This window comes from Pseudomonas sp. MLB6B, from assembly GCF_054508135.1.
The window spans coordinates 1,995,750-2,107,714 of the sequence record NZ_CP199313.1; the positions used below are offsets into that span (position 1 = coordinate 1,995,750).

Genomic DNA, 111,965 nt, shown 5'->3' on the forward strand with positions numbered 1-111,965 from the left:
TGTTCATGCTGGCTTCCAGGGCCTCGACCTGCTCGCCTTTGCCGAACATCTTCATGGCCTTGGCCGCCTTGCCCAACTTGCCGGGCAGCTCGATGCGCACCTGCGGATCGTTGCTGAAGCCGCCGGGCGTACCCAGTTGCTTCACGGCCACTTGGGCACCTTGGCTCAGAGCATCCTTGAGCCCACTGGAAGCGTCGCTCTGACTGAGGTCGCCAAGGGACAGCGCCAGTGCGCTGGCCGACAGCATCAGGCCGGCGCAGAGGGTGGTCAAGCGCAGGTAAGTACGGATCATGGAGGGGTCCTTGGTAGACGGGGTGGAAATCTTCAACGGGCCGGGTCGACCTTGATGCGCAGTGGCTGCGGATCATGGCCATCGAGCGCTACGGACTGTTGCGAGGTGCTTATGAACAACAGCTCGCCCTCCAGTTCGATACGAGCACTGACCGCGTAGCGGTGGCCGGGTTTGATCTGCGCGGGGTCATAGCTCAGCTGGAACGGCAGCGGTACGTTGCCTTTGACCGGGCCTGCCTGACGCGCCAGCACGACGGCCGGGGCGTCCATCAGGGAAACGTCCTGCAGTTGCACGCTCAGCGTGGCGGCAGGTGGCAACGCCATGCGTTGCAGGTAGAAGACCTCGCCATGCAGGCTTGCCTGGGTAGATGGGGTAGGGCTGGAGCAGGCTGCGAGCAAGGAGGCGCAACACAGCATAAAGAGTTTTTTCATGGAATCTCCGGTGTCCAGGGGTCGGCTGCTGACCAACGCCCAGGACTGTAACGGATTTTTCCCGATGAATCAGCGAGGTGGTAGCTTCAAGGTGATGTCGGACAGATCGGGCAGATTGCCAAAGTCCAGCGCCCTGAAGTTGCGGCCTGCGTAAATTTCGGTGCCCTCGTGGTTGTACAGGCCAAGGTGCAAGCGCAGCGGCCGGCCTTCGGGAACGCTGGCCGCATCGATGAACAGCGAAAACTCGCCCTGATTGCCTGAAACACTCATCGAGTGCTCTGCCAAGTTGCTGAAGCGACGGTTGCTGTCGCCATCCTCCTGCACCACAAGCAAGGTGACGTCGAGTTTATTCGTGTCCTTGACCACCTCGTCTGGAATGTTCACATGCCCGCTCAGCTCGATCACCCGCATCTCGAGCGGGTGCAGGTCAGGTGCCGCCTCGAATCCTTCGACTGGCTCCAGCTCAAGGTCCAAGAGCGCCGCGGTCGCTTGCGCCAGCGTCAGGTTCCGGGAGGTACTGAGAATGACCGAGGACGATCCTGTACTCGCAAGGCAACGGGCGTTGAGCGTGATCCTGGCATCGTCCGCCAAGGCCGAGCGGTCGAGATGAAGGCGCAAGGGCAGGGGCGAGCCAGTGATCTGCGCCCCGCAAAGGCCAAGCAATGTTCCGGAGGAGTCGAGTGCTTCCACGATCAGCCGCGGTAAGCCGTCCGGAGACGTTGGTAGATAGGGGGTGCTCAAGGCGCCGGTGATTTCAACAATATCGGGCATGTCATCGTTTCTCGTGAGGGGGTGATGAAGCATGCCGATGCTGGTGCCTGGAGTGCCCAGGCATCAGCCTGAAAGCCTACCCCTGCACGACGTCCGCCGGCTCGTCGCGATGCAGCGCAACCTGCCGGATCGACAAGCGCAACTCGGCCGACAGCACCCGTTTGGCCACGCTTTCGGCCAGTTCGCCCAGGCGGTCGGAGTAGTCCAGCGTGCCGTGCTCGTCGACGCGCAGCACGCCTTGGTCGAGCAGCGTCTGGATGAAGTGGCGGAACAGGCTCTTGTCGAAGAATTCCGGGGCATTCAGACCGTGCAGGATCGACAGCCGCTGGGCCATGGTCACGCACAGGTTTTCCAGCCCTTCCGCGCTCAGGCTGTGCTTGCCACTGCTGAGCAGCAGCGAGGTGGCCATGTAGAAGCGCTGCAAGGTCTGGGTGATGGTGCGCGCCAGCAGGGTCAGCAGCACGAAGGCTCGCGAACTCGGGGCCGGCCGCAGGTACACGTCCTGCTCGCGGCGCAGCAGGCCTTGCTCGACCAGCGCGGCCAGCCATTGGTCGATGACCTCGTCTAGTGCTTCGGGTGTCCAGCGCAGGAACAGCTCGGCTTGCAGGTAGGGATACAGGGCGCGTACGTACTGGCCGAGCAGCTCGCGGCTCATGCGCGAGCTGCTGAGGAAGAAGCTGGCCAGCAGCGCCGGCAGGGCGAAGATGTGCAGGACGTTGTTGCGGTAGTAGGTCATCAGTACCGCGTTGGTTTCGTCCAGGTAGAGGATGCGCCCCAGCGCGTCCTTCTGTTCGGCCAGCAGGTCCATGGCGCGTACGTGTTCGATCAAGTGCTGGCCATCGCCTTCGGGCAGGGTGGTGTGCGCCGAATAGGGCACTTGGCGCAGCAAGGCAAGGTACAGGTCGAGGACGCGCACCAGCGCCTGTTCGTCCAGGGCCAGGCGGCTGGTGGACAGCAGCGCCAGCGCCACCAGATTGACCGGATTGATCGCTGCGGCCTCGTTGAGGCGGCGCGCCACGGTGGCGCCAAGGTCGGTGGTGGCCTTGCTCAGCCATGCCGGGCGAAAGTCCGGGCCGTGGGGCTGCTCGCGCCATCCCGGTTGGCGTTCGTCGAGAAACGCACCCAGGCGGATCGGCTCACCAAAGTTGACGTAGACCTGGCCGAAGCGTTGGCGCAGGGCGCCGAACACCTTGAACAGGTCGAAGATCGACTCCTTCTTCTTGCTCGCCCCGCGCAGCTCGCCCAGGTAGGTGCGGCCTTCCAGCACACGCTCGTAGCCGATGTACACCGGCACGAAGGCGATGGGCGTGCGCGAGGAGCGCAGGAAGCTGCGCAAGGTGATCGCCAGCATGCCGGTGCGCGGTTGCAGCATGCGTCCGGTGCGCGAACGCCCGCCTTCGACGAAGTACTCCACCGGAAAGCCCTTGCTGAACAGGGTGTGCAGGTATTCGTTGAACACAGCCGTGTACAGCGGGTTGCCCTTGAACGTGCGGCGCATGAAGAAGGCGCCGCCACGGCGCAGCAAGCCACCGATCACCGGCATGTTGAGGTTGATGCCGGCCGCGACATGGGGCGGCGTCAGGCCATTGCGAAACAGCAGGTACGACAGCAGCAGGTAGTCGATATGGCTGCGATGGCAGGGCACATAGACCACTTCGTGGTCCGGTGCGATGGCCTGCACCTGCTCGATGTGGTTGACCTTGATGCCGTCGTAGATCTTGTGCCAGAACCAGCTCAGCACCACTTCCAGAAAGCGGATGGCGGTGTAGGTGTAGTCCGAGGCGATCTCGTTGGCATAGCGCAGCGCCTGGGCCTCGGCCTTGGCCTGGCTGGTGTGCTGGCGCTGCGTCTCGTCGTCGATGGCCTGGCGCACCAGCGGTGCGTGTACCAAGCCCTTGACCAGGTTGCGCCGATGCGACAGGTCGGGGCCGATGACCGCGCTCTTGAGATTGCGAAAGCGCACGCGAAGCAGACGCTGGGCCATGCGCACGGTGCGCTCGCGGCCCTTGTTGTGGCGCACCAGCTCGCCCAGATGGATGGGCGTGGAAAACTGCACGCGGGTCTTGCGCCCCAGGATCAGCACGGTCAGCAAGCGCCGCAGCCGCCCGGTGACGGCCCAACTGTCGGCGAACAGCAGCCGCCAGGGGCTCGACTCGCTCTCCGGCGACTGCCCCCAGAACACGCTTACCGGAATGACTTGCGCATCTTCTTCGGCATGTTCGCCCAAGGCCTCGATCACCCGTTCCAGGGTCGGCGGGGCGCCACGCTTGTCGTGGCGGCCGAGCCAGTCCGGGTCGGGCGTGAGGTAGAAGAAGGCCGCCGGCTCGCGCAGCGTGCCGACGTCGACCGGCAGCACGGGGCGTGGCAGCCCGGCCTTGGTGCATTCGTGGTCGAGCACCGCCAGGTCGGTCAGTGCCGGCGATGGCAGGACGTAGAACACCGGCCGGCTGCGGTCCAGGTTCAGCGAGGTCGAAGACTGGTTGATGGTTTCGGAGCGCACCCACAGGTACAGCGCGCGGCGCAGCATGCTGAAGATCAGGCGACGCATGGGGGAACGTGTCATTGGCGGCAGGCCCTGGGCAATAAGGTACGGTCGAGGTGCAAGCAGTTAGTCCGCGTGGTCGGCATAAGTTCAGCGGAGCCCGGACCGTCAGCTTGGTAAATTTTCTCTACGGGTTATCGAGTATCCGGCCTATCACTTGCAGGCATTTTCCTACGCTTGGCCGATCAGCCCATTGGACCTGTCAGTCAACGCGCTCTTCATCATAAAAGCGGAGTAGTTCAGATGTCGTCTCGTGAGACTGGGAATGTCAAATGGTTCAACGATGCCAAGGGCTTTGGCTTCATTCAGCGCGAAGGCAGTGCCGATGTGTTCGTCCACTTCCGCGCGATCCGCGGTGAAGGGCATCGCTCGCTAAGCGAAGGGCAGCGCGTCGAGTACGCCCTCGTGCAGGGCCAGAAAGGCCTGCAGGCCGAGGATGTAGTCGGCCTGTAAGCACCGGGCCAGAGAGGTTGGGGCGCTGCGGCCGAAACCCAGTCGCCCCGACTGCCTCACGCCGTGCGCCAGGTGATCTCCTCTTCGCCGTCGGCGCTCACGCGGATCCAGCGGTCGGCGTCTTCTTCGCCGTCGGCTTCGCTCCAGCTCCCCGGCGCACAGCGCACTTCCACCGCCAGGGCAGCGTAGGCGGCCCGCGCGCAAGCGATGTCGTCCTCCCACGGGGTCTGATCGCTTTCCAGCAACAAGCTGTTCCATTTTCCTACAGCTTTGGGAACCCAGGTGACCGGGATGTTACCGGCCTGGCATTTCCAGGTATGGCCACGTTGCTGCCAAGGGCTGCACGGGCCGAGGGCGCGTCCGAGCCAATCGGCGATCTGTTGATGGCCGACGTCGGCGTCCTTGAGGTAGATCTCGATATCAGGTTGGCGCATGGGAAAGGCTCCGGTTGTACTCAGGCTTGGCGCACGAAATAGTCATAACGCATGGAAACCGTGACCTCGAACGGTGCGGTCTGTTCGATCACGCGCGTGCGGCGCTCGGCGCTGGCGCGCCAGCCGTGCGGGGTCATGGCCAGCAGGTCGGCACGGGCCTTGGCCTCGCTCAGGCGCAGACGCCATTGCAGCACTTCGCTGTGCGCGTGGCGCATGCCGTCGGGGACCAGCGCCAGGTGCTTGTCGTCGGCATAGGGGCGCACCTCGTCGTAGAGCGCCTCGCGCAGCTCCATCAGGTGCCCCTCGGTAGGGCCGACCCGCATCAGACCGCCGCCCGGCGCCAGCAGGCGCTTGGCCTCGGCCCAGTCGAGCGGGCTGAAGACGCTGGCGATGAACTGGCAACTGGCATCGGCCAGCGGCACGCGCGCCATGCTCGCGACCAGCCAGGTCAGCCGTGGATCGCGGCGGCAGGCACGTTTGACCGCTTCGCGGGAGATGTCCAGCGCATAGCCGTCGGCCGTCGGCAGCGCCTGGCCGATGCGGGCGGTGTAATAGCCTTCGCCGCAACCGATGTCCAGCCAGGTGCCGGGCGCGCGCTCCTGGGCCAGTTGCGCCAGGCGCTCGGCCACCGGCGCGTAATGCCCGGCGTCGAGAAAGTCGCGGCGGGCCTCGACCATGGCCTGGTTGTCGCCCGGATCGCGGCTGTTCTTGTGCTGCACCGGCAGCAGGTTCAGGTAGCCCTGACGGGCGCGGTCGAAACGGTGCCCGGCGGGGCAGACGACACCGTTGTCGAGGCGGCTCAGCGGGCCTTGGCAAAGCGGGCAGGTGAGCATCAGGCGAGCAACCGTACCAGGGTCTGGTAGTAGATTTCGGTCAGCAGGTCGAGGTCGCTGGCCAGGATGCGTTCGTCGACCTGGTGGATGGTGGCGTTGACCGGCCCGAGTTCCACCACCTGGGTGCCCATGGTGGCGATGAAGCGCCCGTCGGAGGTGCCGCCGCTGGTGGACGGCTGGGTCTTGCGGTCGGTGACCTGCTGGATGCTGGCGGCGACCGCGTCGAGCAGCTCGCCCGGTTCGGTGAGGAACGGCAGGCCCGACAAGGCCCAGTCGATCGACCAGTCAAGCTGGTGACGGTCGAGGATCGCGGCCACCCGCTGCTGCAAGCCTTCGACGGTGGACTCGGTGGAGAAGCGGAAATTGAACAGCGCCGTCAGCTCGCCCGGCACCACATTGGTGGCCCCAGTGCCGGCATTGAGGTTGGAGATCTGGAAGCTGGTCGGCGGGAAGAAGGCGTTGCCTTCGTCCCAATGCTCGCCGGCCAGTTCCGCCAGCGCCGCGGCAGCCAGGTGGATGGGGTTGCGCGCCAGGTGCGGGTAGGCCACATGGCCTTGCTTGCCGCGCACGGTGAGGGTCGCGCCGAGCGAGCCGCGACGGCCGTTCTTGACCACATCGCCCAGTAGATGGGTGCTCGAGGGTTCGCCGACGATGCACCAGTCGAGCCGTTCGTTGCGCGCCTTGAGGCGCTCGACCACCGCTTTGGTGCCGTGATGGGCCGGGCCTTCTTCATCGCTGGTGATGAGGAAAGCGACCTTGCCGCGGTGGTCGGGGTAATCGCGCACGAAGCGCTCGCTGGCGACCACCATCGAAGCCAGGCTGCCCTTCATGTCGGCGGCGCCGCGACCGCAGAGCATGCCGTCGGCGTCGATCAGCGCGTCGAACGGCTCGTGCTGCCACTGCTGCACGGGGCCGGTGGGCACCACGTCGGTGTGGCCGGCGAAGCACAGCACCGGGCCGTCCTGGGTGCCGTGGGTGGCCCAGAAGTTGTCGACGTCTTCGATGCGCATCGGCTCCAGCGCGAAGCCCACCGCGCCCAGACGCTGCATCATCTGCGCCTGGCAGTCGGCATCGACCGGGGTGACCGAAGGGCGGCGAATCAGGTCGCACGCCAGTTGAAGGGTGGGTGAGCGCTCGGCTGAGGCCGTCATGAAGAACTCCGGGCAAGGCAAGGCAAAAACGGGGGCGTTATCTTATAGCAATATGCGTGTCCATGCGCCTGTCTGGTCATTGTAGGGTCAGGTTTGGTGCTCCCATTGGGGCCGCGTTGCGGCCCATCGCGGCTAATCGGAGCGCCGAACCGGCCGCTCCTACAGAGACCGTGGCGGTCCGTAAGGCTTGGCTGCCACCCTAGGATGTCCCATGGCCCGTGTGGGAGCGGCTTCAGCCGCGATGGGCGGCGCTGCCGCCCCATCCCAGGCACCGCCAAACACCTGACGGAAACCGACCGTAGCCTTGGCAGCGCTGCGCAGTCCGTAACAGCCAATCGAACCGGTCCGTTCCGTTCTACACAGGCTCGGCAGGCTTTGGCCGCGACGATAGCAGCGCCATCACCAGCGCCGCCAGGTAGGGCAGCGACTGCACCAGCAGCATCGCCACCCAGAAACGCATGTCCGAACTGGGCAGGCCCTGGACCAAGTAGATGCCCCCGGCGGCGCCCCATAGCAGCAACATGATGAACACCTCTTCCCGCGCCTCCGACAACGCCTTGAAGAAGCCATGGCTGTCGGCATGCTTGGGCGTGCGGATGAACGGCATGCTGCTGGTGAAGAAACCGTACAGCACCGCCTTGGCGATGGTGTGCGACAGCGCGAGCCCCGCCAGCGCCGCTGCGAAGGCGTCGCGCAGGTCGACGCCTACCGCACGGCGGTAGAGGAACACGATCTTGCCGACCTTGAAGAAGAACAGTGCCAGCGGCGGAATGGCGAAGATCATCAGCGGCGGATCGACCCGGTGCGGCACGATGATCATCGCCGCCGACCACAGCAGCGCGCCGACGGTGAAGAAGATGTTCATGCCATCGGCCACCCACGGCAGCCAGCCGGCCAGGAAGTGGTAGCGCTGGCCGCGGGTCAGCTCGCTGCCCTTGCCGCGCAGCAGGGCGCCGGCGTGGTGCTTGATGATCTGGATGGCGCCGTAGGCCCAGCGGAAGCGCTGCTTTTTGAAGTCGATGAAGGTGTCGGGCATCAGGCCCTTGCCGTAGCTGTTGTGGGCGTAGGCCGCCGACAGCCCTTTCTCGAACACCCGCAGGCCCAGTTCGGCATCTTCGCAGATGCACCAGTCGGCCCAGCCCAGCTCGTCGAGCACCGCGCGCCGGGTCATGGTCATGGTGCCGTGCTGGATGATCGCGTCGCGGTCGTTGCGGGTGACCATGCCGATGTGGAAGAAGCCTTTGTATTCGCTGTAGCAGAGCTTCTTGAACGCGCTTTCGTGCTGGTCGCGATAGTCCTGCGGCGATTGCACCACGGCGATCTTCGGATCGGCGAAGTGCGGCACCATGTGCTTGAGCCAGTTGCGGTCGACGCAGTAGTCCGAGTCGATCACCGCGATCACTTCGGCATCGGGTGCGGTATGCGGCAGCAGGTAGTTCAGCGCGCCGCCCTTGAAGCCCGCCAGCGGCGCGACGTGGAAGAAGCGGAAGCGCTCGCCCAGGGCCTCGCAGTGGGCCTTGAGCGGCTCCCACACGGCCGGGTCCTTGGTGTTGTTGTCGATCACCAGCACTTCGAAGTCGGGATAGTCCAGTGCGGCCAGGGCGTCGAGGGTCTGCTTCACCATCTCCGGTGGTTCGTTGTAGCAGGGCACGTGCACCGACACCTTGGGCCGGTAGGGCGAGTCGCCCTCGACCGGTAGGAATTCGCGGCGCCGCTTGTGCGTCCAGACCGCCTCGGCCAGCTCGTGCGCCTCGGTCAGCAAGACGATGAACACGCCCAGCGCGCCCAGCGCCAGCAGCACCCCCACCGAAAGGCTGAACCAGGTGCTGTATTGCTGGCTGTAGTCATAGGCGATCCACACCAGCACCGAGCCGCACAGGAAGGTGATGAAGGTCAGGAAAGTGCGGCCGCGCTGGCGCAGGGACGAGCCGTCGATCAGCAGCACGGCCAGGGCGATCATCGCCAGCACCACCGACGCGACCGCCAGGGCACGCCATTGCGGAATCGCCACCACCGGCCCTTCGAAATTGAATTTCTGCTGCCGCGCGGCGTTGAACACGCCCCAGTAGGCGCCCACCGAACCTTCGTCGCTGGCCTTCCACGGCTGGTCGTAGGCCTCGATGACGAAGTAGTTGTAGCCCTGGCGGTTGAGGGTGTTGACCAGGGTGCGCAGGTAGATGGCCTGGTCGGCCTGGGTGGCATCGGCGCCGCCGCGCATGCGGCCGTTGCTCGGCCAGCCGACCTCCGACAGCAGCAGCGGCTTGCGTGGAAATTGCTGCTTGAGTTCTCGCGCGCGCTCCAGCACGAAGGCGATGGAGTCGCGCATCGGAACGAACTCCCAATACGGCAGGATGTGCGCGGCGATCAGGTCGACGTGCTTGGCCAGTTCCGGGTGCTCCTTCCAGATGTGCCACTGCTCGCTGGTGGTGACCGGCACCTTGACCGCGGCGCGAACCCGGTCCAGGTACTGGATCAGGCCTTCGGGCGTGACCTCCTCGCGAAACAGCGCTTCGTTGCCGACCACCACGCGCACCACGCTGCGGCTGGTGTTGGCCAGCTCGATGGCGGTGGCGATCTCGCGCTCGTTGCGCTCCAGGTCGGGGCTGATCCAGATGCCGACGGTGACCCGCAGGCCCAAATCTTCGGCCAGGCGCGGAATGCGGGCCTGGGTGCCCTCGACGGTGTAGATGCGGATGCTGTCGGTGAGCTTGCTCATCTGCTCGAGGTCTTGGCGCATCTCCTCGTCGGTCGGGTATTGCCCGCGCTGCGGGCTTTCCCCGAGGCGAAACGGCGAATAGGAAAAGCCGGAAATCTGCTCGGGCCAGGCCGGCGCCGACACCGGGCGGTTGATCAGCGCCCAGAAACCGGTGAACAGGGCGGCGATGGCCAGGACCACCACCAGGTTGAGGCCGAGTTTGCGTGAAGACATAGGGGTGCGTCGGTTCCGATGAAGCGGGGTCAGGTCAGTGACCGGCTGGGTGCAAGGACTGCGGACAGGCGCGAGGCCGTTCTTGAAGAAGTAGCCGGGATCCCGCTTTGTTGTCGTCCATTTCTGATTCTTCAGAGGGCATTAAAGCAGGGTTCTGCGTGTCTTTCCTAACCCGATACGGCCGACGGCGCCTGCGGCGGGTGTCGGTCGACCCGCGCGTGGCCTATACTGCGCGCCGTTTTTTCGGAGGTGAGTCATGAGCACAGAAGATCCGCGCTTCGCCGGAGTTGCCCGCTTGTATGGCGATCAGGGGCTGGAGCGCCTGCGCCAGGCCCATGTCGGCGTGGTCGGTATCGGCGGCGTGGGCTCCTGGGTGGCCGAGGCGCTGGTGCGCAGTGGCGTGGGCGAGATCAGCCTGTTCGACCTCGACGACGTCTGCGTCAGCAACACCAACCGCCAGGCCCATGCCCTGACCGGGCAGGTGGGCCGGGCCAAGGTCGAGGCCACCGCTGAGCGCCTGCGCGCCATCAATCCCGAGTGCGTGGTGCACGCGGTGGCCGACTTCGTCACCCGCGAAACCATGGCCGAATACATCACCGAGGGGATGGACTGCGTGGTCGACTGCATCGACAGCGTGATGGCCAAGGCCGCTTTGATCGCCTGGTGCCGGCGGCGCAAGATCGCCGTGGTCACCACCGGGGGCGCCGGCGGGCAGATCGACCCGACCCGGGTGCAGGTGGGCGACCTCAACAAGACCTTCAACGACCCTCTGGCCTCGCGTGTGCGCTCGACCTTGCGCCGTGACTACAACTTCTCGCGCAACGTCAGCCGCAACTACGGCGTGCCTTGCGTGTTCTCCAGCGAGCAACTGCGCTACCCCAAGGGCGACGGCAGCGTGTGCCTGCAAAAGAGCTTCGTCGGCGAGGGCGTGCGCCTGGACTGCTCCGGCGGGTTCGGCGCGGTGATGATGGTCACCGCGACCTTCGGCATGGTGGCGGCGAGCAAGGCGGTGGAAAAGCTGGTGGCCGGCGCGCGGCGGCCGGCGGAGCGAGCAGGGCAGGTGGCGCAATAGCGGGCGCTACGCTTCGGCCAGCAACTCGCCCATCCGCACCAGTACCGCATGCAGCCCATTGCTGCGCGAGGGCGACAATTGCCGCTCAAGGCCGAGCTGAGTGAACCAGCCACGCACATCGAGCACAGCCAACGCGGCGCCGTCCAAGCCTTCCACGCGGACCAAGAGCAATGCCAGCAAGCCGCGCAGCAGGCGGGCGTCGCTGGTCGCCTTGAAATGCCAGCGAGCGCCGTCGCATCCGGCGCCGCTGCGCTGCACCACCAACCACACTTGGCTCTCACAGCCATGTACCCGGTTGGCCTCGGTCTTCTCGGCCTCGGCCATGGGCGCCAGGCGCTCGCCCCACTGCATCAGCAGACGTGCCCGCTGCTCCCAGCCTTGCGCTGCGGCAAAGCTGTCCAATGCGGTTTGCGCATCGTTCGGCAGGCTCATCGCAGCAACTCCAGACCCTGATCCAGCGCGTCGAAGAAGCGCCGTATGTCATCGCTGTCGTTGTACAACGCCAGCGATACCCGTATCGCACCGTTGAGCCCCAGCCGGGCGAACAGCGGCATGGCGCAGTGGTGTCCGGCGCGCACGGCGATGCCTTGTTCGGTCAATACGTGGGCGATGTCGGCGTTGTGCACGCCTTCGACCACGAAACTGGCCAGCGCCGTTTGTGGCGCGCCCAGTATGCGGATGCCCTGACGTTCGCTCAGGCCATGCAACAACTGCTGGTGCAAACGCGCCTCGTGCAGGGCCACCGCATCGCCATCCAAGCCGGCCAGATAGTCCAGGCTCGCGCCCAGGCCGATCACCCCGGCGATCGGCGGCGTACCGGCTTCCAGACCGAGAGGCGCGTGGCGAAAGCTCGCCTCGTGGTAGTCAGCCAGATGCACCATCTCACCGCCGAACTGCCAGTGCCGCACATGCGCCAAGGCCTGGGCACGGCCGTACAGCACACCGACGCCGTCGGGACCGTAGAGCTTGTGGCTCGACAGCACATAGAAGTCGCAGCCCAATTGCTGCACATCGTGCCGGCCATGCACCACACCCTGGGCGCCATCGACTACGCTCAGCGCGCCTTGCGCCCTGGCATGGGCCAGCAGCGGCGCCAGGGGCTGCCAGGTGCCGAGCACGTTGGACAGTTGGCTGATGGCGACCAGCCGCGTACGCGGCCCGATCAACTGCAGGGCAGCATCTACCTCGATCAAGCCTTGTTCGTCGATCGGCAGGACCACCAGGCGCAGACCGCGCCGTTGCGCCAGTTGCTGCCAGGGCAGCAGGTTGGCGTGGTGCTCCAGGGCGCTGACGGCGATTTCGTCGCCCGCCTGGAAGCCATGTTCCAGGCCATAGGCGAGCAGGTTCAGCGCCGAGGTGGCGCCGTGGGTGAAGACGATCTGCTGGGGGCTGGCGGCATTGAGCCAGGTCGCGACCTTCTCGCGGCTGCGCTCGAACGCTTCGGTGGCCAGCGCACCTGGCAGATGCTGGGCGCGGTGCACGTTGGCGGCGCCATGGCCGTAGTAGTGCGCCAAGGCGTCGAGCAACGCTTGCGGCTTCTGACTGGTGGCTGCGCTGTCGAGATAGGTCTGCTGCTGGGCTTGCAGGGCGGCGATGGCCGGAAAATCGGCGCGCCACGGGGAGGGCTGGAACATGATCGCGGGGCCTGGAAAGAAAACGGGGCCGGCAATGGGCCGGCCCCGAATCTTAGCACTTCGAACCGCGAGGTTCTCAGTTGTGCGCGTGCAGCGCCTCGTTCAGCTCGATGGCCGACTGATGGGTCTTGCACTCGACCGCGCCGGATACCGAGTTGCGGCGGAACAGCAGGTCGGTCTTGCCGGCCAGGTCGCGCGCCTTGACCTCTTTGACCAGCTGGTTCTGTCCGTCGAGCAGCTGCACCTTGGTGCCGGCGGTGATGTACAGGCCCGCTTCCACGGTATTGCGGTCGCCCAGCGGAATACCGATACCGGCGTTGGCGCCGATCAGGCAGCCCTCGCCCACGGTGATGACGATGTTGCCGCCGCCCGACAGGGTGCCCATGGTCGAGCAGCCGCCGCCCAGGTCCGAGCCCTTGCCGACGAACACACCGGCCGAGACGCGACCTTCGATCATGCCCGGGCCTTCGGTACCGGCGTTAAAGTTGACGAAGCCTTCGTGCATGATCGTCGTGCCTTCGCCGATGTAGGCGCCCAGGCGCACGCGGGCGGTGTCGGCGATACGCACGCCGGCCGGGACCACGTAGTCGGTCATCTTCGGGAACTTGTCGACCGAGAACACTTCCAGCAGCTCGCCCTTGAGGCGCGCTTCGAGTTGACGCTCGGCCAGTTCGCCGAGGTCGATCACGCCCTGGCTGGTCCAGGCCACGTTCGGCAGCAGCGGGAAGATGCCGGCCAGCGACACGCCATGGGGTTTAACCAGACGGTGCGAGAGCAGGTGCAGCTTGAGGTAGGCCTCGGGCGTGGAAGTCAGCGCGCCATCTTCGGCCAGCAGGGTGGCGACCAGCGGCTTATGGCTCTCGGCCAGGCGGGTCAGCAGGGCGCCTTGCACGGCATCGACCGGCTTGACCGCTTCGGCCAGCTGCGCGGCCTGGGCGTTGCTGAAAGTGATGGCCTGGTTGCCGCCTTCATAGCCGAGGATCGGCGCGATGGCGGCGACCAGTTCGGCGCTGGGGTTGAGCAAAGGTTGCGCGTAGAAGACTTCCAGCCAGTTTTCCTGACGGTTCTGGGTGCCGACCCCGAAGGCCAGGCTGAACAGGGTAGTGGACATGGGATTACCTCATGCAAATGGGGAATGAGACGGCTGGCGTTCAGGCCAGCGCGGCGGCGTAGGTCTCAGGCTTGAAGCCCACCAGCGTGCGCTCGCCCAGGTCGAGGACCGGACGCTTGATCATCGACGGTTGGGCGAGCATCAGCTCGATGGCCTTGGCCTGGTCGAGGTCGGCCTTGCTGGCTTCATCGAGCTTGCGGAAGGTGGTGCCGGCGCGGTTGAGCACGACTTGCCAGCCGTGCTCGTCGCACCAGCGGCTCAGGCGTTCACGGTCGATGCCTTGGGTCTTGTAGTCATGGAACTGGTAGTCGAGCGACTGTTGCTCCAGCCAGCTGCGCGCTTTTTTCATGGTGTCGCAGGCTTTGATGCCGTAGAGGGTGTAGGCCATTGAATGCTGAGGGCAGTGCCGGTCGGGCCAGCGCTTGCCCGCGATCTCCGGAAAAAATTGATGGGCGATTATGCGGCAATGGGTCGGCGAGCGCCACGGGGAGGGGAACCGAACCCCTGTAGCAGGCCTCTACCCCGTTCGACCCGTTCGACCCGTTCGACCCGTTCGACCCGTTCGACCCGTTCGACCCGTTCGACCCGTTCGACCCGTTCGACCCGTTCGACCCGTTCGCGCGGTGCGGCCGACGCCTGCGCCTGCCTGCCTTCGACAAAGGTGCAACGGTATCCAGCCCGCTGCTGGCGCTAGGCTTGCGAGCGCAGGATGCCCATATCGGTCGGCCAGCCGTCCTGCGCAGGCCGATCTGCCGTCGTTCTTTCTCCATTACCGCACAAAGGAACCCCGTCCCATGCAGTCCGCCTATACCGTCCTCATCCTGCTGACGCTGGTGAGCCTGTCGAAACTGCTCGGACGCATGATCCCGTTACCGGTGCCGCTGCCGCTCCTGCAGATCGCTGCCGGGGCGCTGCTGGCCTGGCCTACGCTGGGCCTGCACGTGACGTTGAACCCCGAGCTGTTCCTGTTCCTGTTCCTGCCGCCCCTGCTGTTCGTCGATGGTTGGCGCATGCCCAAGCGCGAATTGTGGCGCCTGCGCGGGCCGGTGGTGGCCTTGGCGGTGGGGCTGGTGCTGTTCACCGTGGTGGGCGCGGGTTACTTCATCCACTGGCTGTTGCCCAGCATTCCCTTGCCGGTGGCCTTCGCGCTGGCGGCCATCTTGTCGCCCACCGATGCCGTCGCGGTCTCGGCCATCACTCAGAATCGTTTGCCCACGCCCTTGATGCACATGCTGCAGGGCGAGGCGCTGCTCAACGACGCCTCGGGCCTGGTGACCTTCAAATTCGCCTTGGCGGCCGCCATCACCGGTGCTTTTTCCCTGGCCGAAGCCAGCGTCACCTTCATGCTGGTGGCGCTGGGCGGCCTGGCCGTGGGCGTGGCCTTGAGCTGGCTGGTGGGCAGGCTGCGCATGTGGATGATCGCCCGCGGCTGGGATGACCCGGCCACCCATGTGGTGTTCATGCTCTTGCTGCCGTTCGCCGCCTATGTGCTGGCCGAGCGCCTGGGCGCGTCGGGGATTCTTTCGGCGGTGGCTGCCGGCATGATGCAGAGCTGGCTCGACCTGCTGCCGCGCCAGACCAGTACGCGCCTGCTCAACCGCAGTGTGTGGTCGTTGCTGGAGTTTGCCTTCAACGGGCTGATCTTTCTGCTGCTCGGCCTGCAACTGCCCGACATCGTCAAGGCGGTGGCCAGCCACGAACCGTCGTTGTGGCCGACCTTGGCCTATCGCTGCCTGGACGTGCTGGCGATCTTTATCGTGTTGATCGTGCTGCGCTTCGTCTGGGTGCAGAGCATCTGGCGCGCCATCGGTGCCTGGCGGCGCTGGCGTGGCAAGTCTGCCCTGGTGCTGTTGCCCAGCGCCCGTTCCTGCTGGTTGCTGACCCTGGGCGGCGTACGCGGTGCGGTGACCCTGGCCGGTGTAATGTCGGTGCCGCTGTTGATCGGCGCGGGCCAGGCCTTTCCCGAGCGCGACCTGCTGATCTTCATCGCCGCCGGGGTGATCCTGCTGTCGCTGGTCGGCGCCTGTATCGCCCTGCCGCTATTGCTGCGCGGGGTGGACAAGAGCCCGGACGAGCGCCGGCAAAAAGAGGTGCAAGACACCTGGCGGCGCACTGCCGAAGCGGCCATCCATGCCTTGGAGGCACAGGATGTGGTCGATGACGATGCGCCGCAGGACGCCACCCAGGCGACTATGGCCGTGGAACTCAAGGCACGTCTGATGGCCGAGTATCGCGCCGAGCTGGACCGCTTCGAAGACACCGCCGAGGCCCGCGCGGTCGCGCAGCAGATGGACGCCCTGGAGCGCCGCCTGCGCCTGCACGCCTTGCGCGCCCAGCGTCTGGAACTCTACAAGCTGCTGCGGCAGCGGCAGATCGGCGACGAAGTGGTGCGGCAGATATTGGGGGAGCTGGACTTGAGCGAGGCCAATCTGGGCTCGGGCAAGTAGGGGTGGGCGCCATAAGGGCCGTAGAGTGGCGCTGCTCCCGACGACGTGCCCCACCGTTGAAGCGTGACCATTGGCGCCGTTCCGTAGCCCCAATGGTCAGTGGCGTGCCTTACGCGAGGAACCGACGGATGCGTTGCGCCGCCTCGATGCACTCGGCCAGTGGCGCGACCAGCGCCATGCGCACGCGCCCAGCCCCTGGATTGACGCCATCGACCTCACGCGACAGGTACGAACCCGGCACCACCGTCACATGCTCGGCCACGAACAGGTCGCGGGTGAATTCGGCATCGCAACCCGGCACCTTGGCCCACAGGTAGAAGCTGCCATCGGGACGCTGCACATCCATCACCGGTTGCAGGATCTCCAGCACCGCATCGTACTTGGCCCGGTATTGGTCACGGTTGGCGCGTACGTGGGCTTCGTCCTGCCAGGCAGCGATGCTGGCCAACTGGGTTTGCACGGGCATGGCGCAGCCGTGGTAGGTGCGGTACAGCAGGAACGGCTTGATGATCTCGGCGTCGCCGGCCACGAAGCCCGAGCGCAGCCCCGGCAGGTTGGAGCGCTTGGACAGGCTGTGGAACACCACGCAGCGCTTGAAGTCGCTGCGCCCAAGCTCGGCGCAGGCGCTGAGCAGGCCCGGCGGCGGCGCGTCTTCGTCGAAGTACAGTTCGCTGTAGCATTCGTCGGCGGCGATCACGAAGTCGTATTCATCGGCCAGGGCGATCAGCTTCTTCAGCGTTTCCAGCGGCACCAGCGCCCCGGTCGGGTTGCCAGGCGAGCACAGGAAGAGAATCTGGCAGCGCTGCCAGACGTCGGCCGGTACGGCGTCGAAGTCCGGGTTGAAGCCGTTGTCCTCCAGGCAGGGCAGGTAGTGCGGGGTCGCCCCGGCGAGCAGGGCCGCGCCTTCGTAGATCTGGTAGAACGGGTTCGGGCTGACCACCAGGCCATCGGCCTCGCGGTCCACCACGGCCTGGGTGAAGGCGAACAGCGCCTCGCGGGTGCCGTTGACCGGCAGGATGTGGCGGTCGGCCTGCAACCAGCCGGCCGGTACGCCGAAGCGCCGTTCGCACCACTGGCCGATGGCCTCGCGCAGCGCAGGCAGGCCGAGGGTGCTGGGGTAGACGGCGAGCTTGTCCAGATTGTCGCTCATGGCCTGGGCCACGAAGGCCGGCGAGGTGTGCTTGGGCTCGCCGATCGACAGCGCGATGGCGCGCTTGTCGGCGGCGGGGGCGACGCTGCCCAGCAGGGCGCGCAGTTTCTCGAACGGGTAGGGCTGCAACTGGGTCAAGGCAGGATTCATTGGCACAAGGTCTCGGCAAAGGTCTCGGCGGGCATTAGATGTTCACGCGGGTCGGGCTGGCCTCGGCGGCCTGGCCTGCCTGCAACTGCTGGACGATCGCCTCCTGCAAGCGCAGGCACAGTTGCGCGTCGGACAGCGGCTGGTTGTGGGCGTCGGTGACGAAGAACACGTCTTCGACCCGTTCGCCCAGGGTGGCGATCTTGGCGTTCTGCAGCGACAGGTCGAACTCCAGGAAGATCCGGCCCAACCGGGCCAGCAGGCCAGGGCGGTCGGGGGCGATGATCTCGAGGATGGTCACCGGTCGCTGCGCGTCGTTGTGGATGGTCACCTGCGGCGCGAAGGTGAAGTGCTTGAGCTGGCGCGGCACGCGACGCTGGATGATGGTCGGGTAGTCTTCCGGGTGGCGCAAGGCTTCGCTCAGACCGTCGCGGATCTGCCGCACGCGCTGCGGGTTGTCGCCGATCGAGCCGCCGTCGTTGTCCAGCACGATGTAGGTGTCGAGAGTGAACTGGCTGCTGGAGGTAATGATCCGCGCGTCGTGGATGTTGAGGTTGAGCTGGGCCATGGCCGCCACCGTCACGGCGAAGAAGTCGTGCTGGTCGGGCGCATAGATGAAGATCTGCGTGCCGCCTTCGAATTCGCGTTGGGTGGTTTCCTTGATCAATACCAGCGGGCCGCCGTCGGCCGGTTGCCGGAGGATCGCGTCGGTGTGCCAGGCCACGTCCGCGGCGGTATGGCGCAGGAAGTAGTCGTCGCCCAATTGCGACCAGAGCTGCTCGACGTCGTCGGGGTCGGTGCCTTGGCGGATCAGGGCGTCGAGGGCGGCGCCCTGGGTCTGGCGGATCAGCTCTTCGCGGTCCAGCGGGTTTTCCAGGCCGCGGCGCAGGGCGCGCTTGGTCTCGTTGTAGAGCTGGCGCAGCAGGCTGGCCCGCCAGGAGTTCCACAGGTTGGGGTTGGTCGCATTGATGTCGGCCACGGTCAGTACGTAGAGGTAGTCCAGGCGCGTTTCGTCACCCACCAGCAGGGCGAAGTCGTTTATCACCTGCGGGTCGGACAAATCCTTGCGCTGGGCGGTGGTGGACATCATCAGGTGGTTCTGCACCAGCCAGACGATCAACCGGGTGTCCCAGGTCGGCAAATGATGGCGCTCGCCAAAGGCCTGGGCATCGATCGCGCCCAGGTCGGAGTGGTCACCCTGGCGGCCTTTGCCGATGTCGTGGTACAGCCCGGCCAGGTAGATCAGCTCGGGTTTGGGCAGGCGTCCCATCAGTTCGCTGGCCAGCGGGAATTTCTCCGACACTGGCGTATAGCGCAGCTTGCGCAGGTGTTTGATCAGGTTGAGCGTGTGCGCGTCGACCGTATAGATGTGGAACAGGTCGTGCTGCATCTGCCCGACGATGAAACCGAATTCGGGCAGATAGCGGCCGAGGATGCCGTAACGGTTCATGCGCCGCAGGTTGCGGTGGATGCCCGTTTCGCACTTGAACAGTTCGATGAACAGGCTGGTGTTGCGCAGGTCGCTACGGAAATCGTCGTCGATCAGGTGGCGGTGCTCGCGCAGCAGGCGCACGGTGTCGGCGCGTACGCCCTTGATGTCCGGGTGCTGGGCCATGAGCACGAAGATTTCCAGCATGGCGAACGGCGTGCGTTCGAAGACCTTGGCGTGGGCCGCCTCGATGTAGCCGTCGTGCAAGCGGAAGCGCGCATTCAGGGGCTGGGTGGTGCCGCTGTCGTCATCGGCGAGGATGACTTCCTCGAAATGCTGGATGATCAGGTCGCACAGCTGGCTGATGCTCATCACCACCCGGTAGTACTGCTGCATGAACTGCTCGATGGCGCGCTTGGGGTTCTCGTCGGTGTAGCCCAGCAAGGTCGCCACGCTGCGCTGGTGGTCGAACAGCAGACGGTCTTCGGCGCGCCCTGCGAGCATGTGCAGGGCATAGCGCACCTTCCACAGGAACGCCTGGGAGGAGGCCAGCACCGCGTTCTCGCTCTCCAGCAGGAAGCCTTCGCCGGCCAGGGCGTGCAGGTTGAGCGTGCCGTATTGGCGGCGGGCCACCCACAGCACGGTCTGGATGTCGCGCAGACCGCCGGGCGAGCCTTTGACGTTGGGCTCGAGGTTGTATTCGGTGTCGTTGTACTTGTGGTGGCGCGCTTGCAGTTCGGCGCGCTTGGCCAGGAAGAACGCCTTGCTCGGCCACAGGTGCTCGGTGCCGGTGGCCTCGAGCATGCGCTTGCGCAGGGGTTCGGGGCCGGCGATGGTGCGGCTTTCCATCAGGTTGGTGATGACCGTCAGGTCCGCCGACGCCTGCTCGGCGCATTCCTCGATGCTGCGCACGCTCTGCCCGACTTCCAGGCCGATGTCCCAGAGCAGGGTGAGCAGACGCTCGATGGGGTCGCGATACTGCTCGTGGCGGGCGCCGTCGAGCAAGATCAGCAGGTCGATGTCCGAGTGCGGGTGCAGCTCGCCACGGCCGTAGCCGCCGACCGCCACCAGGGCGATGCCGGACGGATCGCCCCAGTCGAACTGGCTCCAGGCCTGCTGCAGGATGTTGTCGACCAACCACGCGCGATCCTCGATCAGGCGGCGGATGTCACGGCCTTCGCCAAAGCGCTTGTCGAGCACCTCGCCGGCTTGACGCATGGCTTTCTTGAACGCGGCGATGGGGCTCGCCTTGAGCGCCAGTTCCGCCTGGAACTGGCCGCGGTCGAACAGCTCTGGGTCCACCTGGGGCATCGGGTCGCTTTCCTGTGCTGAATGTAGGCCTGGTCGGGCTCAGGCGGAGGTGCGGGCGATGGTGTCGTCCTTGCGCAAGGTGAAGATCTCGTAGCCGGTGGCGGTCACCACCAGGGTGTGCTCCCACTGCGCCGAGAGCTTGCGGTCCTTGGTGATGGCGGTCCAGCCGTCGCCCAGCACCTTGGTCTCTGCCTTGCCCTGGTTGATCATCGGCTCGATGGTGAAGGTCATGCCTTCTTTGAGCTCCATGCCGGTGCCGGCCTTGCCGTAGTGGACGATCTGCGGCTCTTCGTGGAACACCTTGCCGATGCCATGGCCGCAGAAGTCGCGGACCACCGAGAAACCGTTCTTTTCAGCGTGCTTCTGAATCACTTCGCCGATGTCGCCCAGGCGGCAGCCCGGCTTGACCAGCTCGATGGCCTTGTACAGGCATTCCTGGGTGACCGCCGACAGGCGTTCGGCCCAGGCTGCGACGGTGCCGACGTGGAACATGCGGCTGGTGTCGCCGTGGTAGCCGTCCTTGATCACGGTGACGTCGATGTTGAGGGTGTCGCCGTTCTTCAAGGGCTTGTCGTTGGGAATGCCGTGGCACACCACATGGTTGATCGAGGTGCAGACCGACTTGGGGTAGCCCTTGTAGTTCAGCGGCGCGGGGATGGCCTGCTGCACGTTGACGATGTAGTCGTGGCACAGGCGGTTGAGTTCCTCGGTCGTCACCCCGGGCTTGACGTGGGGTTCGATCATTTCCAGCACGTCGGCGGCCAGGCGGCCGGCCACGCGCATCTTCTCGATCTCTTCGGCAGTCTTGATGGTTACGGTCATTGCAGGCTCTCTACGGCGCAGGCTAGGCGCGGGCAAACGGGAAACGCGAAATTCTACCAGAGCCTCGGCGCGCTGGCCGGGCCAATCGGTGAATCCCATGGCGATGGCGGGCATTCTGAGCGCAATGGCCGGGCGCTGCAAAAAAGGCTGACGGGCGCATCGGCCGCAGTTCCGTTTCTGCCAGGCCTGTGGTATAACATGCGCCGCTTTCGGGGACCCCTGAAAGCTCAAACCCACACACGTGTCGACACGATGGCCTGGGTGCCCCGGATCCACTGGATTCGCGGGTTGGTCATTGGGATGCGTGGAGGCCCAACCCGACTTACCAAGGAACTATCATGTCCCAAGTCAACATGCGCGATATGCTGAAGGCCGGTGTGCACTTCGGCCACCAGACCCGTTACTGGAACCCGAAAATGGGCAAGTACATTTTCGGCGCGCGCAACAAGATCCACATCATCAACCTGGAAAAAACCCTGCCGATGTTCAACGACGCTCTGGCGTTCGTAGAGCGTCTGTCCCAGGGCAAGAACAAGATCATGTTCGTCGGCACCAAGCGTTCGGCCGGCAAACTGGTTGCCGAGCAAGCTGCTCGTTGCGGTTCGCCTTACGTTGATCACCGTTGGTTGGGCGGCATGCTCACCAACTACAAGACCATCCGTGCCTCGATCAAGCGCCTGCGCGACCTGGAAACTCAGGCCGAAGACGGTACCTTCACCAAGCTGACCAAGAAAGAAGCGCTGATGCGTTCGCGCGATCTGGAAAAGCTGGACCGCAGCCTGGGTGGTATCAAGGACATGGGCGGCCTGCCTGACGCACTGTTCGTCATCGACGTCGATCACGAGCGCATCGCGATCACCGAAGCCAACAAACTGGGCATCCCAGTTATCGGCATCGTCGATACCAACAGCAGCCCTGAAGGTGTTGACTACATCATCCCAGGTAACGATGACGCCATCCGCGCCATCGAGCTGTACATGACTTCGATGGCTGACGCCGTCATCCGCGGTCGCAACAACGTTGCCGGCGGCACCGAAGTCTATGTTGAAGAAGCGGCTGCACCTGCTGCCGAGTAAGTGACGCCTAGCGTCTGACTTGGCACGCGAAAAGGGGGCTTTGCCCCCTTTTTGCCACCTTGAAATCCTGCTGTCGGCAACAGGCTCCCATCATGGGTGTGCTGAACCCGACAGCGGATCAGCAGAATTGAACGCCCGTGACGAGCGGGTGGAATGGTTGAAAAACTTTCCAAGAGGATTTTGAAATGGCAGCAATTACTGCAGCGTTGGTCAAAGAACTGCGCGAGCGTACCGGCGAAGGCATGATGGATTGCAAGAAGGCCCTGGAAAAGGCTGACGGCGACATCGAAAAAGCCATTGATGACATGCGTGCTTCCGGCGCCATCAAGGCCGCCAAGAAAGCTGGCAACGTCGCCGCTGAAGGCGCCATCGCCATCAAGGCCGACGACAAGTCCGCCGTCCTGCTGGAAGTGAACTCGCAGACCGACTTCCTGGCGCTGCAAGACGACTTCAAGACTTTCGTCGCTGAAAGCGTTGAACAAGCGTTCAACGAGAAGCTGACCGACGCCGCGCCGCTGATCGCTGCTCGCGAAGCTGCCCGTGAAGCGCTGGTCGCCAAAGTCGGTGAGAACGTCAACATCCGTCGCCTGGTACGTGTTGAAGGCGACGTCGTAGGTGCCTACCTGCACGGCAACAAAATCGGTGTTGCAGTGGTTCTGAAGGGTGGCGACGTACAGCTGGCCAAAGAAATCGCCATGCACGTCGCGGCTTCCAACCCTGAGTTCCTGGATTCGTCGGAAATCTCCGCCGAAGCCATCGAGCGCGAAAAAGCGGTCTTCCTGCAGCTAAACGCTGACAAGATCGCCGGCAAGCCGGAAAACATCGTCGAAAACATGATCAACGGCCGTATCACCAAGTTCAAGGCCGAAGCTTCGCTCAAAGAGCAGGCGTTCGTCATGAACCCGGAAGTCAAGGTCGGCGAGCTGGCCAAGAAAGCCGGTGCTGAAATCGTTTCCTTCACCTACTTCAAGGTCGGCGAAGGCATCGAGAAGCCAGTCGACAACTTCGCCGAAGAAGTTGCCGCACAACTGGCTGCCGCCAAGCAGTAAGACGGACTCGTCTGTCGCCCCCAAGAGGCTGCCCGCTCACGCGCGCAGCCTCTTTGTCAAAGCGGGCAGGGGTTTATCAGGCCCCGCTCCGCTGGCGCCCAAACGGCGCCGCGCTACAGTAAGCAGGCCGGCAACGGCCGCATGAATTCTAGAAAACGCCGCAGGAGAGACACGCAATGGCTCAGCAGGTGAGTGGTCGCCAACCTCGCTATAAACGCATTTTGCTCAAACTTAGCGGCGAAGCCCTGATGGGCTCCGAAGACTTCGGCATCGACCCCAAGGTGCTCGATCGCATGGCCCTGGAAGTGGGCCAGCTGGTCGGCATCGGTGTGCAGGTCGGTCTGGTGATCGGCGGTGGCAACCTGTTCCGTGGTGCGGCCCTGAGCGCGGCCGGCATGGACCGCGTCACCGGTGACCACATGGGCATGCTCGCCACGGTCATGAACGCCCTGGCCATGCGCGACGCCCTGGAGCGTTCGAACATCACCGCACTGGTCATGTCGGCCATTTCCATGACCGGTGTCACCGATCATTACGATCGCCGAAAAGCAATTCGTCACCTCCAATCCGGGGATGTGGTAATTTTCTCCGCCGGTACCGGCAACCCGTTCTTCACCACCGATTCCGCAGCCTGCCTGCGTGGCATCGAAGTCGATGCAGATGTGGTGCTGAAGGCGACCAAGGTCGACGGCGTCTACACCGCCGATCCGTTCAAGGACCCGCACGCCGAGAAGTTCGATTACCTCACGTACGACGAAGTGCTGGATCGCAAGCTCGGTGTCATGGACCTGACCGCCATCTGCCTGTGCCGCGACCACAAGATGCCATTGCGCGTTTTCAACATGAACAAGCCCGGCTCCCTGCTCAACATAGTGGTGGGTGGCGCCGAAGGCACCTTGATCGAGGAAAGCCAAGCATGATCAACGATATCAAGAAAGACGCTCAGGACCGCATGAGCAAGTCCCTCGAGGCGCTGGGTCGCAACCTGGCGGCCATCCGTACCGGCCGCGCCCACCCAAGCATCCTGGACACCGTCAAGGTCACGGCCTGGGGCAGCGAAATGCCGCTCAACCAAGTGGCCGCGATCTCCGTCGAGGACGCCCGCACGCTGAAGATCGTCGCCCACGACAAGAACCTCAGCGCCGCCATCGAGAAGGCCATCCTGACCTCCGACCTGGGCCTGAACCCGAGCAGCGCCGGCACCACCATCCGTGTGCCGATGCCAGCGCTCACCGAAGAGACCCGAAAGGGTTACACCAAGCAGGCACGCGGCGTCGCCGAAGACGCCAAGGTCGCCGTGCGCAACGTGCGTCGCGATGCCCTGGCCGACCTGAAGAAGCTGTCCAAGGACAAGGCGATCAGCGAGGACGAAGAGCGCCGCGCCGCTGACGAGCTGCAGAAGCTGACCGACAAGTTCGTCGGTGAAGTGGACAAGACCCTGGAAGCCAAGGAAAAGGACCTGATGGCCGTCTAAGGCCGAGGCTCTTTCATGGAAAAGACCAAGCTGGCGGCACCGGGTCCGGTGCCGCGTCATGTCGCGATCATCATGGACGGCAACAACCGCTGGGCGAAGAAACGCCTGTTGCCTGGCGTCGCCGGGCACAAGGCCGGCGTCGATGCGGTGCGTGCGGTGATCGAAGTGTGTGCCGAAGCCAAGGTCGAAGTGCTGACCCTGTTCGCCTTTTCCAGTGAAAACTGGCAAAGGCCGGCAGACGAGGTCGGTGCCTTGATGGAGCTGTTCTTCTCGGCCCTGCGCCGTGAGGCGCGGCGGCTCAACGAAAATCAGATCTGCCTGCGCATCATCGGTGATCGCTCCCGTTTTCATCCCGAGCTGCAGGCAGCCATGCGCGAGGCCGAAGCGCTGACCGCGGGCAACAATCGCTTCATCCTGCAGGTCGCCGCGAACTACGGCGGCCAGTGGGACATCGCCCAGGCTGCCCAACGCCTGGCGCGCGAAGTGCAGGCTGGTCATCTGCAGCCCGAGGACATCACACCCGGCCTGTTGCAGACCTGCCTGGCTACCGGCGATCAACCGCTGCCCGACCTGTGCATCCGCACCGGTGGCGAGCATCGCATCAGCAATTTCCTGTTGTGGCAGTTGGCCTACGCCGAGCTGTATTTCTCCGACCTGTTCTGGCCGGACTTCAAACACGAGGCCATGCGCAGCGCGCTGGCCGATTTCGCTTCGCGCCAGCGCCGCTTCGGGAAGACCAGCGAGCAGGTCGAAGCTGGAGCCCGCGCCTAATGCTCAAACAACGCATCATTACTGCATTGATCATGCTGCCAGTCGCCTTGTGCGGCTTTTTCCTGTTGCAGGGCTCGGCGTTCGCGCTGTTCATCGGCCTGGTGGTCACGGTAGGCGCCTGGGAATGGGCGCGTCTGGCGGGCCTGGTGGCGCAACCGTTGCGCCTGGCCTATGCAGCGGTGGTCGCTGGGGCGCTGATGCTGCTCTACCTCATGCAGGAGCTCGCGCCCTGGGTACTGGGCGCCTCGGTCATCTGGTGGGGGCTGGCCACCTGGCTGGTGCTGACCTATCCGCGCAGCAGCGAGCTGTGGTCCAGTGCCGCCTGCCGTTTGCTGATCGGCCTGTTGGTCCTGCTGCCGGCCTGGCAGGGTTTGCTGTTGCTCAAGCACTGGCCGCAAGGTAATGGCTTGATCCTGATGGTGATGCTGTTGGTCTGGTCCGCGGACATCGGTGCGTACTTCTCGGGCAGGGCTTTCGGCAAGTGCAAGCTGGCGCCTCAGGTCAGCCCTGGCAAGAGCTGGGAAGGGGTGTATGGCGGTCTCGCGGTGAGTTTGTTGATCACCCTGGGCGTGGCGCTGTACCGCGATTGGAGCCTGGGCAGCCTGCTGCTCGGCCTGCTGGGCGCCGCCGTGGTGGTGATGGCCTCGGTGATCGGCGATCTGACCGAAAGCATGTTCAAGCGCCGCGAAGGCATCAAGGACAGCAGCAACCTGTTGCCGGGCCATGGCGGCGTACTCGACCGCATCGACAGCCTCACCGCAGCGGTACCGATGTTCGCCGTGCTGTTGTGGGCCGCCGAATGGGGTGTGATGTGAGTCGTGCGCAACGGATCAGCGTGTTGGGTGCCACCGGCTCCATCGGCCTGAGCACCCTGGACGTCATCGCCCGCCACCCCGAGCAGTATCAGGTATTCGGCCTCAGTGGCCATACCCGCATCGACGAGCTGCTCGCTTTGTGTCTGCGCCATCGTCCTGCCTACGCTGCGGTGCCGGGCGCCGAGGCGGCCGCGACGCTGCGCGCAGGTCTGCGGGCTGCGGGCTGCGTTACCGAAGTGCTCGAAGGCGAACAAGGGCTTGCCCATATCGCCAGCGCGGCCGAAGTGGATGCGGTGATGGCCGCCATCGTCGGCGCCGCCGGGCTCAAGCCGACGCTTGCGGCCGTCGAAGCCGGCAAGAAAGTGCTGCTGGCCAACAAGGAGGCGCTGGTCATGTCCGGCGCTCTGTTCATGGACGCGGTGCGTCGTAGCGGTGCCGTTCTGCTGCCGATCGACAGCGAGCACAATGCGATCTTCCAGTGCCTGCCGGGCGACTATGCGCGTGGCTTGCAAGCGGTGGGGGTACGGCGGATTCTGCTGACCGCCTCGGGCGGGCCGTTCCGCGAAACGCCCTTGGCGCAGCTCGCCGAGGTCACGCCGGCACAGGCTTGCGCCCACCCCAACTGGTCGATGGGGCGCAAGATTTCGGTCGATTCGGCCAGCATGATGAACAAAGGGCTGGAGCTGATCGAGGCCTGCTGGCTGTTCGACGCGGCGCCGGCCAAGGTCGAAGTGGTGGTGCACCCACAAAGCGTCATCCACTCGTTGGTGGACTATGTGGACGGTTCGGTGCTGGCCCAACTGGGCAACCCGGACATGCGTACGCCCATCGCCAATGCCTTGGCCTGGCCGCAACGTATCGATTCGGGGGTGGCGCCGCTGGACCTGTTCGCCATCGCCCGGTTGGACTTCCAGGCCCCCGACGAACAGCGCTTCCCTTGTCTGCGCATCGCCCGCGAAGCGGCCGAGGCCGGCCGGAGCGCGCCTGCGGTGCTCAATGCGGCCAATGAAGTGGCAGTGGATGCCTTCCTGGTCGGCCGTATCCGCTTCCCGGAAATCGCCAGCCTGATCGAACGCGTGCTGCAGCAAGAGCCTGTGGTCGCGCTGACGTCGCTCGATGCCGTGTTCGCCGTCGATGAGCGGGCCCGCGCACTGGCGCAGGAATGGCTGACGCGCCATGGTCGTTAACTCCATCGTTTCGCGCTGAACCTCTTGCGGAGAAGCCTATGTCTGCGCTTTACATGATTGTCGGCACCTTGGTGGCCTTGGGCGTGCTGGTCACCTTCCACGAGTTCGGCCATTTCTGGGTGGCGCGTCGTTGCGGGGTCAAGGTGCTGCGGTTCTCCGTAGGCTTCGGCACGCCTCTGGTGCGCTGGCATGATCGCCACGGCACCGAGTTCGTGGTGGCGGCGATTCCGTTGGGCGGTTACGTGAAAATGCTCGATGAGCGTGAGGGCGACGTCCCGGTCGGCCTGGAGGCGCAGTCGTTCAATCGCAAGCCGGTGCTGCAGCGCATCGCCATCGTCGCCGCCGGGCCGATCGCCAACTTCCTGTTGGCGATCGCGTTCTTCTGGGGCGTGGCCATGCTCGGCAGCCAGCAGGTACGTCCGGTGATCGGCGCCGTCGAGTCCGGTAGCCTGGCAGCGCAGGCCGGCTTGAAGGCAGGCGAGGAAATCGTCTCCATCGATGGCAAACCGACCGATGGTTGGTCGGCGGTCAACCTGCAACTGGTACGACGGCTGGGCGAAAGCGGAACGCTGCGCCTGGGTGTGCGCGAGGAGGGCGCGAGCGTCGAACAGCCGCGCGAGGTCAAGCTCGATCGGTGGCTCAAGGGCGCCGAAGAGCCAGACCCGATCCAGTCGCTGGGCCTGCGTCCGTGGCGGCCGAGCGTGGTGCCCGTGCTCGCCCAACTCGACCCGAAAGGCCCGGCCGCCGCTGCAGGGTTGAAGACCGGCGATCGCCTGGTGGCGCTCGACGGCGTCGCCTTGAGCGACTGGCAGCAGGTGGTGGATGCCGTGCGCAGCCGTGCCGATACCCAGGTCCAGGTGCGCATCGAACGCGACGGTGCGCTCGTGGACCTGCCGGTGGCCCTGGCCAAGCGCGGCGAAGGTGCCGCCGCCGGGGGCTACCTGGGGGCGGGCGTGAAAGGCGGTGAATGGCCAGCCCACATGCTGCGCGAGGTCCGTTACGGGCCGCTCGAAGGCTTGGCCGAGGGCTTGTCGCGTACCTGGAACATGAGCGTCCTGACCCTCGAATCCTTGAAGAAAATGTTGTTCGGGGAGCTCTCGGTAAAAAACTTGAGCGGACCGATAACCATTGCTAAAGTGGCGGGCGCTTCAGCCCAGTCGGGCTTGGGAGATTTTTTGAACTTCCTGGCCTACCTGAGCATAAGCCTAGGGGTTCTGAACCTGCTGCCCATTCCGGTACTGGATGGGGGGCATTTGCTGTTCTACCTGATCGAATGGGTGCGTGGTCGCCCGCTGCCGGATCGGGTGCAAGGTTGGGGGATTCAGATCGGTATCAGTTTGGTCATCGGCGTCATGTTGCTCGCCCTGGTCAACGATCTGAGTCGACTTTAACGATCAAGCTCAATTGCAGACCTGCCGCCTCATCGCGGCGGGTCGTTTATTGCCAGTTGGAATAAAGGACTTCATGAAACGTCTGCTGCTAACCACGGTGCTCACTGCACTGATGATCACTGAAGTTCACGCCGAGTCCTTCACTATCTCCGATATCCGTGTCAACGGCCTGCAGCGGGTATCCGCCGGCAGCGTGTTCGGCGCACTGCCGCTCAATGTCGGTGATCAGGCTGACGACCGGCGTCTGGTGGATTCCACCCGTTCGCTGTTCAAAACGGGCTTCTTCCAGGACATTCAGCTCGATCGCGACGGCAACGTCCTGATCATCAACGTGGTCGAGCGTCCGTCGGTATCGAGCATCGAGATCGAAGGCAACAAGGCCATCAGCACCGAAGACCTGATGAAGGGCCTCAAGCAGTCGGGCCTGGCCGAAGGCGAAATCTTCCAACGCGCGACCCTCGAAGGCGTGCGTAACGAGCTGCAACGCCAGTATGTCGCCCAGGGCCGCTATTCGGCCGAGGTGGACGCCGAAGTGGTGCCCGAGCCGCGCAACCGCGTCGGCCTGAAGATCAAGATCAACGAAGGCACGGTCGCGGCCATCCAGCACATCAACGTGGTGGGCAACACCGTGTTCGACGACGACGAGCTGAGCAGCCTGTTCGAGCTCAAGACGTCCAACTGGCTGTCGTTCTTCAAGAACGACGACAAGTACGCCCGCGAAAAACTGTCCGGCGACCTGGAACGTCTGCGCTCCTACTACCTGGATCGCGGCTACATCAACATGGACATCGCCTCCACCCAGGTGTCCATCACGCCCGACAAGAAACACGTGTACATCACCGTCAACATCAACGAAGGCGAGAAGTACACCGTTCGCGACGTGAAACTGTCCGGCGATTTGAAAGTGCCTGAAGACCAGGTCAAGTCGCTGCTGCTGGTCCAACCAGGCCAGGTGTTCTCGCGCAAGGTCATGACCAGCACCTCCGAGCTGATCACCCGCCGTCTGGGCAACGAAGGCTATACCTTCGCCAACGTCAACGGCGTGCCACAGGCGCACAACGAAGACCACACCGTCGACATCATGTTCGTCGTCGATCCGGGCAAGCGTGCCTACGTCAACCGCATCAACTACCGCGGCAACACCAAGACCGAAGACGAAGTGCTGCGCCGTGAAATGCGCCAGATGGAAGGCGGCTGGGCTTCGACCTACCTGATCGACCAGTCCAAGACCCGTCTCGAGCGTCTGGGCTTCTTCAAGGACGTCAACGTCGAAACCCCGCCAGTGCCGGGCACCGACGACCAGGTCGACGTCAACTACGCGGTCGAAGAGCAAGCGTCCGGTTCGATCACCGCCAGCGTCGGCTTCGCCCAGAGCGCCGGCCTGATCCTGGGCGGCGCCATCAGCCAGACCAACTTCCTCGGTACCGGTAACAAGGTCTCGGTCGGTCTGACCCGCTCGGAATACCAGACCCGCTACAACTTCGGCTTCGTCGACCCCTACTTCACGCCCGATGGCGTGAGCCTGGGCTACAACGCGTTCTACCGCAGCACCGACTACGACGACCTCGACGTCGACGTGGCGAGCTATGCGGTCGACAGCCTGGGCGCCGGTGTCAGCCTGGGTTACCCGATCAGCGAAACCTCGCGTCTGACCTACGGCCTGACCGTGCAGAAGGACGAGATCAAGACCGGTCGCTATACCGTCGACGAGATCTTCGACTTCCTCGACAAAGAGGGTGAAGACTTCCTCAACTTCAAGGGATCGGTGGGCTGGTCCGAGTCGACCCTCAACAAGGGCGTGCTGGCCACCCGTGGTCACTCGCAAAGCCTGACCCTGGAAACCACGCTTCCTGGCAGCGACCTGTCGTTCTACAAGATCGACTACCGTGGCCAGCTGTTCAAGCCGCTGACGCCTGACTACACCCTGCGCCTGCACACCGAACTGGGCTACGGTGACGGCTTCGGCGGTACTTCGGGCCTGCCGTTCTATGAAAACTACTACGCCGGTGGTTTCAACTCTGTGCGTGGTTTCAAGGACAGCACACTGGGGCCGCGTAGTACGCCGAGTTCCGGTACAAAGCCCGGTACTATCAAAGACCCGGACCAAGATCCGCTTCCATTCGGCGGCAATATCCTGGTGCAAGGCGGCGTAGAACTGCTGTTCCCACTGCCGTTCGTCAAGGACCAGCGCTCGCTGCGTACCTCGGTCTTCTGGGACGTGGGTAACGTATTCGACAGCAACTGCAGTGACAAACCCGCCACAGCTGAACGCGGGAAAGTCGAATGCGCCAAGCTCGGCTTCTCCGACATGGCCAGCTCCGTCGGCTTGGGCGTGACCTGGGTCACCGCATTGGGCCCGCTGAGCTTCAGCCTGGCGATGCCGATCAAGAAGCCCGACGATGCCGACACCCAAGTGTTCCAATTCTCTCTGGGCCAGACCTTCTAAGGTCGGCCCCTGCTCAACGACAACGGTTTATTCAGGAGTGCATCGTGCGTAAGTTGACCCAACTGGCCTTCGTGGCCGCGGCGCTGGTCGCCACCCCCGCTTTCGCCGACATGAAAGTGGCCGTTCTGAACTATCAGATGGCGTTGCTCGAATCCGACGCTGCCAAAAGCTATGCCGTTGACGCCGAGAAGAAGTTCGGCCCGCAACTCAACAAGCTGAAGAGCCTGGAAACCAGCGCCAAGAGCATCCAGGACCGTCTGATCAAGGGCGGCGACAAGATGGCCCAGCCTGAGCGCGAACGTCTGGAGCTCGAGTTCAAGCAAAAAGCCCGCGACTTCCAGTTCCAATCCAAAGAGCTGAACGAAGCCAAAGCCACCACCGACCGCGAGATGCTCAAGAAGCTCAAGCCCAAGCTCGATGGCGCCGTGGAAGAAGTCATCAAGAAGGGTGGTTTCGATCTGGTGCTGGAGCGCGGCGCGGTCATCGATGTCAAACCGCAGTACGACATCACCCGCCAAGTCATCGAGCGCATGAACCAAGCGCGTTGATATGACCCAGACCCTCACGCTCGGCCAGCTGGCCGAAGCGCTCGGAGCCACCGTGAAGGGCTCCGCGGCGCTGCCGATCACCGGGCTTGCCACCTTGCAGGAGGCAGGCCCGCAACAGTTGAGCTTCCTGGCCAACCCGCAGTACCGCAAGTACCTGGAAACGACCCAGGCCGGCGCGGTGCTGCTCAAGGCTGCGGATGCCGAAACCTTCTCCGGCAATGCACTCGTCGTGGCTGATCCGTACCTGGCCTATGCCCGTATCTCGCACTTCTTCGACCCCAAACCCAAGGCTGTGGCGGGTATCCATCCCAGCGCCGTGGTGGCCGACGATGCGCAGGTCGATCCCAGCGCCAGCGTCGGTGCGTTCGCCGTCATCGAAAGTGGCGCGCGTATCGAAGCGGGCGTGAGCATCGGCGCGCATTGTTTCATCGGTGCGCGGTGCACGATCGGCGAGGGTGGTTGGCTGGCACCGCGGGTGACGCTCTACCACGACGTCACCATCGGCAAGCGTGTGGTCATCCAATCGGGCGCGGTGATCGGCGGTGAAGGCTTCGGCTTCGCCAACGAGAAGGGCGTGTGGCGCAAGATCGCTCAGATTGGCGGCGTGACCTTGGGTGACGACGTGGAGATCGGCGTGAACACGGCCGTGGACCGTGGCGCGTTGTCCGATACGCGCATCGACGATGGCGCCAAGCTCGACAACCAGATCCAGATCGCCCACAACGTGCACATCGGTGCGCACACGGCCATGGCGGCCTGCGTAGGCATCTCGGGCAGTACGCGCATCGGCAAGCACTGCACCATCGCGGGGGGTGTGGGCATGGTGGGGCACATCGATGTGTGTGACAACGTGTTCGTCTCCGGCATGACCATGGTGACCCGTTCGATCACCGAACCGGGCGGTTATTCTTCAGGTACGGCAATGCAACCCCTGGCCGATTGGCGCAAGAGCGCTGCGCGGATCCGCCAGCTCGACGACATGGCCAAGCGCTTGCAGCAGCTGGAAAAACGTGTCGATACCGTGACCTCGGAGAGTCAGCCGGCATCAGATGGCTGACGGCAATTTCCTGGCAAGCGTGATTCGTCGCTAGCTGGCTCCTCTTTGGATGGCAAAAGGAGCGTGTGGCCAGCGCCCACGCTCCCTATTCTTATTACAGGCTTCCCCCCGAAATGATGGACATCAACGAGATTCGCGAATACCTGCCTCACCGTTACCCGTTCCTGTTGGTGGACCGGGTCACGGAGCTGGACTATGAGGCCCAGAGCATTCGTGCCTACAAGAATGTCAGCATCAACGAGCCGTTCTTCAATGGCCATTTCCCGGCGCATCCGATCATGCCGGGCGTGCTGATCATCGAGGCCATGGCCCAAGCCGCCGGGATTCTCGGATTCAAGATGCTCGACGCCAAGCCGGCCGACGGCACACTGTACTACTTCGTCGGCTCCGACAAGCTGCGTTTCCGTCAGCCTGTGCTGCCAGGCGACCAGTTGGTCCTGGAAGCCACCTTCCACAGCCGCAAGAGCATGATCTGGAAGTTCAACTGCCGCGCGCTGGTCGACGGCAAGACCGTCTGCTCGGCGGAAATCACCTGCGCGGAACGCTCCCTATGAATTCGATTGATCCACGGGCCATCATCGATCCGTCGGCCAAGTTGGCCGATGGCGTCGAGGTAGGCCCGTGGTCGATCGTCGGCCCCGATGTCGAAGTCGGGGAGGGGACCGTCATCGGTCCGCATGTGGTGCTCAAAGGCCCGACCCGCATCGGCAAGCACAACCGGATCTACCAGTTCTCCTCCATCGGTGAAGACACCCCCGACCTCAAGTACCGGGGCGAACCCACGCGCTTGGTGATCGGCGACCACAACGTCATTCGCGAAGGCGTGACCATTCACCGCGGCACCATTCAGGACCGCGCGGAAACCACCGTAGGCGACCACAACCTGATCATGGCCTATGCCCACATCGGCCACGACAGCGTGATCGGCAGCCACTGCATCCTGGTCAACAACACGGCGCTAGCTGGCCATGTGCACGTGGGCGACTGGGCCATCCTGTCGGGCTTCACCCTGGTGCACCAGTATTGCCATATCGGCGCCCACGCGTTTTCCGGCATGGGCACGGCGATCGGCAAGGACGTCCCAGCGTTCGTCACCGTGTTCGGCAGCCCTGCCGAAGCGCGCAGCATGAACTTCGAAGGCATGCGCCGCCGCGGTTTCAGCGACGAGGTGATCCACTCGCTGCGCCGCGCGTACAAGACCGTCTATCGCCAGGGCCTGACCGTCGACAATGCGGTGGCCGAGCTGGCCGAGCTGGCTGGCAAGCATCCTGAAGTCGAGCTGTTCCGCCAGTCGATCGTGAATTCAGCGCGCGGCATCACTCGCTGATATGGCGCGGCTCTGCATCGCACTGGTGGCCGGCGAGGCCAGCGGTGACATTCTAGGTTCCGGCCTGATGCGCGCCCTCAAGGCCCGCCACCCGGATGTGCGCTTCATCGGCGTCGGCGGCCCCTTGATGGAAGCCGAGGGCATGCAGTCCTACTTCCCCATGGAGCGCCTGGCGGTCATGGGCCTGGTCGAAGTGCTCGGCCGCCTGCGTGAGCTGCTCAAGCGGCGCAAGGATTTGATCGACACGCTGCTTGGCGAACGGCCCGATGTCTTCATCGGCATCGACGCGCCGGACTTCACCCTCAACATCGAACTCAAGCTGCGTCAGGCCGGGATCAAGACCGTGCATTACGTCAGCCCGTCGGTCTGGGCCTGGCGGCAGAAGCGGGTGTTGAAGATTCGCCAGGGCTGCGACCTGATGCTGACCCTGCTGCCGTTCGAGGCGCGTTTCTACGAAGAGCAGGGCGTGCCGGTGCGCTTCGTTGGCCATCCGCTGGCCGATACCATCCCCTTGCAGGCCGATCGCGACGCCGCACGACTGGCGCTGGGCCTCGGCCTTGGGCCTGTGGTGGCGCTGATGCCCGGCAGTCGCGGCGGCGAAGTGGGGCGTTTGGGCGCATTGTTCCTCGAAACCGCCGAGCGTCTGTGCGAGCGACTGCCTGGTGTGCGTTTCGTGCTGCCCTGCGCCAACGCCACTCGCCGCGCGCAGATCGAGCAGATGCTCGAAGGTCGCGACCTGCCGTTGACCCTGCTCGACGGCCAGTCGCATCAGGCCCTGGCCGCCTGCGATGCGGTGCTGATCGCCTCGGGCACCGCCACTCTCGAAGCCTTGCTGTACAAGCGGCCTATGGTAGTGGCCTACCGCCTGGCGCCGCTGACTTACTGGATTCTCAAACGCATGGTCAAGAGCCCCTACGTTTCGCTGCCCAACCTGCTGGCCCAGCGCCTGTTGGTGCCCGAGCTGCTGCAAGACGCGGCGACCAGCGAAGCGCTCGCCGCGACCTTGGCACCCTTGGTTCAGGACGGTTCGGCCCAGACCGAGTTTTTCGACCAGATCCACCGTACCCTGCGTCGCGACGCCTCGAACCAGGCCGCCGACGCGGTACTGGCTTTGCTGGAGACACGTTGATGCAGATGGGCCTGGATTTCAGCCTGGTCGAAGACCTCGTGGCCGGTGTCGATGAAGTGGGCCGCGGGCCGCTGTGCGGCGATGTGGTCACTGCGGCGGTGATCCTCGATCCGTTGCGGCCGATCCTCGGCCTGAACGATTCGAAGAAGCTCACACATGCCAAGCGCCAGGCGCTGTTCGATGAGATCTGCGAAAAAGCCCTGAGCTTCTGCATCGCCCGGGCCGAGGTCGAGGAAATCGACCGGCTCAACATTCTGCACGCTACCTTGCTGGCCATGAAGCGCGCGGTCGAGGGCCTGCACATCACGCCGAAACTGGCGCTGATCGACGGCAACCGCTGCCCGGTACTGACGGTGCCCGCCGCGCCGGTGGTCCAGGGCGACGCCAAGGTGCCGGCCATCGCTGCCGCCTCGATCCTTGCCAAGGTCACCCGCGACCGCGAAATGAGCGTGTTCGAAGGGTTGTACCCGGGCTACGGTATCGGTGCGCACAAGGGCTATCCCACCCCTGTGCACCTCGAGGCCCTGGCCCGCCTGGGGCCGACCCCGATCCACCGGCGCTCCTTCGCGCCCGTGCGTCTGGCCTTCGAGCGGCGCGAGACGAGCTTCAGCACGCTGCTCTAGCCTTCCGTGCCTATCACTGCGCCGGCATCGCCCGGTACGACACGCTCGTCCCCCGGAACGGCATCCGCTTGACCATTACGGTACAATCGCGCCCCTCGTTTCACACTGCCACAGGATCATCAATGCCGGTCTCTTTCGTTCACCTGCGCGTGCATTCCGAATTCTCCCTGGTCGACGGCCTGGTGCGGGTCAAACCGCTGGCCAAGGCCCTGGGTGCGATGGACATGCCGGCCGTGGCGATCACCGACCAGAGCAACATGTGCTCGCTGGTGAAGTTCTACAAAGCGGCGATGGGCGCGGGCATCAAACCGATCTGCGGCGTCGACCTCTGGCTGGCAGGCAGCGAGCCGGACGCGCCGCTGTCGCGCATTTGCCTGCTGGCGATGGACCCGCAGGGCTACCGCAACCTCACCGAGCTGCTCTCGCGCGGTTGGGTGGAAGGGCAGCGCAATGGCCTGGTGATCATCCAACGTGACTGGATTCCACCGGCCAGCGCAGGCCTCATCGCCTTGTCGGCGGCGCGCGAGGGCGACATCGGCATGGCTTTGCTGGCCGGCCGCGAGCAGGAAGCGCAGGCCTTGCTGCAAGACTGGATGCAGATGTTCCCCGAGCGCTTCTACGTGGAGCTGCAACGTACCGGCCGCCCTGGCGACGAAGAGTACGTACATGCCGCCGTCGCCTTGGCCGACCGCCTGGGCGCGCCCTTGGTGGCGACCAACGACGTGCGCTTTCTCAAGCAATCGGACTTCGACGCCCACGAGACCCGCGTCTGCATCGGCGAAGGCTGGACCCTGGACGACCCGCGGCGTCCCCGGCTGTACAGCGATCAGCAGTACCTCAAAAGCGCCGAGGAAATGGCCGAGCTGTTCAGCGATCTGCCCGACGCCCTGGCCAACACCGTGGAGATCGCCAAGCGCTGCAACATCCAGGTGCAACTGGGCAAGGCCTTCCTGCCGGACTTCCCGACCCCCAACGGCATGGGCATCGACGACTACCTTCGCCATGTGTCCTACGAAGGGCTGGAAGAGCGTCTGGCGGTGTTGTGGCCCAAAGACACCACGCCCAACTATGAAGAGAAGCGCCAGGTCTACCTCGACCGCCTGAAGTTCGAGCTGGACATCATCATCCAGATGGGCTTCCCCGGTTACTTCCTGATCGTCATGGACTTCATCAAGTGGGCCAAGAACAACGGCGTACCGGTCGGCCCGGGCCGGGGTTCGGGCGCCGGCTCGCTGGTCGCCTACGTGCTGAAGATCACCGACCTTGATCCGCTGGCCTACGACCTGCTGTTCGAGCGCTTCCTCAACCCCGAACGGGTGTCGATGCCCGACTTCGACGTCGACTTCTGCATGGACGGCCGCGACCGGGTCATCGAATACGTGGCCGACGCCTACGGGCGCAACGCGGTGAGCCAGATCATCACTTTCGGTACCATGGCGGCCAAGGCCGTGGTGCGCGACGTGGCGCGCGTGCAGGGCAAGTCCTACGGCCTGGCCGACCGCCTGTCGAAGATGATTCCCTTCGAAGTCGGCATGACCCTGGCCAAGGCCCACGAACAGGAAGAGATCCTGCGCGACTTCCTCAAGGCCGACGAGGAAGCCCGGGAAATCTGGGACATGGCGCTCAAGCTCGAGGGCGTATGCCGCGGTACCGGCAAACACGCCGGGGGTGTGGTCATCGCGCCGACCAAACTCACCGACTTCTCGCCAGTGGCGTGCGACGAAGAGGGCGGCGGCCTGGTCACCCAGTTCGACAAGGACGATGTCGAGGCCGCCGGCCTGGTCAAGTTCGACTTCCTCGGCCTGCGTACCCTGACCATCATCAAGTGGGCGATGGAGACCATCAACCGCGAGCAGGCCAAGGTCGGCCAGCCCGACCTCAACATCGACTTCATCCCGCTGGACGACCGCAAGACCTACGAGCTGCTGCAAAAGGCCGAGACCACGGCGGTGTTCCAGCTCGAATCGCGCGGCATGAAGGAGCTGATCAAGAAGCTCAAGCCCGACTGCCTGGAAGACCTCATCGCACTGGTGGCGCTGTTCCGTCCGGGGCCGCTGCAATCGGGCATGGTCGACGACTTCATCAACCGCAAGCACGGCCGCGCCGAGCTGGCCTACCCGCACCCCGACTACCAGTACGACGGCTTGCAGCCGGTGCTGGCGCCGACCTACGGCATCATCCTGTACCAGGAACAGGTGATGCAGATCGCCCAGGTGATGGCCGGCTACACCCTTGGCGAGGCCGACATGCTGCGCCGGGCCATGGGCAAGAAGAAGCCCGAGGAGATGGCCAAGCAGCGCGGCGGCTTCGTCGAGGGGTGCGCGAAGAACAACATCGACGCCAACCTGGCGGGCAACATCTTCGACCTGGTGGAGAAATTCGCCGGTTACGGCTTCAACAAATCCCACTCCGCCGCCTACGGCCTGGTGTCCTACCAGACCGCCTGGCTCAAGACGCACTACCCGGCGCCGTTCATGGCCGCAGTGCTCTCGGCGGACATGCACAACACCGACAAGGTGGTGGTGCTGATCGAGGAAGTGCGCAGCATGAAGCTGCGCCTCGACGCGCCCGACGTGAACAGCTCGGACTTCAAGTTCACGGTCAACGACGATGGCCGCATCGTCTATGGCCTGGGCGCGATCAAGGGCGTGGGCGAAGGGCCGGTGGAGGCCATCGTCGAAGCGCGCGCCAGCGGCGGCCCGTTCAAGGACCTGTTCGACTTCTGCGAGCGCGTCGACCTCAAGCGCATCAACAAGCGCACCCTCGACGCCCTGATCCGCAGCGGTGCCCTGGACCGGCTCGGGCCGCATTTCCACGACGAGATCAAGGCGTACCACGCCAGCATCGACAGCAACCGCGCGGTGCTGCTGTCGGCCCTCGAAGAGGCGATCAAGTCGGCCGAGCAGATCGCCCGCACCGAAGAGAGCGGCCATGTCGACCTGTTCGGCGGGCTGTTCGTCGAGCAGGACGCCGATGTCTACGCCAATCACCGCAAGGTGCGCGAGCTGACCCTCAAGGAGCGGCTGCGCGGCGAGAAGGACACGCTCGGCCTGTACCTGACCGGCCACCCGATCGACGAATACGAAAGCGAGATTCGCCGCTTCGCCCGCCAGCGCATCATCGACTTGAAGCCCTCGCGCGAAGTGCAGACCGTGGCCGGGATGATCATCGCCCTGCGCGTGATGAAGAACAAGAAAGGCGACAAGATGGGCTTCGTCACCCTCGACGACCGCTCCGGGCGCATCGAGGCCTCCCTGTTCGCCGACGCCTTCATGGCCGCCCAGGCGCTGTTGCAGACCGACGCCATGGTGGTGATCGAAGGGGAGGTGAGCAACGACGACTTCTCCGGCGGCCTGCGCCTGCGCGTCAAGCAGGTGATGACCATGGAGGATGCACGCACGCGCCTGGCCGAGAGCCTGCGCCTGAAGCTCAGCCATGAGACGCTCAAGGGCGACCGCCTGAACTGGCTGGGCGAGCTGATCACCCGCCACCGCGGGGGTTGCCCCATCACGCTGGAGTACACCGGCAGCGATGCCAAGGCGATGTTGCAATTCGGCGAGCAGTGGCGGATCGACCCGGCGGACGGGCTGATCCAGACCCTGCGTGACCAGTTCGGACGTGAGAACGTCTTTTTGCAATATCGTTGAACCGACCTACTTTAAACTCGACCTCAACGCGCCTGATCCCGTAAGGTATGGCGCCAAACGGATCAACCGGCCGGCCGCCTGGCCGTAGACCCAAGACGGATGCTTATGAACCCGAATTTCCTTGATTTCGAACAGCCGATTGCCGACCTGCAAGCCAAGATCGAAGGCCTGCGCCTGGTTGGCAACGACAATTCGCTGAACATCAGCGATGAAATTGCCCGTCTGGAAGACAAGAGCAACAGCCTCACCGAAAGCATCTTCGGCAATCTGACCAGCTGGCAGATCGCGCGCCTGGCGCGCCATCCGCGTCGTCCCTACACCCTCGACTACCTGCAGCACATCTTCACCGAGTTCGAAGAGCTGCACGGCGACCGCCACTTCTCCGACGATGCCGCCATCGTCGGCGGCACCGCGCGCCTGGACGGCAAGCCGGTCATGGTCATCGGCCACCAGAAAGGCCGCGAAGTGCGCGAAAAGGTGCGCCGCAACTTCGGCATGCCGCGCCCCGAGGGCTACCGCAAGGCCTGCCGCCTGATGGAGATGGCCGAGCGCTTCAAGATGCCGATCCTCACCTTCATCGACACCCCGGGCGCCTATCCTGGCATCGATGCCGAAGAGCGCAACCAGAGCGAAGCGATCGCCTGGAACCTGCGGGTCATGGCGCGCCTGAAAACGCCGATCATCGCCACCGTCATCGGTGAAGGCGGTTCTGGCGGCGCGCTGGCCATCGGCGTGTGCGACCAGCTGAACATGCTGCAGTACTCCACCTATTCGGTGATCTCGCCGGAAGGTTGCGCCTCGATCCTGTGGAAAACCGCCGAGAAGGCGGCCGATGCAGCCGAGGCCATGGGCATCACCGCCGAGCGCCTGAAAAGCCTGAACATCGTCGACAAGGTCATCGGCGAGCCACTGGGCGGTGCCCACCGCGATCCGGCGAAAATGGCCGAAAGCGTGCGCGAAAGCCTGGTCGAGCAACTCGACCATCTCTCCACGTTCGACAACGATGCACTGCTTGCGCGCCGTTACGAGCGCCTGATGAGCTACGGTCTGTAAGACCCATCGCCGGAGCATGGCGCCTACGCGTGCCATGTTCCGCAGGCAGGCTGCATGCCCGAACTCACGTCCTTCCTTCGCCCCTGGCTGAACGCCCCCCGCTGGTACGTCGCCTTTTCTGGCGGTCTCGATTCCACCGTTCTCTTGCACGCATTGCATGCCTACGGGCAGCGCCATGGTGCGCCGCCATTGTGCGCGGTGCATGTGCACCATGGCCTGCAAGCGGCGGCCGATGCCTGGCCCAACCACTGCCAACGCGTATGCGATCGGTTGGGTATCGAACTACGGGTCGTCCGGGTTCAGGTCGAAGCGGGCGCCAGCCTCGAACAGGCGGCGCGCACCGCGCGCTACGCAGCGTTCGTCGAGGTGCTGGAAGAGGGTGCGGTGCTGTTCACCGGCCAGCACCGCGACGATCAGGCCGAAACCCTGCTCCTGCGTCTGCTCAGGGGCGCCGGCGTGCGCGGCTTGACCGCCATGCCGGCGGCGCGCAGGTTGGGCCGCGGGCACCTGGTGCGACCTTTGCTCGAATGCTCCCGCGAAGGCTTGCGCGACCATGCCGAGCAAGCGGGCCTGGTGTGGATCGAAGACCCTTCCAATGACGATGTGCGCTTTGCGCGTAATTATCTGCGTGGCGAGGTGCTGCCCGTGCTGCGCCAGCGTTGGCCGCAGGTCGGGCTGAGCCTGGCGCGCAGCGCAGCGCATCTGGGGGAGGCCCAGGATCTGCTCGACGAGCTGGCGCGGGATGATGTGCAGACGGCAGCGGCGGGGCAGGCCTGCGCCTGGTCGGGCGTCGACTCCTTGAGCCTGCAAGCGCTCAAGGACCTGTCGCCCGCCCGCCAGCGCAATGCGTTGCAGTACTGGCTCGCGCCGCGCACGCGCCTTCCCGATACGCGTCACTGGGCAGGCTGGGAGGCGCTGCGCGATGCGGCCGTCGATGCGCAGCCGGTCTGGCGTCTCACCGACGGGCAGCTGCTGCGCAGTCAAGGCCGCCTGTGGTGGTTGCAGGGCAGTTGGCTGCGGTCCCCACAGGCTGGGCTGGGCTGGCCGAATCCCGACGTGGCGCTGATGTTGCCCGACAACGGTCGGCTGCAACTGCTCGGTACGCCGCCGGGCGGCGCGTTGCGCGTCGAGTATCGCCAAGGCGGAGAAATGCTCGAAGTGCCCGGCCGCGGCCGGCGCGACCTCAAGCGCCTGCTCAACGAGCATCGGGTACCGACCTTCATCCGCCAACGCCTGCCGCTGGTATGGCAGGGCGACCGGCTGCTGGCGGTGGCCAACCTGCCCGAGCTTGCAGGGGCGGCCGTGCAAGCCCAGTGGACGCCACCGGACAGCGCGCAGGATTTGAGCTGATCTGGACATTCCGGTAGACTACCCTCCCTTCTTGATACAACTTCTGCGCTTTGTCCGAAAACGCAGCGGTTGCCGATTACCAAGCAGTTTTTTGCTGGGCTGAATTTCTGAAAATGACAAGCGAGCTCCATGCCGGGACCACCCCGGTCTGTACAGACGCGGCAGTTTTTCGAGATGCACTGTGATTGACGCAGGTGATCGGGGGCTTCGGCCTTCCTTCGCTTTCTCCGGCGGCGCTAGCCGCTTTAACGCAGACTTCTAGGGTTTTTCATGACGCGCTACATATTCGTCACGGGCGGTGTTGTTTCTTCATTGGGGAAAGGCATTGCCTCGGCTTCCCTGGCGGCCATCCTGGAAGCGCGGGGCCTGAAGGTCACCATGCTCAAGCTGGACCCGTACATCAACGTCGATCCGGGCACCATGAGCCCGTTCCAGCATGGTGAAGTGTTCGTCACCCAAGACGGTGCCGAAACCGACCTCGACCTGGGCCACTACGAGCGGTTCATCCGCACCACCATGACCCAGAACAACAACTTCACCACCGGCCGTGTCTATGAACACGTGCTGCGCAAAGAGCGCCGTGGTGACTACCTGGGCGCGACCATCCAGGTCATTCCGCACATCACCGACGAGATCAAGCGCCGCATCATCAAGGGTGCCGGCGATGCCGACGTGGCCCTGGTGGAAATCGGCGGTACGGTCGGCGACATCGAGTCGCAACCGTTCCTCGAGGCCATCCGCCAGCTGCGTGTGGAGGTCGGCTCCAAACGCGCCATGCTGATGCACCTGACCCTGGTCCCGTACATCGCCACCGCAGGCGAAACCAAGACCAAGCCTACTCAGCACTCGGTCAAGGAACTGCGCTCCATCGGTCTGCAGCCCGACGTGCTGATCTGCCGCTCCGACCACCCGGTCGACGCCTCGTCGCGGCGCAAGATCGCCCTGTTCACCAACGTCGAAGAACGTGCGGTGATTTCCCTGGAAGACGTCGACACCATCTACAAGATCCCAGGCGTGCTGCATGCCCAGGGCCTGGACGACTTCGTCACCGAGCGCTTCGGTCTGCAATGCGACAGCGCCGACCTGTCCGAGTGGGACCAGGTGGTCGACGCCAAGCTCAACCCCGAGCATGAAGTCACCATTGCCATGGTCGGCAAGTACATGGAACTGCTCGATGCCTACAAGTCGCTGATCGAAGCGATGAGCCACGCCGGCATCCAGAACCGCACCAAGGTCAACCTGCGCTACATCGATTCCGAAGACATCGAGAATCAGGGCACCAGCCTGCTCGAAGGCGCCGACGCCATCCTGGTACCGGGCGGCTTCGGTTTGCGCGGTGTGGAAGGCAAGATCCAGGCGGTGCAGTTCGCCCGCGAAAACAAGGTTCCCTACCTGGGCATCTGCCTGGGCATGCAAGTGGCGGTGATCGAGTTCGCCCGTAACGTGATGGGCTGGACCGACGCCAACTCCACCGAGTTCGACCGCAACAGCGTGCACCCGGTCGTGGGCCTGATCACCGAGTGGTCGGACAACACCGGCGCCGTGGAAACCCGTACCGAAGCCTCCGACCTGGGCGGCACCATGCGCCTGGGCGCGCAGGAATGCCAGCTGGTTGGCAACTCCAAAGTGCACGACTGCTACGGCCAAGACGTGATCGTCGAGCGCCACCGCCACCGTTACGAAGTCAACAACGTGCTGCTGCCACAGATGATCGATGCCGGTTTGCAGGTGTCCGGTCGCTCGGGCGACGGTGCGCTGGTGGAAGTGGTCGAGTCCAAGGACCACCCTTGGTTCGTCGCCTGCCAGTTCCACCCGGAGTTCACCTCCACCCCGCGTGACGGTCACCCGCTGTTCAGCGGTTTCGTCAAGGCGGCTCTGGCACAGAAGCAAAAGGCCTGAACGGCCCGTACGTCGCTCGTCCATCGCTCTAGCGGCGGATGGGCGACGTTTCTTACGCCGCCGTTGCTCGATGGCGCAGGTAGCTGAAAAGTTTTCTGACGGTAGAAGCCGCATGATGCCGGTTTCTCCGGTAAAGTACCGCCCGTTCGCCCACTGACCCTGAAGTCAGCGGGCAGCGGTCGTCAGGCCTGCCGCCCCATCCCTGCCTGGCCCGCAGCCGAATTTCCCTAGTTGCGTCGTTTTCGTCAATTCTGGAGTGCTTACAACAATGGCAAATATCGTCGACATCAAAGGTCGTGAAGTTCTCGATTCCCGTGGCAACCCCACCGTGGAAGCCGACGTACTGCTCGACAACGGCATCATCGGCAGCGCTTGCGCGCCGTCCGGTGCTTCCACCGGCTCGCGCGAAGCGCTCGAGCTGCGCGATGGCGACAAGAGCCGTTACCTGGGCAAGGGTGTGCTGAAGGCCGTCGCCAACATCAACGGCCCGATCCGCGACCTGCTGCTGGGCAAAGACCCATCGGACCAGAAAGCGCTGGACCGCGCCATGATCGAACTGGACGGTACCGAGAACAAGGCCAAGCTGGGCGCCAACGCCATCCTGGCGGTGTCCCTGGCCGCAGCCAAGGCAGCCGCCCAAGATCAGGACCTGCCGCTGTACGCGCATATCGCCAACCTCAATGGCACCCCAGGCCAGTACTCCATGCCCGTGCCGATGATGAACATCATCAATGGCGGCGAGCACGCCGACAACAACGTCGACATTCAAGAGTTCATGGTCCAGCCGGTCGGCGCCAAGACCTTCTCCGACGGTCTGCGCATGGGCACCGAGATCTTCCATCACCTCAAAGCCGTACTCAAGGCCCGTGGCCTGAACACCGCCGTGGGCGACGAGGGTGGCTTCGCGCCTAACCTGGCTTCCAACGAAGACGCCCTGGGCGCCATCGCCGAAGCCGTGGAAAAGGCCGGCTACAAACTGGGGACCGACGTGACCCTGGCCCTGGACTGCGCCGCTTCCGAGTTCTATGAAGACGGCAAGTACAACCTGTCCGGTGAAGGCAAGTCGTTCGACGCCGAAGGCTTCGCCGACTACCTCAAAGGCCTGACCGAGCGCTTCCCGATCATCTCCATCGAAGATGGCCTGGACGAGTCCGACTGGGCAGGCTGGAAGATCCTCACCGACAAGATCGGCGAGAAGGTCCAGCTGGTCGGCGACGACCTGTTCGTGACCAACACCAAGATCCTCAAGGAAGGCATCGACAAGGGCATCGGTAACTCGATCCTGATCAAGTTCAACCAGATCGGCTCGCTCACCGAAACCCTGGAAGCCATCCAGATGGCCAAGGAAGCCGGCTACACCGCGGTGATCTCGCACCGCTCCGGTGAAACCGAAGACTCCACCATCGCCGACCTGGCCGTTGGTACCGCTGCGGGCCAGATCAAGACCGGCTCGCTGTGCCGTTCCGACCGCGTCTCCAAGTACAACCAACTGCTGCGCATCGAAGAGCAGCTGGGTGCCAAGGCCGTCTACCGGGGCCGCGACGAGTTTCGCGGCTGATTCGGAGATGGTAAAAAGGCAGCGCCTGAAACTGCCTGAGCGGTGTCGTTGAACCGGTCAGGTGTTTCCAAGGTCTCTGTCGACGGAGCCTGGCCTCGGCCAGGCTTCGTGCTATGTGGGCCACGCGTCTGCTGCCCTTCACACCCCTGGATATCCTGATGCGCAGTCCTTATTGGTTGTTCCTCGTTCTGCTCCTGCTGCTGGCCGGCCTGCAGTACCGCCTGTGGGTGGGCAACGGCAGCCTGGCGCAAGTGGCCGAGCTCAAGCAGCAAATTGACGACCAGCATGTCGAAAACGAGCGTTTGCTGGAGCGCAACCGTGTGCTCTATGCCGAAGTACTGGAGTTGAAAAAAGGTATGGAAACCGTCGAGGAGCGCGCCCGGCACGAGCTGGGCATGGTCAAGGAAGGCGAAACCCTCTACCAACTGCCGCAGAAATGAGTAGGCCTTTGCCCGCATTCTGGGCCGTGCTGCCCGCCGCCGGGGTCGGTGCGCGCATGGCGGCCGACCGGCCCAAGCAATACCTGGCGCTGGGTGGCAAGACCCTCATCGAACACGCGTTGGACTGTTTTCTCGACCACCCCCAGCTCAAGGGCGTAGCGGTCAGCCTGGCCGAGCACGACCCGTACTGGCCAGGGCTGCCTTGCGCCAGCGATCCGCGCATTCAGCGTGCGCCCGGTGGCCGCGAGCGTGCCGACTCGGTGCTCAATGCCTTGCTGCACCTGCATGCGCAAGGGGCATCGGATGACGACTGGGTGCTGGTGCACGATGCGGCGCGGCCCAACCTGGCCAGGGCAGACCTGGACAAGCTGCTGAGCGAGCTGAACGACGACCCGGTCGGCGGTCTGCTGGCGGTGCCCGCCAAAGACACGCTCAAACGCGTTGGCGCCGATGGCCGGGTCGCGGCAACGGTGGACCGCAGCACCATCTGGTTGGCCTACACCCCGCAGATGTTTCGTCTGGGCGCCTTGCACCGTGCGCTCGCCGAGTGCCAAGTGGCCGACGTCGTAGTCACCGACGAAGCGTCCGCCATGGAGTGGGCCGGCCAGGCGCCGCGCCTGATCGAAGGGCGCGGCGACAATATCAAGGTCACCCGCCCCGAAGACCTCGAATGGCTGCGCCAACGCTGGGCCAACCGCGGCTGAATTGGCGCCTGCTCACGCCTGGCAATACTCCGGCCGCTTGGCCAGTTCTTCCTTGAGATAGTCCACCAGCCGCCGCACCTTGGGCGACAGGTGGCGCTGCTGTGGGTACAGCGCCCACACTGCCGTGTTGGGCGGCTGATGAGCGTCGAGCAGCGATACCAAGGCGCCGCTGCGCAAATGCTCGAGCACGTAGTAGTCCGGCAACTGACTCAAACCCATACCTTGCAGCGCTGCGTCCAACACCGCCTGGCCGCTGTTGCAACGCCAGTTGCCCTGCACCCGCTGGCTCAACTCACGGCCGTCCTGTTGCAGGCTCCAGATGTCGGAACTGCCGATCAGGCAGTTGTGCCGTGCCAGTTCCGACAGGCTGTGCGGCCTGCCGTAGCGTTCCAGGTAGGCAGGTGAGGCGCAGACGTACATGCGCCGCGGCGCCAGGCGGCTGGCCACCAGCCGCGAGTCCTGCAAGCGGCCCAGGCGGATCGCCAGGTCCATGCCTTCGTGCAGCAGGTCGAGGGTGCTGTTGCTCAACTCCACTTGCAGGCGCAGCTGCGGATAGAGCGCCATGAACCGGGTCACCAATGGCACGATGAAGCGCTCGCCGTAGGCCACTGCGCAGGTCATGCGCAAAAGGCCCTTCGGCTCGCTGGACAAGTCGCCCATGGCGCGCAACGCCTCTTCGCGGCCGTCTTGCAGGCGCTGGCAGTGGTGCAGAAAGGTCTGCCCGGCTTCACTCAAAGTCACCCGGCGTGTGCTGCGGTACAACAGGCGCGTCTGCAAACGCTCTTCCAGGCGCGCGATCTGCCGGCTGATGTGCGACGAAGAAACGCCCAGGCGCTCGGCCGCCGCAGTGAACTGCCCGTGCTCGGCCACCGCCACGAATTCATCGATGCCTTCCCAGCGACTGCTCATGATTGTCCCTGTCCGGCAATAATGTTTTGACAAGAGCGGGATTATTCATCAAAAGCCGGTTAATTACACTGCCTCTAGATCGACCCTTTCCTACAGGAGACCTTTGATGATCAAGTCCCGTGCCGCCGTTGCCTTCGAGGCCAAGAAACCCCTGGAGATCGTCGAAGTCGACGTGGTCATGCCCAAGGCGGGCGAAGTGTTGTTGCGCGTCGTGGCCAGCGGCGTCTGCCACACCGATGCCTACACCCTGTCGGGCGCCGACCCGGAAGGCATCTTCCCGTCCATCCTCGGTCATGAAGGTGGGGCCATCGTCGAGGCAGTGGGCGAGGGCGTGACCTCGGTCGCGGTGGGCGACCACGTGATCCCGCTGTACACGCCCGAGTGTGGCCAGTGCAAATTCTGCCGCTCGGGCAAGACCAACCTCTGCCAAGCCATTCGCGCCACCCAAGGCAAGGGCCTGATGCCCGACGGCACCACGCGCTTCTCGTACAAAGGCCAGCAGCTGTTCCACTACATGGGTACCTCGACCTTCTCCGAATACACCGTGCTGCCGGAAATTTCCGTGGCCAAGATCCAGAAGGAGGCGCCGCTGGAAAAGGTCTGCCTGCTCGGCTGTGGCGTGACCACCGGTATCGGCGCGGTGCTCAACACCGCCAAGGTCCAACCCGGTGACACCGTGGCCGTATTCGGTCTGGGCGGCATCGGCCTGTCGGCGATCATCGGTGCGGTCAAGGCCAAGGCTTCGCGCATCATCGCCATCGACATCAACCCGGCCAAGTTCGAGATCGCCAAGCAGCTCGGCGCCACCGACTGCATCAACCCCAAGGAATACGACCGCCCGATCCAGGAGGTCATCGTCGACCTCACCGACGGTGGCGTGGACTACTCCTTCGAATGCATCGGCAACGTGCAACTGATGCGTGCGGCACTGGAATGCTGCCACAAGGGCTGGGGCGAGTCGGTGATCATCGGAGTGGCCGGCGCCGGTCAGGAAATCGCCACCCGTCCGTTCCAGCTGGTCACCGGGCGCGTCTGGCGCGGGTCGGCCTTCGGTGGCGTACGTGGCCGCAGCGAGTTGCCGAGCTATGTGGAAATGTCGGAAAAGGGCGAAATTCCGCTGGATACCTTCATCACCCACACCATGGGGCTGGAAGACATCAACAAGGCTTTCGACCTGATGCACGAAGGCAAAAGCATCCGCAGCGTGATCCACTTCTGAGGTTGGCCATGAGCCTGGAAAACATCTCCTGTCAGAAAAGCTTCGGCGGTTGGCACAAGCGCTACCGGCACAGCTCCAAGGTGCTGGGCTGCGACATGGTGTTCGCCGTGTATTTGCCGCCACAGGCCGAACAGGGCGAAAAGCTGCCGGTGCTGTACTGGCTGAGCGGCCTGACCTGCACCGACGAGAACTTCATGCAGAAGGCCGGCGCCCAGCGCCTGGCCGCCGAGCTGGGGTTGATCATCGTCGCGCCCGACACCAGCCCCCGTGGCGACCAGGTACCGGGCGACCCGGACAATGCCTGGGACTTCGGCAAGGGTGCCGGCTTCTACGTCAACGCCACCCAGCAACCCTGGGCGCAGCACTACCGCATGCACGACTACGTGGTGGACGAACTGCCGGCGTTGATCGAGGCGCATTTCCCCGCTTCCGAGCAGCGCAGCATCAGCGGCCATTCCATGGGCGGGCACGGTGCGCTGGTCTGTGCCCTGCGCAACCCTGGGCGCTACCGGTCGGTGTCGGCCTTCTCGCCGATCAGCAATCCCATGGATTGCCCGTGGGGCGAAAAAGCGCTGTCGCGTTATCTGGGCGAAGACCGTGCGCGCTGGCGCGAGTGGGATGCCAGCGTGCTGCTCGCGTCCACCCCGGCGGGGCAGTGCCCGCCGTTGCTGGTCGATCAGGGCGATCGCGACGATTTCCTCGACAACCAATTGAAACCGCACGCGCTGGAGCAGGCCGCGCGTAAAGGGGGGCATGCGCTGACCCTGCGTCTGCAACCGGGTTACGACCACAGCTACTTCTTCATCGCAAGCTTCATCGACGAGCATTTGCGCCATCACGCCGTGGCCTTGGGCCGCGTCTGAGGTTGCGCGCGGGCCGTCGCCCACCCCCGCCGTAAAGCGGGTAGAATCACGCCCTGATTTTTTTCGGGGCGTTTTTCTATGCGTATTGGCCATGGCTACGATGTGCACCGTTTCACCGATGGCGATTTCATCACCCTGGGTGGGGTGCGCATCGCCCACACCCGCGGCCTGCTGGCCCACTCCGACGGCGACGTGGTATTGCATGCCTTGAGCGATGCGCTGCTCGGCGCCGCGGCCCTGGGCGATATCGGCAAGCATTTCCCGGACACCGACCCGCAGTTCAAGGGCGCCGACAGCCGCGTGCTGTTGCGCCACGTAGTCGGCATCGTCCGGGCCAAGGGCTGGAAGGTCGGCAACGTCGACGCCACCATCGTCGCCCAGGCGCCGAAGATGGCGCCGCACATCCAGCACATGCGCGAATGCATCGCCCAGGACCTGCAGGTCGAGCTCGACCAGGTCAACGTCAAGGCCACCACCACCGAAAAGCTCGGTTTCACCGGGCGCGAGGAGGGCATCGCGGTTCACGCGGTCGCCTTGTTGCTGTCGGCATGAACGAACAGCGACTGCTCGGCCCCCGCGCATCGGGCGCCGCTTTGGGCAGCGCCGTGCTCAAGGCAGTGGCCGAAGACTTCCAGGTCGACGAAGTGCTCGACATTCCGCTTTCGGGACAGGGCGAACACCTCTGGCTGTGGGTGGAAAAGCGCGACCTCAACACCGAGGAGGCAGCCCGACGCCTGGCCCGGGCCGCAGGTGTGCCGCTACGCGCGATCAGCTATGCCGGGCTCAAGGATCGCCAGGCGCTAACCCGCCAATGGTTCAGCCTGCACCTGCCGGGCAAGGCCGACCCCGACCTGTCGCGTGCCGAGGACTCGACCTTGCGCATTCTCGAGCGCACTCGTCACCAGCGTAAGCTGCAACGCGGCGCCCATGCCGCCAACGGGTTCACCCTGCGCCTGACCCAACTGAGCGCCGATCGCTCGGCGCTCGATGCGCGCCTGGAGCGGCTCAAGGCCGAGGGTGTGCCGAACTATTTCGGCGCGCAGCGCTTCGGCTTCGACGGCGGCAACGTGCATGACGCGCTCGACTGGGCGCAGCGCCAGGCCTTGCCCGAGCAGCGCAATGTTCGTTCGCGGCTGCTGTCGGCGGGCCGCAGCTACCTGTTCAACCAGGTATTGGCCGCGCGCGTGGCCGACGGCACCTGGCAGCGCGCGCAGGTCGGCGACTTGCTGGCGTTCACCGACAGCCGCAGCTTTTTCGCCGCCAGCGAGGCCGAGTGCAGCGATCCGCGCTTGGCCATCCTCGACCTGCACCCCACCGGTGCGCTGTGGGGGGAGGGCCCATCTCCCGCAAGCGGTGCGCCGGGCGAACTGGAAAACGCCGTCGGCGCGCAGCACCAGGCGCTCTGCCAGTGGCTGGCGCGTGCGGGCATGGAACACGAACGGCGCATTCTGCGACTCCCTATCGGGCGCCTGACGTGGCATTATCCCGAGCCTGATACCCTGCAAATGGAATTCGTCCTGCCGGCCGGATGCTTCGCCACCGTGGTGGTTCGCGAACTCGTTGATCTGGCGCCGGCAGGGCAGACGGACAGCCCATGCGTATTCTGATTTCGAACGATGACGGTGTAACGGCACCCGGTCTCGCGGCGCTGCACGCCGCGCTGGCGGACTATGCCGAGTGCTCGGTCATCGCCCCTGAGCAAGACAAGAGCGGCGCTGGCAGCTCGCTGACCCTCGACCGGCCTCTGCATCCGCAGCGGCTGGGCAACGGCTTCATCAGCGTCAACGGTACGCCCACCGACTGCGTACACCTGGGCATCAACGGCATGCTCGCCGAAACGCCCGACATGGTCGTTTCGGGCATCAACCTGGGCGCCAACCTGGGTGATGACGTGCTCTATTCGGGCACGGTGGCCGCGGCTTTCGAGGGGCGTTTCCTGGGTGGTACGTCGCTGGCGTTTTCATTGCTCTCGCGGCTGCCCGACAACCTGCCTACCGCAGCCCACGTCGCCCGGCGCCTGGTCGAGGCGCAGGCGCGCCTGAGCCTGCCGCCACGCACGGTGCTCAACGTCAACATTCCCAACCTGCCGCTGGCGCACATCCGCGGCATCCGCCTGACCCGCCTGGGCCACCGCGCCCGCGCCGCAGTGCCGACCAAGGTGGTCAACCCTCGCGGCAAGGAAGGCTATTGGATCGCCGCAGTGGGCGATGCCGAAGATGGCGGCCTCGGCACCGATTTCCACGCAGTGATGCAGGGCTACGTATCGATCACCCCGCTGCGCCTGGACCGTACCTTCAACGAAGCCTTCGAGCAGTTGGATGGTTGGTTGGAGGGCGTGCTCTGATGCGCGAGCAGGACGATTTGATGCGCCGAGGCATCGGCATGACTTCGCAGCGCACCCGCGAACGCCTGATCCAGCGCCTGAGCGAAGAGGGCATCAGCAACCCCAAGGTGCTCGAAGTGATCCGCGGTACGCCGCGCCACCTGTTCGTCGACGAGGCCCTGGCGCACCGTGCCTATGAAGACACGGCGCTGCCCATCGGCAACAACCAGACCATCTCGCAGCCTTACATCGTTGCGCACATGAGCGAGGTGCTGCTGCAGGCGGGGCCGCTGGACAAAGTGATGGAGATCGGTACCGGCTCGGGCTATCAGACCGCGATCCTGGCGCAGCTGGTGGAGCGGGTGTTTTCCGTGGAGCGCATCAAGAGCTTGCAAGATCGTGCCAAGGAACGCCTGACCGAACTCAACCTGCGCAACGTGGTGTTTCGCTGGGGCGATGGCTGCGAGGGTTGGCCGGCCTTGGCACCGTACAATGGCATCATCGTGACGGCGGTGGCGGCGCAGGTGCCGCAGGCGCTGCTCGATCAACTGGCGCCGGGTGGTCGTCTGGTGATTCCGGTAGGCTCGGCAGGCGACGTCCAGCAATTGATGCTGATCGTACGCGAAGAGCATGGCTTCTCCCGTACGCTGCTCGGCCCGGTGCGTTTCGTGCCGTTGTTGAACGGATCGGTGAACTGAGCACGACGCGGGAAAATTTCCACCGGCGGCGAATTCTCGCCGGGTCGTTGTGTCTATCTGGCGTGTGCCTGCCAGACTGCAGTCAAAGGCGCCCCATGATCGATCGCCCGAAACGGGCACATGGGTATAAACAGAAGGGCAATTTATGCCCACGGCACATTCATTTCGGCAGCATGAGGGGAGCGGCGGGTGGTTCACACAGTCATGCGGCAGCGCAAGGAACGAGCGGGATTCAAACTTCTGGTGATTGCGCTGGCCATGGGGACGTTACTTGCCGGCTGTTCGAGCAGCGGCTCCAACAGCGCGAGTGTAGTGGACCGCAATGCGGCAGCTGCCAAACGCACGCCAGTCACATCCGGACAATATGTAGTCAAGCCGGGCGATACGCTGTTTTCCATCGCCTTCCGCTACGGTTGGGACTACAAGGAGCTGGCCGCGCGCAACGGTATCTCCCCGCCCTATACCATCCGGCCAGGGCAAGCCATCCGCTTCAATAGCGGGTCGGGCGGCACCCGGGTGGTGTCCAGCCCTTCGTCCAAGACCACCGTCACGCGGCGTCCAGCAGGCACTGTCGCCCCTACGCCGGTGATGACCAAGACCGTATCCACGCCATCTTCCAGCACCACCACCACAGTCACTCAAGTCCCTGCTTCAGAGCGCACGGCAGGGGGCTGGATGTGGCCCGCCAACGGGGTGGTGATCGGCAAATTCGCTTCAAACGGTAGTTTGAATAAAGGCATTGATATCGCTGGGGATTTGGGACAGCCTGTTTTCGCTGCGTCCAATGGTTCAGTGGTGTATGCCGGTAGTGGTCTGAGGGGCTACGGCGAACTGATCATCATCAAGCACAACGATACATACGTCAGCGCTTATGGCCATAACCGCAGGCTTTTGGTTCGGGAAGGGCAGCAAGTCAAGGCAGGGCAGACGATTGCTGAAATGGGGTCCACGGGCACTGATCGAGTAAAGTTGCACTTTGAAATCCGCCGTCAGGGTAAACCCGTAGATCCGCTACAGTTCCTGCCACGCCGTTGATTTGTGATACCCGGCCTGTTCCTTCTCATTAAGGGGGCAGGCTCCAGCGATGCCAAGGAAGTAGGTGTCGCTAGAGTCTGAGTTCGAACTCAGCAAAGGGACTATAACAATGGCTCTCACGCATGAAGTGCCGAAGTTTGACATCGACGATGACGTACTCCTCATGGAGACCGGCATCGTTTTGCAAACGGATGTGGTGTCAGACGAACCTGCTGTATCTCCGGTTCGGACCAAGTCGAAGCCTAGCGCTTCGCTCAAGCAACACAAGTACATCGATTACAGTCGGGCGCTCGACGCCACCCAGCTTTATCTGAACGAAATCGGGTTTTCGCCGCTGCTCTCTCCTGAAGAGGAAGTGCACTACGCGCGCCTGTCGCAAAAAGGCGACCCGGCCGGACGCAAGCGCATGATCGAAAGCAACCTTCGCCTGGTGGTGAAGATCGCACGGCGCTATGTGAACCGTGGCCTGTCACTGCTCGACCTGATCGAAGAGGGCAACCTGGGGCTGATCCGCGCGGTCGAGAAGTTCGATCCCGAGCGCGGTTTCCGCTTCTCCACCTACGCCACGTGGTGGATTCGCCAGACCATCGAGCGGGCCATCATGAACCAGACCCGTACCATTCGCCTGCCTATCCACGTGGTTAAAGAGCTGAACGTCTACCTGCGCGCTGCGCGTGAGTTGACCCAGAAGCTCGACCACGAGCCTTCGGCGGAAGAAATCGCCGCCCTGCTGGAGAAGCCAGTGGCCGAGGTCAAGCGCATGCTTGGACTCAACGAGCGAGTATCTTCGGTGGACGTGTCGTTGGGCCCGGACTCCGACAAGACCCTGCTCGATACCCTGACCGACGACCGGCCGACCGACCCCTGCGACCTGCTGCAAGACGACGATCTGTCGCGCAGCATCGACCAATGGCTGGGGGAGCTGACCGAGAAGCAGCGTGAGGTGGTCATCCGCCGCTTTGGCTTGCGTGGCCACGAAAGCAGCACGTTGGAAGATGTCGGTCTGGAAATCGGTCTGACCCGCGAGCGGGTGCGGCAGATTCAGGTCGAAGGGCTCAAACGTCTTCGCGAAATTCTCGAGAAGAACGGCCTTTCCAGCGAATCGCTATTCCAGTGATACGCCTGTAGCGCCCCAAGCCCCGACCTCTTCGGGGCTTTTTTTCGCCAGGAGAAAATGTGGCAAATTTCATCGGTGCGTCATCGCATGTAAGTGTTTTCGCACTCAAGCTGTAGGTAAACGCTGTAGGAAAGGGTAATTACTTATCTAATAGTGCCGTTGGGATTTCCTAAGCACCTGAATTCGTTGGTGTTTGTAGGTTTGTGAAAGTGTTTCGGCCGTAGTGTTTCGTAAACCGAGGCCGTTGTTCTCTCCCAGGGAAACGGTACTATTCAACTGTGCCGACGGACAGGCACAGGCCCTCACGGACGAAGGCCAAGGACATCGCAAGAGGCGATTCATCAGGATGATGTGCAGGAGAGCAGGGACAAATGGAGAAAATGTGGGCGGGTCAAACCGCCCCTTTTTTTGTCCGCTGAAAACTGGAAAAGGCCCTTATAGGGCCTTTTCCGTATGCGCGTGAAGAAGTTCAGCGCTGCAAGTCGGCGATCTTGCCAGGGGTGCCATCGAACTCGGCGGCGTCCGGCAGTGCGTCTTTCTTCTCGGTGATGTTCGGCCAGATTTCCGCCAGTTCCGCGTTCAGCTCGATGAAGTTTTCCATGCCGGATGGAATTTCGTCTTCCGAGAAAATGGCTTGAGCCGGGCATTCAGGTTCGCACAGGGCGCAGTCGATGCACTCGTCGGGGTGAATGACCAGGAAGTTCGGGCCTTCGTAGAAGCAGTCCACCGGACAGACTTCGACGCAGTCGGTGTACTTGCACTTGATGCAGTTGTCGGTGACGACGAAGGTCATTTCTAATTCTCTCCTCAGGCGACGGCAGCATGCCCATCCTTCCAGGGCTGCACGGCTTACGAATGGGGCTGCAGGCCAGGCTAATAACCTGCAGCACTCGCAAACCGCGGCGGATTCTACCAGCTTGCGCGTCGTGGCGTTATAACAGGTTTTTTAGTTGATATAGCATTTCGATAGCTTGGCGCGGCGTCGTGTTGTCCAGGTCCAGCTTGCCCAGCTTCTCGATGGCCGGGTGCGGCAAGCTCGCGAACAGATCGCTCTGGTGCGGGGCTTGTGGCTGGGTGGGCGACGACGCGACCAGGGGTTGTGGCGGCAGGCTGTTGGTTTCCAGCCTGCCCAAGTGTTCCCGTGCGCGCAGGATGACCGGCGAAGGTACGCCTGCCAACTGCGCCACGGCCAGGCCGTAGCTCTGACTGGCGGGTCCTGGCAATACGTGGTGCAGGAAGACGATCCGATCGTTGTGCTCGGTGGCATTGAGGTGAACGTTGGCGACCAGCGGTTCGCTGTCGGGCAGCACCGTCAGCTCGAAGTAGTGGGTGGCGAACAGTGTGTAGGCACGCAGTTGCGCCAAACGTTCGGCCGCGGCCCACGCCAGCGACAAACCATCGAACGTACTGGTACCGCGGCCCACTTCGTCCATCAGCACCAGGCTGCGGTCGGTGGCGTTGTGCAGGATGTTGGCCGTTTCGCTCATCTCCACCATGAAGGTCGAGCGGCCGCCGGCCAAGTCGTCGCTGGAGCCGATTCGGGTGAAGATCCGGTCGACCAGCGACAGCTCGCAGCTCACGGCGGGCACGAAGCTGCCGATGTGCGCCATCAGCACGATCAGCGCCGTTTGCCGCATGTAGGTCGACTTACCGCCCATGTTGGGGCCGGTGATGATGAGCATGCGCGTGTCGTCGTCCAGCGCCAGATCGTTGGCCACGAACGGTGTGGTCAGTACTTGCTCGACCACCGGGTGGCGCCCCTGGGCGATGCGCAGGCAGGGCGTCTCGACGAAGTTGGGGCAGTTCAGGTCGAGGGTCAGGGCACGCTCGGCCAGGTTGCTCAGTACGTCGACTTCGGCCAGGGCCGCGGCGCTGTCCTGCAGCGGCGCCAAGTGTTCGATGAGCGTTTCGAGTAGCGCGTCGTAAAGCAGTTTTTCCCGGGCCAGGGCGCGGCTTTTGGCCGACAGCGCCTTGTCTTCGAACGCTTTCAGTTCGGGGGTGATGAAGCGTTCGGCGCCTTTGAGGGTCTGGCGCCGGATATAGTCGCCGGGCGCCTGTTCGGCCTGCTTGCTCGGCAACTCGATGAAGTAGCCGTGTACCCGGTTGTAGCCCACCTTGAGGTTGGCAAGGCCGGTGCGGGCCTTTTCCCGGGCTTCGAGGTCGATGAGGAACTGGCCGGCGTTTTCGCTGATGGCCAGCAATTCGTCGAGTTCGGCGTCGTAACCGGTCTTCAACACCCCGCCGTCGCGGATCACTGCGGGCGGTGTGTCGATGATGGCCCGCTCCAGCAGGCTGGCCAGCTCCGGATAGGTGCCGGCGATGGCGGCCAGACGTGCCAGGTGCGGGGCTTCCAGTTCCGAGAGGGCGTTCTGCAGTTCCGGCAGGGCGCCAAGGGCATCGCGCAGGCGCGCCAGGTCACGGGGGCGGGCGTTGCGCAGGCCGATACGCGCCAGAATCCGCTCGATGTCGCCGATGTCCTTGAGCTGCGGTTGCAGCTTTTCGAAGCGGAAGCCGTCGAGCAAGCAACGGATGGAGTCCTGACGGGCCTTGAGCACTTTCAGGTCGCGCAGCGGGCGGTTCAGCCAGCGTGCCAGCAAGCGGCTGGCCATGGCGGTCTGGCAACGGTCTATGACCGATTGCAGGGTGTTGTCGCGCCCGCCGGCCAGGTTGACGTCCAGCTCCAGGTTGCGACGGCTGGCGCCATCGAGGATCACCGTGTCGTCCAACCGCTCGTGGCGCAGGCTGCGCAGGTGCGGCAGGGCGGTGCGCTGGGTTTCCTTGGCGTAGGTCAGCAGGCAGCCGGCGGCGCCGATGGCCAGAGTCAGCTTGTCGCAGCCGAAGCCCTTGAGGTCCTTGGTCGCGAACTGCTGGCACAGGCTTTTACGCGCAGAATCCCGGTCGAAATCCCAGGGCGCGCGGCGGCGAGCGCCGCGGCGCTTCTCGGCGGGCAGGCCGGTCGGCCAGTCGTCCGGGAACAGCAGCTCGACGGGGTTGATACGCTCCAGCTCGGCGAGCAGGTTTTCCCAGCCCTTGATCTCCTGGACCATGAAACTGCCGCTGGTGATGTCGAGCACCGCCAGGCCGAACAGGCGTTCGTCGCCCAGCAGGGCGGCGATCAGGTTGTCGCGGCGCTCGTCCAGCAGTGCTTCGTCGCTCACCGTGCCGGGGGTGATGATGCGCACCACCTGGCGCTCGACCGGGCCCTTGCTGGTGGCCGGGTCGCCGATCTGCTCGCAGATCACCACCGATTCGCCGAGTTTGACCAGCTTGGCCAGGTAGCCTTCGGCGGCATGGAACGGGATACCGCACATGGGAATCGACTGCCCCGCCGACTGACCGCGCGCGGTCAGCGTGATGTCCAGCAGCTTGGCCGCCTTCTTCGCGTCTTCGTAGAAGATCTCGTAGAAATCGCCCATGCGGTAGAACATCAACTGGTCCGGATGCTGATTTTTCAGCTTCCAGTACTGTTGCATCATCGGGGTGTGTGCGGCGAGGTCGGACATTACGGGGCCTTACAGCGGTGATTCGATGGGCGATTTTGAAAAGCGCGAATGTTACAGGCTTTTCGGCCAAGTTGCAGGAATCGCCTCGCGATCTTCGGAGCCCGGAGGTGCAACCAAGCGTGTCTCGCGATTGTCTGTTGTGCGGAGAGTGCTAGGGTAATCCGACCCTTCCAAGGAACCTGATCATGGACCCACTCACACAGCTGGGCGAGCGCCTCGGTGAACATTTGCAAAGGCTTCGCGCACAGGTCGCTACGGCCGAATCCTGTACAGGCGGTGGCATCGCCGAAGCGATCACCCGCATCGCTGGCAGCTCGGCCTGGTTCGAGGCCGGCTTCGTCACCTATTCCAATGTGCAGAAAACCCGACAGTTGAACGTGCCGGCGGCATTGTTCGAGCAGGTGGGAGCGGTCAGCCAGGCTGTGGTCGAAGCCATGGCACGAGGTGCCCAGGCCGCCAGCGGTGCGCGTTTCGCGGTGGCGGTGAGCGGCGTGGCCGGGCCCGGTGGCGGCTCTGCCGAAAAGCCCGTAGGCACGGTATGGCTGGCCTGGGCCGATGGCCCGCACGTGCGCAGCGAACGCCATCTGTTCGCTGGCGACCGGGAGGCGGTGCGCCGGCAAACGGTGCAGCGGGCCCTGGAAGGTTTGTTACAGCTTGGCGTTGAGTAAATCGAACACAGGGGGTTTGCGGAAACGCTTCCCTGTGGAATAATACTGGCTACTTATACAGTACATGGCCGTCAGGGCCTGTCGATCACGTGAGGATATCAATGGACGACAACAAGAAGCGCGCCTTGGCTGCGGCCCTGGGGCAAATCGAGCGGCAATTCGGTAAAGGTGCCGTGATGCGCATGGGCGACCATGAGCGTCAACGCATTCCGGCCATCTCCACCGGCTCCCTGGGCCTGGACATCGCGCTGGGCATCGGCGGTCTGCCAAAGGGCCGTATCGTCGAAATCTACGGCCCGGAATCTTCGGGTAAAACCACCCTTACGCTGTCGGTCATCGCCGAAGCGCAGAAGGCCGGTGCCACCTGCGCCTTCGTCGACGCCGAGCACGCCCTCGACCCGGAATACGCCGGCAAGCTGGGCGTCAACGTCGACGACCTGCTGGTGTCGCAGCCCGATACCGGTGAGCAGGCTCTGGAAATCACCGACATGCTGGTGCGCTCCAACGCGGTCGACGTCATCATCGTCGACTCCGTGGCGGCTCTGGTGCCCAAGGCCGAGATCGAAGGCGAAATGGGCGACATGCACGTCGGCCTGCAGGCGCGTCTGATGTCCCAGGCGCTGCGCAAGATCACCGGTAACATCAAGAACGCCAACTGCCTGGTGATCTTCATCAACCAGATCCGTATGAAGATCGGTGTGATGTTCGGTAGCCCCGAAACCACCACCGGCGGTAACGCGCTGAAGTTCTACGCCTCCGTGCGTCTGGACATCCGCCGTACCGGCGCGGTGAAAGAGGGCGACGAAGTGGTGGGCAGCGAAACCCGCGTCAAGATCGTCAAGAACAAGGTGTCGCCACCGTTCCGTCAGGCTGAATTCCAGATCCTGTACGGCAAGGGCATCTACCGCAATGGCGAAATCATCGACCTGGGCGTTGCCCATGGCTTCGTCGAGAAGTCCGGTGCCTGGTATAGCTACCAAGGCAACAAGATCGGTCAGGGTAAGGCCAACTCGGCCAAGTACCTGGCAGAAAACCCGGCGGTGGGCGCAGAGATCGAGAAGCTGATTCGCGACAAGCTGCTCAACCTCGATGCCGCAGCGGCTGCCGCAGCGAAAGCCGACGCTAGCGCAAAAGCCGGCGACGTTGCCGATGTTGACGCCGACGCAGACGCCTGACCTGCGCCATGTCCGTCGTACTTGACACCCCTGTCGCCGTACGGCGGACCGCCATGGACCTGCTCGCACGCCGCGAGCATGGGCGTGTGGAGCTGACGCGAAAGCTACGTCAGCGAGGCGCTTCCGATGAACTGATCGAGCCCGCGCTCGATCGGCTCGCCGAGGAAGGCCTGCTTAGCGAGGCGCGTTATCTGGAAAGCTTCATTCGTTACCGTTCCAACTCGGGTTACGGCCCGGCGCGGATACGTGAGGAACTGGGGCAACGTGGTCTGGATCGCGGCGACATCGACCAAGCGCTGCGCGAAAGCGGAGTCAGTTGGGCCGAGAAGCTGCGAGACGTCTGGCAGCGCAAGTTCGATGGGCTTCGCCCTGAAGACCCGCATACGCGCGCCCGGCAGACGCGCTTTCTGGCCTACCGCGGTTTCTCCATGGAAATGATCGGCCGCTTGCTCAGCGGCCGTGATCTCGACGACTGAAGTCCAGTCAGCTTCAAATCCCTTTATTTTTTCGTTGGGTCTAGGCTTCGGCCGGCTGCGCCCAATTCTCCGCACGGTTGATGAAATCGATCAGCGCGCGAAGGCGTCCCTGGTCGCGGCCGGGAAAGGCAAACGTCAGGCGCGTCAAATGACCGTAGTCCTCGCTTTCGCGACCGACAGGGCCATCGGGTGCTTGGCGATAACCGCCCCCGGCACTCAAATCCACGAATGCTTCTTCCAGTTCGTTGAGCGCCGTTTCGCTCAAGGGATGGCGCATGCGGATCATGAAATCCCGATCCAGCCAGCGGCTGGAGTGGTAATTGGCATAGAAGCGCTCGATCTCGTCCACCGCGTCCTCGGGCCGAGCGACCAGTTTCATCAGGTTGAGGTCGTTGGGCAGGATGTAGCGGTTGTCTTTGAGCTGCTTACTGAGGAAGTCCAGGCAGTCCCGCCAGAACGTGCCACCTGGCGAGTCCAGCAGTACCACCGGCACCAGCGGGCTTTTTCCGGTCTGGATCAAGGTCAGCACCTCCAACGCTTCGTCGAGGGTGCCGAAGCCGCCTGGGCAGAGTACCAGCGCGTCCGCCTCCTTGACGAAAAACAGCTTGCGGATAAAGAAGAAGTGGAAGGGCAGCAGCTTATCCGTGCCATCCACCGTGGCGTTGGCATGCTGCTCGAAGGGCAGGGTGATGTTGAAGCCCAGACTGTGGTCGCTACCGGCGCCTTCATGGGCCGCCGCCATGATGCCGCCGCCTGCGCCAGTGATGACCATCAGGTCCGCTGCCGCCAAAGCGGCGCCCAGTTGCCGTGCCAAGTCGTATAACGGATGCTCGAGTGGCGTACGCGCCGAGCCGAACACCGTGACTTTGCGTCGGCCTTTGTAGCGCTGCAGTGTACGGAACGCCTGCTCCAGTTCACGCAAGGTCTGCAAGGTGATCTTGGCATTCCAACGGTCGCTGTCCTCGTGCGCCATGCGCAGCACGGTTAGGAGCATGTCGCGGTACAGCGGTAGGTTCGCGCTGTTGGGGGCGACCAGTTGCAGTTGCGCATCGATGTTGTCCACATCGATACCGTTTTCCTGGAAGTGGCTGAACAGATGCTCGTTAGGCTGGTAGGGCATTCAACGTCTCCTTGTGCAGCGAATGCGCGACGGATCTTGAGACCTTGGCACAAAGTGCATCGAGCGTGCACGCCCTACCGCACTGCTCAGGCGTTGCAAGCAGCATCGGGGGCAGCAGTGGAGAGGCGTTCGGACAACGTGTGGCTAAGCGGGGCAGGGGTGTATTCGTTACGCAATGCGCGCCGCCCTGGGGGGCGGCGCTTGAGACGCTGTGCTTCAGCCCTTCTTCAGCTTGATGCTGCAGCTGGCGGCGTCGAACGCCTGGTCGCCGATCTGGCGATTGGTCTTGTATTCGCTGAAGCGATAGACCATCACCGCGCCGCGTGCCATCAGTTGGCGATAACCGCCGTTGTTGCAGACGCTGGCGCCGAGTTGGTCGCGTACCTTGTCCGGGTTCACCGCCATTTCACGCGCTTGGCCTTCACGCACGCTCAGGTGGTTGATCAGCGCCTTGCCTTCGACGGTGTAGCCTTGGTCGAGAATGTCTTCGTTGATGGCGCGAGGGGTGCCGACGCTGCTTTCCTTGGCGACCTTCTGCAGCATTTGATTCAGCTCGTAGTCCTGCTTGGAAGCGGCCTGGGCCACCAAGGGCAGGGCGAGCATCAGGCTCAGGGTCGGGACGATAAAGCGCAGCATGAAATTCTCCTGGTTCGATAACTGGCGGTTGGACCCGCACCAATCGGCGGCGTTCCCTGATGCATGGAACCGGCCCATGCAGCCTTGGCGGGTAGGACGGGCTGATTATAGAGGGGGGACGGCCCGGCCCGCACGGCAAAACGAGTGGCCTCTGGTAAACTGCCGGCCCTGCCTTCCATCGAGTCGCAACCGTGCACGTTTTCCCTTCTGATTCCGGCCAGCGGGCATGAGCCATGCCGTCGCGCGCCTTCGCGCCGAGCGCCTGGCTCGTAGCAACAAACCCTTCATCGCCCGTGGCTCGCGCGCCGTGCGTTGCGCCGACTGCCGAGTGATCGCCAGCCATTGCCTGTGTGCATTGAAGCCCAAGGTACAGGCGGGTTCGGGCATGTGCCTGATCATGCACGACACAGAGCCGTTGAAGCCCACCAACACCGGTTGGCTGATCGCCGACCTGATCGAAGACACTCAAGCGTTCGGCTGGCAGCGTACCGAGGTCGATGGCGGCTTGCTGGCGTTGCTGGAGCATCCGCAGTGGCAGCCTTACATTGTGTTCCCAGGTGAGTTCGTCGCCAGCGACCGCGTGGTCCATGAGGTGGCGCCAGTGGCCGGCAAGCGCCCGCTGTTCATCCTGCTCGATGCCACCTGGACCGAAGCGCGCAAGATGTTTCGTAAAAGCCCTTACCTGGACCGTTTCCCGGTCTTGAGCCTGGAAGCCGAACAGATGTCGCGCTACCGTCTGCGGCGCTCCAAACGTGACGATCACTTCTGCACGGCGGAAGTCGCCGCCATGTGCCTGGAGTTAGCCGGCGACACCCGGGCGTCGCAAGCGCTCGACGCCTACCTGGATGTCTTCAGCCTGCATTACCTGAGCGGCAAGCGGCATCTGCCGCTCGACCTGCATGATTTGCCCCATGAGCGTTTGCAGGCTTTCCTGCAATGAAGGAGGTCCGGTGCGGCGGGTAATTGGCTTGACCACCTGCGGTGCGCTGGGCATGCTTGGCGCCGCTCGTGGCGCCGTGCTGTCATGCCACCGCTGACGCCGTAGCGTCCGTTTCCTGGCGAACCTGCCTTTACGCCTTTGATTGCCTGCCGGGCGCCGCGCTTCATCATTTGCATACCTGACACAGAACAGGATCAACAGATCGATGGCCACATACGAAATCCTGATAGCCGATGACCACCCCCTCTTTCGCAGTGCCTTGCGCCAAGCCGTGACCTTGGGCCTCGGGCAGGGCGTGCGCTTGGTCGAAGTGGCGAGCATTGCCGAACTGGAAGGCCGTCTGGCGGAGAAGTCCGACTGGGACTTGGTGCTGCTCGACCTGAACATGCCCGGTGCCTATGGGTTTTCCGGGCTGGTGCTGCTGCGTGGGCAATATCCGCAGATTCCGGTGGTGATGGTCTCGGCCCAGGAGGAAGCCGCCGTGGTGGTGAAATCGCGCGAGTTCGGCGCCAGCGGCTTCATCCCCAAGTCCAGCCCCCTGGAAACCTTGCAGGATGCGGTGCAAAAGGTCCTCGACGGCGAGGTCTGGTGGCCGCCCCAGGCGTTCGACAAAGTCGACGTGTCGGCGGAGGCCAAGGCCGCCAGCGAAGGGTTGGCGAGCTTGACCCCACAGCAGTTCCGCGTACTGACCATGGTCTGCGAAGGGTTGCTGAACAAGCAGATCGCCTACGAGCTGAGTGTCTCCGAGGCCACCATCAAGGCGCACGTCACGGCCATCTTCCGCAAATTGGGCGTGCGCACCCGCACTCAGGCGGCTTTGCTGCTGCAACAACTGGAGTCGGTGGCTGGCCACTGAGCCAGGCCCACTGCGTAGCCCACCGGCCTGCGGGCCATTATCTTCGTGAAATGATCGACATGTCGCCATTCAAGGGCCAGACCGGCCTGAAACGCATCTTCAACGCCGCCACCTATTCGTTCGACGGATTGTCCGCCGCCTTCAAAGGCGAAGCGGCTTTTCGCCAGTTGGTGCTGCTCAACGCGATTCTGATTCCGCTGGCCTGCTGGCTGTCGGTCAGCCGTGCCGAGCGGGCAATCCTGATAGCCGTGTGCCTGCTGGCCTTGATCGTCGAGCTGCTCAATTCGGCGATCGAAGCGGCCATCGACCGTATTTCCCTCGACCGGCATCCGCTGTCGAAGAATGCCAAAGACATGGGCAGCGCTGCGCAACTGGTAGCGCTGACCACCATCGCGCTGGTCTGGGGCGTGATCCTGCTGTAAGGCTCAGGCGATGTGCGGCAGCACGATTTCGTCGCTGCGCCGCATGCCTTGGGTGAAACGACGGCACAGGGCCAGGAACTCGCGCATGGCCGAGGTCTGGTATTTCTGTTTGTGCCAGATGAAGTAGAACTGGCGCGACAGGTCCAGCTCCGGCGTTTCCAGGGCCACCAGGCTGCCCCGGCGAAAGGCGTCGCGCAGCGCCAGGCGCGAGATGCAGCCGATGCCCAGGCCCGACTCCACCGCCCGCTTGATCGCCTCGGTATGCTCCAGCTCCAACCGCACGTTCAACCCTGCGCGATGATGGCGCATGGCCTGGTCGAACGTGAGGCGGGTGCCCGAGCCCTGTTCGCGCAGGATCCAGGCTTCCTTGGCCAAGGCCTGTAGATCGGCCTGGCCGCATTGCGCCAGCGGATGCTGCGGCGCACAGAACACCACCAGTTCGTCTTCCACCCACGGCTGCACTTCCAGATCCGGGTGGTTGCAATCGCCTTCGATCAGGCCCAGATCAATTTCGTGGTGCGCCACCTGTTGCACGATGTGCGCCGTGTTCTGCACATGCAGCTTCACTTGGCTTTGCGGATGCTGTTGCATGAAGTTGCCGATCAGCAGGGTAGCCAGGTAATTGCCGATGGTAAGCGTCGCGCCCAGCGACAGCGAGCCGAACGCCGACTTGCCTTGCAGCAGGTCTTCGATTTCCCTCGCCTGGTCGAGCAGGGCCACCGCTTGCGGCAGCAGTTGCTGACCCAAGGCATTGAGCGAAAGGCGCTTGCCGGAACGGTCGAACAATTGGCAGCTGGATTGGCGTTCCAGCTCGGTGATGGAGGTGCTGGCAGCCGACTGCGACAGCGCCAGCACATGGGCGGCCTTGGAGACGCTCTGCTGTTGTGCGACGGCGACGAAAATCTGGAGTTGGCGGAGTGTGAATCGCATATCTATATAACCGATTACATATATCTTGATAATCCAGTTAACAGATATTCTCAACCTCCTTACACTATCGCGCAACTGCGTGCTTGGTCCGCGCTGCGTCTTTTTTCCAGGAGCCCCACTCGATGAGCAACATGAACCACGAACGTGTCCTCAGTGTTCACCACTGGAACGACACCCTGTTCAGCTTCAAGTGCACCCGCGATCCAGGTCTGCGCTTCGAGAACGGTCAGTTCGTGATGATCGGCCTGCAACAGCCTAACGGCCGTCCGCTCATGCGCGCCTACTCCATCGCCTCGCCCAACTGGGAAGAGCATCTGGAGTTCTTCAGCATCAAGGTCCCCGATGGCCCGCTGACCTCGCAGCTGCAACACCTCAAGGAAGGCGACGAGGTCATCATCAGCAAGAAGCCCACCGGCACCCTGGTGCTGGACGACCTCAACCCCGGCAAGCACCTCTACCTGCTCAGCACCGGTACCGGTCTGGCGCCGTTCATGAGCGTCATCCAGGACCCGGAAACCTATGAGCGCTTCGAGAAGGTGATCCTCATTCACGGTGTGCGCTACGTCAACGAAGTGGCCTATCGCGAGTTCATCACCGAGCACCTGCCGCAAAACGAATTCTTCGGCGACGCGGTGCGCGAAAAGCTCATCTACTACCCTACCGTGACCCGCGAGCCCTTCGAGAACCAAGGCCGTCTGACCGACCTGATGCGCAGCGGCAAACTGTTCAGCGACATCGGTCTGCCACCGATCAACCCGCAGGACGACCGCGCCATGATCTGCGGCAGCCCGAGCATGCTCGACGAAACCAGCCAAGTGCTCGACAGCTTCGGCCTGAAGATTTCCGCGCGCATGCGTGAGCCAGGCGACTACCTGATCGAGCGTGCTTTCGTCGAGAAGTAAGCGCCGCCCCAAAAAACGCAGGCTTGGCCTGCGTTTTTTCATGCCTGTCGATTCATGCCTCGCGGCAGACCTCGATGACCTCGATGGTCTGCGGGGTAGGGTAGCGCCAGCGCACCTGGACGTCCCAGAACCTGACGCCATACACGCGCTCGGCCGGAGGCACTTGGTACGCAGGGCGTGGGTCTTGCGCCAGGCATTGCTCGATCAGCGCCACCAGCGGCTCGCCGAGGCGTTGGCCATGGGCGCGGGCCTGTGACAGCGCGCACTCGGCCCAGGACACGTCTATGCACGCAGGCGCTGCGCCGGCCATGGCATTGTGCGCGTCCGGCACGCTGTCGGCATAGGGCACGTAGGGTTTGACGTCGAGTACCGGGGTGCCATCGAGCAGGTCGATGCCCGACAGCAGCAGGCGCCCAGGCTCCACACCTTCCAAACGCACCACCGACTGCCCGATGCCATTGGGGCGATGGGTGGCGCGGGTGGCGAACACGCCCATGCTCTTGTTGCCGCCCAGGCGTGGTGGGCGGACCTTCAGCCGAGGCTTGTCTTCCAGCGCCTGGTGGAACAGAAACAACAACCAGACATGGCTGACCTGCTCCAGCCCGGCGACCGCTTCGCCACCGTCGAAGGGCGGCAACAGTTCCAGCACGCCACGGGCAGCGGGCGCCAATTGCGGCTGGCGCGGAATGGCGAATTTCTCCTTGAAGCAGGAGCGCACGATACCGACCGGGGTCACGCCATACTGCATGTCAGCCGCGCACCCGCTGGGTCAGGCCCTTGAGGAAGTTGCGCAGCAACTGGTCGCCGCATGCGCGGTAGTTGTCGTGGCCGACCTTGCGGAACAGCGCGCTCAATTCCGGTTTGGACACCGGGAAGTCGACGCTTTTCAAGATGGCGTGCAGGTCGTCTTCCTTGAGTTCGAACGCCACCCGCAGTTTTTTCAGAATGGTGTTGTTGGTCACCGGCAGTTCGATCGGCTGTGCCGGGCGGCTGTCGTCGCGGCCGCGGCGCTCGATCACCAGGCCGTCGAGAAAATGCGCCATCACTGGCTGCGGGCACAGCGCGAAGCCGGCTTCGTCTTCCTTCTTGACGTAGGTGGCGATGGCCGCCGGAGCGACGGTGAGGCCGGACAAGGCGACGATGTCGGCCATCTTCGCGTCGTTGGCCTTGATGAGATAGCGCAGGCTGCGCAGAACGTCGTTGTGAATCATGGTGCAAATCCTGTCAGAAGCCGCTGGCGACGGCGATGTGGTGCGCGGCTCAGAAACGTTCGCTGCTGGCGACGTAGCGCCACTGACCGACCGGCAGTTTGCCCATCGACACCCCGCCCAGGCGAATGCGGCGCATGCTCAGCACCTCCAGGCGCAGGGCTGCGCACAGCTCGGAAATGAGGCCGGGATAGGGGTTCTTCACCACCAGGCGCAGGTGCGTTTCGTTCTGCCAGCTGGCCTTGGCCTTGGGTAGCTCCCGGTCGTTGCGGGTAATGCCGCGGGCCAGACGCTCCAAGGCTTGCGGCGAAGCTTCGCCGCGCACTTCGATGATGTATTCCTGCTCCAACTTGCGCAGGTCGGCCTCGATCTTGCGGCTGACGCGCCAATCTTGGGTGAAAACCTGCATGCCGGTGGCTCGCGGCTCCAGAGGCGCCACGCAGTTGAGGCGGTTGAAGTGCCCATGCAAAGGCCGCACGCCCTCGCGATGGGCTTCGCTCAAGGTGGCCAGGCCGATGGTGGCGCGTCCGGCTTCGGCATCCGTTCCCGCCGGCTGGTGCAGCAGCAGAGTGACCGGCTCCAGCGCTTCGGCGCGCGCGCCGGGCAAGAGCTCGACACGCTGGTCGGTGACTTTGAATTGCGGCTGCTCGACCACCACGCCATCGACGGCGACCCAGCCGCCTTCGATGTACAGCTCGGCCTCGCGGCGGGAGCAACCCAGTTGTTCGATCAAGTGTTTGGACAGGCGCGTGGGTTCGGACATGAGCAGGCATTCGCAAGACGGAAAGACGGCCATTGTACCCGGCCAGACGCTCATCGGGCTGCGAATCTCGGCTTTTGTCCGGCGATGGCGCTCAATCGGCCGATGCCGACTTCAGGCGCAGATGCAGCAGTGGATACGGCTGGCCCAATCCATCGGTGGCCGAGCGCCCACTGATCTCGAAGCCCTGGTGCTGATAGAACGCCAATGCCTCGGGGTTCTGCTCGTTGACGTCCAGGCGCGTGGCACCGAGCTGGTGCACGGCATGGGCGAGCAGGCGTTTGCCCATGCCCTGGCCGCGGTACTCATCGGCCACGAACAGCATGTGCACATCGCCATTGGCCACGCCGGCGAATCCCCCGATGCGGCCCTGCTCGTCCTTGCAGCAGATCAGGGTCACGGCCTTCAGGTACTCGGGCAGCAATTTGTCGCGCAGCACCACCAGGTAATGCTCGGGCAGAAAACCATGAGTGGCGCGTACGGAAGATTCCCATACCCGAATCAGCTCGGGATGGTCGCTGGCCGTGGGCGTCAGCACGTTCAAGGCATGGTCCATGTCGTCTCACTTGGCTAGGGGGCCGCTTACCAAGCGGCGGATGAACGCAACGCAAAAAAAAGCCCTGCGCGAAGGCAGGGCATTCTAGCGTCATGGGCTCAAATCGGCTCGGCCCACAGGTCGTACTCGTCGGCATCGACCACCCGGCAGCGCACCTTGTCGCCTGGCTTGAAGCCATGGTCGCCGTCGATGAACACGCTGCCGTCGATTTCCGGTGCGTCGAAGAAGCTGCGGCCGACCGAGCCTTGCTCTTCCACTTCGTCGATCAGCACTTCGATTTCCTTGCCGACCCGCAGTTGCAGACGTGCGCTGCTGATCGCCTGCTGGTGGGCCATGAAGCGGTCCCAGCGCTCCTGTTTGATGTCGTCCGGCACCTCTTCGAGGCCCAGGTGGTTCGCCGGCGCGCCTTCGACCGGCGAGTACTGGAAGCAGCCGACGCGGTCGAGCTGCGCTTCGCTCAGCCAGTCGAGCAGGTACTGGAAGTCCTCTTCGGTTTCGCCAGGGAAGCCGACGATGAAGGTGGAGCGGATCACCAGCTCAGGGCACTGCTCGCGCCAGTGCTTGATGCGCGCCAGGGTGCGGTCTTCGAAGGCCGGACGCTTCATCGACTTGAGCACTTTGGGGCTGGCGTGCTGGAAGGGGATGTCGAGGTACGGCAGGATCTTGCCCGCGGCCATCAGCGGAATCACGTCGTCGACGTTCGGGTAAGGGTACACATAGTGCAGGCGTACCCAGGCGCCCAGGCTGCTCAGCGCTTCGCACAGTTCGAGCATGCGCGTCTTGACCGGGCGGCCGTTCCAGAAGTCGGTCTTGTACTTGACGTCCACGCCATAGGCGCTGGTGTCCTGGGAGATCACCAGGATCTCCTTGACCCCGGCCTTGACCAGGCGCTCGGCCTCGCTCAGCACTTCGCCGACCGGGCGGCTGACCAGCTTGCCGCGCATCGACGGGATGATGCAGAAGCTGCAGCTGTGGTTGCAGCCTTCGGAAATCTTCAGGTAGGCATAGTGCCGCGGGGTGAGCTTGACGCCCTGGGGCGGCACCAGATCGATCAGCGGGTTGTGGTCCTGGCGCGGCGGCACCACTTCGTGTACGGCGTTGACCACCTGCTCGTACTGCTGCGGGCCGGTCACCGACAAGACGCTTGGGTGCACGTCACGGATGCTGCCTTCCTCGACGCCCATGCAACCGGTGACGATGACCTTGCCGTTTTCCTTGATCGCCTCGCCGATCACTTCCAGCGACTCGGCCTTGGCGCTGTCGATGAAACCGCAGGTGTTGACCACCACCACGTCAGCGTCTTCGTAGGTGGGCACGACTTCGTAGCCCTCCATGCGCAGCTGGGTCAGGATGCGTTCGGAATCGACTAACGCCTTGGGGCAACCCAGGCTGACGAACCCGACCTTGGGCGTGGTGGGCGCGGGAGTGGTGGACATGACTAACCTCGGTATTGAAAGCCGTTGCACCGCCGATGGCGGGCAAACCTGACGGGCGCTGGGGCGCCTCTGGTCAAAAAGTGCGCAATTCTAGCGGCAGCTTCGGACCTTGACCAGTAAAAATGCGTGGAAATCGACGGGGTGCGGGGAGGGGTTGGACAACACGCCAGTACTCGTGTTTTCCCAAGAGACTGCGGGTTGAAAACGAGTGGCAGAGAATCAAAGTTTCAACGTGCGCGTTCAGGTACCCAATATAATTTGTAGACGTCGGCGTATGACGCGGCGAGGAGTGGCGGAAAATACAATGACACACGGAGCGGCATGAGGCGTTCGACTTCGTATTGAACAAGACTGTTTGCCCCAATCCTCAGAGCAAAGCCACATTCAGCCTAGCGCAGCGAGAACATGCTCTGGGTCATTGTGGATCGCGCGGAGCAAGGCACGAGCAGGACCTTCAGGCTCGCGTCGTCCTTGCTCCCAGTTCTGTAGTGTCCCCAGTGCCACATCTATACGCTTGGCGAATTTGGCTTGCGAGAGCCCCGTCGCTTGACGAATCTTTTTCACTTGAAGAGCATCGATGTGGAATTCACGCGATGGCTGACGCTCGCCGCGGTCGATCTCATCCATCTGAGTCATACTTTCCACGAGACGATCGAAAAGACCTTTTTCCATTATTTCCACCTTTTGTTAAGTTCGCAAAGTTGCGCTTTCTGTCGATCGGTCAACGTATCCATGATTCCTTTTTTGTAAATCAGGATCATCCGGATTTGTTGCGCTGCGACGACATGATAGTAAATCGCTCGAACACCTCCACGCTTACCTTTTCCCTGGGCTGCCCAACGGATTTTTCTGAGACCGCCTGTGCCTTCGACGAGAGGGCCCGCCTCGGGATGATCGGCCAAATGGGTTTGCAGGGCTCGGTACGCTTCATCGTCCAGATACTCCTTTACATCGGAGGTGAAAATCGGGGTTTCGATGAAGATCATGCTATCCCTTTTGTACGTCATTGGCGTATGTGGATTCTAGGCCGTCGATCTTTTCTGCACAAGGCCACACGGGTACCAGCTTGTTTTTCTCATTTGAGGGACAAGCAGTAGCTTGGTGATGACAGGCTACGGCCCACAGCTATTGCCGAACGCCCTCCTAGCGCCATCCCAGCAGAAAATCCCGCGACGCTGCGCTATGCTTCGCCGCGTTCTGCCGTGGGCCTTGACCCAGAGCAGTAGCGCGGTTCGGGCACGATCGCCCGGTGCTATGTCTAGCGGCCCGAAGGGCCGGATGCGGGAGTGGTCGATGGTTCAGGCAAGTCATGCCCAAGGCGGGCAGGGGGCGACGCGCTCGCTCGGCCTGCTGGTGGCAGCTGTCGGGGTGGTCTATGGCGATATCGGGACCAGCCCGTTGTACACCCTCAAGGAAGTCTTCACCGGTGGTTACGGGGTGCCGGTCAACCACGACGGTGTGTTGGGCATCCTCTCGCTGATCTTCTGGTCGTTGCTGTGGGTGGTGTCGTTCAAGTATGTGATGTTCATCCTGCGTGCCGACAACCAGGGCGAGGGCGGCACCATGGCCCTGACCGCCCTGGCGCGGCGGGCGGCGGCGCCCTATCCGTTGTTGCGCAAGGTGGTCATCGCCTGTGGACTGATCGGTGCGTCGCTGTTCTATGGCGACAGCATGATCACCCCGGCGGTCTCGGTGCTGTCGGCGGTCGAGGGCATGGGCCTGGCGTTCGACGGCATCGACCATTGGGTGGTGCCGATTTCCCTGGTGGTGCTGGTGGCGCTGTTCGCGGTGCAGAAGCACGGCACCGAGAAGATCGGCAAGTTGTTCGGCCCGGTGATGGTGGTGTGGTTCCTGGTGCTGGCGGCCTTGGGCGTGAACGGCATCCAGCAGAGCCCGGAAGTGCTCAAGGCCTTCGACCCGGCCTGGGCGGTGCGCTTCTTCGTCGTCCACCCGGGCATCGGCGTGGCCGTGCTCGGTGCCGTGGTACTGGCGCTGACCGGCGCCGAAGCCCTGTATGCCGACATGGGCCATTTCGGCCGCAAGCCGATCGCCCGTGCCTGGTTCGCCCTGGTGCTGCCGGCGCTGGTGCTCAATTACTTCGGCCAGGGCGCGTTGCTGCTGCAGAACCCGGAAGCGGCGCGCAACCCGTTCTACCTGCTGGCGCCGAGTTGGGCGCTGCTGCCGTTGGTGGGCCTGGCCACATTGTCCACGGTGATCGCTTCGCAGGCGGTGATTTCCGGTGCGTTCTCGCTCACCCGCCAGGCCATCCAGCTGGGCTACATCCCGCGCATGCACATCCAGCACACCTCCAGCGACGAACAGGGGCAGATCTACATCAGTGCGGTGAACTGGGCGCTGATGGTCGGCGTGGTGCTGCTGGTGCTCGGCTTCGAATCCTCCAGCGCGCTGGCGGCGGCCTACGGTGTGGCGGTCACCGGGACCATGCTGATGACCACCTTGCTGGTGGCGGTGGTCATGCTGTTGCTGTGGAAGTGGTCACCGCTGCTGGCGGTGCCGGTATTGCTGGGCTTCTTGCTGGTCGACGGCCTGTTCTTCGCCGCCAACCTGCCCAAAGTGCTGCAAGGCGGCGCCTTCCCGGTGCTGGCGGCGATCGTGCTGTTCACCCTGATGAGTACCTGGAAGCGCGGCAAGCAGATCCTGGTCGAGCGCATCGACGAGGCCGCGTTGCCGCTGCCGATCTTCATCGCCAGCATTGGCGTGCAACCGCCGCACCGGGTCGAAGGCACGGCCGTGTTCCTCACCGCGCGGCCCGATGCGGTGCCGCATGCACTGTTGCATAACCTGCTGCACAACCAGGTGCTGCACAGCCAGGTGGTGTTGTTGACAGTGGTCAGCGAGGATCGGCCACGGGTGCCGGCCCACGAGCGTTTCGAGGTCGAGGATTACGGCGACGGCTTCTTCCGCGTGCTGCTGCACTTCGGTTTCATGGACGAACCGGACGTACCCCAGGCGCTGACCTTGTGCTCGTTGCAAAGCCTGGACTTCACGCCCATGCGCACCACCTACTTCCTCAGCCGCGAAACGGTGATCGCCTCGCGTCTGGAAGGCATGATGCGCTGGCGCAGCAACCTGTTCGCCTTCATGTTGAAGAACGCCAACGGCAATCTGCGCTTTTTCAACCTGCCGCTCAATCGGGTGATCGAGCTGGGTACACAGGTCGAGATCTGATCGTTGGGCAAGCGGGCCGGTGCGTGTTCCTCGCGTCGGCCCGCTGTCGCTTCAGGGCTGCGTCGAGCCGGGTTTGCCCTGACGGACGTCGATCGCGTCGGTCAGGCGCTTGGCCAGGGCAGGGTAGTTCTCATCGAAGTGGTGCCCGCCCGGTAGCTTCATGCGCTGGCCGACCGCCGTGCTGTCGGTGCAGCCGCTTTCGTCGGCTTCTTCCTCGCCATAGATGCACACCACCTTCGCGCCTGGCAGCTTGGCCATTTCCGGCCCGGTGGGCGCTTCCTGGCCCTCCTTGCCCAACCAGCCCTCGACTTCGATCTCGAAGCTGCCGCTGCGGGCGAACGCCAGCAGGATGATGGCGTCGACACGCTGCTGGTCTTCGCTGGCCAGGCGGTTGTAGATCGCCGGCAGCACATCGGCACCGAACGAATAGCCGGTCAGCACGAAACGCTTGGTGCCCCACTTCTGACGGTAGTGGTGCATCAGTTCCGACAGGTCTGCGGCGCTTTGCTCTGGAGTCTTGTGCTGCCAGTAGTAGCGCAGGGTGTCGATGCCCACCACCGGATAGCCCAGCTTGGCCATTTCCCCGGCGACGTCGCGGTCCAGGTCGCGCCAGCCGCCGTCGCCCGAGAGGAACAGGGTGACGGTGTCGGTCGCCTGGCCGGCGGGGACTTCCACCACCGGAATGCTCAGCGAAGTGCCATCGCGGCCCACCAGGGCCTGGGTCAGCTGCGACTTGAGCACCTGCGGCAGGTGGATGTCGTAGTCGGCGATGCTGGTTTCGGCATTGGGCTGGTCGCGCACGAAACCTGCGCTGGCGTCGTCCGGGTTGTCGTTCCAGGCCACGCTCCAGTGGCCGTGGTCGGCACGTTTGGGCAGGGGCGAGGTGCAGCCGGGCTGTTCGAGGGCGAAGCCCACGGAAATGGCGCGGGCCTGGTCGTCGTTCTGCGTGGCCAGCCAGCGCCAAGCCTCGGCGGCGCCTGGGCCGATGCCGGCGACCAGGTTCGGCGCGCCGCCGAGCTGGGTGATGGCTTCCTGCATGGCTTTACCTTGCGCCACGCAATCGTCCGCAGGCAGCAGGACCTGTACCAGTTGCGCCTCGCCGGCGCTGCTCAAGTCCAACAGTTGCTTTTCGGTCAGCGCCTGGTCTTTGGGTACGCCGATGGCCACGCGGGTCTTGGCCTTGACGCCCGGCGTCACGCGGACGATGGCGGCGCCGCCGGCCGAAGTGAGGTGTTCGGCGTGGGCCTCGGGGGCAGGGCGGGTCCATAGCCAGAAAGCCACGCCTGCGGCCGCAGCGGCCAGGGCCAAGGCCAGCACCAGGTACATCCAGTAGCGTCGGATCATCAGCGTTTCACCAATCCAGTCAAGCCGCCTGCAATCAAGGCAGCGGTATCGGCCAGTGCCACCAGCGGGTCGAGCCCGGCCGGCACGGCCATGTAACGAGGTTCCCAATCGGGTTGGAACTTGTCTTTGAAGCGGCGCAGGCCCTGGAAGTTGTAGAGCTGCTCGCCGCGCTGGAACACCATCGAACCCAGGCGTTGGGTCAGAGGGGCGCCGCGCCGTGGCTGCAAGCCCGACAACGGCACCATGCCCAGGCTGAACCGTGCGTAGTCGTGGCTTTTGTAATGCAGGATCAGGCCGACCATCATGAACTCCATGGTCAGCTTCGGTGCCTCGGGGTGGGCGCGCATCAGGTCGAGGCTGGCCAGTTCGTTGCTGTGGGTTTCCAGCAGGTTGGCGAATGCCACCGGCTTGCCTTGGAAGCGGATCAGGGCGATACGGAAGTGCTTGAGGTAGTCGAGGCTGAAACGCCCCAGCGAGAAGCCTTTTTCACGCACGTTCTTGCCGCTCAGCCAGGCATCGGAAATGACCTTGAGCTCGTCCATCGGCGCCTGGCCCGGCTCGTGTACCTCAAGGGTCAGACCGTCGCGCCCACCTCGGTTCCAGGTATAGCGCAGGTCCTTCATTTCCTTGCCCTTGGCTTCGAGGTCGAAACGGCGCAGGTCGACCCGTGCCTCCTCGCCCAACTTGATCGCGGTCAGGCCGATGTCCATGTAGAACGGCAGGTTCTCGGCGCGTACCTGATAGAACACCGGACGGGCATGGTGCACGTCGCACAGGTCGCGGAACTGCCAGATCATTTCGGCGCGCTCCTGAGCTGGCCCGATCGGGTCGTACAACGCGACCAGGCTACGGCCGCGGCGGGCATACATCAGGAAGGCATCGCCATCGGGGTGGAACAGCAGCGCCTTGTCACCGGTCAGGGCCAGACCACCGTCAGGCTGGTCGGAGGCTTGCAGAATGGCGCTGGCGCGCAGCAGCTCTTGTTCGTCGGGCAGATGGATGACCGGGCGGGCCGTACGCAGCAACCAGGTCAGCGCCACGATCACCAGCAGCACCGCGCTGCCCATCGCTGCGCGCAGGGCGCGAGGCGCATCGGCGTCGAGAGTGAACTGCCACCACAGTTGGTGGTTGTAGGGCACGTCCTGATAGGCGAACAGCAACAGCCAGATCGATGCGCCGACCGCGCACGCGCTGGCCACCAGGTACACCGGTGAGAAGGGCAGCTCGAGCAGCCGGCTAGGGCGGTAGAACGAGCGGCGGAACAGCGCCAGCAACGCGGCGGTGAACACCAGAATGCTGGCCTCTTCCCAATCGAAACCTTTGAGCAGCGACAGCACCGCGCCCACCAGCAGCAGGACCGTGGTCAGCAGCCAGGCCGCCGACAGGCGCCGGCGCAGCCCCTGGGCGAGCAGCAGGCAGAGCACACCGATCAGGCTGGCGCCGAAGTGCGAGGCATCGATCAGGCGGTGCGGGACCAGAAAGCCCATGTGCTCCAAGCGCGTATCGATCTCCGGAGTGGCGCCGGAGAACAGCAGCACCACGCCCGAAAGGAACACCAGAATCGCCAGGATCGGCGCGGCCAGGCCCGAGGCCGCGCGGATCGCCTGCTGGGCGAACAGCAGGCGCCGCGCTTCGTTGATCAGCAGGGCCACACAGGCCAGCAGCAAGGGCAGGACCACATAGATCAGGCGGTAAAGCAGCAGGGCCGCCGCCAGGGGCGCGGCGCCCAGTTGGTCGGCGAAGGCGGCCAGCAGGATGGCTTCGAACACGCCGACGCCACCAGGCACATGGCTCAGCACACCAGCCGCCAGGGCCAGCAGGTAGACCATCAGGAAGGCGCCGAACGGTGGCGCTTCGGGCAGCAGCAGATAGAGCACGGTGGCCGCAGCCGCCACGTCCAACGCGGTGATCAGCAATTGCAGGGCGGCTAGCCTGCCGCTTGGCAGGCGCAGGGTGCGACGGCCGAGTTTCACCAGCAGGTTGTCGCGCAGGGGCTGTTCATGCAGGCGGCGTCGATAGAGGCCGGCCGCCAGTAGCACGCTCAGCAGCAGCACAGCGGTGGCGACACTGCCCAGTAGCATGGGCGACAAGTGCAAGGCCCGCGAGGCGGCGCCCAGATCGCTCAGCGTCGCCAGCGCGGCCAGCGGTGGCAGGGCGCAGCCGAGCGACAGGCTGGCGAACACCGTCATGCGCGCCACTTCCGCGGCGCCCAGCCCATGGCGAGCATAGAGCCGGTAGCGTACCGACCCTCCTGACAACATCGACAGGCCGATGGCGTTGCCGATGGCGAACGCGCTCAAGCCGCCCATCACCAGCGTGCGCGGTGGCAACTGCACGCCCGCGTAGCGGCTGGCCGACCACTCGTAGCCCAGCAGCACGACGAACCCCGCGACGGTGGCCAGTAACGCACCGATCAACGCACTGGTCGGCACGCTGAGCATGGCGTCGTGCAAGGCGTAGATGTCCAGCTCGCTGAGCAGGTGGCGGCAGGCGATCAGCGCCATGGCGAACAGTGCCAGAGTCAGCGCCAGGCTCAAGGGTTGTCGGTAGGTGCTGAACCATTCGAGCCAGGGCAGGCGTTTGGCCGCTGTGGGAAGCGCCGCGGTCAGCGGGGTAGGCGATTCAGGGGTGGGGGAAGTCATAGAGAGCCTCGTGCCAACAGCGCGAGAGCAGAGCGAGGAGCGGTCAAGTGAAAGTCCCTTTGAAAAAGTATCCAGATACTACTCCGGCCGATGGCCCGGAGCGTTAAAGATAGTTCATTCATAGGTATCGGCAGGGCCGGGTGTTACGAGAGGACTGTGTGGGCAGGACGCCACAACGAAAAGCCCCGCGCTGTTTCGCAACAGGCGGGGCTTGTTCTGACGAATATGGTTGCGGGAGCCGGATTTGAACCGACGACCTTCGGGTTATGAGCCCGACGAGCTACCAGGCTGCTCCATCCCGCGTCAGAGGGGCGCATTTTACAGATTCGAATGGATGTGTCAAACGATTTGCCAAAAATCGTCGAGTCGGTAGCGATTGCCAGCTGGATGCCAAGCAACAAAAAAGGCCACTGCGTAAACAGTGGCCTTTCTTTTAAAGCTGGTTGCGGGAGCCGGATTTGAACCGACGACCTTCGGGTTATGAGCCCGACGAGCTACCAGACTGCTCCATCCCGCGTCTGTGGGGCGCATTCTACACGGCTGTTCGATACTGGCAAGTCTTTAATGCATTGATTTGCCAAAAGATTTCCAGCAGGCAACGAAAAAGGCCACTGCATGTGCAGTGGCCTTTTTCTTGAATCTGGTTGCGGGAGCCGGATTTGAACCGACGACCTTCGGGTTATGAGCCCGACGAGCTACCAGGCTGCTCCATCCCGCGCCTGTGGAACCGAATTCTACGGATATCCTTCCTGGTGTCAAGCTATTTCCTTGGAAAAGTCTTTTTCTCTCAACCCTTTAGCGCAATGCGGCCTGCCGGCACAGTGCATTCGCGGGTGAGGTGCCGATAATCGGGGGCGGCGGGCGCGCTACTGGTTGCTCGATCGTCCCTTACGCTATGATCTGTACAAATTTACAGTGTCGGTTGTCAGTCATGTCCTTGCGCAAAATCATCCATGTCGATTGCGACTGCTTCTATGCAGCCATCGAAATGCGTGACGACCCCAGCCTGGCGGGTCGGCCGATGGCGGTCGGCGGCTCGGCGGATCGGCGTGGCGTGATCGCCACCTGCAATTACGAGGCACGCGCCTATGGTGTGCGTTCGGCCATGTCGTCGCGGCATGCGCATAAGCTGTGTCCGGACCTGCTGATCGTCAAGCCGCGGTTCGAAGCCTATCGCGAGGCCTCTCGGGAAATTCAGCAGATCTTTCGCGACTACACCGACCTGATCGAGCCATTGTCGCTCGACGAGGCCTACCTCGACGTCACCGACAGCCAGTGGTTCGCCGGCAGCGCAACGCGCATCGCCGAGGACATCCGCCGGCGCGTGGCCAAGACCCTGCACATCACCGTTTCCGCAGGCGTGGCCCCCAACAAGTTCCTGGCCAAGATCGCCAGCGACTGGCGCAAGCCCAATGGTCTGTTCGTCATCACGCCCAACGAAGTGGACGCCTTCGTCGCCCAGTTGCCGGTCAATCGGCTGCACGGCGTCGGCAAGGTCACCGCCGACAAGCTAAGCCGACTGCGCATCGAGACCTGCGAAGACCTGCGCGCCTGGACGCGTCTGTCGCTGGTGCGCGAGTTCGGCAGTTTCGGCGAACGTCTGTGGGGCTTGGCCCATGGCATCGACGACCGTGTAGTGCAGGCCGACAGCAGGCGGCAGTCGGTCAGCGTCGAGAACACCTACGACACCGATCTGCCTGACTTGAACAGTTGCCTGGAACGTCTGCCCGACTTGCTGGCGAGCCTGACCGAGCGGCTGGGTCGCATGGATAGCAGCTACAAACCGGGCAAACCTTTCGTGAAGGTCAAGTTCCACGATTTCAGCCAGACCACCCTGGAGCAGGCCGGGGCAGGGCGCGACCTGCATAGCTACCAGCAACTGCTCAGCCAGGCGTTCGCCCGCGGCGGCAAGCCGGTGCGTCTGCTGGGGGTAGGGGTGAGGCTGCTGGATTTGCGCGGCGCCCATGAACAGCTCGAGCTGTTCACGGAGCCCCACGCAGGGTAGACGCGTTACTGAGCGCCGGGGTCGGCGACCAGGCGGCCGGTCTGCTTGGCCAACGCGCGGACCAGTTCGCTTTGCAGTTCCGGGTCGTTGCGGGTCAGCTCGACCAGGCTTTGTTCCAGTTCGCTGGCTTCTTCTTCCAGGCCCAGCTCCGACAGACGCTTGACTCGATGAACCCACTGGCCCACATCGTCGTCTTCCAGGTCGTCGAAGATCAGCTCGTGGGCTTCACGCAGCTTGCCGCGCAGGCTGCTGCCAACCAGCAGGCTGGCATCGCCCCGTACACCGCTGTCTTCGTCGCTCACCTGTAGATGCAACGTGCCGACCTTGTTGAGGTTCTGCTCGGCGAAGGGACTGTCGAGCAGATTCAGGCGCAACACACCGTTCTGGTCGGTGCTCAGCTCATGGTTGGCTTTGCCGGCCTTGACTTCCACCGGGCGCTCGCTCCAGGGCAGGTTGATCGACTCTTCGCGCTGGTCCTTGCGCACTTCGCTGATGCCTGCCAGGTTCTGCTGCGCGCGGCCGTTGGACTGCACGTTCATGAGCGGGTTGAGCCCGGCGATGCCGTACTCCAGCCAGCCATGGGTGACGCTGTCGGGCAGGTTGCCGAGCGCGATCAGGTTGACCACGTTGGCGCCCACGCCTGCGACCACGGCCACCGCGCCCAGCGGCATCTCGTAGAGTTCGCGCCAGGGTTGGTAGGGGGTATAGCGATCGTAATGGCGGGTCACTTCGAATTCCGTCACTTCGAAACGCTTGCGCTCGGTGATGCGTACCCGGCGTTGCGGCAACTCCATCACCTTTGGCTCGCCCACATCGACGTGCAGACTGTGCTCGAGCAATTTGCGCTCGACACGGTCTTCGTTGTCGCTGCGTTGCGACATCGGGTTGGCGCAGCCGCCGAGCAACAAGGCACCGCTGAGCGCGGCGCCCCCCAGGACAAAGGTACTTCGCTTGAACATGGTCACCCAGGCGTTGGCTATCAGCGGCGCACTCGCGCTTGCAGGAAGGTCAGCACTTCGTCGACCGCCAGCGGTTGGGCGTCTTGCTCGGTGCGGTGCTTGTACTCCAGGTTGCCCTCGGCCAGCGAACGATCGCTGACGACGATGCGGTGCGGAATGCCGATCAGTTCCATGTCGGCGAACTTGATGCCGGGGCTGGTCTTCTTGTCGCGGTCGTCGAGCAGCACTTCGAAGCCGGCAGCGGTCAGTTCGGCGTAGAGCTTGTCGGTAGCCTCGCGCACCGCTTCGGTTTCATAGCGCAGCGGCACCAGGGCGACCTGGAAAGGAGCCAGGGCGTCGTTCCAGACGATGCCTTTGTCGTCGTGGCTCTGCTCGATGGCGGCAGCCACCACGCGCGATACGCCGATGCCGTAGCAACCCATCGACAGCACCACCGGCTTGCCGTTTTCACCCAGCACCTGGCACTTGAGCGCTTCGCTGTACTTAGTGCCGAGCTGGAAGATGTGGCCCACTTCGATGCCGCGCTTGATCACCAGGGTGCCTTGGCCATCGGGGCTCGGATCGCCCTCCACCACGTTGCGCAGGTCGGCGACTTGCGGCACCGGCAGATCGCGCTCCCAGTTGACGCCGAAGTAGTGTTTGTCGTCGACGTTCGCGCCAACGGCAAAGTCGCTCATCAGGGCGACCGAGCGGTCGATGATGCATTCGAGCGGCAGGTTCAGCGGGCCGAGAGAGCCTGCGCCCGCGCCGATGGCAGTGCGCAGATCGTCTTCGGTGGCCATGACCAGCGGTTCGGCGACCTGTTCCAGCTTGACGGCCTTGATCTCGTTGAGCTCATGGTCGCCGCGCACCACCAGGGCGATCAGCTTGCCTTCTTCGGCGCCGCGCACGATGAGGGTCTTGACGGTCTTCTCGATCGGCAGGCCGTGTTCCTCGACCAGTTGCGCGATGGTCTTGGCGTTGGGCGTGTCGACCAGGCGCAGCTCCTCGCTGGGCATCGGCCGCACGCTTTCACGCGGCAGGGCTTCGGCCTTCTCGATGTTGGCGGCGTAGTCGGAGCTGTCGCTGAAGATCACATCGTCTTCGCCGGACGAGGCCAACACATGGAATTCGTGGGAGTAGCTGCCGCCGATCGAGCCGGTGTCGGCCTGTACCGGGCGGAAATCCAGGCCCAGGCGCGTGAACACGTTGGTATAGGCCTGGTGCATGCGGTCATAGGTGTCTTGCAGCGACGCCTGGTCGGCATGGAAGGAATAGGCGTCCTTCATGATGAATTCGCGACCGCGCATCAATCCGAAGCGCGGACGGATTTCGTCGCGGAACTTGGTCTGGATCTGGTAGAGGTTCAGCGGTAGCTGCTTGTAGCTCGACAGTTCGTTGCGCGCCAGGTCGGTGATGACCTCTTCGTGGGTCGGGCCGACGCAGAACTCGCGGTTGTGGCGATCCTTGATGCGCAGCAGTTCCGGGCCATATTGCTCCCAACGGCCCGATTCCTGCCACAGCTCGGCAGGCTGCACGCTGGGCATCAGCACTTCCAGGGCGCCGGCGGCGTTCATTTCCTCGCGGACCACCTGCTCGACCTTGCGCATGACCCGTAGGCCCATGGGCAGCCAGGTGTACAGGCCAGAGGCCAGCTTGCGGATCATGCCGGCGCGCAACATGAGCTGGTGGCTGATGACCACGGCGTCGGCCGGGGTTTCTTTTTGGGTGGCGAGCAAATATTGACTGGTGCGCATGGGGAGCCGTGTCGATTGCCTAATGTTTGAAATGACCCCGCATTGTACGGGGGTGAGTCGAAGCCGTACAGGATGCCCCAGGGGCGCGGCCTTGTCAGCCAAGAAAAAGCCCGGCAGGGGCCGGGCTTTCTCGGGTGCTGGGCGGTGCAAGCCTGGGCTTACAGGATGCTCAGCGGGTACTCGACGATCAGGCGCAGTTCGTCCAGCGAAGCCGAACCGTAGTAGACGCCATCGGAAGAGCGATAGGTGGCTTGGCGCACGCGGAAGCTGAGGTCCTTGGCCGGGCCTTCCTGCAGGACGTACTTGACGTCGATGTCGCGTTCCCATTCCTTGCCGCTGGTGGTGCCTTCGACGTGAGCGTCGGAGCCGCGCACGTAACGGGTCATGAAGGTCAGGCCGGGAATGCCGTACTCGGCCAGGTTAAGGTCGTAGCGCGCTTGCCAGGATTTTTCGTTCTCGGCGTTGAAGTCCGAACGTGCTACGGAGTTGGCCAGGAACACAGTGCCGCCACCGTCTACGCCGTAGGCGTAGTCGCCGTCGCCCGTTACGCGCTGATGCGCCAGGGTGAAGGTGTGCGCGCCGACTTTCCAGGCTGCCGACAGGCTGTATGCGGTGTTGTCGAGCTTGTCGCCGTCGTAGGCGCGGACGTTGTTCGAGCCGTCACCTTTGGTGTTGTAGACGTTGAAGTCGAACACCAGGCCTTGGTTGTCGGACAGGGGCAGGGCCCAGTTCACGTTGCCGTACCATTTGCGCCAGTAGTCTTCGACGTTGGAGTGGTAGACGCTGGCGGACAGACCGTCGGTGATGGCGTAGGTACCACCGATGACGTCGGCTTCGGTGAGGTTGAGGCTGTCGTGGCCGGTACGGTTCTGGGCATTCAGGCCGGTGAAGCGACCCGCTTGCAGGACCAGACCCTTGATCTCGCTGCTGGTGATCAAGGCACCTTCGGCGACTTCCGGCAGCAGACGGCTGTCGTCGGTGGCGAACACGGGCATCGCGGTGAACTGGTTACCGACTTTCAATACGGTGTCGGAGACGCGGAACTTGATCGCTGCACCGCCTTCGGAGAACTCGTCTTGCGAGCGGCCGTCGGAGCCAGTCGGGAACTGACCGGTGCCGGAGCGGCCTTTGCCGCTGTCCAGCTTCAGGCCCAGCAGGCCGATGGCGTCGACGCCAACGCCGACGGTGCCTTGGGTGAAGCCCGATTCGTAGGTGCCGATGAAGCCCAGACCGGTTTCTTCCACACGGCTCTTGCCCGAGTCGTTGTTACGGAAGTCGCGGCTGAAATACAGCATGCGGGTCTTGACGTTGAGCGTGCTGTCTTCGATGAAACCTTTCGACTCGTCTTGCGAAGAGGCGACTGCCAGCTGCGAGGTCCCTGCCGCAACGGCCAGGGCGATCATGCTCCACTTCATCACGCGCATCGTGATTTGCTCCTTTGGTTTTAGGAAGAGTCCGCTGCACCCGGCTTTTTAGTTATTGGGGCAGCTCTTTCTTTTTATGTCGCCGCGGCGGTATCGCCACGGTGACTTGTATGTTTCGGCCGGTCAGGATCGATCCATGCCGATGACAACCCATTTTTGTTACGGGCGAAGGTCCAAGCGGTGAACCCGTCGCCTTGCGTGCCAGGTGACGACCTTCGCGCGAATGGCGGGATCGACGGTGCAAGCGTTGCAAGTGTGAGGCGTCCTATCGTTTCAGAGCGGCCCCTGCATCAACCCCAGGTTCGCGAGAGGCCTTCTGAACTGATTGAATGCAAATGCAACAAGCGTGCTCATTTTCACATCCTCTTGATGTTTTTTTCACATTCATCGTCGGGAGGGGCTGCAGGTGGCCGTATTTACTCGGTGCGCCAAGGTTTGCAGTGCAGCAGCGCGCAGCGTGATCGAGTCACTTCACACATCGTTGCAAGTCAATGTGTTACCGGGCTTTGTTGAGGTTGAGTATTTTGCGCGTGCCCAATCGTAGGTAAGTCTCATTTACTCGGTTCGACTGGTGCGAAAAGTAGCGAGTGTTACCCCATCTGCGTGCACGGGGCACCCGATGCGCACGCTTATGGTGCGCCAGGCCGACTTGCCCACTGGCAGTCCTGTACTCGTGCGCCAGGCGAGGTATCCTTGCGGCCCATTGTGCGTACCGGTGTCGGGAGGTTGTTCGTGTTTGTTCTGGATTCGCGTTTGCAGCAGGATTCGATCGAGTTGGGCCGTCTCCAACTGTGCAGTGTGTTGTTGAGCAAGGATGCCAATTATCCGTGGTTCATCCTGGTGCCGCGTCGACCGGACGTCAGCGAGCTGTTCGATTTGAGTGCAGCCGATCAACAACAGTTATGGAAAGAGACCACCTCGTTGGCCGAGGGGCTGAAGGCCGTCTATGCCGCCGACAAGATGAACGTGGCGACCCTGGGCAATGTGGTGAGCCAACTGCACATGCACGTGATCGTGCGTAAACGCGACGACGCAGCTTGGCCCGCGCCGGTGTGGGGTCGAGTGCCGGCGATCGCCTACGCGCCCGGACAAGTGCAGGCGCTGCGTGTTCGTCTCGCGCAGTTGTTGGGCAGCGAATGGGTCGAGGTGCGTGATGACGCTTGAGAGTCAGGTCATCGAACTGGAAACGCGTCAGGCGTTTCAGGACGACACTCTGCAGGCCTTGAACGAGGTGGTGTTCGAGCAGGCGCGGCAGATCGAGCGCCTGCAGCAGCAGATGGCGCATCTGCTCAAGCGCTACGACGATCTGGTGGGGCAGTTGGGCGGTGAGGGCGACGAAGCGCCACCGCCGCATTATTGAGAGGAGTGGCGCTGCGTGGAGCGGTGCCCGCAGCGCCGCCTCGATCAGCGTCGGTTGATGGCGACCACGTCTTCGGCCTGTAGGCCCTTGTCCCGGTGCATCACCGAGAACTCCACGCGCTGCCCTTCCACCAACACGCGGTGGCCTTCGCCACGGATGGCACGAAAGTGCACGAAGATGTCATCACCCGAGTCGCGTGAGATGAAACCGAAGCCTTTGGAGGTGTTGAACCACTTCACGGTGCCGGTATCGCGGCCGCTGTCTTCGCTGGGAGTGGCCTGCTGGCTCTGGGTCTTGCGCGGTTTGCGCACGAAGCCGGCAGCCAGGTGCAGGGCGACGGCAAGGGTCGCGCAAAGCAGTGCTGGCAGGTTGCCCAGTTCTGGTCGGGCCAGCAGGGTGACCGTTTGCAGGATGACGGCCAGTACCAGCAGCGCGCTGGCCAGGCGCTGCAGCACCCGGCGCGAACCGCGGTAGTACAGCGGCACGACAGGTGCCAGCAACAGGTTGAGCAGGCCGAGCAGGGCCAGGTAGACCGCTTCGGGTAGCTGCAGGGAGAGAATGGCTTCGGTTCTGAGGCTTGGGATCGAGGCAAGCAGCAGCGCTGCAACGCCCGTCACCAGATGGACGATCTTGAACATGGGGGTTGGCTCACATTGATAAGGTCAATCACAGGGAGAGCTGGTGGCGCGGTGCGCAGGGGTATTAGGCGCGGTCACGTGGCAGTCCAGCCTATGCACCCGGCATTATTGATCCGCACGGGTGGCACGCTGCCTATTTAACCGTAAAGGCGCCGGCTTCTCAAACGGCCGGGGCGGGCGGTGCGCTCGCGTCGCGGAACCCGGCATCTGCGCACGAGTCTTGGTACAGTATCGGCTTGCTCATCAAGCGTTATGCAAAAGGGGAGATCCATGGCAATTGATATCGGCATCAAAGAAGAGGACCGCAAGCAGATCGTCGACGGTTTGTCCCGGTTGCTGTCCGACACCTACGTGTTGTACCTGAAGACCCACAACTTCCACTGGAACGTCACCGGCCCGGCGTTCCGTACCTTGCACCTGATGTTCGAGGAGCAGTACAACGAGCTGGCCCTGGCCGTGGACGCCATCGCCGAGCGCATCCGCGCGCTGGGCTTCCCGGCGCCAGGTTCCTACGCGTTCTACGCCAAGCACTCGACCATCAAGGAAGAAGAGGGCGTGCCGTCGGCCGAAGAGATGATCCGCCAGCTGGTGGAAGGCCAGGAAGCGGTCACCCGCACTGCTCGCAGCGTGTTCCCGGTGGTCGACGAGGCCAGCGACGAGCCGACTGCCGACCTGCTGACCCAGCGCATGCAGGTCCACGAAAAAACCGCATGGATGCTGCGCGCGCTGCTCGAAGGCAAATAAGCTTCGGCCGATCGGCCATTTCGCCGCACCGCGAGTGCCCGGCCCGAGTCATCGGGTCGGGCACTTTCGCATCGGGCGCAACTACTTCCCGCTGCATCCCTTGCACCCTTCGAGGCCTGATTGCAGAACGCCCGCAGCTTGAGGCGGGTAACTCGAGCGAGGAAGTAGGCAATGGAAGCGAGGGAAGCGGTTTCTCGGCAGGCACCCATGCAGCGCGGTTGGCCAGGCAAGCAATGCATCGATCCGTTTGCGCAGGACTTCGACATGCGACGCGCCTGCCCCGTCTCACGGTCGGTGCGGCTCAATGGCTTTTCCACCTGTCTGAGGCTGGAGCGTGTGTACTGGGGCATTCTCGATCGTATCGCCGAAGCCAACCGGTGTTCGGTCAGTGCGGTATTGTCCTATCTGGATCGCGAGGTGCACTTGCGTCACGGTGGCGTTAGAAATTTCAGTGGGTTGGTCAGGGTGGTCTGTGTCGCCTGGTTGCTCGACCCGCCCGACGCTCGGCGCCCAACGGCCGATGCCCGATGAACAGTGAGCTGCACGGCACCCCTTAACCATATATAATCGACGTTTTTGGCTGCTCTGGCAGTCAGCATTGTGTTGATGAGAAACGTCGATGCCCCTTTATGACTATCAATGCGCCGCCTGCGATCACCGGCTGGAGGCGCTGCAGAAAATCAGTGCAGCGCCGCTGACCGATTGCCCCGCCTGCCAGGCACCCGAACTCAAGAAGCAGTTGTCCGTTCCCGGGTTCCGCCTGGGCGGGTCCGGTTGGTACGAAACCGACTTCAAGACCGGGACCAAGAAGAACCTGGCCGGCGACAACAAGCCCGACTGAGTTGAATTGCAGTGCGCAGGTCTTGCAGTATGGCCCCCTGGGCCGGCGAGCCCCCACCGAACACACGATCACGAGAAGCGAACCACCATCATGATGCGCAGCCACTATTGCGGCCAACTGAACGAGAGCCTGGATGGCCAGGAAGTCACCCTTTGCGGCTGGGTCCATCGTCGCCGCGACCACGGCGGGGTGATCTTCCTCGACATCCGTGACCGCGAAGGCCTGGCCCAGGTCGTCTTCGACCCGGATCGCGCCGAAACCTTCGCCGCCGCCGACCGCGTGCGCAGCGAGTACGTCGTGCAGATCACCGGCAAGGTCCGCCAGCGTCCTGCCGGCGCGGTCAACGCCAACATGACCTCCGGCGCCATAGAGGTGCTGGGCTACGAATTGACGGTGCTCAACGAAGCCGAGACGCCGCCGTTCCCGCTCAACGAATTCTCCGACGTTGGCGAAGAAACCCGCCTGCGCTATCGCTTCATCGACCTGCGCCGTCCGGAAATGGCCGACAAGCTGCGTCTGCGTTCGCGCATCACCAGCAGCATCCGCCGCTTCCTCGACGACAACGGCTTCCTCGACGTCGAAACCCCGATCCTGACCCGCGCCACGCCCGAAGGCGCGCGCGACTACCTGGTGCCTAGCCGTACCCACGCCGGTAGCTTCTTCGCCTTGCCGCAGTCGCCGCAGTTGTTCAAGCAACTGCTGATGGTCGCCGGCTTCGACCGCTACTACCAGATCGCCAAGTGCTTCCGCGACGAAGACCTGCGCGCCGACCGCCAGCCCGAATTCACCCAGATCGACATCGAGACCAGCTTCCTCGACGAAGCCGAGATCATGGGCCTGACCGAAAGCATGATCCGCAAGCTGTTCAAGGAAGTGCTTGACCTCGAATTCGGCGATTTCCCGCACATGACTTTCGAAGAAGCCATGCGCCGCTACGGTTCCGACAAGCCCGACCTGCGCAACCCGCTGGAATTGGTAGACGTCGCCGACCAGCTCAAGGACGTCGACTTCAAGGTCTTCAGCGGCCCGGCCAACGATCCCAAGTGCCGTGTCACCGCGCTGCGCCTGCCAGGCGGCGCCAGCATGCCGCGCAGCCGCATCGACGAATACACCAAGTTCGTCGGCATCTACGGTGCCCGTGGTCTGGCTTACATCAAGGTCAACGAGCGCGCAAAGGGCGTCGAAGGCCTGCAGTCGCCGATCGTCAAGAACATCCCCGAGGCCAACCTCAACGTGATCCTCGATCGCGTGGGTGCGGTGGACGGCGACATCGTCTTCTTCGGTGCCGACAAGTTCAAAGTGGTCAGCGAAGCGCTGGGCGCACTGCGTATCCGTCTGGGCCACGACTTCGAGCTGCTGACCTGTGAGTGGGCGCCGATGTGGGTCGTCGACTTCCCGATGTTCGAAGAGAACGAAGACGGCAGCTTCACCGCGCTGCACCACCCGTTCACCGCACCCAAGTGCTCACCCGAAGAGCTGGAGGCCAACCCGGCCACCGCGCTGTCGCGCGCCTACGACATGGTGTTGAACGGCACCGAGCTCGGCGGCGGTTCGATCCGTATCCACCGCAAGGAAATGCAGCAGGCGGTGTTCCGTCTGCTGGGCATCGAAGCGGCCGAACAGGAAGAGAAGTTCGGCTTCCTGCTCGACGCGCTGAAGTTCGGTGCGCCGCCTCACGGTGGTCTGGCCTTCGGTCTCGACCGTCTGGTGATGCTGATGACCGGCGCCCAGTCGATCCGTGAAGTGATCGCGTTCCCGAAAACCCAGAGCGCGGCCTGCGTCATGACCCAGGCGCCTGGCCTGGTCGATGCCAAGGCCCTGCGTGAGCTGCACATCCGTCTGCGCGAGCAGACCAAGGTCGAGTAAGCTCGGCACCGGGGGTGGCTAGCAGCGGCAGCCACCCCTGTGACATACCGCAGGTTTCCCGTTCCGCCCCGTTCAGGGGCGGGGCTGTTTCTGTTTCAAGGATTTGGAGTCGTTATGGCTGGTCATTCCAAGTGGGCGAACATCAAGCACCGCAAAGAGCGCCAGGATGCCAAGAGAGGCAAGGTCTTCACCAAGTGGATTCGTGAGCTGACCGTCGCGGCCAAGCAGGGCGGCGGCGACCCGGCCTCCAACCCGCGCCTGCGTCTGGCGCTGGACAAGGCGCTGGGCGCCAACATGAGCCGCGACATCATCGACCGCGCCGTGGCGCGCGGGGCCGGCACCAACGAAAGCGACAACGTCGAAGAGCTCAGCTACGAAGGCTACGGCCCAGGTGGCGTGGCGATCATGGTCGAGGCCATGACCGACAATCGCAACCGTACGGCCGCCGCCGTACGCCATGCGTTTTCCAAGTGTGGCGGCAACCTGGGCACCGACGGCTCGGTGGCTTACCTGTTCGAACGCAAGGGGCAGATCAGCTTCGCCCCGGGCGTGGACGAAGACGCGTTGATGGAAGCGGCGATGGAAGCCGATGCCGACGACGTCGTGGCCAACGAAGATGGCTCCTTCGATGTGTTCGCCTCGTTCAACGGCTTCTACGCCGTGCGCAACGCCTTGGAGGAGGCCGGCTTCAAGGCCGCCGACGCGGAAATCGTCATGCTGCCTACGACCAGCGCCGAGCTGGACCAGGACGGCGCTGAAAAGGTGCTCAAGCTGATCGACATGCTCGAAGACCTCGACGACGTACAGAACGTCTACTCCAATGCGCAGATCTCTGACGAGGTCATGGAGAAACTGGGCTAGCGCCCAGATGAATACGGCCTCGCTCGTGCCCTGATCAGAGGGTGCGAGCCGGTCCGGGCCTGTTACGCGACACTTTGGATGGTCCGGCGCAATCCTGCGCCTTTTTTGCATTGCAGGCGTTATGACTTTGATTCTTGGTATCGACCCCGGCTCGCGCATCACCGGCTATGGGGTGGTGCGGCAAACGGCCCGCGGCTGCGAATACGTGGCCTCGGGCTGTATCCGCACCGGCGACGGCGAGCTGCATTCGCGCTTGCAGATCGTCTTTCGCGGCGTGGCCGAGGTGATCCGCCTGCATGGGCCGGTCACCATGGGCATCGAGCGGGTGTTCATGGCGCGCAACCCCGATTCGGCCCTGAAGCTGGGCCAGGCCCGAGGCGCGGCGATCGTCGCGGCGGCCGAAGCCGGGCTGGAGGTGGCCGAGTACAGCCCCACGCAGATCAAGCAGGCGGTGGCCGGCACCGGTGGGGCGAACAAGGAGCAGGTGCAGTTGATGGTGATGCACCTGCTCAAACTGACCCAAAAACCGCAGATCGATGCGTCCGATGCCTTGGCCATCGCACTGTGCCATGCCCACACCCGCTCCAGCCTGGTGCCCCATGGTCTGAGCACGGCACGCCGGCGCGGCGGTCGCTTGCGGCTGTAGAGGCTTCATGCGTTGATACATATTTCGTCCCAGGGAAGCACTTACCCTGGGCATTTGCTGATAGGGTGAGGCGGTCACGAGCCACCCGCCCCGATTAAAGGAACGACACGTGATTGGACGTTTGCGCGGCACCCTGGCGGAAAAACAGCCGCCGCACCTGATTGTCGACGTCAATGGCCTGGGCTATGAGCTGGAAGTGCCCATGACGACGCTCTATCGCCTGCCCAAGGTCGGCGAAACCGTCACGCTGCACACCCATCAAGTGGTGCGTGAAGACGCGCACCTGCTGTATGGCTTTTTCGAGAAGCGCGAGCGTGAGCTGTTTCGCGAGCTGATCCGCCTGAATGGCGTCGGCCCCAAGCTGGCCCTGGCGCTGATGTCCGGGCTCGAGGTGGACGAACTGGTGCGCTGCGTGCAGGCCCAGGACGCCTCGGTGCTGGTGCGCGTGCCGGGTGTGGGCAAGAAGACCGCCGAGCGTCTACTGGTCGAACTCAAAGACCGTTTCAAAGCCTGGGAAACCTCGCCGGCCATGTTCGCCCTGGTGTCCGACGGGCCGCTGCCGTTGGCGGTCGACTCCAGTGCCGAAGCCGATGCCGTCAGCGCGCTGGTGTCGCTGGGCTACAAGCCGCAGGAGGCCAGCAAGGCCATCGGCGCGATCAAGGACAAGGCCGGCCTGAGCAGCGAAGAGCTGATCCGCCGTAGCCTCAAAGGGATGATAGTCAAGTGATCGAAGCCGACCGACTGATCGCCGCCAGCGGCCGCGATCGTGAAGAAGTCCAGGACCGCGCGATCCGCCCGCTCAGCCTGGACGACTACATCGGCCAGCCGGTCGTGCGCGACCAGATGGGCCTGTTCATCCAGGCGGCGCGCGGGCGCAACGAATCCCTCGACCACACCTTGATCTTCGGCCCGCCGGGCCTGGGCAAGACCACGCTGGCCAACATCATCGCCAACGAAATGGGCGTGTCGGTCAAGAGCACGTCCGGGCCGATCCTCGAGCGACCGGGCGACCTGGCGGCGATGCTGACCAACCTCGAACCGCACGATGTGCTGTTCATCGACGAAATCCATCGCCTGCCGCCAGTGGTGGAGGAAGTGCTGTACCCGGCGATGGAGGATTTCCAGCTCGACATCATGATCGGCGAAGGTCCGGCGGCCCGCTCGATCAAGCTCGACCTGCCACCCTTCACCCTGGTCGGCGCCACGACCCGCGCCGGCATGCTGACCAACCCGCTGCGCGACCGCTTCGGTATCGTCCAGCGCCTGGAGTTCTACAGCAACAAGGACCTGAGCACGATCGTCTCGCGTTCGGCGGGGATTCTCGGCTTGCCGATCGATCCCGAAGGGGCGTTCGAGATCGCCCGGCGCGCGCGCGGCACTCCGCGTATCGCCAATCGTCTGCTGCGACGTGTGCGCGATTTCGCGCAGGTGCGCGGGCAAGGCCATATCACCAAGTCAATTGCCGACATGGCCTTGAACCTGCTCGATGTCGATGAGCGTGGTTTCGACCACTCTGACCGGCGCCTGCTGTTGACCATGATCGAGAAGTTCGACGGTGGCCCGGTCGGTGTCGACAACCTCGCGGCAGCCATCAGCGAGGAGCGCCACACCATCGAAGACGTGCTCGAACCCTACCTGATCCAGCAGGGCTACATCATGCGCACGCCACGTGGGCGCGTTGTCACGCGGCATGCCTATCTGCACTTCGGTTTGAACATCCCGGGGCGCTTCGCCGAAGGTGGCGAATTTTCCGATCCAGGCGACGAGTAGTCGATCAAAACCGCTTTTGCGTGGTCCTACCGCTGGCGCTCGGCGAGCGGGCCGAACCTGCGACGAAGCCTGCGAAAAAACAGTTGTTCTGCCGGATTGGCAAGCCGAGGAGTAAGCACTAGAGTATGCGCGCGCAAAATGAGCTGGAACCGTTCGCACACCGCTGTCGCGTCTACTACGAAGATACCGATGCCGGCGGCGTGGTCTATTACGTCAACTACCTCAAGTTCATGGAGCGTGCGCGCACCGAACGGCTGCGTCACCTTGGTTTTTCCCAGGCACAACTGGCAACACAAGATCTTCTGTTCGTCGTCCACTCCAGTGAAGCGCGCTACCTGGCGCCGGCCCGGCTGGACGACGAGCTGCGGGTAACCGCGCACGTGTGTGAGCTCAACCGGGCCAGCCTGCGCTTCATTCAGCAGGTATGGCGGGAGCGCGATCGGACCTTGCTCTGCGAGGGGCGATTCCTGATCGCCGCCGTACGCGCCGAAACTTTCAAACCCCGAGCCATTCCCCCGGAACTGCGTGATGCGTTCCTGGCGGACTGCTCGGGTCATCAATCGAACGCAGGAGAATAAGCGTGGAAGCAAACGTCGTCGACCATACCTCCATGTGGAGCCTGGTCGCCAATGCCAGTGTCGTGGTGCAGTTGGTCATGCTGACCCTGGTCGCCGCCTCGGTGACCTCGTGGATCATGATCTTCCAGCGCAGCGCCATGCTGCGTGCCGGCCGTCGCGCGCTGGACGCCTTCGAAGAGCGGTTCTGGTCGGGTATCGACCTGTCCAAGCTGTATCGTCAGGCCGGCAGCAACCCCGACCCGGATTCGGGTGTCGAGCAGGTATTCCGCGCCGGCTTCAAAGAGTTCTCGCGCCTGCGCCAGCAGCCGGGCGTCGACCCCGATGCGGTGATGGAAGGGGTAGGGCGGGCCATGCGCGTCGCCATTTCCCGCGAGGAAGAGAAACTCGAGCAGAGCCTGCCGTTCCTGGCCACCGTCGGTTCCACCAGCCCGTACATCGGTCTGTTCGGCACCGTATGGGGCATCATGAACTCGTTCCGCGGCCTGGCCAGCGCTCAGCAGGCGACCCTGGCCACCGTGGCACCCGGCATCGCCGAAGCCCTGATCGCCACCGCGATCGGCCTGTTCGCCGCCATTCCCGCCGTCATCGCCTACAACCGTTTTGCCGCGCGCAGCGAGACCCTGATCGGCCGTTATTACACGTTCGCCGACGAGTTCCAGGCCATCCTGCACCGCAAAGTACACACCAGCGAAGAGTGATCAGGTAGAAACCCATGGCCCGAGTTCGCCACAAACGCAAGCCGGTCGCCGAGATGAACGTGGTGCCCTACATCGACGTGATGCTGGTGCTGCTGGTCATCTTCATGGTGACGGCACCCATGCTCAACCAGGGCGTGAAGGTGGATCTGCCCAAGGTGTCCAGCGAGGCGTTGCCCCAGGACAACAACGTGCAGATCCTCACCATCTCCATCAAGGCCGACAAAACCTATTACTGGAACCTTGGCAGCGAAGTCGACACCGACAAGCAGATGGACAAGGCCATGACCTTGCCGGACATGACCAGCGCCGTGACCAAGATCATCGCTGCCGGCCGCGACCAGGGTAAGCAGACCCAGGTGTTCATCCGTGGCGACAAGGCCGTGGACTACGGTTCCGTCATGGGTGCCATGGGCGGGCTGCAGCAAGCCGGCGTCGGTAACGTTGGCCTGATCACCGAGGCGCCCTGATGCAGCAGCGAGAGCCCTCCGCCTCGGAAAGCTACTTCTGGCCCAGTGTCTGGGCCATTGGTTTGCACGTGCTGGTCTTCGGCATGCTGTTCGTCAGCTTCGCCATGACTCCGGAACTGCCGCCGTCCAAGCCCATCGTTCAGGCTACGCTGTACCAGCTGAAGTCCAAGAGCCAGGCGACCACCCAGACCAACCAGAAGATTGCCGGCGAGGCCAAGAAGACCGCTTCACGCCAGACCGAAGTCGAGCAGCTCGAACAGAAAAAGGTCGAGCAGGAGGCCGTGAAGGCCGCGGAACAAAAGAAAGCCGATACCGCTCAAAAGGCCGAAGAAGCACGCGAGGCCGCCGAAGCCAAGAAAGCCGAGGAAGCCGCCAAGGCCGCCGAGGCGAAAAAAGCCGCCGAAGCCAAGAAGGCCGACGAGGCGAAAAAGGCCGACGAGGCCAAGAAAGCCGAAGAGTCGAAGAAGGCCGCCGAGAAGCAACAGGCCGACATCGCCAAGAAGAAGGCTGAAGAAGAAGCCAAGAAAAAGGCTGAGGAAGAAGCCAAGAAACAGGCTGCGGAAGAGGCGAAGAAAAAGGCCGCCGAAGACGCTAAAAAGCAGGCAGCCGAAGAAGCCAAGAAAAAAGCAGCCGAGGACGCCAAGAAGAAAGCAGCGGCCGAGGATGCGAAGAAGAAGGCAGCCGAAGAGGCCAAGAAGAAGGCCGCTGCGGACGCTCAGAAGAAAAAAGCCCAGGACGCGGCGCGCAAGGCGGCGGAAGACAAGAAGGCTCAGGCGTTGGCCGAGCTGTTGTCCGACACCACCGAGCGGCAGCAGGCCCTGGCCGACGAGCAGGGCGACCAGGTAGCCGGCGATTTCGACGACCTGATCCGTATGCGAGCCGCCGAAGGTTGGGCGCGTCCACCGTCTGCCCGCAAAGGTATGACCGTGGTGCTGCAAATCAACATGCTGCCCGATGGCACCGTCACCGGCGTGAAGGTCGCCAAGTCCAGCGGCGATGCGTCGTTCGACAGTTCGGCCGTGGCGGCAGTGAAGAACATTGGTCGCTTGACCGAAATGCAAGGCTTGAAGCCGAACGAGTTCAACCCGTACCGGTCATTCAAGATGACATTTACACCTGAGGATCTTGCGTTGTGATTAAACGTCTGAGAGGACTGCTTGTCTTGCTCTGCTGCGTGGCAGGCATGGCAGTGGCAGATGAAAAGAACATCCTGGTCACCAGCGGTAGCGACCGGGCCACTCCCATCGCCGTAGTGCCCTTCGGTCTGCAGGGCGGCAGCGTGCTGCCCGAAGACATGGCCGAGATCATCGGCAATGACCTGCGCAACTCCGGTTACTACTCGCCGATCCCGCGTCAGAACATGATCAGCCAGCCGAGCCAGGCCAGCGAAGTCATCTTCCGCGACTGGAAAGCCTTGGGTGCGCAGTACGTCATGGTTGGCAGCATCGTGCCGTCCGGCGGTCGTCTGCAGGTGCAGTACGCCCTGTTCAACGTGGCCACCGAGCAGCAAGTGTTGACCGGCAGCGTGTCGGGCACTACCGACCAGCTGCGCGACATGTCGCATTACATCGCTGACCAGTCGTTCGAAAAGCTCACCGGCATCAAGGGCGCGTTCTCCACCCGCATGCTGTACGTGACTGCCGAACGCTTCTCGGCCACCAATACGCGCTATACCCTGCAGCGCTCCGATTACGACGGTGCCCGTGCGGTGACGTTGCTGCAATCGCGCGAGCCGATCCTCTCGCCGCGCTTCGCGCCGGACGGCAAGCGTATCGCCTATGTGTCGTTCGAGCAGAAGCGTCCGCGCATCTTCGTCCAGCACATCGATACCGGTCGCCGTGAGCAGATCACCAACTTCGAAGGCCTCAACGGTGCACCGGCATGGTCGCCCGATGGTTCGCGCTTGGCGTTCGTCCTGTCCAAGGACGGCAACCCCGACATCTATGTCATGAACATGGGTTCGCGTCAGATCAGCCGCGTTACCGCAGGCCCGGGTATCAACACCGAACCCTTCTGGGGTAAAGACGGTAACACCATCTACTTCACGTCCGACCGTGGCGGCAAACCACAGATCTATAAAACGTCGGCCAGCGGCGGTGGTGCGGAACGCGTTACTTTCGTAGGTAACTACAATGCCAACCCCAAGTTGTCGGCCGATGAAAAAACGTTGGTCATGATTCACCGCCAGCAAGGTTTTACCAACTTCAAAGTGGCGGCACAGGACTTGCAACGCGGAAGTGTAAAGATTCTCTCCGAGACCAGTCTTGATGAGTCGCCTACTGTTGCGCCCAACGGCACCATGCTAATCTACGCCACCCGCCAGCAGGGCCGGGGAGTCTTGATGCTCGTGTCCCTAAACGGACGCACGAGGCTCCCGCTTCCTACCGCTCAAGGCGAAGTCAGAGAACCGTCCTGGTCCCCTTACCTGAACTGATTGCGGCGTAATACTTTTGCTTAACACACTGGGGTTTCATTAGGAGTTTCACGATGGAAATGCTGAAGTTTGGTAAATTCGCTGCGCTGGCTCTGGCCATGGCCGTAGCTGTAGGTTGCTCCTCCAAGGGCGGTGACAACGCAGGTGAAGGCAGCAACGCTGGTGCTGTCGACCCTAACGCCGGTTACGGTGCCAACACTGGCGCTGTCGACGGCAGCCTGAGCGAAGAAGCTGCTCTGCGCGCAATCACCACCTTCTACTTCGAATACGACAGCTCGGACCTGAAGCCAGAAGCCATGCGCGCTCTGGACGTTCACGCCAAGGACCTGAAGTCCAACGGCAGCCGTGTCGTACTGGAAGGCAACACCGACGAACGCGGTACTCGCGAGTACAACATGGCTCTGGGCGAGCGTCGCGCCAAAGCCGTTCAGCGTTACCTGGTGCTGCAGGGCGTTTCCCCTGCTCAGCTGGAACTGGTTTCCTACGGCGAAGAGCGTCCAGTTGCTACCGGCAACGACGAGCAGAGCTGGGCCCAGAACCGTCGCGTAGAACTGCGTAAGTAAGTCCTATGCGTAAGTGCCGCCTTGCTGTAACCGTCCTCGCTCTCGGCCTGCCGTTTTCGGCACTGGCCGCGGTTCCTATCGTCGGTGACAACGCGAGCAGTTATCCGCCCGCGGGTTATGGCACGAGCGGCGCTTATGCCGGTGCAGGGGCTTCCGCCCCTGCCTCGGCACAAGGGCAACTGTTCATGCAGTTGCAACAGATGCAAGACCAGATTTCCCGCCAACAGGGCATCATCGAAGAGTTGCAAAACGATGTTGCGCGCCTGAAGCAAGAGGGTCTGGAGCGTTACCAGGATCTCGATCAGCGCATCAACAGTGCTGCGCAAGCGCCGAGCTCCAACAATTCTTCCGCCGGCAGCGCTCCTGCTGCAGGCACTGCGAGTGGCGACAGTGGCGCCAGCGCGAAACCGACGCCTTCGAGCGAACCAGGTGATCCGGCCAAAGAGAAGCTGTATTACGACGCTGCCTTCGACCTGATCAAGCAAAAAGACTTCGACAAGGCCAGCCAGGCATTCGGCGCTTTCTTGCGCAAGTATCCCAACAGCCAATATGCCGGCAACGCGCAGTACTGGCTGGGTGAAGTCAACCTGGCCAAAGGCGACTTGCAGGGTGCCAGCCAGGCATTCGCCAAAGTGGGCCAGCAGTATCCGAAACACAGCAAGGTACCCGACTCCCTGTACAAGCTCGCCGACGTCGAGCGACGTCTAGGGCATACCGACAAAGTCAAAGGCATCTTGCAGCAAGTGGTCAGCCAATACCCTGGAACCTCCGCTGCGCAATTGGCCCAGCGCGACCTGCAACGGCTCTGATCTCTACCGTTCGAAAGAAACCCGCGCCTGTCGCGGGTTTTTTCGTTAGACTCTGCGCCCTTTTTTCAATCACTACGCTGGCGCGGATAACGCTATGTCGAGTTCGCGCCAGTGCCTCACGGAGGCGGGCAGCCTGTGTAGCTGCCTGGCCCTAGGCGGACCATGCAAGACACATTACGCATCACCGAAGTCTTCTACTCGTTGCAGGGTGAGACGCGAACGGCCGGCTTGCCTACCGTTTTCGTGCGTCTCACCGGTTGCCCGCTGCGCTGTCAGTACTGCGACAGCGCCTATGCGTTCAGCGGCGGCACCATTCGTACGCTGGACTCGATCCTCGAGCAGGTGGCCGCTTTCAAGCCTCGTTTCGTCTGTGTCACCGGCGGCGAGCCACTGGCCCAGCCCAACGCCTTGCCCTTGCTCCAACGGCTGTGCGATGCCGGCTACGAGGTCAACCTCGAAACCAGCGGCGCCTTGGACATTTCGGCGACCGATACCCGCGTGAGCCGGGTAGTGGACCTCAAAACGCCAGGTTCGCTGGAATGCCATCGCAATCTGTACGACAACATGGCGCATCTCACGCGCAACGACCAGGTGAAGTTCGTGATCTGCTCGCGTGACGACTACGACTGGGCGGTTTCCAAAGTGATCGAGTACAACCTTGAGCAACGGGCTGGCGAAGTGCTGTTTTCGCCTAGCCACGGTCAGGTCAACGCCCGCGAGCTGGCCGACTGGATCGTCGCCGACAACTTGCCCGTACGCTTCCAGCTGCAGTTGCACAAACTGCTGTGGAACGACGAACCTGGCCGCTGACTGAGGAGCAATCAACCATGAACGAGAAACGTGCTGTCATCCTGCTGTCGGGCGGGCTCGATTCAGCCACGGTGGTGGCGATGGCCAAGGCCGAAGGCTACCAGTGCTACACCATGAGCTTCGATTACGGCCAGCGCCATCGTGCCGAGCTCAACGCTGCAGCGCGCATTGCCCGCGACTTGGGCGTGGTCGAACACAAAGTCATCGGCCTGAACCTCGACGGTATCGGCGGCTCGGCCCTGACCGACACCAGCATCGACGTTCCCGAGGCGCCAGCCGAAGGCATTCCGGTCACCTACGTGCCGGCACGCAATACGGTATTCCTGTCCCTTGCCTTGGGCTGGGCGGAAGTGTTGCAGGCGCGGGACATCTTCATCGGCGTCAACGCGGTGGACTATTCGGGCTACCCCGATTGCCGTCCCGAGTTCGTCGAGGCTTTCGAGCGTATGGCCAACCTGGCGACCAAGGCCGGCGTGGAGGGCAACGGCTTCACCATCCGCGCGCCCCTGCAGAACATGAGCAAGGCGCAGATCATTCAAGCGGGTGTGGCCCAAGGTGTGGATTACGGGCTGACCGTCTCGTGCTATCAGGCCGACGACGACGGCCGCGCCTGCCGCAAGTGCGACAGTTGCCGACTGCGCGCCGACGGCTTCCATCAGGCAGGGGTGCAGGACCCGACGCCTTATTTTCAATAATTTGGCTGTAGGGTATTGATTTCCTTCTGGAAATCATTAAGATACGCGCCATCCAACGGGTCGTTAGCTCAGTTGGTAGAGCAGTTGGCTTTTAACCAATTGGTCGTAGGTTCGAATCCTACACGACCCACCATCTTCACAGCGGTTGCTGATGTACTAGAGAAGACGGCACGCCAGCCAGTTTTCAGTCTTGCAGCCGTGTGGAACGAACCTAAGGTTCGATTCAGTGTGATATCAATACAGAAAAGCCCGCCTTCATGGCGGGCTTTTCTGTTTCTGCGCCAAAAAATCAATGGCCCAACGGATTGCGGACTACTCAACTCCGCGAAACCTCGCCCCTAGGGTTTGCAGAACTGATCTTCTTGACCGCTACATATCGACCAGACTCCGTGCGTCGTTCACGTTCACCTGTACGCGAGTTCGGTGCAGCACGCTCATCTACCCGCCACACGAAACGTCATGACCCTGTTTTGCTCCCCGCTCGTGAAACATGTCTCGCGTGGAGTCATAGACGGCTGCGATGAGCCCAAACCGGTGCCACCCGATGCGCCGTTACACTTCGAGTTGTCACGATCTTTCCGTTTTCTGTCCGATTCCCTGCTTACTCGGTGTTACGCCCAAACGGTTAAATCCTTGCCTGAACGAACACGGATTTACACCATGAACCTCTCCCTTTCTTTAGAAGCGCAGGGCTCACCCGAGCCGCAACTGCAATGGCTCCGTCGAGCCGACAGCGGTATCACCCAGGACATCGTCGAACTGGTCAACAGCACGGTTGGAGATGGCGGTGTTCTGGGCTACGAGCAAGAAATGTCGGCGGCTCAAGGTGCTGATTTCACCGCTGCGTTACTGGCGCGCATCCAGGGTGGGGATACCCACGCGTTGTTGGGTCGTTCCCTTGCCGGGCCGGCGTGCCTGGTGATCGTGTCGCGCAGCAGCATGCCCAATTGCCGTCACATCGCTGACCTGAGCAAAGGCGTCGTACATCCCGATCACCGAGGCACCGGGCTGGTGGCCCGCGCTTTCGTGGAGATCGTGCAGATGTGTCAGGCGACAGGTATCGAACTGCTGACGCTCGATGTGCGCGAGGGCACGCGCGCTCACCGCCTTTGGCAACGCTTCGGGTTTCAGACCTACGGCGTGCTCGAGGACTACGCGCGGGTCAACGGAGAGAAACATCGCGGCCATTACATGGCCCAGTCCGTGGAAAACCTGGCGCTGCGACTCAACTGACCTGACTCGCCATCGTTCGTCCGCGCTCATCGTCACCAAGGCCTTCCATTCAATCATTCAAGGATCATCGCCATGGCCTTAGCCACTGCAGCCTTTCGCGATCAGCTGGAACAGAGACTCCACCACCACCTGACGTTGTCCCACCCGATATTCCAGGCCTTACTGTCACCCGAAGGCAACAAGCCGTTGTTGCGCAAGGTTGCGCTACAGGGCTATCAACTGACCAAGTACTTCCTGACCTACGTCGAGCACCTGTTCTTTCATTGCCCGTTGCCTGCCCATAAACGGGCGTTGATCACCAATTGCTTCGAAGAGGAAACCGGACGGCTGTCGCGCACCGACAATCATGTGGTGCTCATGCAGAACTTCCTGCGTGCACTGGGCATCAGCGATGCCGAGCGCGATGCCGAGCAACCGCTGCCGGCCACCTGGGAGCTGATCGACTTCCGTTTGCAAGCGGTCCGCGACCCGGCGCGTTATCACATAGGTGCCGCAGCGGTGATGGTCGCCAGTGAAGGGCAAAACCTCGAAACCGTTGCCGGCGATGCGCGTCACGTATTGCTGGGGCGTGCCTATGGCCTGACCGAACACGATTTACTGTTCTTCTCCGTGCACCAGAAAGAAGACGTCGGCCACGTCAACGAAGGGCTGGATCTGGTTTCGGAACTGTGCACCACGGCGCAGATGCAAGAGGAGGCATTGCATGCGGTAGACCATACCTGTCAGCTGTTCTACGCGATGTACGAAAACATGTACCAGGCGTATTGCCGGGTTCCTGATACCGAAGCGGTGTGATACCCCGCGAAAAGGATTGGTCATGAACCAGAAATTCAGCTCCGCCCTGATCGTCTCGGTGCTGGTGGTCGGCTTCGTGGTGATGTTCCTGTCTAGTGCCCTTAAAGGGCTGTACCAGGTGTATTTCGTCGACCTCGCCACGCATTTCGGCGAGGGGCGTGCAGCCCTGGCCACGGCCGGTTCGTTGTTTGTCCTGACCATCGGCCTGGTATCGCCAGTGGTGGGTTGGCTGAGTGACCGCGTTGGCCCCTTGGGTACGGTGGCCTTGGGCAGCGTCAGTGCCGGCGTGGTGCTGCTGGGGGTGACCGTAGTCGGCACCCAGCTGATGCTGTTCACCCTGTTGTACGGCTTGCTGGGTGCTTTTGCCCTGGCGGCGATGACCTACGTACCCATGGGCATCCTGGTCGATCGCCTGGTCGCGGAACGCTTCAAGGCCTTTGCGTTCGCGTTCGTGACCAATGGCACGTCGATCGGATTCATCGTGCTGTCGCCTTTGTGGATCGTGTTGCAACAGCGCGTAGGCTGGCAGCCGGTGTTCTCGTGGGTAGGCTTGATCTTCCTGGTGCCGTTGAGCCTGGCGCTTTACTGGGTGGCCCGCACCGTACCGCTCAAGCCCGATCCGCAGGCCGCATTGGTCAAGCACTCGATGACCTTTCTGCTGCGTGACCCGCGTTTTTTCGTGTTGGCGCTCAGCTTCGCCAGCTGCGGGGCCACCATGGCTTTCATCGACGTCCATCTGGTGTCGTTCTGGCAGGACGAAGCACTGCCCAGCTCGGTACAAGCCCGTGGCCTGAGCCTGCTGGGGGTGCTGGAGCTGGTCAGTGGCCTGTTGGCCGGGTGGCTGGCGACCCGCTACAACAAAGGGCTGTTGTTGATGATGTTCTACCTGCTGCGCACAGCGGCGGTGATTGTTCTGCTGACCACGCCGGGGCCGCTTGGCACCTATCTGTTCGCTGTGCTGTTCGGTGCCAGCTACCTCGGCACGGTAGTGCTCACTTCAGCATTTTGCTTTGCCCTTTATGGCGCAGAAATCAAAGGCAAAGTGTTCGGGCTCCTGTTTCTGGTGCATCAGCTGGGCGCTTTGCTGGCCACGCAGCTCGGCGCATTGGATTTCGACAGGCATCACAGCTACGCGTTGACCCTGGCTGGCTTGGCGACGGCCACCTTGGTAGCTGCCGTGGCTTCCCTGTGGCTGGTATCGGCACGTGCGGCACCAGAGGCTACGGCCTCGCCAGTGGCTGAACCTGAGTAGTCCACCGATCAATTGCGCATAGTTCAATGCAAACAAGGAGGTACCCCATGCAATCGTCTGCGATTGAACTGGAGTGTTTTGACGCAACTTCGGCGCTGCATAGCAACCGGGTCAGCGATTTGTCGGATGTCTTCTGCGAGCCGCTCGCCATGACGTCCGCCTACACCTTCGCTTCGGCTGAGGAAGCTGCGCAACGCTTCAGTGGGCAAAGGCCGGGCAATGTGTACACCCGCTTCACCAACCCGACGGTACAAGCGTTCGAAAGCCGTGTGGCGGCGCTCGAACAGGCTGAAAGCGCCGTGGCGTTCGCTTCCGGGATGGGCGCGTTCACAGCGCTTTGTCACGCGTTCCTGCAGCAAGGCGACAATATTGTCTGCAGCCGCGATGTGTTCGGGACCACCGTCAATGCCTTCAGCCTCTACATGGCGCGCTTCGGGATCGAAGCGCGCTTCGTCGACCTGACCGATCTGGCCCAGTGGCAGCAGGCGATCGACGGCAAAACCCGCCTGGTGGTACTCGAATCCCCCTCCAACCCGGTGCTGAAAATCGGTGACATTCGTGCCATCAGCGCACTCGCCCATGCAAAGGGCGCTTTGCTGGTGGTGGACAACACCCTGCTGACACCGGTTTTCCATCGGCCGCATGGCCTGGGCGCGGACCTGGTCATCCACTCGGCCGGTAAGTACATGGATGGTCAGGGACGTGCTTTGGCGGGTGTGGTGACAGGCTCACGAAGCAACATGGAGGCGTTGCGTGGCGTACTGCGGACCTTGGGTATTTCCTGCAGCCCATTCAACGCCTGGTTGCTGCTCAAAAGTCTGGAAACCCTCGAGGTCAGGATGCTGCGAGTGCAGCAGAGTGCCCTGGAGCTGGCCCATTGGCTGAACGAACAGCAGTTGGTCAGCGCTGTTCACTATACCGGTCTGGCTGAGCATCCCCAGCATGCCTTGGCATGCAGCCAGCAGGACGGTCACGGCGGGCTGCTGAGTTTCGAGATCGTCGGTGGGCAGGCCGCCGCCTGGCAATGGATCGACGCACTGCGTTGTGTGGCCCGCTGCACCAACATTGGCGATACCCGCAGCATGGTCACACATCCGGCGAGCACCACCCACGGCCGTCTGAGTGCAGACGCGCGGCGGCAGGCCGGTATCACCGATGGCCTGGTCAGGTTGTGTGTGGGCCTGGAGCGGGTGGCCGACATCAAGGCCGATCTACAACGGGCCTTCGACGCCGTGCACTTTCAACGAACGGCGCAAGGGCTGTCGCGAAGTGCGGTGGTCAATGGCTGAAGTGCTCACGTCAGGTTTCAGTGTCGGAGTGTTTGCAGTGGGGGTGCAGCTACTCGCTCTGCTCGCGGTGTACGGCGCACGCTCCGGCAGGCAAGCGTGCCGATATGCCGTGGCTTTCGGGGTGGGGTGCTGTGTGCTGGTTGGCATGGTGGTGGCTGACCCTTTGGCCCTCGGCAGCTGGCATCTCGATGACCTGGCGATAATGGCGATGTGCGGCTAATGCCTGCGTCGTTTCCTTGGTGAAAAAGGCAGGGCTGGAATCTGTCTGGTCGTTTAGAGGTAGCTAAATGTACAAAGCAATTGCCTTCAGCTTGTTGTTGGGATGGGCGCTACCGTTCGCTGCGCAAGGTGAAGTTGTATCAAGCGCGAACGGCAGTGCCGCCAGTGTCAGCAAGCGTCTGGTTTCGTTCCCCAGTCGCCCTGTCCCTGCGGCCGGCAAGTTGGCACAGCTACGGGTGCCGGCGGTGCTGTCTCTGCCTTCCAACGTGACCGGTCCAGTGCCGGCTGTGGTGATCCTGCACGGCTCGGCAGGCATGGATTCGCGCGGGCCGCTGCACGCCGGTGACCTCAATGCCCGCGGCATCGCCACGCTCGAACTGGACATGTGGGGTGCACGCGGTCTTGCAGGCGGTGCGAAAGGGCGGCCGGCCCGTGTCCACGATACCCTCCCGGACCTGGCCGGTGCTTTGGCCTATTTGGCCACTCAGCCTGGCGTCGACAGCCACCGAGTAGGCGTGCTCGGCTTCTCCTGGGGCGGTGTTCAAGCGGTACTCGCGGCTTCTGCGCCCATCAACGACGAGCTGCAGCAGGCTTCCGGCGTACGTCCCGTCGCACTGGCCGCCTTCTATCCCGTGTGCTGGGGATACAACCGTGTGCCCGGCTACGATCTGAAGCATCTGGCGCCGGCGCGCCTGTTGGTCCTTACAGGGGCGAAGGACCAGTACGATGATGACCCGAGCACGTGCACGACGCTGGTTTCAAGCCTGCCTGCCGAAGACCAGGCACGCGCGCAGGTAGTGGTCTATCCGGGCGCGCAGCACGGTTTCAATGGATTGGAGGCCGCCCAAGAGTACGAGGATCCATTCCTGCACCGCGGCAAGGGCGGCCTGGGGCGTTCGGCGCCGGACCCAGCGGCGCGGGACGCATCGCGCAAGGCCGTAGTGGCGTTCTTCACGGGCAGTCTTGCCCCGACCGCCGCGAGTGGCCGATGACGACGCGTACTTAGGCGTGTTCCTGGGTCGTCACGCTGCGAAATTGCAGCGGCGGTTGCGGCATCTCTCGGCGCCATGCCAAGCGAAAGGCGTGGCTGCTGCCGTAACCGCAGCGCTCGGCGATCTGTTCCACATTCAGGCGGCTACCGCGCAAAAGCTCCCGGGCCAGGTCGATGCGTTGTGCGCGTAGGTAATCCTGCAGGGTTTGCCCGGTATTGTCGCGGAACAGCCGCGCGAGGTGCCGGTAACTGACGTTGAATTGGCTGGCCAGCTGTTCGAAGCTCAAAGGGGTGTCGAGGTGAGTATCTATATGGTCCTGGGCCAGGTGTACCAAGGGGTGGATGTGGTTGCGCGCGAGGTCCGCCGAGCGCAGCTGCACATCTTCGCCCGCCCGGCGACGATAGATGACCAGTTCCTGCGCCACCTGGTTGGCCACTGCTTTTCCATAGTGCGCAGACACGACGTGCAAGGCCAGGTCGGTTCCGCTGGATACCCCTGCCGAAGTGAACACGCCGTCGTCCTCCACGAAAAGGCGATTTTCCAGCACCTTGGCTTTTGGATAGCGTGCCTGCAGCAAACCGACGTAACGGTGGTGCGTGGTGCATTGGCGGCCATCCAGCAGCCCGGCTGCGCCCAGCAGAAAAGCCCCTGTGCAGATGGAACACAATTGCAGCCCAGGCGTTTGCCCGACCACTTTCGCCAGCCACTGGGCGGTAGTGGCCAATATCGCGGCCTCGCTGGGGCTTGCAGACAACTTGTTGCCAACGACGAACAGCAGGTCTTGGGACGCGAGTCGTTCCGGCAAATCGTGCAAGCCGCTCAAGGTCACGCCTTGAAAGCTGCTGACCTGCTGTTTCGCCGCTATGCAGCGCACGCGGATCGGGGCCAGTTGGAGTTCTTCGAGGCTCGCCATGATCTGCAACGGGCCGCCGAGATCCAGAATGTGCGTGCCTGGGAGTAACAAGAACCAGATGGTGCGCATGACGGTATTCCTTATAGGCCCAAGCCCCCGGTTTTGAGCGGTACCTTACCAAAATACTGTCAGAAGGCTATGCAGCGAAAGTCTGCTGCGTCCATGAGGTCAGGACGTGTACGTTCGCGCATCAGGGCAGCGACCAACGCGCCTTTGCAGGCTGCCGATACCTTCAAGGTCGAGGCCTCATGGCAGCTTTATCGTCTGCACACGCCATCCAATCCGTCGCTCGGCTCAAGCTTGCATGGCTTGACGTACTCACGTCCGTGCTCCGATGCTGCCCACTGCGCCGCCATCCGGAGCTGACCTATGCTGCCTACCGTTCCATCGCATTCCAGCGCAGAACGCGCGCGCCTGCGCATGCTCAACGGCCGGGTCGGTCTGGCCTTGGTCGCTGCCTTGTCGTTTCTGGCGGGGATGACCGATGCCATCGGCTTTCTGGCCACGGGCGACTTCGTCTCGTTCATGAGCGGCAACACCACGCGCATGGCGGTTGCCATCAGCCACGGCGAAGTGCAGGGCCTGCTGCGTCTGGGCCTGGCCATCGTCTGTTTCGTGCTGGGCAATGCCTTGGGGGTGATGCTCGCACGTGCGTTGCGGCGTCGCGCTGCGCCGCTGCTGGTCGTCGTGGCTTTGGTGCTGGCCAGTGCGGTGTTGCCGGGGCTGGGGGCGTCTGCCGCACTGGCCTTGGCCATCGTCGCCATGGGCATGCTCAATGCCGTGGTGGAACAGGTCAATGGCATGGCGATCGGGCTCACCTATGTCACCGGTGCGCTGTCGCGCTTCGGGCGGGGCCTGGGGCGCAGGCTGATGGGCGAGCGCAACGCGGGCTGGCGCGTACAGTTGGTGCCTTGGAGCGGCATGCTGCTGGGCGCGGTATGGGGCGCTTGGTTGCAGGAGCGGCTAGGTATCGATGCGCTGGCGGTGAGCGCAGCGATGACGTTGGCGCTGGCCGGTACCGTGCTGTTGATTCCCCGCGCCTGGCAGCGAGGCTACATGGCGCGGTAGCGGACCGGATCCGGCCGCACCTCGCCAGCCGCACCTGGGCAAACACACCGCTGCGACCCGATGGCACGCAGGACAAGTCTCCAGAAAACTTGCCAGACAGCGCCAGGCCATGCAGATTCGTCGCTTTGCCATGAAACGGTGCATTCCATGATCGAGCCCTACCAGGACGTAGCCCATGAGTGATTCTTCGCAGTTCGGCCTGCTCGGCAAGCGGCGTTTCCTGCCGTTCTTCGTGACCCAATCGCTGGGCGCCCTCAACGACAACCTGTTCAAGCAATCGCTGATCCTGGCCATTCTCTACAAGATCAGCCTGGAGGGAGACCGCTCGGTCTGGGTCAACCTTTGCGCGCTGCTGTTCATTCTGCCGTTCTTCCTGTTCTCGGCCCTGGCCGGGCAGTTTGGCGAGAAGTTCGCCAAAGACGCGTTGATCCGTGCGATCAAACTGGCCGAGATCGTCATCATGGCCGTTGGCGCCACGGGCTTTCTGACCAACCATCTCGAACTGATGCTGCTGACCCTGTTCGCCATGGGCACGCACTCGGCGCTGTTCGGGCCGGTCAAGTACTCGATCCTGCCGCAGACGCTGCGCGACGACGAACTGGTCGGCGGGAACGGCCTGGTTGAAATGGGCACCTTCCTGGCGATCCTGGCCGGCACCATCGGTGCCGGGATCATGATGTCCTCGACCCATTACGCCCCCGTGGTCGCCAGCGCCGTGGTCGGTACGGCGCTGTTGGGCTACCTGGCCAGCCGCTGGATTCCCCGCGCCGCCGCTGCCGCGCCGCAGATGAAGCTGGACTGGAACATCTTCAAGCAATCCTGGCTGACCCTGCGTCTGGGCTTGGGGCAGACGCCGGCCGTGTCGCGCTCGATCGTCGGTAATTCATGGTTCTGGTTCGTCGGCGCCATCTACCTCACGCAGATTCCGGCCTATGCCAAGGACTGGCTGCACGGCGACGAAACCGTGGTCACCCTGGTGCTGACGTTGTTCTCGGTCGGCATCGCTGCCGGCTCGCTGCTGTGCGAGCGGCTCAGTGGGCGCAAGGTGGAAATCGGCCTGGTGCCGTTCGGCTCGTTCGGCCTGACGGTGTTCGGCCTGCTCTGGTGGTGGCATTCGGGCGATGTGCCGACGCCGGCGGTGCCTTATGACTGGCTGGAGTTGCTGGGCTTGAGCAAGGCCTGGTGGATCATGCTGTCGATCGTCGGCCTGGGCGTGTTCGGCGGCTTCTACATCGTGCCGCTGTACGCGCTGATCCAGGCGCGCACGCCCGAAGACCAGCGCGCGCGGGTGATCGCTGCCAACAACATCCTCAATGCGTTGTTCATGGTGGCCTCGGCGCTGTTGACCATCCTTCTGCTGAGCCTGGCCGATCTGAGCATTCCCCAGCTGTTCCTGGTGGTGTCACTGCTCAACGTCGCCGTCAATGCCTATATCTTCCGCATCGTGCCCGAATTCACCATGCGCTTTCTCATCTGGCTGCTCAGCCACTCGATGTACCGGGTCGAGCACCGCGAGCTGCAGCGCATCCCGGACGAAGGCGCGGCGTTGCTGGTGTGCAATCACATCTCCTACGTCGATGCCTTGCTCTTGAGCGGCGCGATTCGTCGGCCGATTCGCTTCGTCATGTACTACAGGATCTACCGTTTGCCGGTGCTCAACTTCGTCTTCCGCACCGCTGGCGCCATTCCCATCGCCGGGCGCGGCGAAGATGCCGCGATCTATGAACAAGCGTTCGCCCGTATCGCCCGATCGCTGCAAGAAGGCGAGCTGGTGTGCATCTTCCCCGAGGGCAAGTTGACCGCCGACGGCGAGATCGACGTGTTCAAGAGTGGAGTCAAACGCATCCTGCGGGAAACGCCGGTACCGGTGATCCCCTTGGCGTTGCAAGGTTTGTGGGGCAGCTTCTTCAGTCGCGATCCGAACAAAGGGCTGTTCAAGCGGTTATGGTCGCGGGTCACGGTGGTGGCGGGGGACGCCGTCGCAGTCGAGGCGGCACAGCCGGACGTGTTGCGCGAGCGCGTCGCCGCCTTGCGCGGCGACCGCCGTTGAAGGAAAGGGGTGGAGGTCAGCCGGCGCTGACCTTCAGGCCGATCAGGCCGGCTACGATCAGGGCGACGCTGGCCACGCGCATTAGCGTCACGGCCTCGCCGAACAGGATGATGCCGGCGATGACCGTGCCGACCGCACCGACGCCGGTCCACACGGCATAGGCCGTGCCCAGCGGCAGCTCCTTCACCGCCATGCCCAGCAAGCCGATGCTCACGGCCATGGCGCCGATGGTCAATGCAGTGGGGAGGGGGCGGGTGAAGCCGTCGGTGTACTTGAGGCCGACGGCCCAGCCGATCTCGAACAGGCCGGCGCAGAACAGGATGATCCAGGACATGGGAGACTCCATCTTGAGTGTCGAAGATGGGGCCGTCCCCGAATGATCACGCCAAGGCGTCGTGAGGTCGTCCTCAACAGTCGGGCTATCCTGCCTCGCCTAGCCGAAGCAGGCAACCCTCCCTATTGACGCTTGCCGAGCTGTTCGTACGATGCGGCGGGCTCTTCCAGCTTGCGGAACCAGGTCGACAGCAGGGCCCCGGAAATGTTGTGCCACACGCTGAACAACGCGCTGGGCACTGCGGCCAATGGCGAGAAGTGCGCCGCCGCCAGCGCCGCGCCCAACCCCGAGTTCTGCATGCCCACTTCCAGCGCCAGCGATTTGCGCTGCGCCAGCGGCAGCTTGCAGAACTTGCCGGTGAGGTAGCCGAGCAAGAAGCCGAAGCTGTTGTGCAGCACCACCACCGCCATGATCAGCAGGCCGGATTCGGCGATCTTCGCCTGGCTGGCCGCCACCACCGCGCAGACGATCAGCACGATGCTCACCACCGACACCAGCGGCAGCACTTGCACCGCCGCGTGTACCTTGCTACCGAGCAGGCGCTGGGCCAGCACGCCGAGCACGATCGGCAGCATCACCAGCTGCAGGATCGACCAGAACATGTCCATGAACGAGACCGGCAGCCAGGCCGAGGCCAGCAGCCAGATCAGGGCAGGGGTGAGCAGCGGCGCGAGCAAGGTGGTCACCGCAGCGATGGCCACGGCCAGGGCCAGGTCGCCCTTGGACAGCCAGACCATCACGTTCGACGCCGTGCCGCTCGGGCAGCAACCGACCAGAATCACGCCGACGGCGATCTCCGCCGGCAGGTGGAACAGTTGGCACAGCAGCCAGGCCATGCCCGGCATGATCACGAAATGCGCGACCACGCCCAGCAGCACGCGCCAGGGTTGTCGGGCCAGGGCGGCGAAGTCGTCGAGCTTGAGGGTCAGGCCCATGCCGAACATGATCAGGCCCAGCAGCGGCACGATGGCGCCTTTGAGGCCGAGGAACCACTGCGGTTGCAGGAACGCCAGGCAGGCGAACACCAAGACCCACAGGGCGAAGGTGTTGCCGACGAAGCGACTCAGGGCGGCGAGGGCACGCATGGGGAAGTCCTTGTCTTTATAAGAAGGGGAGGTGCGGGTCCTGGCGGTGAGGCCTAGGCCAAATGCGGGGCGGCACCGGCATGGCGCGCACCCCGCATGGCTTGATCGGATCAGACGCCTTGCGGAATGTCTTCGCCGCCCAGCGCTTCGAACAGCGCCGGAAGGAATTCGGCGAAGGTCATCATCATCAGCTGGAAGCTGGCGTCGAATTGCTGTGCGGCCTCTTCGCCACCGTCCTGTTCGGCCTGCTCCTGCAACAGCTCCTCGAATTTCAGGCGCTTGATGACGGTCTTGTCGTCGAGCACGAACGACAGCTTGTCCTGCCAGCCCAGGGCCAGCTGGGTCACTACCTTGCCGGCATTGAGGTGCAGCTGGATTTCCTCGCTGGCCAGGTCCTGGCGCTTGCAGCGCACGGTGCCGCCGTCTTCGTGGGTGTCGCTCAGTTCGCATTCGTCCTGGATGACGAAGTCGGCGACCGGCTGCTGCGTCTTGACCCAGTCGGTGAGGGTGGCGCTCGGGGCGATCTTCACGGCGACCGGGCGCACCGGCAGCGAACCCATGACTTCACGCAGGGTCGACAGAAGGTCTTCGGCGCGTTTGGCGCTGGCGGAGTTGACCAGCACCAGGCCCAGGCGAGGAGCGATGGCGGCGAAGATCATGGCGCGGCGGATGAACGCGCGCGGCAGGAAGGCCTGGATGATCTCGTCCTTGATCTGGTCGCGTTCCTTCTTATAGACCTTGCGCATCTGCTCGGTCTCGATCTCTTCGACCTTCTCCTTCACCGCATCGTTGACCACGCTGCTGGGCAGGATGCGTTCTTCCTTGCGTGCGGCGATCAGCAGGTATTCGCCGCTGACGTGCACCAAGGGGGCGTCTTCACCTTTGCCGAACGGCGCGACGAAGCCATAGGTGGTCAGCTCCTGGCTGGCGCAGGGGCGGGCCGGCTTGGTGGCCAGAGCGGCCTCCAGCGCTTCGGCCTCGAACGGCACATCCTGGGTCAGGCGATAAGTCAGCAGGTTCTTGAACCACATGAGGGGGTAACTCTCCTTAATGCATGAGGCGGGCATTATTCTCCGATGGGCAGGCACAGGCCAGTCCTGTCATCGCACAATCGGACGCCCTGCCGGTGGGGCGAAATACAGACACGCTAGGTCCTTGAAAGGCCTGAAAAAAATTTTGAAAAAAGTGCTTGCCAGGGTAGGACCTCCTCCGTAGAATGCGCGCCACACCGAGACGAAAGGGTGATTAGCTCAGCCGGGAGAGCATCTGCCTTACAAGCAGAGGGTCGGCGGTTCGATCCCGTCATCACCCACCACTCGATGTATAGCGCAGCGGTAGTTCAGTCGGTTAGAATACCGGCCTGTCACGCCGGGGGTCGCGGGTTCGAGTCCCGTCCGCTGC

Annotated in this window: 106 protein-coding genes, 6 tRNA genes and 1 pseudogene (2 of these 113 cut by a window edge); 71 read left to right on the plus strand and 42 right to left on the minus strand. The window is 63.3% G+C overall.

Annotated features, from left to right (window positions below; translation table 11 throughout):
- From ACSMEV_RS08690 to plsB, 4 genes are all read right to left on the minus strand, one after another.
- Positions 1-292, minus strand: partial view of a DUF4197 domain-containing protein gene (locus ACSMEV_RS08690; RefSeq protein ID WP_459208047.1) — the start only. 398 nt of this gene lie to the left of the window's left edge; 292 of the gene's 690 nt are visible here — the first part of the coding sequence; the start codon lies at positions 290-292; the stop codon falls past the left edge of the window.
- Positions 293-324: 32 nt separating this feature from the next.
- Positions 325-723 carry a YbaY family lipoprotein gene (locus tag ACSMEV_RS08695; protein WP_459208048.1) on the minus strand — a complete coding sequence of 133 codons (399 nt, stop codon included), beginning with the start codon at positions 721-723 and terminating at the stop codon, positions 325-327.
- A gap of 69 nt (positions 724-792) precedes the next feature.
- Positions 793-1,494: a hypothetical protein gene (locus ACSMEV_RS08700; protein ID WP_459208049.1), complete on the minus strand. Its 702-nt coding sequence runs from the start codon at positions 1,492-1,494 to the stop codon at positions 793-795.
- Between the two features lie 76 nt (positions 1,495-1,570).
- Entirely contained in the window at positions 1,571-4,057 is a 2,487-nt protein-coding gene (gene plsB / locus ACSMEV_RS08705) for a glycerol-3-phosphate 1-O-acyltransferase PlsB (RefSeq protein WP_459208050.1), read from the minus strand.
- A 222-nt stretch (positions 4,058-4,279) separates the two neighbouring features.
- On the opposite strand from plsB, the gene ACSMEV_RS08710 reads away from it, so the two are divergent.
- The gene (locus ACSMEV_RS08710) at positions 4,280-4,489 is read left to right on the plus strand and encodes a cold-shock protein (RefSeq protein WP_459208051.1); all 210 of its coding nucleotides are present in this window, start codon (positions 4,280-4,282) and stop codon (positions 4,487-4,489) included.
- Positions 4,490-4,545: 56 nt separating this feature from the next.
- Here the strand turns inward: ACSMEV_RS08710 and ACSMEV_RS08715 are convergent, their stop codons facing one another.
- From ACSMEV_RS08715 to ACSMEV_RS08730, 4 genes are all read right to left on the minus strand, one after another.
- On the minus strand, positions 4,546-4,923 hold the full coding sequence (locus ACSMEV_RS08715; RefSeq protein ID WP_413046442.1) for a hypothetical protein: 378 nt from the start codon (positions 4,921-4,923) through the stop codon (positions 4,546-4,548).
- Positions 4,924-4,943: 20 nt separating this feature from the next.
- On the minus strand, positions 4,944-5,756 hold the full coding sequence (locus ACSMEV_RS08720; protein WP_459208052.1) for a putative RNA methyltransferase: 813 nt from the start codon (positions 5,754-5,756) through the stop codon (positions 4,944-4,946).
- Positions 5,756-6,907, minus strand: a complete 1,152-nt coding sequence (gene dapE, locus ACSMEV_RS08725; protein ID WP_459208053.1) for a succinyl-diaminopimelate desuccinylase — start codon at positions 6,905-6,907, stop codon at positions 5,756-5,758. Before dapE ends, ACSMEV_RS08720 begins: the two co-directional genes overlap by 1 nt.
- Positions 6,908-7,262: 355 nt before the next feature.
- Positions 7,263-9,836 (minus strand): glycosyltransferase, encoded by a 2,574-nt coding sequence (locus tag ACSMEV_RS08730; protein ID WP_459208054.1) that lies wholly within the window; start codon positions 9,834-9,836, stop codon positions 7,263-7,265.
- Positions 9,837-10,092: 256 nt separating this feature from the next.
- Here ACSMEV_RS08730 and tcdA point away from each other — a divergent pair, with 256 nt between their 5' ends.
- Positions 10,093-10,908, plus strand: coding sequence for a tRNA cyclic N6-threonylcarbamoyladenosine(37) synthase TcdA (gene tcdA, locus ACSMEV_RS08735; RefSeq protein WP_459208055.1), 816 nt, complete (start codon positions 10,093-10,095; stop codon positions 10,906-10,908).
- A gap of 6 nt (positions 10,909-10,914) precedes the next feature.
- On the opposite strand, the gene ACSMEV_RS08740 is transcribed toward tcdA, so the two are convergent.
- The 4 genes from ACSMEV_RS08740 to ACSMEV_RS08755 all read right to left on the minus strand — a co-directional run bounded on the left by ACSMEV_RS08740 (position 10,915) and on the right by ACSMEV_RS08755 (position 14,041).
- Positions 10,915-11,340: a SufE family protein gene (locus tag ACSMEV_RS08740; protein ID WP_459208056.1), complete on the minus strand. Its 426-nt coding sequence runs from the start codon at positions 11,338-11,340 to the stop codon at positions 10,915-10,917.
- Positions 11,337-12,542 (minus strand): cysteine desulfurase, encoded by a 1,206-nt coding sequence (locus ACSMEV_RS08745; RefSeq protein ID WP_459208057.1) that lies wholly within the window; start codon positions 12,540-12,542, stop codon positions 11,337-11,339. The genes ACSMEV_RS08740 and ACSMEV_RS08745 overlap by 4 nt, the downstream gene beginning before the upstream one ends.
- A gap of 76 nt (positions 12,543-12,618) precedes the next feature.
- Positions 12,619-13,653: a 2,3,4,5-tetrahydropyridine-2,6-dicarboxylate N-succinyltransferase gene (gene dapD / locus ACSMEV_RS08750; protein ID WP_459208058.1), complete on the minus strand. Its 1,035-nt coding sequence runs from the start codon at positions 13,651-13,653 to the stop codon at positions 12,619-12,621.
- 40 nt (positions 13,654-13,693) lie between these two features.
- Complete coding sequence (locus ACSMEV_RS08755) at positions 13,694-14,041, minus strand: ArsC family reductase (RefSeq protein WP_459208059.1); 348 nt, start codon at positions 14,039-14,041, stop codon at positions 13,694-13,696.
- A 406-nt stretch (positions 14,042-14,447) separates the two neighbouring features.
- Here ACSMEV_RS08755 and ACSMEV_RS08760 point away from each other — a divergent pair, with 406 nt between their 5' ends.
- Complete coding sequence (locus ACSMEV_RS08760; RefSeq protein WP_459208060.1) at positions 14,448-16,100, plus strand: Na+/H+ antiporter; 1,653 nt, start codon at positions 14,448-14,450, stop codon at positions 16,098-16,100.
- Positions 16,101-16,209: 109 nt separating this feature from the next.
- Here the strand turns inward: ACSMEV_RS08760 and dapC are convergent, their stop codons facing one another.
- The 3 genes from dapC to map are packed head-to-tail and all read right to left on the minus strand — an operon-like array spanning position 16,210 to position 20,959.
- Positions 16,210-17,400 (minus strand): succinyldiaminopimelate transaminase, encoded by a 1,191-nt coding sequence (gene dapC / locus ACSMEV_RS08765; protein ID WP_459208061.1) that lies wholly within the window; start codon positions 17,398-17,400, stop codon positions 16,210-16,212.
- A 34-nt stretch (positions 17,401-17,434) separates the two neighbouring features.
- On the minus strand, positions 17,435-20,137 hold the full coding sequence (locus ACSMEV_RS08770) for a [protein-PII] uridylyltransferase (protein WP_459208062.1): 2,703 nt from the start codon (positions 20,135-20,137) through the stop codon (positions 17,435-17,437).
- A 39-nt stretch (positions 20,138-20,176) separates the two neighbouring features.
- Positions 20,177-20,959 (minus strand): type I methionyl aminopeptidase, encoded by a 783-nt coding sequence (map, locus tag ACSMEV_RS08775; protein WP_459208063.1) that lies wholly within the window; start codon positions 20,957-20,959, stop codon positions 20,177-20,179.
- 338 nt (positions 20,960-21,297) lie between these two features.
- Between map and rpsB the strand changes: the two genes are divergently transcribed.
- The 22 genes from rpsB to ispD all read left to right on the plus strand — a co-directional run bounded on the left by rpsB (position 21,298) and on the right by ispD (position 46,503).
- A complete protein-coding gene (rpsB, locus tag ACSMEV_RS08780) occupies positions 21,298-22,035 on the plus strand; it encodes a 30S ribosomal protein S2 (protein ID WP_296264893.1) in 738 nt (245 codons plus the stop codon).
- A gap of 185 nt (positions 22,036-22,220) precedes the next feature.
- A complete protein-coding gene (gene tsf, locus ACSMEV_RS08785) occupies positions 22,221-23,084 on the plus strand; it encodes a translation elongation factor Ts (RefSeq protein WP_296264894.1) in 864 nt (287 codons plus the stop codon).
- A 176-nt stretch (positions 23,085-23,260) separates the two neighbouring features.
- Positions 23,261-24,004 (plus strand): UMP kinase, encoded by a 744-nt coding sequence (gene pyrH / locus ACSMEV_RS08790; protein WP_296264896.1) that lies wholly within the window; start codon positions 23,261-23,263, stop codon positions 24,002-24,004.
- Positions 24,001-24,558, plus strand: a complete 558-nt coding sequence (gene frr, locus ACSMEV_RS08795) for a ribosome recycling factor (protein ID WP_413046458.1) — start codon at positions 24,001-24,003, stop codon at positions 24,556-24,558. The genes pyrH and frr overlap by 4 nt, the downstream gene beginning before the upstream one ends.
- Before the next feature lie 15 nt (positions 24,559-24,573).
- On the plus strand, positions 24,574-25,329 hold the full coding sequence (uppS, locus tag ACSMEV_RS08800; protein WP_313741389.1) for a polyprenyl diphosphate synthase: 756 nt from the start codon (positions 24,574-24,576) through the stop codon (positions 25,327-25,329).
- Positions 25,329-26,144 (plus strand): phosphatidate cytidylyltransferase, encoded by an 816-nt coding sequence (locus ACSMEV_RS08805; RefSeq protein WP_459208064.1) that lies wholly within the window; start codon positions 25,329-25,331, stop codon positions 26,142-26,144. Before uppS ends, ACSMEV_RS08805 begins: the two co-directional genes overlap by 1 nt.
- Complete coding sequence (gene ispC, locus ACSMEV_RS08810) at positions 26,141-27,331, plus strand: 1-deoxy-D-xylulose-5-phosphate reductoisomerase (protein WP_459208065.1); 1,191 nt, start codon at positions 26,141-26,143, stop codon at positions 27,329-27,331. Before ACSMEV_RS08805 ends, ispC begins: the two co-directional genes overlap by 4 nt.
- 38 nt (positions 27,332-27,369) lie before the next feature.
- Positions 27,370-28,722 (plus strand): RIP metalloprotease RseP, encoded by a 1,353-nt coding sequence (rseP, locus tag ACSMEV_RS08815; protein ID WP_459208066.1) that lies wholly within the window; start codon positions 27,370-27,372, stop codon positions 28,720-28,722.
- Positions 28,723-28,795: 73 nt separating this feature from the next.
- Positions 28,796-31,168: an outer membrane protein assembly factor BamA gene (gene bamA / locus ACSMEV_RS08820; protein WP_459208067.1), complete on the plus strand. Its 2,373-nt coding sequence runs from the start codon at positions 28,796-28,798 to the stop codon at positions 31,166-31,168.
- Between the two features lie 44 nt (positions 31,169-31,212).
- Positions 31,213-31,716, plus strand: a complete 504-nt coding sequence (locus tag ACSMEV_RS08825) for an OmpH/Skp family outer membrane protein (RefSeq protein WP_296264912.1) — start codon at positions 31,213-31,215, stop codon at positions 31,714-31,716.
- A gap of 1 nt (position 31,717) precedes the next feature.
- A complete protein-coding gene (gene lpxD / locus ACSMEV_RS08830; protein WP_459208068.1) occupies positions 31,718-32,773 on the plus strand; it encodes a UDP-3-O-(3-hydroxymyristoyl)glucosamine N-acyltransferase in 1,056 nt (351 codons plus the stop codon).
- Between the two features lie 113 nt (positions 32,774-32,886).
- Positions 32,887-33,327: a 3-hydroxyacyl-ACP dehydratase FabZ gene (gene fabZ / locus ACSMEV_RS08835; protein WP_296264916.1), complete on the plus strand. Its 441-nt coding sequence runs from the start codon at positions 32,887-32,889 to the stop codon at positions 33,325-33,327.
- Positions 33,324-34,100, plus strand: coding sequence for an acyl-ACP--UDP-N-acetylglucosamine O-acyltransferase (gene lpxA / locus ACSMEV_RS08840; RefSeq protein ID WP_296264918.1), 777 nt, complete (start codon positions 33,324-33,326; stop codon positions 34,098-34,100). The genes fabZ and lpxA overlap by 4 nt, the downstream gene beginning before the upstream one ends.
- A gap of 1 nt (position 34,101) precedes the next feature.
- Positions 34,102-35,229, plus strand: a complete 1,128-nt coding sequence (lpxB, locus tag ACSMEV_RS08845) for a lipid-A-disaccharide synthase (protein WP_459208069.1) — start codon at positions 34,102-34,104, stop codon at positions 35,227-35,229.
- On the plus strand, positions 35,229-35,852 hold the full coding sequence (gene rnhB, locus ACSMEV_RS08850; protein WP_459208070.1) for a ribonuclease HII: 624 nt from the start codon (positions 35,229-35,231) through the stop codon (positions 35,850-35,852). The genes lpxB and rnhB overlap by 1 nt, the downstream gene beginning before the upstream one ends.
- A gap of 122 nt (positions 35,853-35,974) precedes the next feature.
- Positions 35,975-39,499 (plus strand): DNA polymerase III subunit alpha, encoded by a 3,525-nt coding sequence (gene dnaE, locus ACSMEV_RS08855; RefSeq protein WP_459208071.1) that lies wholly within the window; start codon positions 35,975-35,977, stop codon positions 39,497-39,499.
- 105 nt (positions 39,500-39,604) lie between these two features.
- Positions 39,605-40,552 (plus strand): acetyl-CoA carboxylase carboxyltransferase subunit alpha, encoded by a 948-nt coding sequence (locus tag ACSMEV_RS08860; RefSeq protein WP_459208072.1) that lies wholly within the window; start codon positions 39,605-39,607, stop codon positions 40,550-40,552.
- A gap of 54 nt (positions 40,553-40,606) precedes the next feature.
- Positions 40,607-41,902, plus strand: coding sequence for a tRNA lysidine(34) synthetase TilS (gene tilS, locus ACSMEV_RS08865; RefSeq protein ID WP_459208073.1), 1,296 nt, complete (start codon positions 40,607-40,609; stop codon positions 41,900-41,902).
- A 270-nt stretch (positions 41,903-42,172) separates the two neighbouring features.
- Positions 42,173-43,801: a CTP synthase gene (locus tag ACSMEV_RS08870; RefSeq protein WP_413046472.1), complete on the plus strand. Its 1,629-nt coding sequence runs from the start codon at positions 42,173-42,175 to the stop codon at positions 43,799-43,801.
- A gap of 268 nt (positions 43,802-44,069) precedes the next feature.
- Positions 44,070-45,359 carry a phosphopyruvate hydratase gene (gene eno / locus ACSMEV_RS08875; protein ID WP_313740866.1) on the plus strand — a complete coding sequence of 430 codons (1,290 nt, stop codon included), beginning with the start codon at positions 44,070-44,072 and terminating at the stop codon, positions 45,357-45,359.
- Between the two features lie 158 nt (positions 45,360-45,517).
- Entirely contained in the window at positions 45,518-45,799 is a 282-nt protein-coding gene (gene ftsB / locus ACSMEV_RS08880) for a cell division protein FtsB (RefSeq protein WP_413046474.1), read from the plus strand.
- Positions 45,796-46,503, plus strand: a complete 708-nt coding sequence (gene ispD, locus ACSMEV_RS08885) for a 2-C-methyl-D-erythritol 4-phosphate cytidylyltransferase (protein ID WP_459208074.1) — start codon at positions 45,796-45,798, stop codon at positions 46,501-46,503. The genes ftsB and ispD overlap by 4 nt, the downstream gene beginning before the upstream one ends.
- 12 nt (positions 46,504-46,515) lie before the next feature.
- On the opposite strand, the gene ACSMEV_RS08890 is transcribed toward ispD, so the two are convergent.
- Complete coding sequence (locus ACSMEV_RS08890; RefSeq protein ID WP_459208075.1) at positions 46,516-47,412, minus strand: LysR family transcriptional regulator; 897 nt, start codon at positions 47,410-47,412, stop codon at positions 46,516-46,518.
- 106 nt (positions 47,413-47,518) lie between these two features.
- Between ACSMEV_RS08890 and ACSMEV_RS08895 the strand changes: the two genes are divergently transcribed.
- From ACSMEV_RS08895 to rpoS, 8 genes are all read left to right on the plus strand, one after another.
- Entirely contained in the window at positions 47,519-48,631 is a 1,113-nt protein-coding gene (locus ACSMEV_RS08895) for an S-(hydroxymethyl)glutathione dehydrogenase/class III alcohol dehydrogenase (RefSeq protein WP_459208076.1), read from the plus strand.
- An 8-nt stretch (positions 48,632-48,639) separates the two neighbouring features.
- A complete protein-coding gene (fghA, locus tag ACSMEV_RS08900) occupies positions 48,640-49,494 on the plus strand; it encodes an S-formylglutathione hydrolase (protein ID WP_459208077.1) in 855 nt (284 codons plus the stop codon).
- A 78-nt stretch (positions 49,495-49,572) separates the two neighbouring features.
- Positions 49,573-50,046 carry a 2-C-methyl-D-erythritol 2,4-cyclodiphosphate synthase gene (gene ispF / locus ACSMEV_RS08905; RefSeq protein WP_459208078.1) on the plus strand — a complete coding sequence of 158 codons (474 nt, stop codon included), beginning with the start codon at positions 49,573-49,575 and terminating at the stop codon, positions 50,044-50,046.
- Entirely contained in the window at positions 50,043-51,101 is a 1,059-nt protein-coding gene (gene truD / locus ACSMEV_RS08910; protein WP_459208079.1) for a tRNA pseudouridine(13) synthase TruD, read from the plus strand. Before ispF ends, truD begins: the two co-directional genes overlap by 4 nt.
- Positions 51,089-51,838, plus strand: coding sequence for a 5'/3'-nucleotidase SurE (gene surE / locus ACSMEV_RS08915; RefSeq protein WP_459208080.1), 750 nt, complete (start codon positions 51,089-51,091; stop codon positions 51,836-51,838). The genes truD and surE overlap by 13 nt, the downstream gene beginning before the upstream one ends.
- Before the next feature lie 38 nt (positions 51,839-51,876).
- Complete coding sequence (locus tag ACSMEV_RS08920; RefSeq protein ID WP_459208316.1) at positions 51,877-52,515, plus strand: protein-L-isoaspartate(D-aspartate) O-methyltransferase; 639 nt, start codon at positions 51,877-51,879, stop codon at positions 52,513-52,515.
- A 189-nt stretch (positions 52,516-52,704) separates the two neighbouring features.
- Positions 52,705-53,550: a peptidoglycan DD-metalloendopeptidase family protein gene (locus tag ACSMEV_RS08925; RefSeq protein WP_459208081.1), complete on the plus strand. Its 846-nt coding sequence runs from the start codon at positions 52,705-52,707 to the stop codon at positions 53,548-53,550.
- A gap of 109 nt (positions 53,551-53,659) precedes the next feature.
- Positions 53,660-54,667, plus strand: a complete 1,008-nt coding sequence (gene rpoS, locus ACSMEV_RS08930) for an RNA polymerase sigma factor RpoS (protein ID WP_296264939.1) — start codon at positions 53,660-53,662, stop codon at positions 54,665-54,667.
- Positions 54,668-55,136: 469 nt separating this feature from the next.
- Here the strand turns inward: rpoS and fdxA are convergent, their stop codons facing one another.
- Positions 55,137-55,460 carry a ferredoxin FdxA gene (fdxA, locus tag ACSMEV_RS08935; RefSeq protein WP_296264941.1) on the minus strand — a complete coding sequence of 108 codons (324 nt, stop codon included), beginning with the start codon at positions 55,458-55,460 and terminating at the stop codon, positions 55,137-55,139.
- A gap of 139 nt (positions 55,461-55,599) precedes the next feature.
- On the minus strand, positions 55,600-58,170 hold the full coding sequence (gene mutS, locus ACSMEV_RS08940; protein WP_459208082.1) for a DNA mismatch repair protein MutS: 2,571 nt from the start codon (positions 58,168-58,170) through the stop codon (positions 55,600-55,602).
- 185 nt (positions 58,171-58,355) lie between these two features.
- Between mutS and ACSMEV_RS08945 the strand changes: the two genes are divergently transcribed.
- From ACSMEV_RS08945 to recX, 3 genes are all read left to right on the plus strand, one after another.
- Entirely contained in the window at positions 58,356-58,838 is a 483-nt protein-coding gene (locus tag ACSMEV_RS08945; protein ID WP_459208083.1) for a CinA family protein, read from the plus strand.
- 101 nt (positions 58,839-58,939) lie between these two features.
- Complete coding sequence (gene recA, locus ACSMEV_RS08950) at positions 58,940-60,013, plus strand: recombinase RecA (RefSeq protein ID WP_459208084.1); 1,074 nt, start codon at positions 58,940-58,942, stop codon at positions 60,011-60,013.
- Between the two features lie 8 nt (positions 60,014-60,021).
- Positions 60,022-60,489 carry a recombination regulator RecX gene (recX, locus tag ACSMEV_RS08955; RefSeq protein WP_314488604.1) on the plus strand — a complete coding sequence of 156 codons (468 nt, stop codon included), beginning with the start codon at positions 60,022-60,024 and terminating at the stop codon, positions 60,487-60,489.
- Positions 60,490-60,529: 40 nt separating this feature from the next.
- Here recX and ACSMEV_RS08960 read toward each other — a convergent pair whose 3' ends face one another.
- Positions 60,530-61,609 (minus strand): LOG family protein, encoded by a 1,080-nt coding sequence (locus tag ACSMEV_RS08960; protein WP_459208085.1) that lies wholly within the window; start codon positions 61,607-61,609, stop codon positions 60,530-60,532.
- A gap of 216 nt (positions 61,610-61,825) precedes the next feature.
- Complete coding sequence (locus tag ACSMEV_RS08965; protein ID WP_296264948.1) at positions 61,826-62,245, minus strand: quorum-sensing-regulated virulence factor family protein; 420 nt, start codon at positions 62,243-62,245, stop codon at positions 61,826-61,828.
- A 226-nt stretch (positions 62,246-62,471) separates the two neighbouring features.
- Here ACSMEV_RS08965 and ACSMEV_RS08970 point away from each other — a divergent pair, with 226 nt between their 5' ends.
- From ACSMEV_RS08970 to ACSMEV_RS08980, 3 genes are all read left to right on the plus strand, one after another.
- Entirely contained in the window at positions 62,472-63,185 is a 714-nt protein-coding gene (locus tag ACSMEV_RS08970; protein ID WP_459208086.1) for a tRNA-uridine aminocarboxypropyltransferase, read from the plus strand.
- A gap of 205 nt (positions 63,186-63,390) precedes the next feature.
- A complete protein-coding gene (gene erdR / locus ACSMEV_RS08975; protein WP_296264952.1) occupies positions 63,391-64,041 on the plus strand; it encodes a response regulator transcription factor ErdR in 651 nt (216 codons plus the stop codon).
- Between the two features lie 53 nt (positions 64,042-64,094).
- Positions 64,095-64,463, plus strand: coding sequence for a diacylglycerol kinase (locus ACSMEV_RS08980; RefSeq protein WP_296265341.1), 369 nt, complete (start codon positions 64,095-64,097; stop codon positions 64,461-64,463).
- 3 nt (positions 64,464-64,466) lie between these two features.
- On the opposite strand, the gene ACSMEV_RS08985 is transcribed toward ACSMEV_RS08980, so the two are convergent.
- Positions 64,467-65,393: a LysR family transcriptional regulator gene (locus ACSMEV_RS08985; protein WP_459208087.1), complete on the minus strand. Its 927-nt coding sequence runs from the start codon at positions 65,391-65,393 to the stop codon at positions 64,467-64,469.
- A 122-nt stretch (positions 65,394-65,515) separates the two neighbouring features.
- On the opposite strand from ACSMEV_RS08985, the gene fpr reads away from it, so the two are divergent.
- Positions 65,516-66,295 (plus strand): ferredoxin-NADP reductase, encoded by a 780-nt coding sequence (gene fpr / locus ACSMEV_RS08990; protein WP_313740851.1) that lies wholly within the window; start codon positions 65,516-65,518, stop codon positions 66,293-66,295.
- 52 nt (positions 66,296-66,347) lie between these two features.
- Here the strand turns inward: fpr and tsaA are convergent, their stop codons facing one another.
- The 7 genes from tsaA to ACSMEV_RS09025 form a co-directional block, all read right to left on the minus strand.
- Positions 66,348-67,043 (minus strand): tRNA (N6-threonylcarbamoyladenosine(37)-N6)-methyltransferase TrmO, encoded by a 696-nt coding sequence (tsaA, locus tag ACSMEV_RS08995; protein WP_459208088.1) that lies wholly within the window; start codon positions 67,041-67,043, stop codon positions 66,348-66,350.
- A gap of 1 nt (position 67,044) precedes the next feature.
- Positions 67,045-67,506, minus strand: a complete 462-nt coding sequence (locus ACSMEV_RS09000; RefSeq protein ID WP_459208089.1) for a YehS family protein — start codon at positions 67,504-67,506, stop codon at positions 67,045-67,047.
- Between the two features lie 49 nt (positions 67,507-67,555).
- Positions 67,556-68,266: an rRNA pseudouridine synthase gene (locus ACSMEV_RS09005; protein WP_459208090.1), complete on the minus strand. Its 711-nt coding sequence runs from the start codon at positions 68,264-68,266 to the stop codon at positions 67,556-67,558.
- A gap of 91 nt (positions 68,267-68,357) precedes the next feature.
- Positions 68,358-68,819 carry a GNAT family N-acetyltransferase gene (locus tag ACSMEV_RS09010; protein WP_459208091.1) on the minus strand — a complete coding sequence of 154 codons (462 nt, stop codon included), beginning with the start codon at positions 68,817-68,819 and terminating at the stop codon, positions 68,358-68,360.
- 98 nt (positions 68,820-68,917) lie between these two features.
- Positions 68,918-70,255, minus strand: coding sequence for a 30S ribosomal protein S12 methylthiotransferase RimO (gene rimO, locus ACSMEV_RS09015; protein WP_459208092.1), 1,338 nt, complete (start codon positions 70,253-70,255; stop codon positions 68,918-68,920).
- 384 nt (positions 70,256-70,639) lie between these two features.
- On the minus strand, positions 70,640-70,927 hold the full coding sequence (locus ACSMEV_RS09020) for a helix-turn-helix domain-containing protein (RefSeq protein WP_413046497.1): 288 nt from the start codon (positions 70,925-70,927) through the stop codon (positions 70,640-70,642).
- Entirely contained in the window at positions 70,927-71,241 is a 315-nt protein-coding gene (locus ACSMEV_RS09025; RefSeq protein WP_459208093.1) for a hypothetical protein, read from the minus strand. The genes ACSMEV_RS09020 and ACSMEV_RS09025 overlap by 1 nt, the downstream gene beginning before the upstream one ends.
- 307 nt (positions 71,242-71,548) lie before the next feature.
- Between ACSMEV_RS09025 and ACSMEV_RS09030 the strand changes: the two genes are divergently transcribed.
- On the plus strand, positions 71,549-73,444 hold the full coding sequence (locus tag ACSMEV_RS09030; RefSeq protein ID WP_459208094.1) for a potassium transporter Kup: 1,896 nt from the start codon (positions 71,549-71,551) through the stop codon (positions 73,442-73,444).
- A 51-nt stretch (positions 73,445-73,495) separates the two neighbouring features.
- On the opposite strand, the gene ACSMEV_RS09035 is transcribed toward ACSMEV_RS09030, so the two are convergent.
- The 5 genes from ACSMEV_RS09035 to ACSMEV_RS09055 form a co-directional block, all read right to left on the minus strand.
- A complete protein-coding gene (locus ACSMEV_RS09035) occupies positions 73,496-74,788 on the minus strand; it encodes a virulence factor family protein (RefSeq protein ID WP_459208095.1) in 1,293 nt (430 codons plus the stop codon).
- Positions 74,788-77,430, minus strand: coding sequence for a bifunctional lysylphosphatidylglycerol flippase/synthetase MprF (gene mprF / locus ACSMEV_RS09040; RefSeq protein WP_459208096.1), 2,643 nt, complete (start codon positions 77,428-77,430; stop codon positions 74,788-74,790). The genes ACSMEV_RS09035 and mprF overlap by 1 nt, the downstream gene beginning before the upstream one ends.
- Before the next feature lie 226 nt (positions 77,431-77,656).
- A tRNA-Met gene (locus ACSMEV_RS09045) sits at positions 77,657-77,733 on the minus strand.
- 137 nt (positions 77,734-77,870) lie between these two features.
- Positions 77,871-77,947: transfer RNA gene (locus ACSMEV_RS09050), tRNA-Met, on the minus strand.
- Between the two features lie 124 nt (positions 77,948-78,071).
- Positions 78,072-78,148: transfer RNA gene (locus ACSMEV_RS09055), tRNA-Met, on the minus strand.
- Positions 78,149-78,367: 219 nt separating this feature from the next.
- On the opposite strand from ACSMEV_RS09055, the gene dinB reads away from it, so the two are divergent.
- Complete coding sequence (gene dinB / locus ACSMEV_RS09060; RefSeq protein WP_459208317.1) at positions 78,368-79,435, plus strand: DNA polymerase IV; 1,068 nt, start codon at positions 78,368-78,370, stop codon at positions 79,433-79,435.
- Between the two features lie 5 nt (positions 79,436-79,440).
- On the opposite strand, the gene ACSMEV_RS09065 is transcribed toward dinB, so the two are convergent.
- From ACSMEV_RS09065 to ACSMEV_RS09075, 3 genes are all read right to left on the minus strand, one after another.
- Positions 79,441-80,394, minus strand: coding sequence for a hypothetical protein (locus tag ACSMEV_RS09065; RefSeq protein ID WP_459208097.1), 954 nt, complete (start codon positions 80,392-80,394; stop codon positions 79,441-79,443).
- Positions 80,395-80,414: 20 nt separating this feature from the next.
- The gene (locus ACSMEV_RS09070) at positions 80,415-82,130 is read right to left on the minus strand and encodes a proline--tRNA ligase (protein ID WP_459208098.1); all 1,716 of its coding nucleotides are present in this window, start codon (positions 82,128-82,130) and stop codon (positions 80,415-80,417) included.
- A gap of 158 nt (positions 82,131-82,288) precedes the next feature.
- On the minus strand, positions 82,289-83,554 hold the full coding sequence (locus ACSMEV_RS09075; protein ID WP_459208099.1) for an OprD family porin: 1,266 nt from the start codon (positions 83,552-83,554) through the stop codon (positions 82,289-82,291).
- A gap of 732 nt (positions 83,555-84,286) precedes the next feature.
- Between ACSMEV_RS09075 and ACSMEV_RS09080 the strand changes: the two genes are divergently transcribed.
- Together ACSMEV_RS09080 and ACSMEV_RS09085 are read left to right on the plus strand one after the other, a co-directional pair.
- A complete protein-coding gene (locus tag ACSMEV_RS09080; protein ID WP_459208100.1) occupies positions 84,287-84,718 on the plus strand; it encodes an HIT family protein in 432 nt (143 codons plus the stop codon).
- A complete protein-coding gene (locus ACSMEV_RS09085; protein ID WP_459208101.1) occupies positions 84,708-84,914 on the plus strand; it encodes a SlyX family protein in 207 nt (68 codons plus the stop codon). Before ACSMEV_RS09080 ends, ACSMEV_RS09085 begins: the two co-directional genes overlap by 11 nt.
- A 44-nt stretch (positions 84,915-84,958) precedes the next feature.
- Here the strand turns inward: ACSMEV_RS09085 and ACSMEV_RS09090 are convergent, their stop codons facing one another.
- Together ACSMEV_RS09090 and ACSMEV_RS09095 are read right to left on the minus strand one after the other, a co-directional pair.
- Positions 84,959-85,153, minus strand: a complete 195-nt coding sequence (locus tag ACSMEV_RS09090) for a cold shock domain-containing protein (protein WP_245586801.1) — start codon at positions 85,151-85,153, stop codon at positions 84,959-84,961.
- Positions 85,154-85,294: 141 nt separating this feature from the next.
- Positions 85,295-85,552, minus strand: a pseudogene (locus ACSMEV_RS09095) (cold shock domain-containing protein membrane protein); the annotation flags it as partial.
- Positions 85,553-85,822: 270 nt separating this feature from the next.
- On the opposite strand from ACSMEV_RS09095, the gene ACSMEV_RS09100 reads away from it, so the two are divergent.
- The 23 genes from ACSMEV_RS09100 to ACSMEV_RS09210 all read left to right on the plus strand — a co-directional run bounded on the left by ACSMEV_RS09100 (position 85,823) and on the right by ACSMEV_RS09210 (position 105,114).
- On the plus strand, positions 85,823-86,296 hold the full coding sequence (locus ACSMEV_RS09100; RefSeq protein WP_296264984.1) for a Dps family protein: 474 nt from the start codon (positions 85,823-85,825) through the stop codon (positions 86,294-86,296).
- Between the two features lie 207 nt (positions 86,297-86,503).
- A complete protein-coding gene (locus ACSMEV_RS09105) occupies positions 86,504-86,827 on the plus strand; it encodes a ribbon-helix-helix domain-containing protein (RefSeq protein WP_459208318.1) in 324 nt (107 codons plus the stop codon).
- Between the two features lie 88 nt (positions 86,828-86,915).
- Positions 86,916-87,137 (plus strand): FmdB family zinc ribbon protein, encoded by a 222-nt coding sequence (locus ACSMEV_RS09110; protein WP_296264986.1) that lies wholly within the window; start codon positions 86,916-86,918, stop codon positions 87,135-87,137.
- A 90-nt stretch (positions 87,138-87,227) separates the two neighbouring features.
- On the plus strand, positions 87,228-89,003 hold the full coding sequence (aspS, locus tag ACSMEV_RS09115; protein WP_459208102.1) for an aspartate--tRNA ligase: 1,776 nt from the start codon (positions 87,228-87,230) through the stop codon (positions 89,001-89,003).
- A gap of 114 nt (positions 89,004-89,117) precedes the next feature.
- Positions 89,118-89,864, plus strand: a complete 747-nt coding sequence (locus ACSMEV_RS09120; RefSeq protein ID WP_459208103.1) for a YebC/PmpR family DNA-binding transcriptional regulator — start codon at positions 89,118-89,120, stop codon at positions 89,862-89,864.
- A gap of 121 nt (positions 89,865-89,985) precedes the next feature.
- Positions 89,986-90,510, plus strand: coding sequence for a crossover junction endodeoxyribonuclease RuvC (gene ruvC, locus ACSMEV_RS09125; protein WP_413046510.1), 525 nt, complete (start codon positions 89,986-89,988; stop codon positions 90,508-90,510).
- Positions 90,511-90,619: 109 nt separating this feature from the next.
- A complete protein-coding gene (ruvA, locus tag ACSMEV_RS09130; RefSeq protein WP_459208104.1) occupies positions 90,620-91,237 on the plus strand; it encodes a Holliday junction branch migration protein RuvA in 618 nt (205 codons plus the stop codon).
- The gene (gene ruvB, locus ACSMEV_RS09135) at positions 91,234-92,280 is read left to right on the plus strand and encodes a Holliday junction branch migration DNA helicase RuvB (protein WP_296264997.1); all 1,047 of its coding nucleotides are present in this window, start codon (positions 91,234-91,236) and stop codon (positions 92,278-92,280) included. The genes ruvA and ruvB overlap by 4 nt, the downstream gene beginning before the upstream one ends.
- A gap of 125 nt (positions 92,281-92,405) precedes the next feature.
- Complete coding sequence (gene ybgC, locus ACSMEV_RS09140; protein WP_459208105.1) at positions 92,406-92,858, plus strand: tol-pal system-associated acyl-CoA thioesterase; 453 nt, start codon at positions 92,406-92,408, stop codon at positions 92,856-92,858.
- 2 nt (positions 92,859-92,860) lie between these two features.
- Complete coding sequence (tolQ, locus tag ACSMEV_RS09145; protein ID WP_296265001.1) at positions 92,861-93,556, plus strand: protein TolQ; 696 nt, start codon at positions 92,861-92,863, stop codon at positions 93,554-93,556.
- A 14-nt stretch (positions 93,557-93,570) separates the two neighbouring features.
- Complete coding sequence (gene tolR / locus ACSMEV_RS09150; RefSeq protein WP_296265002.1) at positions 93,571-94,023, plus strand: protein TolR; 453 nt, start codon at positions 93,571-93,573, stop codon at positions 94,021-94,023.
- On the plus strand, positions 94,023-95,159 hold the full coding sequence (gene tolA / locus ACSMEV_RS09155; protein WP_459208106.1) for a cell envelope integrity protein TolA: 1,137 nt from the start codon (positions 94,023-94,025) through the stop codon (positions 95,157-95,159). The genes tolR and tolA overlap by 1 nt, the downstream gene beginning before the upstream one ends.
- Positions 95,160-95,206: 47 nt before the next feature.
- Positions 95,207-96,457, plus strand: a complete 1,251-nt coding sequence (gene tolB, locus ACSMEV_RS09160; protein ID WP_313731698.1) for a Tol-Pal system beta propeller repeat protein TolB — start codon at positions 95,207-95,209, stop codon at positions 96,455-96,457.
- 53 nt (positions 96,458-96,510) lie between these two features.
- On the plus strand, positions 96,511-97,020 hold the full coding sequence (pal, locus tag ACSMEV_RS09165; protein ID WP_296265008.1) for a peptidoglycan-associated lipoprotein Pal: 510 nt from the start codon (positions 96,511-96,513) through the stop codon (positions 97,018-97,020).
- Between the two features lie 5 nt (positions 97,021-97,025).
- Positions 97,026-97,829, plus strand: coding sequence for a tol-pal system protein YbgF (gene ybgF / locus ACSMEV_RS09170; RefSeq protein WP_459208107.1), 804 nt, complete (start codon positions 97,026-97,028; stop codon positions 97,827-97,829).
- Between the two features lie 162 nt (positions 97,830-97,991).
- Positions 97,992-98,639, plus strand: a complete 648-nt coding sequence (gene queE, locus ACSMEV_RS09175) for a 7-carboxy-7-deazaguanine synthase QueE (protein WP_459208108.1) — start codon at positions 97,992-97,994, stop codon at positions 98,637-98,639.
- 17 nt (positions 98,640-98,656) lie between these two features.
- Positions 98,657-99,334: a 7-cyano-7-deazaguanine synthase QueC gene (queC, locus tag ACSMEV_RS09180; protein WP_459208109.1), complete on the plus strand. Its 678-nt coding sequence runs from the start codon at positions 98,657-98,659 to the stop codon at positions 99,332-99,334.
- A 57-nt stretch (positions 99,335-99,391) separates the two neighbouring features.
- Positions 99,392-99,467, plus strand: a tRNA-Lys gene (locus tag ACSMEV_RS09185).
- A gap of 527 nt (positions 99,468-99,994) precedes the next feature.
- Positions 99,995-100,567 (plus strand): GNAT family N-acetyltransferase, encoded by a 573-nt coding sequence (locus ACSMEV_RS09190; protein ID WP_459208110.1) that lies wholly within the window; start codon positions 99,995-99,997, stop codon positions 100,565-100,567.
- A gap of 72 nt (positions 100,568-100,639) precedes the next feature.
- Positions 100,640-101,362 (plus strand): TenA family transcriptional regulator, encoded by a 723-nt coding sequence (locus ACSMEV_RS09195; protein WP_296265019.1) that lies wholly within the window; start codon positions 100,640-100,642, stop codon positions 101,360-101,362.
- Positions 101,363-101,384: 22 nt separating this feature from the next.
- Positions 101,385-102,614, plus strand: coding sequence for an MFS transporter (locus ACSMEV_RS09200; RefSeq protein ID WP_459208111.1), 1,230 nt, complete (start codon positions 101,385-101,387; stop codon positions 102,612-102,614).
- Positions 102,615-102,661: 47 nt separating this feature from the next.
- Positions 102,662-103,903 (plus strand): aminotransferase class I/II-fold pyridoxal phosphate-dependent enzyme, encoded by a 1,242-nt coding sequence (locus tag ACSMEV_RS09205; protein WP_459208112.1) that lies wholly within the window; start codon positions 102,662-102,664, stop codon positions 103,901-103,903.
- A 287-nt stretch (positions 103,904-104,190) separates the two neighbouring features.
- Complete coding sequence (locus ACSMEV_RS09210) at positions 104,191-105,114, plus strand: dienelactone hydrolase family protein (protein WP_459208113.1); 924 nt, start codon at positions 104,191-104,193, stop codon at positions 105,112-105,114.
- A 10-nt stretch (positions 105,115-105,124) separates the two neighbouring features.
- Here ACSMEV_RS09210 and ACSMEV_RS09215 read toward each other — a convergent pair whose 3' ends face one another.
- Positions 105,125-106,096 (minus strand): GlxA family transcriptional regulator, encoded by a 972-nt coding sequence (locus ACSMEV_RS09215; protein WP_459208114.1) that lies wholly within the window; start codon positions 106,094-106,096, stop codon positions 105,125-105,127.
- A gap of 300 nt (positions 106,097-106,396) precedes the next feature.
- Here ACSMEV_RS09215 and ACSMEV_RS09220 point away from each other — a divergent pair, with 300 nt between their 5' ends.
- Together ACSMEV_RS09220 and ACSMEV_RS09225 are read left to right on the plus strand one after the other, a co-directional pair.
- Complete coding sequence (locus tag ACSMEV_RS09220; RefSeq protein ID WP_459208115.1) at positions 106,397-107,095, plus strand: YoaK family protein; 699 nt, start codon at positions 106,397-106,399, stop codon at positions 107,093-107,095.
- Between the two features lie 175 nt (positions 107,096-107,270).
- The gene (locus tag ACSMEV_RS09225) at positions 107,271-109,145 is read left to right on the plus strand and encodes an MFS transporter (protein ID WP_459208116.1); all 1,875 of its coding nucleotides are present in this window, start codon (positions 107,271-107,273) and stop codon (positions 109,143-109,145) included.
- Between the two features lie 16 nt (positions 109,146-109,161).
- On the opposite strand, the gene sugE is transcribed toward ACSMEV_RS09225, so the two are convergent.
- The 3 genes from sugE to rdgC all read right to left on the minus strand — a co-directional run bounded on the left by sugE (position 109,162) and on the right by rdgC (position 111,595).
- On the minus strand, positions 109,162-109,479 hold the full coding sequence (gene sugE / locus ACSMEV_RS09230) for a quaternary ammonium compound efflux SMR transporter SugE (RefSeq protein ID WP_459208117.1): 318 nt from the start codon (positions 109,477-109,479) through the stop codon (positions 109,162-109,164).
- A gap of 122 nt (positions 109,480-109,601) precedes the next feature.
- Positions 109,602-110,564: a bile acid:sodium symporter family protein gene (locus tag ACSMEV_RS09235; RefSeq protein WP_459208118.1), complete on the minus strand. Its 963-nt coding sequence runs from the start codon at positions 110,562-110,564 to the stop codon at positions 109,602-109,604.
- Between the two features lie 110 nt (positions 110,565-110,674).
- On the minus strand, positions 110,675-111,595 hold the full coding sequence (gene rdgC / locus ACSMEV_RS09240; RefSeq protein WP_313739588.1) for a recombination-associated protein RdgC: 921 nt from the start codon (positions 111,593-111,595) through the stop codon (positions 110,675-110,677).
- 208 nt (positions 111,596-111,803) lie between these two features.
- Between rdgC and ACSMEV_RS09245 the strand changes: the two genes are divergently transcribed.
- Together ACSMEV_RS09245 and ACSMEV_RS09250 are read left to right on the plus strand one after the other, a co-directional pair.
- Positions 111,804-111,879, plus strand: a tRNA-Val gene (locus ACSMEV_RS09245).
- Between the two features lie 13 nt (positions 111,880-111,892).
- A tRNA-Asp gene (locus ACSMEV_RS09250) sits at positions 111,893-111,965 on the plus strand; it runs 4 nt beyond the window's last position.

Bases quoted from the DNA above. Each gene is read 5' to 3' on its own strand.
- rpoS (WP_296264939.1), top strand. From the start codon at position 53,660: ATGGCTCTCACGCATGAAGTGCCGAAGTTTGACATCGACGATGACGTA.
- ACSMEV_RS09070 (WP_459208098.1), bottom strand. From the start codon at position 82,130: ATGCGCACCAGTCAATATTTGCTCGCCACCCAAAAAGAAACCCCGGCC.
- ACSMEV_RS09100 (WP_296264984.1), top strand. From the start codon at position 85,823: ATGGCAATTGATATCGGCATCAAAGAAGAGGACCGCAAGCAGATCGTC.
- tolR (WP_296265002.1), top strand. From the start codon at position 93,571: ATGGCCCGAGTTCGCCACAAACGCAAGCCGGTCGCCGAGATGAACGTG.
- ACSMEV_RS09210 (WP_459208113.1), top strand. From the start codon at position 104,191: ATGTACAAAGCAATTGCCTTCAGCTTGTTGTTGGGATGGGCGCTACCG.
- ACSMEV_RS08770 (WP_459208062.1), bottom strand. From the start codon at position 20,137: ATGCCCCAGGTGGACCCAGAGCTGTTCGACCGCGGCCAGTTCCAGGCG.
- dapC (WP_459208061.1), bottom strand. From the start codon at position 17,400: ATGAATCCTGCCTTGACCCAGTTGCAGCCCTACCCGTTCGAGAAACTG.
- ybgF (WP_459208107.1), top strand. From the start codon at position 97,026: ATGCGTAAGTGCCGCCTTGCTGTAACCGTCCTCGCTCTCGGCCTGCCG.
- lpxA (WP_296264918.1), top strand. From the start codon at position 33,324: ATGAATTCGATTGATCCACGGGCCATCATCGATCCGTCGGCCAAGTTG.
- sugE (WP_459208117.1), bottom strand. From the start codon at position 109,479: ATGTCCTGGATCATCCTGTTCTGCGCCGGCCTGTTCGAGATCGGCTGG.
- ACSMEV_RS09200 (WP_459208111.1), top strand. From the start codon at position 101,385: ATGAACCAGAAATTCAGCTCCGCCCTGATCGTCTCGGTGCTGGTGGTC.
- aspS (WP_459208102.1), top strand. From the start codon at position 87,228: ATGATGCGCAGCCACTATTGCGGCCAACTGAACGAGAGCCTGGATGGC.
- tolA (WP_459208106.1), top strand. From the start codon at position 94,023: ATGCAGCAGCGAGAGCCCTCCGCCTCGGAAAGCTACTTCTGGCCCAGT.
- ACSMEV_RS09105 (WP_459208318.1), top strand. From the start codon at position 86,504: ATGCAGCGCGGTTGGCCAGGCAAGCAATGCATCGATCCGTTTGCGCAG.
- lpxB (WP_459208069.1), top strand. From the start codon at position 34,102: ATGGCGCGGCTCTGCATCGCACTGGTGGCCGGCGAGGCCAGCGGTGAC.
- ACSMEV_RS09190 (WP_459208110.1), top strand. From the start codon at position 99,995: ATGAACCTCTCCCTTTCTTTAGAAGCGCAGGGCTCACCCGAGCCGCAA.
- rnhB (WP_459208070.1), top strand. From the start codon at position 35,229: ATGCAGATGGGCCTGGATTTCAGCCTGGTCGAAGACCTCGTGGCCGGT.
- dapD (WP_459208058.1), bottom strand. From the start codon at position 13,653: ATGTCCACTACCCTGTTCAGCCTGGCCTTCGGGGTCGGCACCCAGAAC.
- rseP (WP_459208066.1), top strand. From the start codon at position 27,370: ATGTCTGCGCTTTACATGATTGTCGGCACCTTGGTGGCCTTGGGCGTG.
- mprF (WP_459208096.1), bottom strand. From the start codon at position 77,430: ATGACTTCCCCCACCCCTGAATCGCCTACCCCGCTGACCGCGGCGCTT.
- ACSMEV_RS08890 (WP_459208075.1), bottom strand. From the start codon at position 47,412: ATGAGCAGTCGCTGGGAAGGCATCGATGAATTCGTGGCGGTGGCCGAG.
- ispF (WP_459208078.1), top strand. From the start codon at position 49,573: ATGCGTATTGGCCATGGCTACGATGTGCACCGTTTCACCGATGGCGAT.
- ACSMEV_RS09215 (WP_459208114.1), bottom strand. From the start codon at position 106,096: ATGCGCACCATCTGGTTCTTGTTACTCCCAGGCACGCACATTCTGGAT.
- ACSMEV_RS09025 (WP_459208093.1), bottom strand. From the start codon at position 71,241: ATGATCTTCATCGAAACCCCGATTTTCACCTCCGATGTAAAGGAGTAT.
- queC (WP_459208109.1), top strand. From the start codon at position 98,657: ATGAACGAGAAACGTGCTGTCATCCTGCTGTCGGGCGGGCTCGATTCA.
- ACSMEV_RS08970 (WP_459208086.1), top strand. From the start codon at position 62,472: ATGAGCCATGCCGTCGCGCGCCTTCGCGCCGAGCGCCTGGCTCGTAGC.
- ACSMEV_RS08755 (WP_459208059.1), bottom strand. From the start codon at position 14,041: ATGGCCTACACCCTCTACGGCATCAAAGCCTGCGACACCATGAAAAAA.
- ACSMEV_RS09225 (WP_459208116.1), top strand. From the start codon at position 107,271: ATGAGTGATTCTTCGCAGTTCGGCCTGCTCGGCAAGCGGCGTTTCCTG.
- ACSMEV_RS08740 (WP_459208056.1), bottom strand. From the start codon at position 11,340: ATGAGCCTGCCGAACGATGCGCAAACCGCATTGGACAGCTTTGCCGCA.
- ACSMEV_RS09035 (WP_459208095.1), bottom strand. From the start codon at position 74,788: ATGATCCGACGCTACTGGATGTACCTGGTGCTGGCCTTGGCCCTGGCC.
- ACSMEV_RS08860 (WP_459208072.1), top strand. From the start codon at position 39,605: ATGAACCCGAATTTCCTTGATTTCGAACAGCCGATTGCCGACCTGCAA.
- uppS (WP_313741389.1), top strand. From the start codon at position 24,574: ATGGAAAAGACCAAGCTGGCGGCACCGGGTCCGGTGCCGCGTCATGTC.
- ACSMEV_RS09075 (WP_459208099.1), bottom strand. From the start codon at position 83,554: ATGCGCGTGATGAAGTGGAGCATGATCGCCCTGGCCGTTGCGGCAGGG.
- queE (WP_459208108.1), top strand. From the start codon at position 97,992: ATGCAAGACACATTACGCATCACCGAAGTCTTCTACTCGTTGCAGGGT.
- ACSMEV_RS08695 (WP_459208048.1), bottom strand. From the start codon at position 723: ATGAAAAAACTCTTTATGCTGTGTTGCGCCTCCTTGCTCGCAGCCTGC.
- pyrH (WP_296264896.1), top strand. From the start codon at position 23,261: ATGGCTCAGCAGGTGAGTGGTCGCCAACCTCGCTATAAACGCATTTTG.
- surE (WP_459208080.1), top strand. From the start codon at position 51,089: ATGCGTATTCTGATTTCGAACGATGACGGTGTAACGGCACCCGGTCTC.
- ACSMEV_RS09010 (WP_459208091.1), bottom strand. From the start codon at position 68,819: ATGGACCATGCCTTGAACGTGCTGACGCCCACGGCCAGCGACCATCCC.
- frr (WP_413046458.1), top strand. From the start codon at position 24,001: ATGATCAACGATATCAAGAAAGACGCTCAGGACCGCATGAGCAAGTCC.
- ACSMEV_RS09195 (WP_296265019.1), top strand. From the start codon at position 100,640: ATGGCCTTAGCCACTGCAGCCTTTCGCGATCAGCTGGAACAGAGACTC.
- erdR (WP_296264952.1), top strand. From the start codon at position 63,391: ATGGCCACATACGAAATCCTGATAGCCGATGACCACCCCCTCTTTCGC.
- ruvC (WP_413046510.1), top strand. From the start codon at position 89,986: ATGACTTTGATTCTTGGTATCGACCCCGGCTCGCGCATCACCGGCTAT.
- tcdA (WP_459208055.1), top strand. From the start codon at position 10,093: ATGAGCACAGAAGATCCGCGCTTCGCCGGAGTTGCCCGCTTGTATGGC.
- truD (WP_459208079.1), top strand. From the start codon at position 50,043: ATGAACGAACAGCGACTGCTCGGCCCCCGCGCATCGGGCGCCGCTTTG.
- ispD (WP_459208074.1), top strand. From the start codon at position 45,796: ATGAGTAGGCCTTTGCCCGCATTCTGGGCCGTGCTGCCCGCCGCCGGG.
- fabZ (WP_296264916.1), top strand. From the start codon at position 32,887: ATGATGGACATCAACGAGATTCGCGAATACCTGCCTCACCGTTACCCG.
- ACSMEV_RS09110 (WP_296264986.1), top strand. From the start codon at position 86,916: ATGCCCCTTTATGACTATCAATGCGCCGCCTGCGATCACCGGCTGGAG.
- ACSMEV_RS09000 (WP_459208089.1), bottom strand. From the start codon at position 67,506: ATGATTCACAACGACGTTCTGCGCAGCCTGCGCTATCTCATCAAGGCC.
- rdgC (WP_313739588.1), bottom strand. From the start codon at position 111,595: ATGTGGTTCAAGAACCTGCTGACTTATCGCCTGACCCAGGATGTGCCG.
- dapE (WP_459208053.1), bottom strand. From the start codon at position 6,907: ATGACGGCCTCAGCCGAGCGCTCACCCACCCTTCAACTGGCGTGCGAC.
- map (WP_459208063.1), bottom strand. From the start codon at position 20,959: ATGACCGTAACCATCAAGACTGCCGAAGAGATCGAGAAGATGCGCGTG.
- recX (WP_314488604.1), top strand. From the start codon at position 60,022: ATGTCCGTCGTACTTGACACCCCTGTCGCCGTACGGCGGACCGCCATG.
- ybgC (WP_459208105.1), top strand. From the start codon at position 92,406: ATGCGCGCGCAAAATGAGCTGGAACCGTTCGCACACCGCTGTCGCGTC.
- rpsB (WP_296264893.1), top strand. From the start codon at position 21,298: ATGTCCCAAGTCAACATGCGCGATATGCTGAAGGCCGGTGTGCACTTC.
- tsf (WP_296264894.1), top strand. From the start codon at position 22,221: ATGGCAGCAATTACTGCAGCGTTGGTCAAAGAACTGCGCGAGCGTACC.
- tolB (WP_313731698.1), top strand. From the start codon at position 95,207: ATGGCAGTGGCAGATGAAAAGAACATCCTGGTCACCAGCGGTAGCGAC.
- tilS (WP_459208073.1), top strand. From the start codon at position 40,607: ATGCCCGAACTCACGTCCTTCCTTCGCCCCTGGCTGAACGCCCCCCGC.
- lpxD (WP_459208068.1), top strand. From the start codon at position 31,718: ATGACCCAGACCCTCACGCTCGGCCAGCTGGCCGAAGCGCTCGGAGCC.
- ACSMEV_RS08700 (WP_459208049.1), bottom strand. From the start codon at position 1,494: ATGCCCGATATTGTTGAAATCACCGGCGCCTTGAGCACCCCCTATCTA.
- fghA (WP_459208077.1), top strand. From the start codon at position 48,640: ATGAGCCTGGAAAACATCTCCTGTCAGAAAAGCTTCGGCGGTTGGCAC.
- fpr (WP_313740851.1), top strand. From the start codon at position 65,516: ATGAGCAACATGAACCACGAACGTGTCCTCAGTGTTCACCACTGGAAC.
- tsaA (WP_459208088.1), bottom strand. From the start codon at position 67,043: ATGCAGTATGGCGTGACCCCGGTCGGTATCGTGCGCTCCTGCTTCAAG.
- ACSMEV_RS08895 (WP_459208076.1), top strand. From the start codon at position 47,519: ATGATCAAGTCCCGTGCCGCCGTTGCCTTCGAGGCCAAGAAACCCCTG.
- ACSMEV_RS08715 (WP_413046442.1), bottom strand. From the start codon at position 4,923: ATGCGCCAACCTGATATCGAGATCTACCTCAAGGACGCCGACGTCGGC.
- ACSMEV_RS08745 (WP_459208057.1), bottom strand. From the start codon at position 12,542: ATGTTCCAGCCCTCCCCGTGGCGCGCCGATTTTCCGGCCATCGCCGCC.
- recA (WP_459208084.1), top strand. From the start codon at position 58,940: ATGGACGACAACAAGAAGCGCGCCTTGGCTGCGGCCCTGGGGCAAATC.
- ACSMEV_RS08960 (WP_459208085.1), bottom strand. From the start codon at position 61,609: ATGCCCTACCAGCCTAACGAGCATCTGTTCAGCCACTTCCAGGAAAAC.
- ACSMEV_RS08730 (WP_459208054.1), bottom strand. From the start codon at position 9,836: ATGTCTTCACGCAAACTCGGCCTCAACCTGGTGGTGGTCCTGGCCATC.
- eno (WP_313740866.1), top strand. From the start codon at position 44,070: ATGGCAAATATCGTCGACATCAAAGGTCGTGAAGTTCTCGATTCCCGT.
- ACSMEV_RS09220 (WP_459208115.1), top strand. From the start codon at position 106,397: ATGCTGCCTACCGTTCCATCGCATTCCAGCGCAGAACGCGCGCGCCTG.
- ACSMEV_RS09205 (WP_459208112.1), top strand. From the start codon at position 102,662: ATGCAATCGTCTGCGATTGAACTGGAGTGTTTTGACGCAACTTCGGCG.
- ACSMEV_RS09005 (WP_459208090.1), bottom strand. From the start codon at position 68,266: ATGTCCGAACCCACGCGCCTGTCCAAACACTTGATCGAACAACTGGGT.
- ACSMEV_RS09020 (WP_413046497.1), bottom strand. From the start codon at position 70,927: ATGGAAAAAGGTCTTTTCGATCGTCTCGTGGAAAGTATGACTCAGATG.
- ACSMEV_RS09085 (WP_459208101.1), top strand. From the start codon at position 84,708: ATGACGCTTGAGAGTCAGGTCATCGAACTGGAAACGCGTCAGGCGTTT.
- ACSMEV_RS08710 (WP_459208051.1), top strand. From the start codon at position 4,280: ATGTCGTCTCGTGAGACTGGGAATGTCAAATGGTTCAACGATGCCAAG.
- ACSMEV_RS09065 (WP_459208097.1), bottom strand. From the start codon at position 80,394: ATGTTCAAGCGAAGTACCTTTGTCCTGGGGGGCGCCGCGCTCAGCGGT.
- ACSMEV_RS08985 (WP_459208087.1), bottom strand. From the start codon at position 65,393: ATGCGATTCACACTCCGCCAACTCCAGATTTTCGTCGCCGTCGCACAA.
- ACSMEV_RS08720 (WP_459208052.1), bottom strand. From the start codon at position 5,756: ATGCTCACCTGCCCGCTTTGCCAAGGCCCGCTGAGCCGCCTCGACAAC.
- bamA (WP_459208067.1), top strand. From the start codon at position 28,796: ATGAAACGTCTGCTGCTAACCACGGTGCTCACTGCACTGATGATCACT.
- ftsB (WP_413046474.1), top strand. From the start codon at position 45,518: ATGCGCAGTCCTTATTGGTTGTTCCTCGTTCTGCTCCTGCTGCTGGCC.
- ACSMEV_RS08945 (WP_459208083.1), top strand. From the start codon at position 58,356: ATGGACCCACTCACACAGCTGGGCGAGCGCCTCGGTGAACATTTGCAA.
- ACSMEV_RS08870 (WP_413046472.1), top strand. From the start codon at position 42,173: ATGACGCGCTACATATTCGTCACGGGCGGTGTTGTTTCTTCATTGGGG.
- ACSMEV_RS09235 (WP_459208118.1), bottom strand. From the start codon at position 110,564: ATGCGTGCCCTCGCCGCCCTGAGTCGCTTCGTCGGCAACACCTTCGCC.
- ACSMEV_RS08760 (WP_459208060.1), top strand. From the start codon at position 14,448: ATGCAGTCCGCCTATACCGTCCTCATCCTGCTGACGCTGGTGAGCCTG.
- ACSMEV_RS09030 (WP_459208094.1), top strand. From the start codon at position 71,549: ATGGTTCAGGCAAGTCATGCCCAAGGCGGGCAGGGGGCGACGCGCTCG.
- fdxA (WP_296264941.1), bottom strand. From the start codon at position 55,460: ATGACCTTCGTCGTCACCGACAACTGCATCAAGTGCAAGTACACCGAC.
- rimO (WP_459208092.1), bottom strand. From the start codon at position 70,255: ATGTCCACCACTCCCGCGCCCACCACGCCCAAGGTCGGGTTCGTCAGC.
- mutS (WP_459208082.1), bottom strand. From the start codon at position 58,170: ATGTCCGACCTCGCCGCACACACCCCGATGATGCAACAGTACTGGAAG.
- ACSMEV_RS09120 (WP_459208103.1), top strand. From the start codon at position 89,118: ATGGCTGGTCATTCCAAGTGGGCGAACATCAAGCACCGCAAAGAGCGC.
- ACSMEV_RS08920 (WP_459208316.1), top strand. From the start codon at position 51,877: ATGACTTCGCAGCGCACCCGCGAACGCCTGATCCAGCGCCTGAGCGAA.
- ACSMEV_RS08805 (WP_459208064.1), top strand. From the start codon at position 25,329: ATGCTCAAACAACGCATCATTACTGCATTGATCATGCTGCCAGTCGCC.
- dnaE (WP_459208071.1), top strand. From the start codon at position 35,975: ATGCCGGTCTCTTTCGTTCACCTGCGCGTGCATTCCGAATTCTCCCTG.
- plsB (WP_459208050.1), bottom strand. From the start codon at position 4,057: ATGACACGTTCCCCCATGCGTCGCCTGATCTTCAGCATGCTGCGCCGC.
- ACSMEV_RS08965 (WP_296264948.1), bottom strand. From the start codon at position 62,245: ATGCTGCGCTTTATCGTCCCGACCCTGAGCCTGATGCTCGCCCTGCCC.
- pal (WP_296265008.1), top strand. From the start codon at position 96,511: ATGGAAATGCTGAAGTTTGGTAAATTCGCTGCGCTGGCTCTGGCCATG.